Source organism: Salicola sp. AFF1, from assembly GCF_056783195.1.
The window spans coordinates 1-115,343 of record NZ_JBXAYL010000008.1; the positions used below are offsets into that span (position 1 = coordinate 1).

A 115,343-nucleotide genomic window follows, 5' to 3' on the forward strand; every position below is an offset into this window, starting at 1 on the left:
GCGTATTCTACAGCCTCAGCCGATGGCGTCAACAAGTGATTTCAAACCCGTTTCCGCCGTTAACGCATCCCCGCTTCCTTGCGACTCTGCCGGGACTTACCAAGCGGGACCGCCGCAGCTTGTCGCCGCCGCCGGACCCCTTTGCCCCGAAAGAGATGCGCATAATACACCCTCAGCGCATGGCGTCAACAGGGCCCATAACGGACAGACACAATTCTTCGGTTTTCCCTTACAATCAAGCCGCCTCACCCATGCTCGCTGGCTCCAAACGCCGCCTTCAGCGTATTGCGATAACGTTCGGCATTCGCCACATAGTGCTCCGCCCCCTCCCTGAGCCTGGACTGCTGCTGTTCATCGAGAGTGCGCTTGATGGTGGCAGGAGCCCCCACAACCAGAGAGCCGTCTGGGATCTCCATACCTTCCGGAACCAGTGCATTGGCCCCGATCAGGCAATGTCTCCCGATACGGGCACCGTTCAGCACCACTGAATTGATGCCGATCAGGCTGTAATCGCCCACCTCACAACCATGCAGCATGGCCTGGTGCCCGACGGTCACCCCACGCCCCAGCGTCAGCTGTAACCCGGGATCGGTATGCAGCACGGCCCCATCCTGAATATTGCTGCCCTCACCAATCGTCATCAGGTCGTTATCGCCGCGGATGACCGCGTTGAACCAGACGCTGCTGCTCGCCTCCAACACCACAGAGCCAATAATGGTGGCGTTATCGGCAATGAAGTGGCCTTCTCCCCGGAACTCGGGCCGGCGGTCCTCCAGTTCGTAGATCATGCTCCTCCCTTGTGAGGTGGTTTTGTTAAGTCAATGGCGGCATCAAAGGCCATGTTCAGGCACTCCACCAATATGATCGCGGACAACCCCCAGATGTCGTGCTCCTGCCAGCGGTAACACGGCACGTAAAAACGCCAATCATGGAAATGGATCTCGTCGGTCCGGCTCCGCTGATCGTCCAGCAACCAACGCACCGGCACCTGGAAAACCGTTTCCACTTCCCCGGGCTCAGCGCGATAGGGATAAGTCTGGGGAACAAGCCCAACATAGGGCGTCACCAGGATGCCATGACGGGATACCACCTGGCTCAACTCCCCCAGTAGCTCTACCCGCTGCGGGGGGAGCCCGACTTCTTCATGGGTTTCACGCAGGGCAGTGGCTTCAGGTCCCGCATCCGCCTGGCTGGCCATGCCGCCAGGAAAAGCCACTTGACCGCTATGGGGACCATTGCGAGCGGCACGGCGCGTCAGCACAATTTCCGGCTCCCGCGCATGCGTAATCGGGACCAGCACGCTGGCACGCGGATAGGCCAGCGGTACTTCCCTGGGCTGGTACTGACTGAATCGTTGCAGCAGATCCTTTCTCAAAGGTGTGACCCCGCATCCCCGTTCGTATTCGAGATTATGAAATAATACAGATGGCAGCAATGGCCGCCGAGTCAACCAGCGGCGACGGCCAGCCGTACAGCAGCGCAAACAGGATCCACAGGAGACAGGTCATGCAGTATTGCAGTAGCTGCGGAGCAGGCGTGGAACTCCGGATACCGGAGGGCGATGACCGCAAGCGCCACGTGTGCCAGGACTGCGGCACCATTCACTACATCAACCCCCGCATCGTGGCGGGCACCATACCGGTGTGGGAAGACCGTGTCCTGCTGTGTCGGCGCGCGATCGAACCCCGCCATGGATTCTGGACACTACCTGCGGGATTTATGGAGAACGGGGAAACCACGACAGAAGCCGCGCTCCGGGAAACGCTAGAGGAAGCGGAAGCACGGGTGGCGCTTGAGGGCCTCTATGCCGTCTTCAACGTGCCACACATCGACCAGGTCCACATGTATTTCCGGGCCCGGCTGACAGACGGTCAATACGGCGCTGGCCCGGAATCACTCGAAACAGCCTTGTTCCGGGAAAACAAGATTCCGTGGGGAGAACTCGCCTTCCCCACGGTTACCGAGACACTGGAGCGCTACTTCCGCGACCGCAACACTGGACACCCCCGGTATGAGGTCGTCGTGGACGACATCCGCCAACGCTTGGGCCGGAACCGCTAAGCGCTCAGAAGTCCTCCATCCGATAGACCTCATAGGCCGGCTCCTCGTACGGATGGCCTGCCTTGAGCGCCCGGATCACGGCCCGGACCAGATCATCCTCGCAGACCAGCTCAACGCGATACTCCGGAACCGTTTCCACTTGCCCCTGCTGGCCAATGAACGGCTGACTGCCGTCCATTGGCCGGAACTGGCCCTGCCCCTTCGTCTGCCAACAGCAGCTGTCGTAATTGCCGATATGGCCTCCACCAGCTGCGAATATAGCCGTCTTGGTTTGCTCCAGATAATCCTCCGGAACAAAGACGCAGATCTTGTACATAAGCGCCTCCCGAGAGCTTTCAAAATTAACCACAGAATCTGTGGAAAACTCTGTGAACAATTTATGGGAACAGGCTCTGAACCCGCTCAGTGACGGGATTACCCTCTCATTGATGAGATTTTCAACGAAACAACGAATCTCTTGAAAATCAAATAGTTACAGACATTGAACAAATGTTCAACGCTTTTGTTCAGTTTCCGAGCGAAAACGCCCTGTCTCGACAAGCCAATGTGAACAAAAACTTCATGTCAAGACCTCAGCCGACCCATTTTCGGGCATTACGGAACAATCTGAGCCAGGCGCCGTCCTCGCCCCAATCATCCGGGGACCAACTGCATTGAACGCTTCGGAAAACCCGCTCGGGATGCGGCATCATGATGGTGGTACGACCGTCTTCGGAGCACAGGCCGGTGACCCCCTCCGGCGAACCATTAGGGTTATGCGGATAGTTTTCCGCAACCTGACCGTAATGGTCCACATACCTCAACGCCACCTGGCTGCCCTGCTGAAGGCGTCGCAGGTCGGTCCCATTACGGAACTCGGCCATACCTTCACCATGTGCCACCGCAATGGGGACACGCGAGCCCGCCATGCCATGGAAAAAGGCGGACTGGGATTCCGGCACTTCCACCATCACTGTACGCGCCTCGAACTGCTCGGAGCGGTTACGGACAAAACGGGGCCAGTGATCGGTACCCGGAATCAGCTCACGCAGTTCCGCAAGCATCTGGCACCCATTGCACACGCCCAGTGACAGGGTGTCCTGACGCTCAAAGAATGCCTGGAACTGGGCGCGAGCGCGCTGATTGAAGAGGATGGATTTCGCCCATCCCCCGCCAGCACCCAGCACATCCCCGAAGGAAAAACCGCCACAGGCGACCATCACATGGAACTCATCCAGGGTCATCCGACCCGACAGGATGTCACTCATGTGCACGTCCACTGTGTCAAAGCCAGCCCGATCAAAGGCCGCAGCCATCTCAACCTGGCCGTTAACCCCCTGCTCACGCAGCACCGCTACTGATGGCCGCGCTCCCGTGTTCACCAGTGGTGCTGTAATATCCTCGCCAGGGTCGAAGCTCAGCCGGGCATGCAGCCCCGGATCAGCGTCATCGGCCAATGCCCCGAACTCTTCCTCGGCACAATCACTGTTGTCACGCATGGCCTGCATGCGATAGCTGGTTTCAGCCCACTTCTGATGCAGCTCCGCACGCCCCCGATCAATGAGCACCTCATTATTGAAACTGAAGCGCAGGCGCTGGTCGTCCCCAGGCTCCCCGATCATCGCCACATGCCCAGACAGTCCGCCTTCCTCAATGACATCGAGCACCGGATTGACCTTATCCCGTGCTACCTGAATCACAGCACCGAGCTCCTCGTTGAACAGCTCGCGTACCAGGTGGCTGCTGTCTTCAAGCAGTGAGTCCAACGAGACCCTAAGACCAGTCCGTCCTGCAAAAGCCATCTCGCAGAGGGTTGTGAACAGCCCGCCATCAGAACGGTCATGATAGGCCAACAGCAGCCCCCGACGGTTCAGGGTCTGGATGGTTTCGAAAAAGCTCCTGAGCTGTTCTGGCTTGTCGACATCCGGTGCTATGGCACCCGCGGCACCATAGGCCTGGGCCAGCGCCGAACCGCCCAGGCGGTTCCGGCCCTCACCCAGATCGATCAGAATCAACTCAGTAGGCCCTTGATCCGTGCGAAGCTCCGGCGTCAACGTCCGGCGGACATCGTCCACAGGGGCAAAGCCGGTGGTTACCAGCGATAGCGGGGACGTCACACTGCACGATTCCCCTTCCTGGGACCAGACCGTCTTCATGGAAAGCGAATCCTTGCCAACCGGAATCGTGATGCCCAGCTTCGGGCAAAGATCCATCCCGACGGCCCTTACGGTCTCGTAAAGGTTCTCATCCTCGCCGGGATGCCCGGCTGCCGCCATCCAGTTGGCGGACAGGCTGATCCGGGTAATATCCCCAATGGGGGCGGCCGCGAGATTGGTGAGCGTCTCCCCCACCGCCAGGCGCCCGGATGCTGGCGCATTGATACAGGCCACCGGTGGCCGTTCGCCCATGGCCATAGCCTCACCGGTATATCCCTCAAAGCTGCTTGCGGTCACCGCCACATCCGCCACCGGAACCTGCCAGGGCCCGACCATTTGATCGCGGGCCACCTGACCGGTAATGGAACGGTCACCGATGGTGATTAGGAAGCTCTTGGACGCCACCGACGGAATCCGCAGCACCCGCTCAATCGCTTCATCCGGATTCAGGGCCTCGCTGTTGAACACCTGCTTGGTGAAGCTGGCCCGCCGAACCTCCCGATGCAGGCGCGGAGGCTTACCGAAAAGGACCTGCATCGGAAGATCCACGGCATGGTTATCGAAGTAGGCATCATGCACGGCCAGGTGGGGCTCCTCGACGGCATCCCCGACCACCGCATAAGGGCAACGCTCGCGGCGACATATGGCATCAAACCGGTCCAGATCCGCCGCTGCCACGGCCAGCACATACCGCTCCTGGGCCTCATTGCACCAGATGGCCAGCGGCGACATGCCAGGCTCGGCGTTTGGCACTTCCCGCAGATCAAAACGCCCACCGCAGCCGCCGTCCTTCACCAGCTCCGGCAGGGCATTGGAGAGCCCGCCCGCACCCACATCATGGATGAAGGCGATGGGATTGCCTTCCCCCATCTGCCAGCAGCGATCGATCACTTCCTGGCAGCGGCGCTGCATTTCCGGGTTGTCCCGCTGGACGGATGCAAAGTCCAGATCCTCCGCGCTGGCGCCGGAGTCCATGGAGGAGGCCGCCCCGCCTCCCAGACCGATCAGCATCGAGGGCCCACCCATGACGATCAGGTGGGAGCCGGATTCAATGCCCCCCTTATGGACATGATCCTTGCGGATGTTGCCCATGCCCCCCGCAATCATGATCGGCTTGTGATAACCACGGTACTCCACGCCGTTCACACCCGGCACTTTCTGCTCGAAGGTCCGGAAGTAACCGGTCAGGTTGGGCCGCCCGAATTCGTTGTTGAACGCCGCGCCGCCGATGGGGCCATCAAGCATGATCGAAAGCGGCGATGCCATGCGTGCCGGCGCTCCAGGGGTATCCTCCCAGGGTTGCTCAAAGCCTGGGATACGCAGATTCGAGGTCGTGAAGCCGGTCAGCCCTGCTTTCGGTTTGCCGCCCAGACCGGTTGCTCCCTCGTCCCGGATTTCGCCCCCGGAGCCCGTGGCGGCCCCTGGATGCGGCGAAATGGCCGTGGGATGATTATGGGTTTCCACCTTGGCGAGGATATGGATGCGCTCACTGTGATAACGGTATCGCTGTGAGGAGGGGTCGGGATAGAACCGTTGGCCACGTGCGCCCTCGATGACCGCCGCGTTGTCACGGTAGGCAGAGAGCACGCCCTGGCCACCGATCTCATGGGTGTTGCGGATCATGTCAAACAGCGAATGATCCTGCTCTACTCCGTCAATGGACCAGGACGCATTAAAGATCTTGTGGCGGCAATGCTCCGAGTTTGCCTGCGCGAACATCATCAGCTCCACATCCGTGGGATCGCGCTCGAGACCGGCAAAGGCATCCGCCAGGTAATCAATCTCGTCTTCCGCCAGGGCCAGGCCCAGCCGCCCGTTGGCTTCCGCCAGCGCCGCACGGCCCTGGGCCTGGACCGGCACCACCTCAAGTGGCTGGGGAGCCTCCTCATTGAACAGGAGTTCCGCGCCTGCCATTTCATGGAAAACGCGCTCAGTCATCCGGTCGTGCAGCAGCGCGGCCAGCGCCTCGCGCTCGGCCAGCTCAAGCTTGCGACCAGAACGCAGGTAATACGCAATGCCACGCTCCACCCGCCGGACTCTCGTCAGACCGCAGTTATGTACAATATCCGTTGCCTTGCTGGACCAGGGCGAAATGGTCCCCGGTCGTGGAACCACCAGGAACAACACACCGTCCATAGACTCAGCCTGGCCCCTTGGGCCATAGGCCAGCAGACGGTTCAGTACATCAAGGCTATTGCTATCGAGTTCACCTTCCAGGTCAACAAAATGCATGAATTCAGCGTAAAGCGACTCGATGGCGGGACATGTCGCCTGTATCCGCTGCATCAACCGCTCTCTTCGAAAAGCGGAAAGGGCCGGAGCGCCACGAAGTTCCAGCATGGGTCTATAAGCCTCGTTGATGGGCCGGGATTCGGGTAGGTTTTGCGGAGAGCGCATGATACTCAATTCGGCGGACGGGATACAGGGGAAACTGACGGAAGATCGCCTGTGACACGACCATCAGACCATATCCGTTTTTTTAACGTAGAATAGGTCATATTGCCACCTCTGCCGGACGGGATAATGCACAGCAGTCAAACCAAGTGCCCCGGGATACACCCTGGCCTGGCAGCTTCCCTGGCGGTGCCGGTTATCCTGGTACTGCTCCTTACAGCCTGCTCTCAGCCCACTACGCTGGACCGCATCAATCAGGAAGGGGTGCTCCATGTGGTGATGCCACCAGCCTCAACGGTCTACTACGAGGAAAAGGGGGAGCCCTCGGGGTTCGAATACGAGCTGGTACAGCGTTTTGCCGACTCGCTCGGCGTGGAGCTGCGCGTGGAAGTGGTGGATAATCTCCCGGAGCTTTACCAGCGCCTGGACGAACACCACACCCATATTGCTGCCGCAGGTCTGCCATTAACACCAGCTCTCCGCCGCCGGTACCGCCACGGCCCGGTGTATGACCGGAGCCGCCCGGTTGTTGTCTACAACGCCAGCGTTGAGCGCCCGCAGGAACCGGCGGCTCTCACCAAACTTGACCTTGCGGTGCGCGCCGGCAGCGCCGCCGAACAGCAGCTGGAACGAATCCAGGAAACCCTGCCGGAACTAAGCTGGACGGCGAAAAACCGCCAGGACCCGACCGAGCTTCTGCACCGGGTAGACAAGGGAGAGCTGGACGCCACCGTGGTCAACAGCCGCGAACTGGAAAATAACAGGGTTTTCTTCGCCAATATCCGCGAAGGTTTTGCACTGAGCAACCCGCGCCCTGTGGGCTGGCTTTTCCCGCCCTCTGGCGACGGCTCACTCATGCAGGCAGCACGGGACTATTTCCGGTCCGCGCGGAGTGACGACACCCTGGCGCAGCTGCAGGAGCGCTTTTTTGGCCACCTGGAACACCTGGACTACGTGGGCGCCCAAACCTTCACCCGCCACCTGAAAAACCGACTTCCACAATACCGTGATACATTCATTGCCGCCGCCCACGCCCATGATCTCGACTGGCGCCTGCTGGCAGCCATTGGGTATCAGGAATCCCACTGGGAGCCCCACGCTGTCTCGCCAACAGGGGTACGGGGGCTGATGATGCTTACCCAGGACACAGCGGCCCATGTCGGTGTCACAAACCGGGTGGATCCGGATGCCTCCATCTGGGGCGGCGCCCGCTTCTTCCGACGCCTCCACGACCGGATCCCGGACAGCATTACAGAGCCAGACCGGACCTGGTTCGCCCTGGCGGCCTACAACGTCGGCTATGGTCACCTCCAGGACGCCCGCCGACTGGCCCGCCAGGACAATCAGGATCCGGACCGCTGGCTGGACGTCAAGGAATACCTACCGCTACTGGCTCAGCGCCAATACTACACCCAAACCCGGTATGGATATGCCCGTGGCTATGAGCCGGTCCTCTACACGCAGAACATCCGTCGCTATTACGACGTCCTGAAGTGGATGTTTCCTGAGGAGGACGCCGCCATGGCCTTCACGGAAAACGGGATTGAATCCCCCCTCGAAGATACCGAAGGACAATCACCCAAACTCCGGAACACACTTGATGCCTCCTCCGCCGAACAACGCCAGTCATTGCGTCCGGCGTCGCCCCTGTTTTAATCGATCACCCCCCCCGGAAACCTCCTCATCAGGGGCCACAACCAGCGCTTTTTCAACCTGTGAGCGGCTGAACCCCCGCTGGGCCAGGAAGCGCCCCTGACGCCCACGCTCCTTGCGATCAGCCGGCTCTTCCTCCCCAAAACGGCGTTGGCGCTGTGCCCTGGCCATACTCACCCAGTCATCCTCCACCAAAGCCGTCAGCGCCTGACTGTGGCCCTTGACACCCCGCTGCTCGAGCTCCGAACGAATCCGTAATGGTCCGTAACCCGCTTCGATACGCTGACGGCTGAACGACTCCGCAAACCGTTCGTCACTCTGCCAGCCTTCGGCAACCAGCTCGTCCAACACCTCCTCCACCAGCTCCGTGTTCCCGCCGGATCTGTCCAGCTTGCGCCCGAGCTCGAACCGGCTGTGCTCACGCCGGGCCAGAAGTTTCAGGGCCCGGTCCTTTACCGATCGCCTGTCATCACTCATCTCTACCCCCACCCGCCAATAGGCTGACGCCATTCCTGTGTGCTAATTTTAATGACCTGATTCCATTCACCTACCCGGAACAGCGGGTAAGGTTCTTCGGCACAAAGGACAACCATCATGGCCGGCTTTCTGAAACAATTTTTCAAACCCAGACAACCCGCAAGCAGCACTGAACCCCCGGCGCCAGAGGCCAAGCCTGCCAAACCGCAACGCCCTGCTCCCGACCCAAATGTGGTCGCCAACGCAACCACTACCGCGGAACTGGAAGCGCTCGCCACCCAGGGCGAAACAGCTGCCATCCGTCGGGAGGCAATCCAGCGCCTGGAGGACGTTGATGCCCTTGAGCGGGCCAGCCGAGCCCTTAAGGGCCGTGACAAGGGCGCGTTCCAGGCGGCCAGACGCAAGCTGCGCGAACACCGCGAGCAAGCCGAAGCGGAACAGGCCCGCCAGGCAGAGATTGAGCGTATTCTGGAAGACATTGAGGTACTTGCCGCCACCCAGGACACCAAGCTCTACCAAGCCCGGCTTGATGCCATCATCAGCCGCTGGAACAGCATCAGCAACCATGCCGACAGTGCCCAGAAAGAGCGCTACGATACCAGTCTGGCACGCTGTCGCGAACGGGCTGACACCATTGCCGAGGAGGAAGCACGGATCCGCGCTGAACGGGAAAAGGCGGACGAACAGCAAGGGGCAGTGGAAACCCTGGCCGCAACCGTTGAACAGCTCGCCTCGGCCTGGCCCGAGGAAGGCGCCAGCCTCTCCTCACTGGATGCCATCATGACGACCCAGAACAACCGCTGGGAACAGGCCACCGCTGATCAGGCGCCCCATGCGGAACTGAAGGCCCGTTTCAAACGATTGATGGAACAACTCGAGGCCTACCGACAAGCGCTCAGTACCTGGCAACAGTATGAAGCACAGCTCGAACAGGCCCTGAACAGCGAGGATACGGAAGCCATCTCCGCCACCCTGGCGGCCCTCGATTGGCCAGACGGCTTTGCTGCCCCGCCAACGCTGCTCAGGGCGCGCAAACAACTCAAAGACCGAACAAACACCCAGGCGGAACCGCCCCACGGGCCCCAGGCCGAGGATACCGGCGAGCTTGCCCGCACACTGGATGCCCTGGAGCAGAGCCTGGATCAACACCACCTTAAGCCCTCACGGGAATACTTCCGCAAAGCTCAGAAACTCCAGGACAAGCTCCCCGACAAGGAAGCTCGCCAATACCAGGCGCGAATCACCCGGCTCGGGCGCCAGCTTCAGGAGTTACGTGACTGGTTGGGATTCGCCGCCAGACCCAAACTGGAAGCCCTGTGCGAACAGATGGAGTACCTGGCCGATCAGCCCATGGAGCCCGAAGCCAAGGCCGAACACATCCACGAACTCCAGCAGGAATGGTATAACCTGGGTGGCACGCCGGACCAGCAACTCTGGCAACGTTTTAAGGAGGCCACGGACAGAGCCTACGAACCCTGCCACCAGTATTTTTCCGAAAAGAAGCGCCTCAAGAGCGCTAACCTGGAGAAGCGTGAATACATCGTTGAACAGTTGCAGGAGTTCGTGGATAACCTCGACTGGTCCAGCTGCGACTACAAGGCTGTCGACCGCATCCAGCGCACTGCAAGGCGTGAGTGGAGTGATGCCAAGCCGGTGGACTACCGCGCCAACCGCCCTCTCCAGAAGCAGTTCGACCGACTGATCAAGACCTTGAACGCCAGTCTTGAGGAAGAACGTGAACGCAATGACGCCCTCAAGCGCGACATTGTCGAGCGCGCAGAAGCCCTGGTTGACCACGAGCCATTACGCGAGGCAACGGAAGGCGCCAAGGCACTCCAGAAAGAATGGGAAGCCATCGGGATCACCCACCAACAGGAAGACCGCCGGCTCTGGAAAGCCTTCCGCGACGCCTGCGACCGGATCTTTGGGCGCTTGAGCGAGCAGCGCGAAGCCCGCGAACAGGCTTTCAGCGCCGCCGCCCAGCAAGCAGAGGACCTGATTCACCAGCTTCAGGACGTCAATCCGACAGAGGTCAGTGCCAGCGAACTGGAACAATTCCGCACGGCGTTCCAGGCTCTGGAGCTTCCACGGGACCGGGCCAGTGCCCTGGCGGACCGCTTCAATAAGGCCATGGATGGCATTCAGGAGCAACAAATGAGCGCCCTCCGGGCCCAGCGTTACCAGCAGTGGCTCGCGGCCCTGGATCAGCATCAATCAGGCGAGACGCCCGGCCCTGAAAGCTTCCGCCACCCGCCCATGCCGCTGGAGCAGGCGACCCAGGAGACCGATACGCCCAGCCAGGCCCGGGCACTGTGTATCCGTGTGGAGATCGTTGCTGGCGCCGCTACCCCACCGGAAGACCAGGCGCAGCGTATGGCGCTGCAGGTGAGCCGGCTCAACGAGGGGATGAAAAGCGAGCAGAGTCTGGAATCCCAGGAGGATGAACTGGACAGTCTTCTGGCGAGCTGGTGTGAGTTGGATCCAGAGGACGGCCTCACCCCGGAACACTACCAGCGCCTGCGCGAGGCCCTGAAGCACTGGTTCCTGCGCAGTGGCGGCGACGAGGCCACGCAGGAGGCCTGAGCGCATCCGCCAATGGTTTTGACAGGTGGTGCCATTAACCCCGGAAGGGTGCGCCGCTATCGTGCCCTTGGACTATGACACAAGCATGAGAGTGGATTGCTGGGTGAGAGGTGGGGAGCTTCCCTCCAAGCACTCCCCACCTCTCACCCTCCAGCTTTACAGCTGAATCAACCCCCAACAGCACAGAGACTCTGAAATGACGGAAGAAGCGTACATCTATGACGCGGTCAGAACACCGCGCGGCCGGGGTAAAGCCGATGGTGCCCTGCACGAGGTCAAGCCGGTGACCCTGCTCGGCCAGACCCTGACAGCACTCCAGCAGAGAACCGACCTGGACACCAGCCTGGTGGATGACATCGTCATGGGCTGTGTTACGCCTGTTGGCGACCAAGGGGCCGACATTGCCAAGACCGCTGCCCTGGCGGTGGACTGGGATGAATGCGTTGCTGGCGTCCAGCTCAACCGCTTCTGCGCCTCCGGGCTGGAGGCGGTAAACCTGGCCGCTATGAAAGTACGCTCCGGGTTTGAGGATCTGGTTGTTGCCGGCGGCGTGGAATCCATGTCGCGCGTGCCCATGGGATCAGATGGCGGGGCCTGGGCCACGGATCCAGAGACCAACCTGCACACCGGCTTCATGCCGCAGGGTATTGGCGCTGACCTGATTGCCACTATCGAAGGCTTTTCGCGCCAGGATGTGGACCATTTCGCAGCTGAATCCCAGCGAAAGGCCGCAGAGGCCTGGGCACAGGGCTACTTCAGCAAGTCCGTCGTACCAGTGACGGATCAGAACGGGCTGGTGATTCTGGATCAGGACCAGCACGTTCGCCCCGGCACCACCGCCGAGGCCCTGGGCCAGCTCAAGCCTTCGTTCCAACAGATGGGCGAAATGGGCTTCGATGGCGTGGCGCGTGAGAAGTACCACTACGTGGAGGCGATCAACCATGTCCACACCCCGGGTAACTCTTCCGGCATCGTGGACGGCGCCACTGCCATGCTGATCGGCGGCGATGCCATGGGCAAAAAGCTCGGATTGACCCCACGTGCCCGGATCGTGGCCACGGCGGTGACCAGCACCGACCCCACCATCATGCTCACCGGCCCGGCGCCGGCCTCGCGCAAAGCGCTGGACAAAGCGGGCATGACACCGGATCAGATTGACCTGTTCGAGGTGAACGAGGCCTTCGCCGCCGTGGTGATGCGCTTCCAGCGCGAGCTCAACGTCCCCGACGAGAAAGTGAACGTGAACGGTGGGGCCATCGCCATGGGTCATCCGCTGGGCGCCACTGGTGCCATGATCCTGGGCACCCTGCTTGACGAACTCGAGCGTCGGGATCAGCGCTTCGGCCTCGCCACGCTCTGCGTCGGCGGCGGCATGGGCATCGCCACCATCATTGAACGGGTTTAAAGGGCAGGACGAACACCATGACGGCAATTCAATACCAGATCGACAACGACGGCATCCTGACCCTGACCATCGACATGCCGGGGCAGTCCGCCAACACCATGAACGCCGCCTTCCGTGAGGCACTGACCGAAACCGTCCAGAAGGTTGAAGGTGACGCGGAAACGATCAGCGGCATCGTCATCACCTCCGCCAAGGACACCTTTTTTGCCGGCGGCGACCTCAACGAACTGATCCAGGTCACCAACAACAACTCTGAGGACTTCTTTAACACCATCCTGTCGCTCAAGGCCCAGATGCGTAAGTTGGAGACCCTGGGCAAACCGGTGGTCGCGGCCATGAACGGCACTGCTCTGGGCGGCGGCTACGAACTCTGCCTCGCCAGCCACCGGCGCATTGTGCTGGACGACGCCAGCATCAAGATCGGCCTGCCGGAAGTCACACTCGGGCTGCTGCCCGGCGGCGGTGCCTGTGTGCGCTTGCCACGGGTTCTGGGCCTGGAAAAGGCCTTCCCCTATCTGATGGAAGGCAAACAGATCGACCCGCAGACCGCCCTGAAAGAAGGCATGGTTGATGAGCTGGCCTCCTCTCAACAAGAGCTGCTGCACAAGGCGCGCGAGTGGATCAAGGCCAACCCGGAGAGTCGGCAGCCCTGGGATCAGAAAGGCTTCAAGATCCCAGGCGGCGGCCCCAATCACCCGACTATGGCGCAACGCCTGGCCATTGCCCCGGCCATGCTCAAGGAGAAAACCAAGGGCTGCTACCCGGCGCCCGAGCGGATCATGGCAGCGGCCGTGGAGGGCGCCAGCGTGGATGTGGATACGGCCGACCGCATCGAGGCCCGCTACTTCACCGAGATCACCTGCAGCCAGATCGCCAAGAACATGATCAACACCTTCTGGTTCGGCCTCAACGCCATCAAGGCGGGCGGCAGCCGCCCCCAGGCACCCGCAAAGTCCAAGGTGAAGAAGGTCGGTGTCCTGGGTGCCGGCATGATGGGCGCTGGCATCGCCTACGTCAGCGCTAACCGGGGCATCGACGTGGTGCTGAAAGACACCTCCGACGAAAACGCCGAAAAAGGCAAGGCCTATTCGGACAAGCTCCTCGCCAAGAAGGTCTCGCGGGGCCAGCTGGATGACACCGGCAAGCAAAAGGTTCTGGACCGCATCAGTGCCACTGCCAGCGCGGACGAGCTGGCCGGCTGTGACCTCATTATCGAAGCGGTATTTGAGGACAGCGACCTCAAGGCCAAGGTCACCCAGGAAGCGGAGCCGCACCTGGCCGATAACGGCATCTTCGCCTCCAACACCTCCACCATCCCGATCACCCAGCTGGCAAAAGCCTCTGCCAATCCGGAGAAGTTCATCGGCCTGCACTTCTTTTCCCCCGTGGACAAAATGCCGCTGGTTGAAATCATCAAGGGCGAGCAGACCGACGACGAGACCCTTGCCAAGGCGTTCGACTACGTCATGCAGATCAACAAGACGCCGATTGTGGTCAACGACAGCCGTGGTTTCTTCACCTCGCGGGTGTTCGGCACCTTCGTCAACGAGGGCATCACCCTGCTGTCGGAAGGCTTCCACCCCGCATCCGTCGAGAATGCCGCGCTGCTTGCCGGCATGCCCGTGGGACCGCTGGCCATCTGTGACGAGGTGAGCCTGACACTGACCCAGCACATCCGGGACCAGTCGAAGAAGGATACCGAAGCGGCGGGCGGCACCTGGGATCCGCACCCGGCCGAGGCCGTGATCGACGCCATGGTCGACCAGCACGGCCGCAAGGGCAAGGCCGCTGGCGCCGGCTTCTACGAGTACCCGGACAACGGGAAGAAATACCTCTGGCCGGAACTGGAGAACCTGTACGTGGACCAGGACAAGGCCCGCAACGCGGAACTGACTCTGCTCAAGGAGCGGCTCCTGTTCATCCAGGCCATCGAGACAGTGCGCTGCCTGGAGGAAAACGTGCTGATGGAGGTGCGCGACGCCAACATCGGCTCCATCTTCGGAATCGGTTTTGCCGCCTGGAGCGGCGGTGCGCTGCAGTACATCAACCAGTACGGGTTGCAGGCGTTCACCGAACGCGCGGACGAGCTGGCGGGTCGCTTCGGCGAACGATACCGGCCACCGGAACTGCTGCGCGAGCACGCAACGAAACAGCAGTTTTTCGAATAGACCTCACACCGGCCAGTCCCGGCTGGCCGGCCTTGATTCCGTCCCCTACACTTAAAGGTTGAGGCATAGTATGGTGACTCAGACTACCTGATCAGGAGCAAAGGCAACCTTGCGTACCCAAATCTTTCCCACTCTGTTCCTGGCACTCGCGCTTGTGTTTACAAGTGCAGCACAGGCCAACCTTGAAACCGGGCGCGACTACCAGCCGGTGGAACCCACGGCCGACCAGGCCCGCGCCAATATCCTGATAGCGCGCCAGCTCCAGTTTGGCCATTTCAAGGAAAAGGACATTGATGACGCGCTGGCGTCGGAAACGCTGGACGCTTATCTCGACCAGCTAGACAGTCAGCGTCTGTATTTCACCCAGGGCGACGTCAGCAACTTCAATGCCTATCGCGACTCGATGAAGCGTGCCCTGACCGGCGGTGATCTCGAGCCCGCCTTCCGCATTTACAACCACTTCCAGCAACGCCGCATCCGGAGGCTGGAATACGCCCTCTCCCTTCTCGACGAAGGCATCAGCAGCTTCGACTTCAGCGGCGATGACCGCTATCGGCTTGATCGCAGCGAGGCGGACTGGGCGCAGGATACCAGCGAGCTCGACAAGCTCTGGCGTGATCGCATCCGCAACGCCGTACTCAGCATGCGCCTGGACGGGCAGCCGGACGAAGCCATCAAGGAAACGTTGACCCGGCGCTATGAAAGCCAGCTGGACCGGGCCTATGACGCCCGCAGCGAGGACGCGTTCCAGCAATGGATGAATGCCTTTGCCGGGCTCTGGGATCCCCACACCCAATATCTGTCGCCCCGCACTTCTGAAAACTTCGACATCAATATGAGCCTGTCCCTCGAAGGCATTGGTGCCGTTCTGCAGTCGAAAGACGGCTACACCAAGGTTTCCCGCATTGTGCCGGGCGGCCCCGCGGCCGAGGAGGGCTCGCTGGGCGCGGCGGACCGGATCGTCGGCGTGGCGCAGGGCGATGATCCCATGGAGAACGTCATCGGATGGCGCCTGAGCGAGGTGGTTGACCTGATCCGCGGGCCGAAGGGCTCCAAGGTCCGCCTGGAGGTGATCCCCGCCGGTACCCAGAACGACATGAACACCCACGAGATCACCATCGTCCGGGATGAGGTTGAGCTGGAGGAACAATCCGCCCAGAGCGACATGCTGGAGATGGATCAAGGGGGCAAGCCCTGGCAGCTGGGCGTCATCGACATCCCCACGTTCTACGCGGACCTCAAGGCGGCGCGCCAGGGCGACGAAAACTACCGCAGCACCACCCGGGACGTACGTGGCCTGATCAATGAGCTCAAGGGCAACGGCATGGACGGCCTCGTGATTGACCTGCGCGGCAACGGTGGCGGAGCGCTTTCTGAAGCCAATAAACTGGTGGGCCTGTTCATCGAAAAGGGGCCCACGGTCCAGGTACGCGGGCCTGACGGTTCTGTGCAGGTATTCAAGGATAACGACAACAACGTCGCATGGGATGGCCCCGTGGTGGTACTGGTCAACAACCTGAGCGCCTCCGCCTCCGAGATCTTCGCCGGCGCCATGCAGGACTATGGCCGCGGACTGATTGTCGGCTCCCAGACCTTTGGCAAGGGCACCGTGCAGGCCATAAGGCCGCTGAACCATGGCCAGCTCAAGATCACCCAGTCCAAGTTCTACCGGGTTTCAGGGGCCAGTACCCAGAACCGTGGCGTGGTTCCGGATATCCGGATCAAAGACCGGATTGAGCGGGACAATGTCGCCGAGGCCGCTCTGGACGGGGCCCTGTCCTGGGACGAAATCGATACACTCGACTACCAGCGCTACTTCACGTTCGACGACATCCTGGAGACGATCACCAAGCAGCACGAAGCCCGATTCTCCCAGATTCCCGAGTACAAGCTGCGTAAGCGCGAGCTGGAGCTGCTCAACGAACGCCGGGACCGCACCTGGGTCAGCCTCAACGCCGAACAGCGTAAGAAAGACCAGAAAACCTTCCGGGAAAAGCAGCTCAGCATCGTAAACCAGCGGCGCAAGCTCGAGGACAAAGAGCCCTTTGACTCCTGGCAGGCCTACGAAGAAGACGCGGAATCCCGGCCTGCCATGGCCAGGCGCAGCGAGCTGGCGGAAGAGGGGCCGGATTTCGTGGTGCGCGAAGCCGGTGCCATTCTTACCGACCTGCTGGCCCAGAGCGAGCACTACGCCAGCATCTACCACGAAACCCCTGAAAAGGGCGCAGTAGCGGGCGAATAGGACGGAGCAATAGCGCCATGGCCAGCGATGACGAGAAATCGGAAGCACTGGAAACCTTCCTGAAGGACTCGCTGCACGCTTTGGAGTCACTGGAAAAGGTTCAGGAGCTGGAAGACGAAGACCAGGGTGAATCCAGCTCCCAAACCGCCATGCAAGGGGAGGACGAGGGGAAGGACGCCGGCGCGGATCAAAGGGGCGCCGCCAACGGGGACGAACCCAACCTCCTGGACCGCCTGGCCGATTATACCGGCTCCGCGTACCGGATTGCCCGGCGCACCACTGGCACCTCGCTCAAGGTCGGCAAAAAGCTCATGGGCAACCAGGACCAGCTGCGCATGATGCTGTCTGCCGGTGAATCCCTTCGCGATCTGCGCGAGGTAGCCGGTCTCACGGTCAACGACCTGGCCCAATCCCTCAACCTCAAGGACAAGAGCCTTCTGGAAGCGGTCGAGGATGGAACCGCCGCCCTGCCCTTTGAACTGATCCTGCGCCTGGCGGCCGTGCTCGCGCGCAATGACCCGGTTCCATTCATCCTCAAGTACACACGCGCCTACAGCCCGGAAACATGGCGGGTACTCAACGATTGGGGCGTGGGCCGCCTTCCCCTGCATTTTGAGCGCGAACGCGAGTTCATCAACATCTACCGGGGACATGACGAAGCACGGGAGCTATCGGACGAAGGATTCAAGCGGGTTCTGGAATTCACCCGCAAATCCTTCGAGATGTCACTGCACTTCGTGGCCGAAGAAGAAGAGCGCCTCAACGAAGCACTGAATAACCTAGATGCTGAGCGCGGCCAAAACAGCCAGCAACCAAACAATAACGACGCATCAGGCCAGTGACTCCAGTGGCGCCCGTTGGTTCCCCGGCGCCTCACAGACGCCGTTTTCCGTCACGATCACATCCACCAGCGATGCCGGCGTTACATCAAACACCGGATTGAAGACCGCAACTGAATTCGGCGCCAACCAACGCCTTCCCGAACGCCGCAATTCCGTGCCATCGCGCTCCTCAATCTCAATGCGATCGCCACTGCTGGTCCCCGAATCAAGCGTTGACGACGGCGCCACCACCATCATCCCCACGCCATAATGCCGGGCCAGTATCGCCAGCGGCAGGGTACCGATCTTGTTCGCCACATCCCCGTTGGCCGTAATCCGGTCCGAACCGACCACAACCCAATCCACCTCGCCCTGGGCCATCAGGGTTGCGGCCGCACCATCCACGTTCAACGAACACGGCATGCCCTCGCGCTCACACTCCCAGGCCGTCAGCCGCGCCCCCTGAAGCCAGGGCCGGGTCTCATCCATGTGCACGCACCCAAGGGCATCCCGGTTAAACAGCTCCCGAACCACACCCAACGCCGTACCCTGGCCTCCCGTAGCCAAGGCCCCGGTGTTGCAATGCGTCAGAATCCGCACGGGCGCCTCGCCTCCGGCCAGGATCCGATCCGCCCCAAGCTTGCCCATGGCATGGTTCGCGTCCGCATCCTCCTCATGAATGCGCAACGCCTCCGTCTCCATGACGCGGACCAGTTCCGGCGAATCCGCCACCTGTTCCAGACAGTCCCGCATGCGCTCCAGCGCCCAGACCAGATTCACCGCCGTGGGCCGGGCCTGGGCCAGCCAGTCAATGGTGCTCCCCAGCCGCGAATACCAATCCGAGGCCTGCGTACAGCCCCGCGCCGCCAGCACCACCCCATAGGCCGCCGCAATCCCGATCGCCGGCGCCCCGCGCACCTGCATCTCATGAATCGCCTGGTACACCCCCTCGGCATCGGAATACGACCGCCAGACCTCCTCGGCCGGCAGCAACCGCTGATCCAAAACCTCGAGCACATCGCCATGCCATCTGAAGGGGGTTACCTGACCCTGTGTCATCCAGAACAATCCTCGCTGAGTTAAAAAACCAAGACGCACATGGCGTAACCAAGGCGCTCAGAGCCGGGAATGGGGGAGTGCTTTCCGGGAAGCTCGATCGCCAGGGATGGCGATCGCGCAGCGTCCAAGGATGGATTCATAGCGATTCCCGGAAAGCACTCCCCCATTCCCGGCCTCCCACAACGCTCCAAGCCTAGTGACGGACCATGGATCTGGCGATAACCCGACCATGGGCCCCAGAGCCACCATCCGTTATACTTCCGAGTCTGAAGCCACAGGGCACCACTCACAAGTCCCTGAAAGCCGAGACCCGAAACCAGCAGCCGAGCACTCCATGAGCCAGATGCAACCAATCGACCAACTCATCAGCGCCCGCTGGCTCCTGCCCATGACCGACCGGCAGGTCCTTGAACACCACAGCATCGCCATCCAGGGCAACCGCATCCACGACATCTGCCCCACGGACACTGCCCTGGAACGGTACCGCCCCAGCGAACACCGGAACCTGGGCGACCAGCTGCTGATGCCCGGACTCATCAACGCCCACGGCCACGCGCCCATGACCCTGCTGCGCGGCCTCGGCAACGACCTGCCCCTCAGGGAATGGCTCCAGGACCACATCTGGCCCGCCGAAGGCCGCTTCGTGGATGAAGCCTTCGTAGCCGATGGTACCCAGCTCGCCATCGCCGAAATGCTGCGAACCGGCACCACCTGCTTCTCGGACATGTACTTCTTCCCCGAGACCATTGTGGAAACCGCCCAGCAGCATGGCATGCGCGTCCAGTCCGCGTTCCCGATCCTGGACTTTCCCACCCAGTGGGGCAGCGGCCCGGAAGAATACATCCAGAAAGGGCTCGCCCTCCACGACCGCGTGCGCAACAGCAACCTGGCCACCATCGCCTTCGGCCCACACGCGCCCTACACCATCTCGGACGAGCCGCTCAAACGCATCGCCACCCTGGCCGAGGAAGTGGATCTCCCCATCCAGATCCACCTGCACGAAACGGCGGGGGAAGTCGACGACAGCATCCAGACCCATGGCCTCCGCCCCACCCGCCGGCTGGCGAACCTCGGCCTGATCTCGCCCCGCACCCAGTGCGTGCACATGACCCAGGTCGATGAGCACGACCTGAAACTGCTCCAGCAAAGCAGCGCTCATGTGCTCCACTGTCCGGAAGCCAACATGAAACTCGCCAGCGGCGCCTGCCCCGTCCAACGCCTGCTGGACGCTGGTGTGAATGTGGCCCTGGGGACCGATGGGGCCGCCAGCAACAACAACCTGGACATGTTCGGCGAGATGCAGACCGCCGCCCTTCTGGGCAAACTCAACACCCTGGAAGCCGGTGCCACGGACGCCTACAGCGTCCTGCGCATGGCCACCATCAACGGGGCCCGCGCCCTTGGCATAGACAACCGCGTGGGCACGCTCGAGCCGGGCAAGCAAGCGGACATGATCGCCGTGGATCTGGGCGACATCCTCGCCCAGCCGGTCTATGACCCACTGCCGCACCTTGTCTACAACACCAACGGTCGCCAGGTCACCCACACCTGGGTCGCCGGCGAGCCACGGCTGGTTGACGGCGAGCTCCAGCGCATGGACCTCCATGGCCTGCGCGAGCGGGTCAAGCAGTGGCAACACCACATCGCCGAAGCCGATAAACACTGAGGAAGCTGCCATGACCCCGAACGTTGACCAGAAAGAAATCGCCAAATTCGACGCCATGGCCCAGCGCTGGTGGGACCCGGAAGGCGAATGCAAGCCACTGCACGAGATCAACCCCTTGCGGCTGGGCTACATCGAGCAGCACACCGGCAACCTCAACGGGCAGACGGTTCTGGACGTGGGGTGCGGTGGCGGACTGCTCAGCGAGGCCATGGCCCGGCGTGGCGCCACCGTTACCGGTATCGACCTGAGCCGGGAAGCAGTGGGCGTGGCGGACCTGCACGCACTGGAGGCCGAAGTCACCGTGGACTACCGTATTGAGGATGTTGAAGTCCTCGCCCAGCAGGAACCCGGCCACTATGACACCGTGACCTGCCTGGAGGTCCTGGAACACGTACCGGACCCGGCCGCCACCGTCGCCGCCTGCGCGCGGCTGCTGCGCCCCGGTGGCAGCCTGGTCGTCTCAACCATCAACCGCAACGCTAAATCCTGGCTCTTTGCCAAAGTGGGGGCCGAATACGTGCTCAACCTGCTGCCCCGGGGAACGCACGAATGGAAGCGCTTCATCCGGCCCTCGGAAATGGACCGCCATTTCCGCCACGCCGGCATTGAAACCCGGGACACCACGGGTCTGACCTACAACCCGGTCACCGGCCATTACCGGCTGGGGCAGGACATTGACGTCAACTACTTCATCCACGGCGTCAAACCGGAGGCCAGCGAGTGAGCCGTTTCAGCGCCATCCTGTTCGACCTGGACGGCACCCTTCTGGATACCGCGCCGGATTTCATCTGGTGCCTCAATACCCAGCGTTCCCGCCACAACCTCCAGCCAATGGACGAGCACAGCATACGGCGAGTGGTTTCCAACGGCGCCCGCGGGCTCGTTCAGCTCGGCTTTGGACTGCGTCCGGAGGATGAGGGCTACGATCAACACCATGCGGAACTGCTGGCACTCTACACCGACCACATAGCCGTCCACACCCGGCTCTTTCCGGGGCTTGCCGAGGTGCTTGCCCACCTGGACGCCCAAGGCGTTCCCTGGGGCGTGGTCACCAACAAGGCCAGTCAATACACGCTGAAACTGCTTGCGGCAATGGACCTACTGCAACGCTGCGCCAGCGTCGTCTGTCCCGATCACGTTACCCACACCAAGCCGGATCCCGAGCCGGTCCAATTGGCCGCGCAACAGATTGGCGTGATGCCTGAGCACTGCCTCTACGCCGGCGACCATCGGCGCGACATCGAATCCGGCCAGGCCGCCGGTATGACCACCGTGGCCGCGCGTTACGGCTACCTGGGCGCGGACGAAACGGTGACGGACTGGCGCGCCGACCACATCATCGACCATGGCCGCGAGCTTTTTTCCATTATCGACACCCACAAACCCGAAACGGATCCCGCATGAGCGCACAGACCGTCGAGAACTATCAGCCCTCACCCGAGCTCCTGAACGACCGCATCATCATGGTCACCGGCGCCGGCGACGGCATTGGCCGCGCCGCCGCCAAAACCTACGCCGCCCATGGCGCCACGGTTATACTGGTCGGGCGCACCATCAAGAAACTGGAAAAGGTCTACGACGAGATTGAAGCGGCCGGCCATCCGGCACCGCTGATCCTGCCCCTGGATATCGAAGGCGCCAGGGCCGAAGACTACGAACAGGTGGTAACCCGACTTCAGGAAGACTTTGGACGACTGGACGGCCTGCTGCATAACGCCAGTCGCCTGGGCGACCGTACGCCACTGGAATATTACAACCCGGACGAGTGGGAGCGGGTCATGCGTACCAACGTCACCGGCGCTTTCCTGCTCAGCCAAGCCATGATCCCGCTGCTGCGCGCTGCCCCGGATGCGTCGGTGATTGTCACTTCATCCAGCGTGGGCCGAAAGGGGCGAGCCAACTGGGGCGCCTACGCCATCTCCAAGTTCGCCACCGAAGGTCTGATGGAAACCCTGGCTGACGAGCTGGACGACGCACGCACCGCCGTGCGCGTGAACAGCCTCAACCCCGGCGCCACACGCACGCACATGCGCCACCTTGCCTACCCGGCGGAAGACCCCGGCAGCAACCCCGAACCGGACGCCATCATGGACGCCTACCTCTACCTGATGGGCCCGGACTCAAAAGGCGTGACCGGGCAACAATTCGATGCCCAGATCAAGCGCTGAGCGCAGAACGATCCTCGCCACCAAACGCCTCCAGGAGCGCCGGCACCAGCCGTTCCAGCTCCAGGGCCATCAGGCTGAAGGCGGCATCAAAACGGGCGACGCGGTCATCGCCAGCCTCGTCGTCCAGCTTCTCCTTCAGATCATCCCCAAAACGCAACCGCCGCAGCGTAAGCTCATCATCCAGCACCAGTGAGAGCTGATCCTCCCAATCAAGCGCCAGCCGGGTCACGCTCATGCCGTTGTCCAGATGGCTGCGTACGTCATCGCCACCCAGATCCACACCCTTGATGCGGACGACGCCCCCCTGCTCCTCATCATCCCGGAGCTCGCACTCATCCGCAGGCACCAGCCCCGCGGGCGGATGCGCCTCGCCTCGCAACCACTGCGTCATCGTATAGGCCGGGGACTGATGCACCGCTGGCGGACGAACCGGCATGGATCCCAGCGTCTCGCGCAACTCGGAAAGCAGGGTCTCCGCCGCGCTACTGGCAGCCGAATCCACCACGACCAGCTCCTGGGAAGGCGCGATGTAGGCATGGATGAACCGGGACTTGGTGAACGCCCGGGGCAGGAGCTCCAGCGTAACCTGTTCCTTGATCTCCGTTTTCTCCTTGCGCCTCAGGGGCTCACCACGCTCCTGCTCGGCTGCCGCCACGCGCTCATCCACCTCCTCGCGGACCACCGCCGGCGGCAGCACCTTCTCCTCCCGCCGCAGGCAAACCAGATGACACTCCCCGGACGTAAACACCAGCTCATCGCCATCGCGGCCAAGGGGCGACACCCACCCCATCCGCTCCGTATCCTGGGGACCACAGGGCTGGAAAGCACGCTTCGCCAGCGCCTCCTCCAGGGCCTCGGCGGACCACTCAAAGGCTTTGGTGATACGATAAAGACGCGCGTTACGAAACCACATGAACCAGATCCCCGGCATTGACCAAACAAGGCCGGGATTATCCGGGGGAACCCAATACCATGTCCACAGGCACCAGCCTCTATTTCTACGTTACCGACAACTGCGAACTCTGCGAACAGGCCGAGCAGATCCTGGTCCACACCCCACTCGACACGCCCATGCCGGTTGACGTCGTCGACATCAGTGAGTCCGAAGAGCTGGTCCAGAAGTACGGCGAGCGCATTCCCGTGCTGCGCATGGAACCCGAAGGCAAGGAACTGGATTGGCCGTTTACAGCGGAGAATGTGATCGCGTTCCTGGGGAACCACTGAGGAAAGCTTCCCCCACTCTCTACCCGGCAACCATGTTAGAATAAAACTAAGCCAACCCACGGGAGGATAGAAAATGTTAATGGTCGTCTCACCCGCCAAGAAACTCGATTACGACAGCAAACTGCCCACCAGCAGCCACTCGCAACCCCAGTTCCTGGAACACAGCCGGGAACTGATCGACGACCTCAAAGAGCTCGAACCCCACCAGGTCAGCAACCTCATGGGCATCAGCCAACAGCTCGGCGAACTCAACGCCCAGCGCTACCAGCAATGGCACACCCCTTTCACGCCGGACAACGCACGCCCCGCCGTGCTCGCCTTCAAGGGCGACGTCTACGAAGGCATGGCACCGGACCGGTTCAGCGAGAACGACTTCGACTTCGCCCAGCACCACCTGCGGATCCTGTCAGGGCTCTACGGCGTGCTGCGGCCCCTCGACCTGATGCAGCCCTACCGGCTGGAAATGGGGACAAAGTTCCCAAACGCCCGGGGCAAGGACCTGTATGCCTTCTGGAAGCAGCCCATCACCGACCACCTGAAGCAGGAACTGGAACAGGATGATGGCGTGCTGATCAACCTTGCCTCCAACGAGTACTTCAAGGCCGTGGATCACAAACAGCTGGGCGCCCGCATCATCACGCCCCAGTTCAAGGACTGGAAGAACGGCCAGTACAAGATGATCAGCTTCTACGCCAAGAAGGCCCGCGGCATGATGGCCGCCTACATCATCCGCAACCGCTTGACCAACCCCGAGCAGGTGAAGAACTTCGATACGGACGGCTACGCGTTCAACGAGGAACTGTCCAGCGGCGATAACTGGGTGTTCACACGCGGCTGACCCATCAGGCAACCCGGCGGGGAGGAGGTCAGATGGGCGGCATCTCCCCGTCCAGCCGGTCCAGGTGCCAATCCTCCGTGGGCTTGTTCAGCGCCAGCTTGAGCGCGACCACATCCTCCTCCCGATCGTAGCTCACGGAGAACCCGAGCGACCTGGCCAATCCGGCCATGGCCTCGTTGCCGGGCAGCACATGGCCCACCATCTCCAGGGTGCCACGGGATTTGCAATAACGGATCATCTTCTCCATCAGGATCCGGCCCAGGCCCTCACCGCGAAGGTCATCCCGGACCATGACGGCGAACTCACACTGGATGTTGTCCGCATCCGTCCATACACGCACCGTCCCCAGTGTCCGCTCGGTGCCGTCCTGCAGCCACTCCGTGGCAATGAACACCATCTCCCGGTCATAGTCGATCTGCACCATCCGGGCGATGTCGTTATGGGTAAAGCGACTGCGGTACTGGAAAAACCGGTACCGGATGGTTTCAGGCGACTGGCTCTCATGGAATTCAAGATGCCCCGGCTCATCCTCGGCGCGGATGGGCCGGACCAGAACGCGACGGCCGGAATTCAGCGTGACCCACTCTTCCAGCTCCCTGGGATAGGGCTTGATCACCGGCTTCACCGGTTCGCCCAGATCAATCGCCACATCACAGGCCACACCACCATCCGGGCTGAACAGTAATGGCAGGATCTCCAGGCCCCGGATCTCCGGGACATCACTGTTAATCTGCGACAGCGTCACCAACGTCTGGCACAGGGTTCGGGTGTCTTCTTCCGGCTGGGTGCTGTATTCACGCAGGAGCCGGTACGCATAACTGCGGGCCAGAAGCTCGTGCGCCAGGTTCATGTTCAACGGCGGCAAGGCCACCCGACGGTCGGTCATGATGTTGACCCGGGCGCCGGCGGAGCCGCAGACGATCAGGGGGCCGAAGACAGCGTCACGGGTGATCCCGAGGCTGAAGCCGATGCCCCCCAGCCCGGCATCCGTCTGATGCATGGCAAAGCCCAGAAAACCGCTCTTCGGGAAATGCTTGCGGTACTGCTCCAGCAGGGTCCGGCAGGCATTGGCAACAGCCGCCTCGTCATTGAGCCGGCGGATCGTGTGCCGGTAACGGCCCCGGCCGGAGGTCTCCTCCATAAAGGGATGACAGGCCCGCTCGTGCAAAAGCGTGATATTGACGGGACCACCCCACTCACGAAACGCCTCCACGGCCTCTTCCTCATCGTCGCAGTACGCGGTGTCCAGCGTCTGGATGCCATAGGCACCCACCAGTTGCCGGGCCTCGCGGTTGGTCAGGTGGTTGCGGCGGCTGCGGATGACCTTCTGGACCATCTCACGGGCCTGCTGCCGGTCCACCTCCGGCTCGGGCCAGGATTCCGGCGTCTCCGCCAGCAACCGCTGGCCACGCTGATGCTTCACAAAGTGCATGAAGGCGCGGATGGCTTTTTCGGGGGAAAAGAAGGTGGGCACGCCCGACTCGTAAAACGCATCCCGGGCGTCCAGCACCGTACTCTGGCCCAGCCAGCAGGTGAACACGTTCAGTCGCTGGCCCCGGGCCACCTGCATCACCGAATCCGCGATGTGGAGGGTATCCTCCAGAAGGGTTGGCGTGTACATCACCAGCACATTGGCAATGCCCGGATCCTGACCCAGGATCCTGAGCACATCGGCGTAGAGTTGGGGGGAGGCGTCAAACCCAAGGTCAAGTGGGTTACGCACACTCAGATAGCCCGGTAGCCGCTGCTCCAGCTTGGCCACTGTCTCCTCGGAGAACTGCGCCAGCTCCCCGCCCTGGTAGATCAACCTGTCAACGGCCAGCACCCCGGGGCCCACACCGTTACACAGCACCACCAGCTCCTCTCGCCGCACACGCCGCATCCGCGAGAGGCTTTCCAGGCCATCGAACATCTGATCCAGGCCATTAACCCTCAGCACACCAGCACGCTGCAGGGCCGCATCATAGATGGGATCGGTCTGGGTAATGCCGTCGGGCAGCGAATGCGGCAGATATTCGGATTCCGGATAACGGCCACTCTTCACCGCGATCACCGGCTTCGAGCGTGACGCCGCGCGCACGGACGAAATGAAACGGCGCGGGTTTGGGATGTGCTCGATGTGCAGCAGTATCGCCCCGGTTTTAGGGTCTTCGGCCAGATAGTCGATGAGATCATCATGGGCAATGTCCATGCCATCACCCAAGGTCAGCAGTCGCGAAAAGCCAACGCCCCGGGCGAATGCCCAGTCGATCACCGCACTGGCCACGGTCCCGGACTGACCCACAAACCCGATCTTGCCCGGCAATACGCCCATGTGGGCGTAGGTTGCGTTCAGTTGCGTATCCGGGGACATGATGCCGATGGTGTTCGGACCCAGCACCCGGATGCCGGCCTTTTTAGCCGCATCACGCACGGCGTACATCAACGGCTCCCCGTTGCGGCTGTACGAGCGGGACATACCACCGGTCATGACCATGGCGGTGCGCACGCCGCGTTCACCCAGCTGGCGGACGAGCTTGGGAACCGTCTCCGGTGGTGTACAGATGATCGCCAGATCCGGCACCCAGGGCATGTGCTTGACGCGGCGCTCACAGCGGATGCCGTGAACCTTGTCGTAGCCATGACGGTTCACCACCAGCAGCTGCCCCGGGTAATCCCCACCCATGAGGTTGCGCAGCACCATACCGCCAAGGCTGGTCGCCCTTTCAGACGCCCCTATGACCGCGATGGAGCTTGGATTGAACAACGCATTAAGATGCCGGGTGGACATAAAGCCCCTCTTACCGATCCGATCAGAACCCTGCCTGCCTTGCCACGCACGCCCGCGCGGCCCACAATCCCAGATTCAAGTTTAACCCGCATGGCGAGGCGCGACGATGGCAACAGCGTACTTTCATCATCCGGATTGCGAAAAGCATGACATGGGCGACGACCATCCGGAGAGCCCCCGGCGTCTCACCGCCATCCGGGAACACCTGCAGGAGACCGGCCTCTGGGACCAGCTGAGCCTCAACGAAGCGGAAGAAGCCTCGCACGATGAACTGCGCCGGGCCCACCCAGACAATTACATCAACCAGCTGGAACAGATGACGCCGGATCAGGGGCGTATCATGGCCGATCCGGACACCGCCATGAACCGCCACACCTTCCGTTCCGCCAAACTGGCGGCAGGCTCCGGCATCCAGGCGGTTAACCAGGTACTCACCAACCAGGCCCGAAACGCCTTCTGCGCCATCCGCCCCCCCGGCCACCATGCCGAGCGCAACCGGACCATGGGGTTCAGCTTTTTCAACAACATCGCGATTGCCGCGCTGCACGCCCTCAGCTTCCACCACCTGGAGCGGGTCGCCATCCTCGATTTCGACGTGCACCAGGGTAATGGCACCGTGGACATCTTCTGCCACGACCAGCGGGTGCTGCTGTGCTCAAGCTTCCAGCATCCCTTCTACCCCTTCAAACACAGCCACGGCATGCCGGGGCACATCCTCAACGTGCCGCTGGATCCAGGCACGGACAGTGCCACCTTCCGTCAGGCAGTCAGTGATGGCTGGTTCGACGAACTCGCCGCCTTCCAGCCCCAGCTCATCCTGGTCTCGGCCGGCTTTGATGCCCACCGCCTCGACCCCCTTGCGGAAGTGTGCCTGAAAACCGATGACTACGCCTGGCTCACCGGAGAGATCACCCGCCTTGCCGGCCAGCTGTGCCGGGGGCGGGTCGTCTCCATGCTGGAAGGGGGGTACCACCTCCAGTCCCTGACCCAAGGGGTGGAAGCGCACATCCGGGGGCTGCTGGCAGCCGGGAGCTGATCAGTCCCGAGCACGATCTCCTTCGTAGCGATTACTGAACAGCCGCTCCATTGTGCCGTCCTCATGCATGGCCTCAACGGCGGCCGAAATGGCCTTGGCAGCTTCATCCCGGCCTGACTTGTTCGACATATAGAGCTTACCCTTGAGGGTGGCCAGGGGAAGCAGCACACGCACGCGCGTATCGGCTTGTTGTGGATCATAGCCCGCCGGAATAGCGACCTCTGACGCCACCACCGCTTTCAGCCGGTGACGCTGCAGGAGCTCAAGTCCATGCGCAACATTGTTGACCGGTACCTTTTGGAGTGCCTCATTGGCAGCAAAAGCCTGGCCGTACCAGGTCCCGCTGAGATAGCCTATGTTTTCACCGTTGAGGTCACTCAGCGAGTCAACGGGCTCTTCGCCCGCACGTCCCAGAACGAACACCTCGACTTCCAGAAGGTCGGCCACAGGCTTGCCAATCTCATTGATGCCTGGTGTCTCAAAGGTCGGCACAAAATCCGTGTGGCCTTCTTCCATTTCCAGAACAGCGCGGCTATGGGGGCGGATCTGGTATTCAATGGGGATTTCCGTACGCTTACGCAGTTCCTCCACCAGCTTGACCAGCAGCCCTTGCTTCTTTCCTTCCTCTGTACGCTCGGCCCAAGGGTCAATGGCGGCCAGGCTGAAAGTAACCGGTTCCCGTGGATTGGCGTGGACCTGTTGAACAGTCGCCACAACCACAACCAAGCTCAGGAAAAAACCGTACAACAGAGCACGCAGCATAGAGGGCTCCCATCCTCAGTCTTATCCTTAAGTAAAGCACAGGAGCCGAAAGCCGTCAGCCCCTTTACCCCGCGTCGCGCTGGCGCAGGAACTCCAGTGCTTCTTCGCGGATGCCTTCCCAGCCCTCCTTGACGGTGCGCAGAAGGCCGGCAATCTCCTCAAGCTTTTCCACGTCATTGCGCACGCTCGCTTCCAGCAGCCCACGCTCCATATAATCGTAGAGCGCTTCCAGATTAGCGGCCAGCTCACCGCCCTGCTCAAAGTCCAGGGCCCCCCGCAGGCCACCAATGATCTCCATGGCTTTACTGATCAGGTTTCCCTTGCCAGCGTAATCCTTCGCCTCAATCCGGTTCTTGGCCATATTGATCCGTTCAAGCGCACCGTCCAGCAACAGCTGGATCAGCTTGTGCGGGTCCGCATCGGTAATACTGGTCTGGGTGTTCACCTGCTGGTAAGCCTGCAGTGCGTTCATGATTCTACCCCTGTTGCGTTTTTTGATTGTTCGCCATCAAACGTTAACGGTTAACCACCAAGGCCACCGCCACTTGAACCACCGAGCTGCTGGCTGAGGAACTGCTGGGTGCTGTTGAACTGGGCAATGCGCGAATCGGCTGCGGTAAACCGGCTGGTAAGCCGCTCCCGGTAGGACTGGATGCGGTCGTTCAGGTCTTGCCGCTGGTCGGCTATATCATCCAGTTCGTTGTTCAGCGCTTCAGTTGTCGACCCCAGAGCCCCGTTTGAACCAACAATATTCGAAACCCGATCGGTCAGGCGCTCGCTAACACCCTGGATAAAGTTGACACTACCGCGATCCCCCGTCTCACTGCCATTAACCTCGACTTGAAGGCCATTGGCGGGGTTGTCGCTGTTTGCCAGAAACAGAATCTTACCATCGCCTTCCGCCGTGGCCCCGTTGATCGTGCCCTGAACGTCCTGCCCGGCGGTTCCGGTCTCTGTCGTCAGCCCCAGCTCGGACGCAGTATTGGTGTCAACGCTGGTAATGGCCACGTTGGAATCACTGCCATAGCGGCTGGAGGTAAAGGTGAGACTACCGCTGCCATCAACCCCCACGTTCACCTGCTTATCAGCCGAGTCAAGCGCATCATTGGCATCCAGCTGGGTCTGGATCTCGGTAGCCAGTTCCTGGCGAGTGTAATCCCCGGTCGTCAATTCAATGCTGGCCGACGTATCCCCATCCACTTCGAAGGTCAGGTTGTTATTGTCGGCGTCCACGGTCACGTTTGAGGGCGTCTGGGAACTCGACACCAACTGCCCCTGCTGGGCTGCCTGAGTCACGTTAATGGCATAATCGCCCGGTTCAGTGTCGGAACCACTGCGCACAAACGATACTTGGGAGTCCGTCGTGCGACCCTGCTCCGCAAACAGGGCCGTCACATCATCCGGATTGGCCTTGAGCTGCTCCTTGAACTTCTGGGCATCAAATTCCAGTTTCCCATTTTCAAAATTCGTGGATATGCCCACATCAGACAGGCTGCGAACACTGGCGTTTTCCAGCCCTGGCACAACCTGATTCAGCTCGTTCTTGATCTGATTCTCGATATTGCGGATCGTGGCATCGCCCGTCAGCAGGCTGCCGCCATCCTCCTGACTGTAAGCGGTGAGATCGTTCACAGTGCTTTTAAAGGCATTGAACTTATCCACGAAGGCCTGGACCTTGTCCGCCACCGCCCCCGTATCCTGAGACACATCCACGGAGGTGGTCCCCGTATCCTGGAGCTGGAAGGTCAGCCCATCCACCACGCCTTCAACACTGTTCGAGGAACGGGTTACATCAATACCATTGACCGATAACCTGGCATCCTGAGCGGCAACCGTTTCGTCCAGATTCTTGGCATTGCTATTAAACGCAAACTGGGACAGACCGGCATTGTCCGTGTTGTTGCCATCGGCGTCGGACACCGAGACCGTGGCGCCATTCGCCGTGCCGCTCTGATTGGCTGAAAGCGTGAGCCGGTAGCCACTGCCGGTATCCACGATACCGGCGGAAACACCCGCATCGGACTCGTTGATGCTGTTCGCAAGCCCCTGGAGCGTGTCGTTGCTGCCGTCCACATCAATGGTGGTGCTCTGGTCACCGGTCTGGATCGTCAGACTGCCCTGGCCAACGCTTGTTGAGTCGGTGTCCGAAAAGGTTCCAGATGCCAGGGACTGGCTCTGAGCCAGCTGCTGCACGTCCAGGCTGTAACTTCCCGAGCTGGCATTGGCACTATCCACTGAAACAGAAACGCTGCTGCCGCTGGTATCGGCGGAGAAGGCACGCATGGCATCCGGTGATCCAAGCTCACTCATGGGCTGACGCAGGTCTGTCACGGCACTGCGCACTTTGCCGAACGCCGAAATCATCGCCTCGGTTTCTTTCTTTTCCTGACTCAACCGGTTCTCGGCAGGCGCGCGCTTAGCACTCACCAACCTGTCGACCAGGTCCGAGTTCAGAACACCGGATCCAACACCCAGCGATGATATACCACCCATGACAGCTCCCCCCCTGACGGTCTGATTGCCATCTATTCCGTTTAACGGCCAGCTCCGGCAAAACTTTGCCTTTTTTTGCCGGTGTTCAGTTACTGACTGTAAACAGGCACCGATTTTGCCGCTTCACAAGTGCCCACATTGGCCCGTGCACACCCTGTGCCACTCCATATACCCAGCACCCAACAAAAAAACCGCCATTCCCCGGGAGAAAGGCGGCATGCCATGAAACAAGACCGGGAGCTTTCAAACGCGGATGTTAAGCAGCGTTATAGGCTCCTCCTGCTGCAGGTTCTCCGCCATCTTCAACGCCAGCTCATCCGGAATCTGGCGGATAACCTGGTCGGTTTCCGGGTCAATCACCTTGACCACTGTCTCACCCGTCTCATCATGCACTTCAAATGCCAGGTCACGCTGCACGGACTGAACGAAGTCGTTGAGCCGTGAAACCGCATTATCCAGTTCATCGCGCATGCGCTGGTTTGTCATGTCCTTGCGCGCCTCCTGAGCCAAGGCATTGCCGAACCGCTCATTATCACGACCGTTGGCCTCACCAGTGGCATTTTCAGCGCTCCGTGGTGAGGCTGCCCGATCCGGCTCCTGCCTACCATCAGGCCGATGATTCGGCACCAGGCCATTCATGCTCCCTTCGCTCATACCACACCTCGCCTGCCATCAAGCAGCTTGGCCGCCATCCCTGCAGAATGGCGGCCGACCTGACGAGCCGTTTACTGCAGCAGCGAGAGGGCCTGCTGAGGCTGCTGGTTCGCCTGGGACAACACCGAGATACCCGCCTGCTGCAGCACCTGGGCCTGGGACAGCTTGGCCGACTCGGCGGCAAAGTCAGCGTCCCGGATCCGGCTGTTGGCAGCGGACAGATTCTCGGACGTGGTTTCCAGATTCGAAATGGTGGAGTCAAACCGGTTCTGGGTGGCACCCAGTTCCGAACGGATGTCATTCACCTGATCCAACGCCCGGTCCGCCTGGTCAATAGCCTTGTTAGCACCACTGATGGTTGAGACATCAATATTGCTGACCGCATTATCAGTTGAGATCTTTTCCGTTCCGTCTGTGAAGGTCTGGGCGTCAGTAGCCGCAGCATTGGCGGTAAAGCTGACGTCAATGTCTGAGTCGCTATTCAGGGTTACAGTACCTGTGGTTACCTCATCCGCGGCAGCACTGAGGTCCTGATTCCCCAAGGTAGCGGCATCGCCGGTGCCGTCTGTCGCAACCTGAATGTTGCGGCCGTCCTGTGCTGTCAGCTCAAGCTCATTACTACCGTTTAACGACGCTGTAACGCCGGTCTGGTTGCTCACACCATTGATGGCATCACGCAGCTTGCCATCCGCGTCACCCGACTGAATCCCATCGCCACCAGTGCCAGCAGTAATTTCAACGCCATTGATCGACAGCTCGCCAGAGGTAATACCATCAGCATCCGCCGAAATCTGCCCAAGATTCTCAACGGCCTCATTGACTTCGGCACTCACGCCTGTCGTCGTCGTTTTATCATTAATGGCATTAGCGTACGCGGCTGCGGACTTGTCAGCATCAGTTGTTGAGAGCCCGTCACCCGTTTTCCCTGCCAGAATATCCTGGCCATTCAGTTCAAATGTAGTGGCATCCGTCAAACTGCCGGACGTTACGCCGGTTTGCCCTGTGGAATCCTGGGTCGCGTTGGCAGCCAGACGATCGGCACTGGCGTCGGAGATGGAAACCTCAATGGTCTGACCCCTATTAGCCCCCACCTGGAACTGCTTGCCGTCAAAGCTACCGTCCAGAACGTTCTGGCCGTTGAACTGAGTGGTATCTGCAACCCGCTGGATTTCAGAAGTCAGCTCACTCACCTCATTCTGCAGTGATGCCCGGTCGGAATCAGTGTTGGTACCGTTGGCAGCCTGTACGGCGAGTTCCCGCACCCGCTGCAGCGAGTTGGTGGTTTCCTCAAGCGCGCCTTCGGCCGTCTGGGCCAGCGAAATGCCGTCATTGGCGTTACGGCTTGCCTGATCCAGGCCGCTGATCTGGGCCTCAAAACGGGTTGAGATGGCAAGGCCGGCAGCGTCATCCTTAGCGGAGTTGATCCGCAGACCGGACGACAGCCGCTCCAGCGCCTGGTTGGTTTGATCTTTTGATTCGGCCAGCTGGTTCTGTGCGTTGAGTGATGCAACGTTGGTGTTAATACCGAGTGCCATAACCGTTTCTCCTGCCTGTTACCGGTTTGGTTGTGGTCAGAGGCTCAGTCACCGGTAGGGCCCGGTACTCTTGCCTTCTGGGTTGCTTAACGGCGATGCCCTCGGAACCTTTAGGGGATTTTATGGAGAGTTTGTAAACGAGTGTTACAGGTGCATTAGGGATCGCAGGACTTGCTCTAAGCCGAACCATTACCCATGACTGGGAGGGCGAGTGGCATCGCTGGGAGTCAATGGCCGTTACAGTCTTTCCGCCTCGTGCACGGCCCTCCTTACTGACTTCATCGACAGCGCCGTTGCGCTGTCAGATAATCATCCCATACAGCCCGAGGCACGTAATGGTTTGCGCGATCGTCAAGGGCGACGGCGCAAGGCTGCCAATGCGATCAACACAGGATCTGACAACACATGGGACGGACGGATGAGGGACGAGCAGACGGATGTGCGCTGGCTGCAGCGCCTGAACAACTTCCGTAAAGCCCTGGCCCGGCTTAACGATGCTGTGGAAACGGCACAGGCGCGCGCCCTTTCTGAACTGGAAAAACAGGGCGTCATTCAGGCGTTTGAGTACACCTACGAACTGAGCTGGAAGCTGCTTCAGGACTATCTGCGCTGGCAGGGTTACGAGCACCTCACCGGCTCTCGGGACGTTACCCGGGAGGCGTTTGCTGCAGGGCTGATCACCCAGGGTGAAACCTGGATGCGGATGCTGCAGGACCGCAACCTCACCTCCCACTCCTACAACGAGGCAACCGCTAACGCCATACTGGCCAACGTCCAGAGCCACTACCATGAGCTGCTGAACGGACTGAACCATACAATGTCTCTGGAGGCGCAGCGTCATGGCTTCAGCGGCTGAAGCGAGTAACGGGTTCGGGCTGCCTTCCCGTGCGCTGGAGCAGCTGAAAGCCTGCCTGGCACGCTACCCGGTAGAACGCGCCATTATTTACGGGTCCCGCGCCAAGGGGACCCACCGTTACGCCTCGGACATTGACCTCACCCTCATTGCCCCGGCAATGAGCCACTGGCAGCTGCTGGAACTGGAGCAGGCGATTGATGACCTTCTGCTGCCCTGGAAGGTGGACCTTTCCCTGTACCATCACATTGATAACGAGGCGCTGAAAGCGCACGTCGACAGGGTTGGGCAGCCACTACGCTTAAACGGCACTGAGCCTACCTGAATGCGAATCGCCCTCTTCGGCTACTCCCATTTCACCCGCCACTGCCTCCAGGCCCTGCAGCAACTGGGGCACCGGATTGAGCTGTTCTGCCTGAGAGAAGACGAGGCGTTTCTGACCCATTACGGGCTCACAGCGCTTGATCTGCCGATTCACTGGTTTGAAACCATCGCAGCGCCGGCATTGCAGGAGGCGCTGATTGCGTTTGAGCCGGACCTGGTTCTATCCATCATCTTCAATCACCGGCTTCCGGAATCCGTTACGCAACAGGCCCGCGTTGCCGCGCTCAACGTCCACCCTGCGCCACTACCTGCCGTAAGAACGGCGGCGGTCTGGTACTGGCCCCTGCGGCTGGGGCTGACGCAGTCGGAGGTGTGCGTGCACCACCTCACCCCAGCGATGGACCAGGGCCCTGTCGTGCTGCGCTTCCCCTTCCGCCTGCAGAAGGCGGAGACCCAGGGCACCCTCACCCGGCGACTGAATGCGCTCGCCCCCAAGGTAATGCACACTCTTAACGGCCTGCTGGCAAGCGGCGCCATTCCGCAAGGCGAGCCCCAGGGCCCCGGCACCACCTACCCGCCCCTTCGGGAAGCGGATCTCTGGATTGATTGCCGCGAACCCACGGACTCAGTCCGCAATCAGGTGCGTGCCTGCACCCCTTACCATCCCGCCCAGGCGGTATTCAGGGGGGATGTAATCGCAATCCATGAAGTGGGTGACGAATCTGCGCCTTTACCCTCGGGGTATTCACCCGGCGAGCTGCGCCCCAGTGACGCCCTCTGGGTGTGCTGCGGTGATGGCATGGCACCGGTTACGATCCTGGCGGTACCCGGGGAGGGCGTTTTCAGCGGCAAGCGGTTTGCAGCACTGTTTGGTGTGGAAAACGGCGAATCGCTGGCAGCGCAGTAGCGCCCGCAAGCTCACCCCAGCAACCGCCTCAGCTCCAGCGACGGCCTGGGCTCAGGCACCACCGCCTGTTCAATCAGACTCTGGCTGCCATCATCCCACCGCTTGAATGGGTCAAGATAAGCATGCCCCTGGGGATTGGCGACACAGATCAACGCCAGTGGCCGCTCCCCGATCGCGCGCTTCGCGATCACCGCGACTTCACCATTCTTGAGCTGCACCAAGGTGCCGGGAGGACGGATGGTGAGCGTATTGTAAAGGGCTCGGTAATGGGCTTTATCGGGGTCACGCCGCGCAAGGTCCAGCAGATGACGAAGGGCATCCTCCGTTCGGTAGCGCTCACGGTAGGCGCGGCGCGTAATCAGAGCCACATACCGCTCCACCAGGGCCAGCACCCGCGCGTTCCGGCTGATATCCCGGTTCTGTAGTCCATCCGGGTAGCCACTGCCGTCCCACTCCTCATGGTGCTGGCGGATGGCATTGATAATCGGCTCGTCTGTAACGCCAGCAGCCGCCACCACTTCGGCGCCACGGCGTGGGTGCCGGCTTATGATGGCGCGCTGCTGTTCGGTGAGGCCGGACCGCGAGGCGTTCAGGCGCTCCTGAAACGGCATGAGCGCAATGTTGGCACTCAGGGCCGCCGCAATGAGCTGTTGCACCGCCTCCTCCCCGCATCCCAGTTCCGTGCCCACAAACCAGCACAACAGCGCATAGAACAGCGTCTGCTCATGCACACTGGGGCGAGCAGCGTACACGTGGACCAACGCCAGACAGGCTTCCGGGTAACTCATGCAGGCCAGCCGCACCCGCTGGACCAGATCCATCAACCGCGCCCGCGCCTCCTTCTCCCCCCGCGCCAGCGCATCCAGTGCCCGCTCCAGCTGGACCAGCAGGAAGCCGTATTCAGCGAACGGATCAATCGGGCTGAGTGAATCCAACGCCGCCGCCTCGGCGATGAAGTGCTCCTCCAGGCGCTCGGGCGGATGGTAATAGCCCTGCGACCGGAGCCGCTCACACTCGCCTTCTGTCTGGATCACATGGCCCTGCGGCGCCAGCAGCGTGCGAGTGGGGCTGTACAGCGGCCACAGCAGCGGGCGGCCCACCTCCAAAAGATCCGGCGCGACCTGAACAGGCTGGCTCGTCAAAACAGAATCCTTGTCCATCCTCCCCGATTGGCGGGGTGGATCCTAGCGCATAAACGTCTCACAGGGCCACCCTGCAAGAGCGGCAAAAAACTGCCATCGGTTCGCCACATTGATGGCGCCTGTCCTGATCCAGACCGCTCAGATTAATCGCTTATTCCTTTCTAAACAGATGCCTGCAACTGTACTGCAAGAATTGGCATACCCTTCGCTTAACCCAGCTCAGACGAACAATCTTTGATCGAAACAGGACCGGACCCGGCAACCCCCGGCCGGCGGAACGAGGACGGAGGAAAAAGCCATGCCTCAGATCATCAACACCAATATCGCGTCCCTCAACGCGCAAAGGAACCTGGACCGGAGTCAGGAGCAGGGTGACACAGCCCTGGAGCGTCTTTCCTCCGGCCTTCGGATTAACAGCGCGGCGGACGACGCAGCGGGGCTGGCCATTTCAACCCGGTTTGAGTCCCAGACCCAGGGGCTGGAAGTGGGGATCCGTAATGCCAATGACGGTATCTCACTGGCCCAGACCGCTGAAGGGGCTCTCGGCTCAATGACAGAGAACCTGCAGCGCATCCGGGAGCTGTCCCTGCAGTCGGCCAATGCGACCAACAGCACTCAGGACCGGGAATCGCTGAACCAGGAAGTGCAGGAGTTGAAAGCCGAAATCGACCGGGTTTCAAGACAGACCAACTTCAACGGCACCACGCTCCTGGATGGTTCTTTTGAGGGCGCCACCTTCCAGATTGGGGCCAACCGGGGGGAAACCGTATCCGTCAACGTCTCCGGTGCCACGCCTGATGAACTCGGCGCCGCCAAGACCGATGGCATCACCTCTTCCCCTTCATCCAATGCAATGCAAGGCGGTGACCTGGTCATTAATGGGTTTTCGATTCCCGCATCGGAAGCCGGAAGCGATAACACATCTTCGAACGGCAATAGCGCCAGCGCCATCGCCAAAGCGGCCGCCGTCAATGAACGCACGGACAAAACCGGCGTTAAGGCCGTGGTCAATGAAACGTCCGTCACGGGAACGGACGTCACAGGCAGTGTGCAAACCAGTTCAGGGGACATCACCCTTAACGGTGTTGATATCACGCTTCCCCCTGGGACAGCCGGTGATGAAGAAGGTTTCCTGAACGCGGTTACGAGCAAGATCAATGAGAATTCTGGACAAACAGGGGTCAAGGCGAGTTTCAACGGTGATCCATCCGTCGGCATCGAGCTCACCGCCGAGGACGGACGGAACATTCAACTGAAAAACGACGGTGCCGCCCCGTCCGACTATGGGCTCGCGAGCGCTGACACCTACACAGGCACTTACACCCTGATTTCCGAAGACGGAAGCGACATCGATCTGACCAGTGATGGCGATATCAGCCGGGCGGGCTTTCAGGTTGGTAGTTTCAGTGGCACCAACAGTGGCGCGGCAGGCCAGATCGTGGGCTCAAACGCCATGGCCAGTGGTGACATCACCATCAACGGGGTGCCGATTGGCAAGAGCGTTGAGTCGACGGATACCGCTTCGCCGGGGGGCACAACCCCGGCATCCAGCGCCATTGCCAAGGCCGCTGCCATCAACGACTCATCAGAGGCCACCGGAGTAACGGCCAGCGCCAACCAAACGCTCTATACCGGTGGCACGATCTCGGATGATGTGGATGCAACGTTTGACGTTAATGGCGCTCAGGTTTCGGTGAGTATTCCCTCGGGAGCGGACACCTCGGAACGTCAAACAACGGTTGTCGATGCCATCAACGCCAAATCCGGCCAGACCGGGGTCAAAGCCGAGGCGTTCACCGACGATTCCGGCAACGACACCTTCCGACTGGTTGCCGAAGACGGTCGGAACATTCAGGTCGATAATTTTACGTTTAATACCGGTAGCTCGGGCGACCTTGGCTTCGGCGGAGCTGTGACGCAACGCGCCTCGGTATCACTTGAGTCCGCCGGGCAGATCGAGATTGGCACCCTGACCGGCAATAACGATTCAGTGGGCTTTGAAGTCGGCAACTACGGTTCCAATGAGTCCGGGCAGCTTCTCCGGGATGTGGACATTTCAACGGTGGAAGGTGCCAACAAAGCAATCACCGCCATTGATAACGCCCTCGACCAGGTCAACCGCCAACGCGCCAATTTCGGCGCGGTTCAGAACCGTTTCGAATCAACCATCGAAAACCAGCAGGTGGCCAACGAAAACCTGACCGCCGCCAATTCCCGGATCCGGGACGCGGACTTCGCCAAACAGAGCGCCGAACTGTCCCGAACCCAGACGCTCCAGCAGGCTGGCATCTCGGTGCTGAGCCAGGCCAACCAGCGGCCGCAGCAGGTGCTGCAGCTGCTCCAGGGTTAACCGAACAACGACTGAACCAATAAGGGGGCAACATGCAGGCGCAGACCCAACTGAAAGAGGTAACCCGCGAACAGGAAGCGGCCCTGGCTCGACGCCTGCTGCAGGCGAACGAGCTCTACCGCTTCGCCAACAGCCCGGATACGGAGCCAGGCATGCGCGGGCACGCCCGCCAGCAGGTGCGTGAGGCACTCGATGTCGTTCTGACTGCGCAGCCAGAACACCCTGAGGCGTTGAACCTGTTGGGTCGCGTTGCCATGGATGAGGGCCAGCTCGCCCAGGCGGCTGAGTTGCTGGAGCGCGCCCGCGTTGCGGCGCCAGCCTCGGGCCAGGTGTTGGCCAACCTCGGGTATCTGGCCCTGCTTCGGGAAGAGCCTGAGCAGGCCGAGGCGCTGTTCGATAAAGCGCTCACCCAGGACCGCCAGTCCGCCCCCGCCTTCGCCGGCAAGGCCCACGCTCTGCGTCAGCAGCAACGGTTTGACCAGGCCTACCTTCACTATCGCTGCCTGCTGGATTGCAACCGCAACTGGGACTCGGTCTACGCCGGCATGCTTGAATGCGCCCGTCACCTGGATATCCAGAGGGCCGATTCAGCCCTGGCACACGACGCCATCCGCCTCCTTTCCCATCCGGGACTGCCCCACCAGGAGCTGAGCCGTTTCGTCACCCGCCTGTTACGCCAGCAATATGCGGCGGATATAGAAGCCGGAGACTGGTTGCTGGATACCATCTGCACGGATGAGCTTCTGCTGCTGGCGCTGGAAACCACCCTGCTGGTGGACCCGGACCTGGAAAAACTGATTACCCGCGCCCGCCACGCCCTTCTGATGGAGGTGCGGGACACCGGCGAGCTCTACGAATCGCGCCAGCGCCTGGCCATGGCGCTGAGCCGTTACGCCAACCGTACCGGCTTTGCGCAAATGGTCACGGAGGAAGAAGAGGCTTTTTTACGAGAGCTGGATGCCAATCTCAAGGTGGAACTCCGTGACCCGTTCCAGCCGGAAGAGGTCGCTGCCGGGCTGATCCTGCGCAGCCTCTACGGCGCGCTTTTCCATCAGCCTTACGCCCAGCACATCGGCCGGTTCACGCTAGAGGACTGGCCGCAAGGCATGCAGCCCCTGATGGCGGAAAGCTACTACCACAAGGCGGAAGAAGAAGCCTACAAGCAGCAGTTCCAGGAGAAACAGGACGAGCTGGCGCTGGCCCGCGAAGACCTGCCTCATGCCTGGCCCTGCTGGCATAACCTGCGTCTTCACCATGCCCAGCCGCTCAAGCAGGAACTGGCGCAAAGCCTTGGCATCGATACCAGTACCTGGCCGGAGACCGTACGCATCCTGGTGATCGGCGCCGGTTCGGGCCAGCATGCCATGGAGCTGGCGCACTACTTCACGGACGTGGAAGTGGTTGCGGTGGACGAGAACCTGGCCGGATTGGCTCACGGCAACCGCCTTGCGCGGGAGAAAGACCTGCAGAACATGGTCTTCTGGCCCTACTCACTAGCCACCCGCTTCATCCAGGACGGCAATCAGGTGCAGATGGTGGAGATCCGCCAGCTGCCCTCGGAAACCCACGAAGGCACACCGATCAAGACACTTGCCCAACAAGCGCTGGACAGCGGCGGGCTGTTGCACATCCATACCGGCGAGCATGGTGCCAGCCGCGTGGACGTGGCCCTGCGGCGCATGATGGAACGGCATAAGCTGCAACCGACGACGGAAACGTTACGCCGCCTTCGCCGGATGATCCTGAACAACCCGAAACATCAAGCGTATCAGGAGCTCCTCAACGAGCCGGATTTCTACGCCACCGCCGGCTGCCGCAAGCGCTGGTTCTTCCCGGAAGACATCAGCCAGCTGGATGCGCTGATGGACAACCTGAGCAGCGAGGTGGACTGGAAGCTGTTGCGCGCCCGGGATACGGACGGCGCCAACCTGGCCACTGCCCCCGTGGTCAAACAACTCCAGGCCCAGGCCTTCGGCACGGGGGCCCAGAGCCTGGTGGGCCAGGGGCTGAGCCTTTACTTTCAGCGCAGGCGCTGAAAGCGGGTCCAGTCCTCGGGTTCGTCAACATCCCACAACGCCTCCAGGCACACCACCTGGAGGCCTTTCTGGTTAAGGGCCTCAAGGGACTGCTCCAACGCCTGCTCACTGCCCCAGGCAGGCCCATCCAGCATGCCCGGGACCGTCCGCCGGGCACCAATGAGGACAAAACCGCCATCATCAGAGGGACCGAGCACCACATCGGCTGTCTCCAATGCCTGTGCCGCCCTGTGAACGTAATCCGGCGTTACCGCTGGGCAATCACTGCCCACCACCAGGCCTGCGCCCACGGTCGTAATGGCTTCGTCCAGAGCGTGGGTCATGCGTTCGCCCAGATCGGCGCCTTGCTGAACCCGTTGCGGGATTCCGCCTTTGCGCAGGCGCAACAGGATGCCCTCGGCCTCAGTGGGTGTTTCCGTCATCTCCCTGTCCCACCAGAACGTCAACGGATAACCGCTATCCATCAGGTTCCGGAGCACAGTATCAGTCAGCACTAGATGGGCCTCCAGTGCCTTATGTTCGCCCAGCTCAGCAGCAAGCCGTGTTTTGACCTGCCCTTTACGGGGCCATTTGGCAAACTGAATCAACGCGGGCGGATACTGCATTACTGTCATTCCCTGTCCTGTTCCAGATATCAGCGGCGGTAATGCCGCGCCAGCACTGCCGGAGATTCCCCCCGCCAGTAGGCCCAGCGCAGCCGCCACATCAGAACGATCGTCCGCCAGGCCCCATTCACCTCCCAACGCCGGCTGTCAGTAACGACCGGCGCCGGTATGCAAAAGGGTCGGCCATGACGCCGCAGGCTCTTGCACAGCGCCACATCCTCCATCAGCGGAATAGGCGCATACCCGCCCACCTGCTCAAAGAGGCTCCGGCGCACAAAAAGGGCCTGATCCCCCGTGGCCACACCGGTAAGCCTGGAACGGCGGTTCATGAACCAGCCAATCACCCGGAAGAGAGGCCGTTGCCCGGACAGACGCACATCGAACCATCCCCAAAGCCGCTCACTGGCGGCAAACCGCTCAAGCCATGGCAGCGCCTTGCCAGGCAGCCGGGTATCCGCGTGCAGGAAAAGCAGCAGATCGCCGGCTGCCGCCGCCGCGCCGGCATTCATCTGGTTTGCCCGCCCCGCTGGGGCATCAAGCCACTGGTCGTACAGCGCACCAGCCGCTTGCCGGGTACCATCCGAACTGCCCCCGTCTGCCAGGACCACGTCGCACCCGGCGCGACGCAATGGCTGCAAAGCTTCCAGCGTTGCTGTAATGCCTGCCGCTTCGTTCAACACCGGTATGATGATGGAAAGCCGCAACCACACCCCCAGTACCGAGGAAAGACCAGCAGTCTAAGCCGGCCCAGAGGTCTGGAACAACAACCGGATTTGATGCCGGCGGCAGAGCCCGCTACCATACGCCCTTCTCCGCCCCTGTAGCTCAGTCGGATAGAGCATCCGCCTCCTAAGCGGAAGGTCGCAGGTTCGAATCCTGCCAGGGGCACCATCCAATCGGAAGGCCACAACAACCCAACGACGCAACCGCCTCGGGGCTCGCCTACGCGGTTCATCCGTTGCCGGCCATCAGACGCAAAGAGAGTGGCAGTCGCTTCAATCTTTGAGGTAGCATCCGTTGAGATGACATTCTTTTGTGCTGGAGCAGACCGGACTGACTGCATAATCAGAGCCCTGCCCCAGCAAAGCGAGTGACAAGATGGATATGACTTCCACAGCGCCAGTGCCTGCAACCATTTCCGCACTGGTTGACGGCAACGCATGCCTGCTGGTGCGTCGAGCCAATCCCCCGGACGCAGGGCGCTGGGGCTTCCCTGGGGGCAAAATCGAGCCGGGAGAAAGCATCCATGACGCCGCAGTACGGGAACTGCGCGAGGAGACTGGCTTGAGCGCACGCGCAGGCCAGGTTTTTTCGGCCGTCGACGTGTTTGATCATGATGAACAGGGGGCGCTGCGCCGTCATTTCGTCTTGATTGCTGTCTTATGCCATGACGCTAATGGGACCCTGGCCGCGGGTGGCGACGCGCTGGAAGCACGCTGGTTCGACCTCGCCGAGCTAGACGCAGCCGCACTGGCCACCAGCTTCGGCGTCGCGGATGTCGCGCGCCGTGCAACTCAACTCTCGGCCACAACGGAAGGAGAATAACCAACCATGGTCGCCAACGTGCTCAGCATTGCCGGAACCGACCCCTCGGGCGGGGCTGGCCTGCAAGCTGATATAAAGACCTTCTCCGCCCTCGGTACTTACGGTATGGGCGTTGTCACCGCCGTTGTGGCGCAAAACACCCAGGGCGTGCGGGGGTTCCAGCCACTGGACCCGGATTTCGTGGGCCAGCAGCTGGATGCGGTAATGGACGATGTGCGGGTGGATGCCGTCAAGATCGGGATGGTGGCCAATGCCGGCATCATCCGGGCCCTGGCCGAGCGCATCGACCGCTACTCAATCCGCAACGTTGTTCTGGACCCGGTAATGGCCGCCAAGAGTGGCGATACACTGCTGGCTGCGGATGCGATCAATGCCGTAAGGAACGAACTGGTCCCACGCGCAACCATCATCACGCCCAACCTGCCAGAGGCCGACCTGCTGCTTGATTGCACGCCCGCGGGCACGCATGAACAGATGGCCGAGCGGGCTGTTGAACTGCATGCGCTGGGCCCTTCCTGGGTGCTTCTCAAGGGCGGGCATATGGCCGGTGCCGACAGCGTGGACTTCCTCTACGGCGGCCATGAAGCGCCACAGCGCCTGGCCGCGCCGCGTGTTGATACGCACAATGATCATGGCACAGGCTGCACATTATCCTCGGCGATTGCCGCACTGCTGCCGAGCCTGTCAGTGCCCGACGCCACCGCTCGCGCCAAGCACTACCTCTCACAGGCGCTGACGGCCTCGGACACACTGGACGTCGGCCATGGTCACGGCCCCGTGCACCACTTCCATCAGCTCTGGCCCCGGGAAGCGTAAGCCGCAACGCCGCCGGGGCTGCTCCCGCCCGCGCCTCGGGCAGGGTTACCTTGATCATGGCCCGAATCCTGCATCCCTCCCCCTGAACGACGGAAAACCGGCAAACCTCTGCCAGGAGTGAACCGATCATGGGTATTCTGGATGCGGCGCTGAACTTCGGTGCCCGTGCCATTCAGGGCACGGAGACCAACGGCTCGCGGGATAAGGCCACCCAGCAGCCCCCCGGGAATGAGCCCGCTGCCCGTAAGACGGCTACCTCCATTGCCGACGAGCGCGTAACCCTGGAAAAACAGGGCGGCAGCAGCGTCAGCCTGGCGGACCTGCCCATGCAGGAGTTCAAGAACGCTGTGGCGCGGGACAGTGGCTTCGTGAAGGAAACCATCGGCACCAAGCTGCAGGAACTGCAGGTGGATCTGGGGACCCGCATGGCAGTGCGGCGCAATAACCTGGGTGATATTGAGATGGACGCCCAGATCCCCCCGGAAACCCGTGAGCGCATCGAAAACGACCTCAACCAGAACCGCGCCTTCAAGGCCGCCTTCAACCGACTGAGCACGAACCAGCCCACGGTGGAATACCTGGAGAACGTCTCACGCATCTCCCAGGCTTACGGGGAGGGCAATTCCATGCTGGAGAGCCTTGTCAGCGACACCCCGGAAAACAATCGACTGCAGGACATTGCCCACCGCTACCAGGAGCTGCGCAAGCAGGTGATGAGCGATGAGGCCAATGCCGGTCAGGATCCCGCTTCAGGCTTTGAAATCCGCTTCAACCAGCCGGGCTGACCCGGCTCATTCCTGCTGGAACGGAGTCGGGTCGCCCTTGCCCTCGCGCAGCAGCTGAGGCACTTCCCCACACAGATCCACCACAGTGGTAGGCTCCCGGCCACAGTAGCCGCCCTCGATCACCAGATCCACATGGTGCTCCAGGCGCTCGCGGATCTCTTCCGCGTCGCTCATCGGCCATTCATCGTCTGGCATCAGAAGAGTGGAGCTCATAATGGGTTCGCCCATTTCCGCCACCAGCGCCTCCACGATGCGGTTATCCGGCACCCGGATGCCGATCTGACGGCGCTTGGGATGCAGCAGGCGCCGTGGAACCTCGCTGGTGGCGTCCATAATCCAGGTATAGGGCCCCGGTGTATGGGACTTGAGAAGGCGGAACTGAACATTGTCCACCTTGGCGTAAGGGCCGATATCGGAAAGATCCTTACACACCAGCGTGAAGTTGTGCTTGTCATCCAGATTCCGCAGCCACTTGATGCGCTCAGCCGCTTTCTTCTGGTCCAGTGCACACCCCAGCGCATAGGCGGAATCCGTGGGATAGGCGATGACACCGCCCTGCTTCAGGATCTCCACCGCCTGGCGCACCAGCCGGGGCTGCGGGGTCTCCGGGTGGATCTGGAAGAACTGGCTCATATCCGCCTCCTCATCCGGCCTTGGATCCGCCCATACAGGGCGGGGATTGCGGCGCCCCGCTCTCGCGGGCCTGCCATTCGTCCGGCGTGTACAGGTGCAGCGTCAGGGCGTGCACCCCCTGTTTCAACGGTTCATCCAGCGCACTGTAGACCGCCTGGTGACGGCCCACGCGACGCTTACCCTCAAACGCGTCCGCCACCATCACCACCTTGAAGTGCGTCTCAGCATTGCGTGGCACCGCATGCTGGTGGCTTTCGTTCTCCACCGATAGCACTTCCGGACTGAAATGCTCCTGGAGAAGGGATTCGATCTGGGAATGCAGCGACATGCCACCTCCGGCGTCCGCAGATTCGTTACAATGGTGAACCGAGTCTAGCACAGCGTCCGGCAGGAGCCCGAATGCGTCTCTATATTGCGGAGAAGCCATCGCTTGCCCGCGCCATTGCCACAGCCTTCACTAACAGCCCCCAGCGTCGGCAGGGCTATCTGGACTGTGGCGGTAGCGTGCGCGTGAGCTGGTGTATCGGCCACCTACTGGAGCCCATTGAGCCCGGCGATTACCGACCGGAATGGCGACGTTGGCGCATGGAGCTGCTGCCATTGATTCCGGAGCAATGGCAGCGCCGCCCCAAGGAAGACGTGCGTGACCAGTTGACGGTCCTTGAAAGGCTCAGTGCTGAAGCGCACGAGATCATCCACGCCGGCGACCCGGACCGGGAGGGCCAACTGCTCGTGGATGAAGTGCTGGAATGGTGCAACATCTGCGTGCCGGTGCGGCGGGTCCTGATCAACGACCTCAACCCGCCAGCCGTACGCCAGGCCCTGGAGGCGGAAACCAGTAACCGGCGTTTTGCCCCGCTCAAGGCCTCGGCCGAAGCCCGCCAGCGCGCGGACTGGCTCTACGGCATCAACCTGAGTCGGGCCTACACCCTCCACCATCAGCAGCAGGGCAAGGAAGGCGTGTTTTCCGTCGGGCGGGTGCAGACGCCAGTCCTGGGACTCGTCGTCGCCAGAGACCGGGCGATCGAAAACTTTGAGCCCACGCCCTGGTTCCAGCTGGACGCAGCCCTGGCCCCACCGGGCAACACGGACGCCCTCTTCCGGGCACGCTGGCAGCCCGGGGAAGCGCATTCCGCCGATATCGACGAAGAAGGCCGACTCCTGAAACGCCGGCCCGCTGAGGAGGTAAAAGCCCGAATCACGGGCCAAGACGGCGAGATTACGGACGCCCGCTTCAGCGAACGCCATGAAACACCCCCATTGCCGCTGTCGCTATCAGCGCTGCAGATCACGGCTGCCAAACGCCACGGACTGGGCGCTGAACAGGTGCTGGCGGCGGCCCAGTCGCTCTACGAGCAACACCGGCTGATCACTTACCCGCGCTCGGACTGCCGTTACCTGCCTGAGGCGCACTGGGAAGACCGGCATGAACTGCTCGAAGCGATCAAGCGCAACCTGCCAGACCTGGCCCCCGCCGGCGTTCCGGAAGACCCAAGCCGCCGCGGCCGCGCCTGGGATGACCGCCGTGTAGGCGCCCACCACGCCATCATTCCAACCCGCCGGGCAATGGACCTGAAAAAACTGGGCACCAACGAGCGGGCTGTCTATGACCTGGTGGCGCGCTTCTACCTGATGCAATTTGAAGACGACGCCGTTCACCGCGAAGGCCACCTGAGCGCGCGCATTGCGGGAGAGCATTTCCGGGCGCGGGAAACAGGCCTGCTGCATGCCGGCTGGAAACGCCTGGAACCGGTACGCCGCCGCGAGGAGCAAGACAAACCCAAGGCGCCGCTACCCAGACTGGATCCCGGAACCCCGGTCCACTGCCATGAAGCACGGTGTCTGGAGAAAACCACCCGTGCCCCGATGCCATTCACGGATGCGTCCCTGCTCTCGGCCATGACCGGCATTGCGCGGTTCGTTCAGGATGAGGCACTGCGCCGGACCCTGCGCGAGACCGACGGCCTGGGCACGGAAGCCACCCGGGCGGCGATCATCCAGACACTGTTCAACCGGGACTTCCTCCACCGCGAGGGGCGATCCATCCACGCCACGACCAAGGGACGCGCCCTGATTGATGGCCTGCCGGCAGACGCAACGACCCCGGACCGGACGGCCGTATGGGAATCCAGGCTGGAAGCGATCCGCCAGGGCGAGGGGCAGACGGAAGACTTCCTGGCCCAGCTCACGGAAGACATCCGCAGCCTGATCGAGCCGGCCCGCAGCGCCTTCGTACTCCCTGAGCCGGAACAGACCGGGATCCACTGCCCCCGTTGCCGTGCCCCAATGCGCCGGCGCAGCGGCCCTTATGGCGAGTTCTGGTCCTGTTCGCGTTTCCCCCAGTGCAAGGGCACCCGGCGTATTGCGGAGGAGCCGGAAACCCCACCAGAACCGAGCGACGATGGCATGGACCAGCCCCCGGTTCCCTGCCCCCACTGTTACGCGCCGCTGGTGCGCCGAAACGGGCCCAAGGGGCCTTTCTGGGGCTGCAGCCGCTATCCGGGGTGCCGCACCACAGTGCCGGACAATAACGGCGCCCCCAACACCAAGGCTGTTTAACACGGTTTCAGAAAATCACGCTACCGCCTTGAGACAGCAGACAGGTTGTTCCATGTTACCCTTTACAACATTTCAACAACTGCACCACGGGGTTGACCTGTGGAACGCTGTTCAGTAACCGACCTTGCAACGGGGCTGCAGCAGCGTCTGGATCACTGAAAGAGCCGGAGGCCCCAATGCGTATTGCATTGCTGGAGGATGAACAAGAACAGGCGGAAAGCATCGCGGAACTGCTCGCGGAAGATGAGAAACAGTGTGACTGCTTCGCCACCGGACAAGCGTTTCTCAGCGCCGTCAACCACAAGAGTTATGACCTGCTGATTCTTGACTGGCAGATTCCCGACATCGACGGGATTGAAGTCCTCCGGCAGGTCCGGCTCAATCTGGACTGGCCCATTCCGGTACTGTTTGTCACACAACGGGACAGTGAGCAGGACATCATCCAGGCACTGGACGCCGGTGCGGACGACTACCTCGCCAAACCGCTGCGCCCAGGTGAGCTCATGGCCCGCGTGCGGGCACTGCTGCGCCGTGTGCATCCGGAAGTGGAGAAAGAGGAGCTGGTCTTTGGGCCCTTTGTCATCGACACCACCAAACGCTCCATCCACTGCCATGGTGAGCTGATCGAGCTGACGGACAAGGATTTCGACCTGACCCTGTTTCTGTTCCAGAACCAGGGCCGGCTGCTGACGCGGGAAATGCTCCTGGAGCGTGTCTGGGGCGTATCCAGTGATATCAACACACGGACCGTGGACACACACATGAGCCGCCTGCGACGGCGGCTGGGCATCAAGCCTGAAAATGGTTACCGCATCAAGACGATCTACCAGCGCGGTTATCGCCTGGAAGCGGTCAACCAGGAGGCTGAAAGCGCCTGAAGGCGGGTCGGAATTCATGGTAAACCGGACGGAATCCATCATACCAGCACATCGCACAGAGCGCCTGAGTGCATTGCTCATAGCAGCGCTGATTGGGTCCATGATGCCGGTTAATGCCGATGTGGCACGAGGCTCGGAAAGCGCAGAACTCAGCCTGGCCCCGGCCCCTGCCGAGTCCGAGGGCGACTGGACCTACACGATCAGCCCGGATGATACCCCTGCGTCCATTGCCAAGCGCATCCTCTCTCAACGCCATAGCGCCAGCGAGCTGATGAACTACAACGGTCGGCCCAGGGACGCCTCCCTGGAACCCGGGGAAACGCTTCAGGTACCGGTGCAGTGGCTGGACAAGCGGCCCCGGCCAGCCGAGGCCATCGCCGTGCGTGGTACCGCCTGGCGAACCAACCACCCGGAAGGGACGAGAAGCCGGCTGGCCAAGGGCGACAGGCTGAACGTTGGCGATGGCGTACGCACTGCCGGCAATGGGTTTGCACGCATTGAACTGGCCAATGGCGCCCTCCTGTCCGTTGAGCCGGACTCACGGCTGCGGTTTAACCGGCTTACCCAGTACGGCCGCGGCGCCATGGCCGATACCCGCATGAACCTGAAAGAAGGCCGCATTGAAACCCGAGTCCCTGCCATGGAGGACAACGGCTCACGCTTTGAGATCCATACCCCCTCTGCCGTAGCCGCCGTCCGCGGCACCCGCTTCGGCCTGGAAAGCGGGGAGGATGGAACACTGCTGGAAGTGCGTGAGGGAGAGGTCTGGTTCGGCACGCCCCAGCAGGCCGAACCGATCCGCGAAGGCTACTCCGCACGCCTTTCGCCCGGCTCCGGCTCGGCCCCCATCATCAAGCCACTCCCGCCAGCGCCACGGATCACCTCGGCCACGGAGTCAGTCCATCAGTTGCCCATGAACGTTGCCTGGGAAGCACCAGCAAAAGTGGAACGCTTCCGCCTTGATCTTTACAGCCGCAACGGCGACTGGATCAAAAGTGAGACCGTTACCGGAAACAGCCAAGCGCTGTCCGGACTGGACAATGGCGATTACCAGCTCCGTCTTGCCAGCCTGAGCAATGGCCGCAAGGGCGGCACCGACACGCTCGAATTTGAGGTGGGTCTGCAGGCACGACCAGCACTGCTTCGAAAGCCAGCCCACGAGGCGACTGTGGAACAGGACCAGGCCCGCTTCGAGTGGACGCTGCAGGGCGACTCCGAGCAGGCCCGTGTGGAAGTCGCCCCTTCCCCCAAATTTGAGGAAACCGTTGCCGCCAGCAGCTGGGAAACAAGCGAAAGCGCCCGCCTGAGCGAGCCACTGGCGCCCGGGCGTTACTGCTGGCGCGTGGTTACCCGGGCCGGTGGTGACAGTACGGCCACCAGCGCCGTCAGCTGCTTCCAGCGCGCTGGCGAGCTGGACGCAACGCGGGTCATCAGCGCCAACACCATTGATGACCGCGTCACCCTCTATTGGCAAAGCGTGGAACAGGCCGAGGGCTACCGGCTCCAGCTCGCTGAGGACAGTCACTTCGAGCGGGTTGTTCAGGACCGCCAGCTCAGCGATACCCAAATCCAGATGCGCCTGACCCCGGGAGAACGCTATTATGTGCGGGTCAAGGGCCTGGCTCCGGACCCCATGCGCAGTAACTGGGGAGAGGTTCGCGAGATCGCCGTGGAATGAACCCCGAACCGTAAGGGACTTCCGTTAGTATGGAATCCGCCCAGCTGCTGCCCTCCCAACGCCTTGCCCGCTGGCACCTGGCTCTGCCGCTATTCGTTGTGCTGCTCCTGTTGCTCAGCACCAGCGCCAGCCAACGACTTGATTTGTGGCTCCACGATGCCTTCATCCAACGGATGCCCGTAACGCCTCCGGATGAGCTGGCCATCATCGCCATCGACGAGAAGAGCCTGGAAGCACTCGGCCGCTGGCCCTGGCCACGCCACCGTCATGCCACCCTTATCGAGCGGTTGGATAGCGCGGGGGCCGGCCCGATCGCCCTGGACATCCTGTTCACCGAACCCTCAAGCAACGGCCACGACGACCGTCGACTGGCCGAAGCCATGAGCCATCATGGCAACGTCATTCTCCCCCTGCACATCTACCCGGGGGACAACCAGAGACCCTTGAGAGAATTTCTTCCCACCGCCCGGCTAACACAGGCGGCAGCGGGACTCGGTCACGTGCATGCGGAGCTGGACAACGACGGCATCGCCAGAACCCTGTTCCGTCGCCAGGGCCTGGGCGAGGCCAAATGGCCCAGCCTGGCGGATGCCGTGGCCACCCAGGCCGGAATCCAGCCCAAGGCACCACAGGGCACGGAACAGGCCGCTCCCTATGTGAACGTGCGCAGTCATCGTGTGCATATCCCGTTTACGCAGCCAGGTGCCATTCCCCGCTTTTCCTATATTGATGTGCTCGAAGGGCGCATACCGGATGACAAGCTCACTGGCCGAACCCTTTTTGTTGGCCACACGGCGGCCGGCTTCGGGGATGTACTGCCTTCCCCCATCTCCGGCGGAGGTAATCCGCTGACGGGAGTGGAATTCCATGCCAATGCCTATGCAGCCATTGCACGGGATCGGCTCATCCACCCGGCAGCCCAGTGGCTGGCCCCCACGATCAGCATTGGGCTCATCCTGGTGATCACGCTGGCTTTCCCACGCATGCGCCCGGCACGCACCCTGTTTCTGGGCGCGACCCTGACTGTGTTCCCAATGCTGCTCAGCGCCCTGGCAATGCGCTGGCTCCAAACCTGGCTACCACCTGCCACACCGGCACTGGTAGCCGCACTCGCCTTCCCTCTCTGGACCACAGAACGCCTGGCGTTGATGAACCACTTCCTCAACCGCCAACTGGACGCCCTCGGCCCTTATGAACGCAGCGTACCCACCAGCGAGCTGGCGGATAAGGCCCCCGCCCGCCTTCTGGAGCACCTCCAGGAGCTGCTTGATGCCCGCGAGGGGTGGCTGATCACCGAGGGCCAGTGTGTGCGAGGCCACCCGTCCGTCAACACGGCATACCTGCAGCAGCCCGGCAAGTGGCAGCATGAGGCCTGTACCAGCCGCATCCAGTTCCAGCGCAATGGCGCCTGGCATGAACTGGGTTTCCTGTGGCCTGCCAGCGGGGTGGACGATGCCCGGCGCGCCTATCTGGACCGGCTTCCCCTGCATGCCGGCTTGGCCAGACCCACCATCAAGACCAGCCGGGAACGACTCTCACGCCGCATCCAGCGTGTCCATTCCGCGGCCCTGAATCTGGCTGGCGTGCGCCGTTTTATTGGGGCCGGCTTCGAGAGCATGCCCGATGGGGTCATCGTGACCGACGCCGTTGGCGTGATCGAGTTCGTCAACGGCCGGATCGCCAACTGGTTTGATACCCCCCGAGCAAGCCTGATCGGAATGCCCCTGGCCCGATTGCTCGCCGGTTCAGCGCCCGAGCCGGATACACCTGCAGCAAGCGGAGGCTGGCGCAGCCGGATTCTGTCGGTACTCACCGGGAACGGCCCGCTAACGGCGGAACTCTCCCTCAACGGGCGCACACTGCTCCTACACCTCATGCCATTCCAGCAGAACCGGTGGCGCCAACCGGGACTGATTGCCAACTTCTCCGACATCACGGACCTGCGGGAGCGCCAGCGCCAGTACCGGGAAGCCGTGGATTTCATTTCCCATGACATGCGTTCGCCGCTTGTGTCACAGCTGGCGCTGCTTGACCAGCTCCAGCGCGAAAAGCGTCATGCTGACCCGGAGACCCTGGCCCAGGTTGCCCGGCTGGCCAGGCGCAGCTACGAACTGGCGGAGGAATTCGTGCAACTCGCACGAGCCGAAGACCTGACGGCAAAACGCTTCTACGAATGCGAACTGCTCACAATTGCCGAAAATGCCGTAGACGCGGTCCAGCAACAGGCCAGGAGCCGCGACATCCACATCCGGCTGAATGGGGAAGAGGACCTGTGGCTGTTGGGCAATGCGGAACTGCTGGAGCGGGCGGTGATCAACCTGCTGACCAACGCTCTGCAATACAGCCCCGAAGCCACGGAAGTCACCGTATCGGTGGAAAAAGCTGGTGGTTATGGCATCGTCGCCGTGGCGGACCAGGGACCGGGCATCCCCCCGGAGGATCAGCCGTTGGTGTTCCAGCGCTTCCGCCGGCAACAGGACCAGGAGCTGGCTGGGACTCATGGAGCAGGCCTGGGACTGGCGTTCGTGCACACGGTGGCCGAACGCCATAGTGGCACCGTTGATCTGGCCAGCACTCCGGGCCGCGGGGCCACCTTCCGCCTCTATCTGCCACTGCGAGCGTAAAACACAGAATCGTCCGACCATGCCCCATAACGCCATCCGTTACCGGCGCCTGCGACCGGAAATGAATACCTCTTCGTTGCTGGCCCTGTACCGGCGCAGCATCGCCTCGGTGGATGATCGCCTGTACTCGCCCAGCCAGCGCCATGCCTGGGCGCAATGGGCAACGGACCCGGCGAGCGCGGATGCCCAGCTGCGCCGGGGACTAACCATAATGGCCCTGGTGGATGGCAGTGCCGTGGGCTTTGCCCAGCTCTACCCGGCGGACCTGGTGAACATGCTGTATGTGGATGACGGCTGGCAGAAACGGGGAATCGGTACCACACTGGTGACCCAGCTGGAAACAATCGCTCGCCGGCAGGGCGTTGCAACCCTGGCGACAAGGGCCAGTGACGCCTCACTGCCCCTGTTCCAGCGCCTTGGCTTTATGCCGGCCCAGCGCGAGCAAGTGGTGGCAGGCAATGGCGTTACTCTGATGCGCACTCTGATGCGGAAGCCACAGATCTGGAACATCACCACGGATGATCCTTGATTCAGCGCACAGTCCGCAGGATCGGTTGCCGGCTCCCCCTCACACCCCTGAGCAAAATGGGCTAGAGTTTGTGAGCAGCGGTTTCGGGAACACTTGGATGATCAGACAGCAAAGGCAAGTGGCGGCTAACCATTGGGGGTAGCCGGCGAATAGTGGGAGGCAAGACAGCGTGCTGCTCAAATCTCTCTGGCAACGGAGCAGACCGCAATCCGGGAAGCAAGGGTTCCGGTTGCGGGACCATACGACCTACACCGGCGACTATCATCTGGAACGCCTGAGTAAGCTGCTGCAGCTTCGCTACCAACGCCAGTTCCCCTGGAACAGTGACGACAGCATCCGGGACATGATCCACTTCGCTTCCCGAGTCCAGGACCAGGACATTCAACGGGAACTCCTTCTGTTTTACCTGAACTGCTCTCCCACCGTGCAGGAATACCTTAAAAGCGGCGGCATTGTTGACGCCGCGCATTACATCCACAATTCCAACCCCAATGGGGACGGTTCCGACTGAGTCCCACCACCACTCTTGCAACAGGAGGCATCCCATGGAATACCTGCACACCATGGTCCGCGTTAGTCACCTCGACCAATCCCTGCACTTCTACTGCGACCTGCTGGGCCTGGAGGAGGTGAGCCGGCGTGACAGCGAACGGGGCCGATTTACCCTGGTGTTCCTGTGCGCTCCCGGCGATCGGGAATCCGCGCACGCCAACCAGGCTCCCATGCTGGAGCTGACCTGGAACTGGGACCCAGAGGAATACACCGGCGGACGCAACTTCGGGCACCTGGCCTACCGGGTCGAGAACATCTACAAGCTTTGCCAGTTCCTCCAGGACAACGGCGTCACCATCAACCGCCCGCCACGCGATGGCCGCATGGCCTTTGTCCGTTCGCCGGACGGCATTTCCATTGAACTGCTGCAGAAAGGCGAGGCACTGGCCCCCCAGGAGCCCTGGGCCTCCATGGAGAACACGGGCACCTGGTGATCAATCCAGCGCCCTGATGGCCTCCATCGCAAGCTGTTCAAGCCCGGGCCAGTCCCGGGCCGCAATCCGTTGTTCCGGAACCAGCCAGGTGCCCCCGATGGCAGCCACGTTCGGCTCCGCGAGCCAGGCGGGCGCCTCCTCGCCCTTTATGCCGCCAGTGGGCACCAACCAGGCCTCGGAAAAAGGGCCCAAAAGCGAGCGCACCATGGGCAGTCCACCACCAGCTACCGCGGGAAACAGCTTGAACCCTCGGTAGCCAAGCTCAAATCCATTCAACAGTTCCGTGGGGGTGGCAATACCGGGCAACAACGGGATGCTGGCTGTCACACCGTAATGCAGGAGCGTTGACGAGGCGCCGGGGGAAACGGCGAAGTCGGCCCCGGCATCAACAGCGCCGTGGTAGTCCCCAATGGAGCGCACCGTGCCAGCGGCCAGAACCAGCTCCGGGAAGCGGCGGCGCAAACGCTGGATTGCCGGCAGGCCAGCGGCGGTCCGCAACGTGACTTCCAGGCACCGGATGCCGCCACTGACAAGGGCATCCGCCACCGGCTCCGCATCCGTCTCCTCATCCAGAGTCAGGATCGGCACTACCCGGGCACGGCGCAGCCAGCGCTCAAGATCGTGCTGGTGGTGGCTGGCGCCGTCACTATACATGTCAGGGGCTCCACAAAACGTTGAGAGAGGCCGAAAGCAATCGCAACCACGGGGTATTGTCGCCAATTCGCGACGTCCGCCTCAATCCGTTCCAGCAAAATCCACTCCCAATCCAGCGCACACCGGGCAAGCCATGCAACCCCCAAAGTCACCGGGTCACCACGCAGGTGCTACCAGGGCATGTCTCGATTGTGGATCAAGGTTTTGCGCCCTGCTGCCATTCCAGCCAGACTATTGTCCTCACCATCGCACACAACAGGCTTTGATACCATGGAAAACAAGCCCGAGATACTGGATACCCGGCTGGTGGCTCGAAGCCGCCTTTTCGGGATTGAGGCAGTACACCTGCGTTTCAGTAATGGCACCGAATGCCAGTTCGAACGCCTGCGCACCCCACCCATCGCCGGCGTGATGTGCGTGCCATTGCTGGACGACGACACCGTGGTGCTGATCCGCGAATACGGCGCGGGTACGGAGGAATATCACATCACCCTGCCCAAAGGGGGCTGCGAACATGCCGAGGACTGGCGTGAGACCGCTAACCGCGAGCTTCAGGAGGAAGCCGGCTATCGCGCGGAACACCTTGCCCGACTCAAGGACATGACCCTTTCACCAGGCTACATGGGGCATCACATCCGGGTGATCTTGGCTGAAGGGCTTACCGGGTCCAGCCTCCCCGGCGATGAGCCGGAGCCACTGGAGGTGTTCACCTGGAACCTGTCCCGTCTGGACGAGCTCGTCGCCCGTGAAGACATGAACGAGGCCCGGGTGATCGCGGCCCTGTACATGGTCAAGGACCTGAAACAGGGCGGCAGCCCGGTTCAACAGGCGTAAGCGTACTCGCCGCCCGCCTCCAGCGCCCGGCGATAGGCGGGGCGTTGCTGGTACTGAGCCACATGCCGGGCAATGTTGGGGTAGCGCCGACCCGCCAACCCGGAAGCCACAATCGCCTCAAGCGGAAAGCTCATCTGGATGTCTGCCGCGGTCAGGCGTTCCTCAACAAACCACTCGTGGCGCGCCAGATGATCCTCCACGAAATCCAGGTGCGAAGCAATCAACGGGCCCAGGAACATCCTGTGGGTTTTGTCCGCAATGCGTTTAGCCACCGGCCGGGCGAAAAACGGCATGGGCCCGGTACGCACCTTTTCAAACACCAGCCGCATGACCAGTGGCGGCATGAGCGAGCCTTCCGCATAATGCATCCAGAAGGTCCAGTCCAGGAAGCCCGCGCTTCCTTCTTCCACCAATAGACGCCGCTGCGGATCCTTGCGGGCCAGGTAATCAACAATGGCCCCGGATTCCGCAATCACCCTTCCATCATCTTCAATCACCGGCGACTTACCCAGCGAATGAACCCGTTTAAGGCTCTCCGGAGCCAGACTGGTTTTGGGGTCCCGTTGGTGATGCTCAATCCGGTAATCCATACCCAGCTCCTCCAGCATCCAGAGGATTCGTTGGGATCTCGAGTTATTGAGGTGATGCAGAGTGATCATGGTGCTTCCTGATTGCAGACGATTGATGCCCGGACTTACGAACACCACAAAACGCCGGATCAACGGATTCCGACCAACGTCTAATTGCGGCCATCCCTTACGCGACGCAGGCTCACCTGTAACGGAACCCGCAGCCGTGGTTCCGGAACGAGCCGTGCAAACGCTCTGCCTCAAAGGAGACATCATAAGCAACGGCGAGATGCACAGGCTGCAGTTCACCGCCCAGCTTGGGTTCTGAGCCAGCGCCCGTTCACCCTTGCTCTGCTGGGCCGCCACCTTCTGTGGCGGCCCTTTTGATGGTATCCAGCGGCGTCAGCGTATTGTGGATACGAGCACGCTGGCGAGCATTCAACGCCACCAGTCGGTCAACCAAGGCCCGCGAAAGCTGACGTTTCAGATCCTGTTGCACGTCATCCAGCCCAGCCCTTAGGCGCCGCTCCAGCTTGCCCCGGTTGGCCCACTCACCCGCCTCAATCATGGCCCAATCGATACTGATCCAGGCAACGGTTCCGGTCACAAGACCACACCCCACTGCTACCGGGCCAGAGACACTGCACACACCTGCTCCCGCCAGAGCAGCCGATCCCGCCCTTGAGGCCAAACGGCCCGCTCCCCGGGCAGCCGCAACACGGCCACCGGACGCCACCGCCGCCCGGGTCGCCGCACGCCATACCAACGTCCCTGTCGCCACACCACCCATACTGCTCAACGCAAGGCGATTCCCAAGCCTGCGCCTTTCCCCCGCCACGGCGACCTGCGACAACGCCGCCTGGTCGAGCACCCGCTCGTTCTCCTCGTCACGATGGCGCAAAGGGGGTGGCACTTCGTAGTCCCGCAGCGCTACCCTCATCATACGTCGCCATCCCCCCTGGGTCCGTCGCGCCCACCGGCCAGCATCCACCGCAAGCTTACGTTCAAGCGCGCCAAGGCGGTGACGGAAGTTCGTGGCTTCAAACAACAACGCTTGCGTCTTGGCCGCCACGCGCCGGCGAGTCTCAAGCCCCAACGTTGCCAGCGCCCAGCCTCCCAGACGCGTGTATTCGCCACGCAGGCTGTAATACCAGTCCAGGAATGCCGGAACCCGGGCCTCCACGGGGCGGAAAAGCCCGTCTACCCCCTCCTCCAGACGCCGACCAAGCGCCGCCTGTGCCAACTCCGCACCCTGGCGGAACCAGATGTCCGAACGGGCATGGAGCTCAGGCAGCCGGGAAGCCGGCACACGATAGTGAGAGCCCTCCAGTTCCAGATGAACCCGGGGCTCAGGCGGGGCCTGGCGCTGCTGAAACGTGCCAAAGCAGTACCAGCCAGTGACCAGCAGGGCAAAAGCTAACAGCGTACTCAGGACTTCTTTCATACGTTTACCGCTGCCCATCATGGAGACTCCCCGCCAGGACACCATTAAACACCACAAGCAGCGACATCACGAACAGGCTCTGGCGCACCAGTACCGACAACCATACCCCGCCCCGGACCCAGTGTGACAGCTCCAGCGCCGAGACTTGGTGCGCCGCCCACTGTTCAAGGCCATGCCAGAGCGCAAGCCACTGGGCTGCTCGTTCAACAACAGCACTTACGGCCACCTCCTGATCGGCAGCATGCCAGAGCGCCTGCTCAAGACTTGCATCACGGAAATCCGGTTGGGGCTGCACCAGTGCCCAGGCCACCAGGCACGGGACCAGTACGGCCGCCGTCCACAATTGCCCCAGCCGTGCCACCAGTTCCGGCCGGTAGCCCGGCGCCACATGCCACCAGACCACCTGCTCCGTTTTCATGCGGCCCCATACGAACAGCAATACAGCCACCAGCATGAGTCGCCAGAACACGGGCTCGCCCCCAACGCGTACAACGCTCGCCAGCAGAACCGCCGATAAGACACCAGCCTTCACCAGCTGGCTGAAAAATAGCAAGGGGCCACCCCGCAACCACTGGTTCCAGGGACTCTCCGGATCAAGATAGGCATGGCGCCAGGCACGGCGCCGGATCCGCGCCCGCCGGAACAGGCCGCGGGCCATCACCAACGCTACCCCGGCCCAAACTGCGACGACCCATACATCGCCAAGCACCCGGCCCAGACGCATAAACCACCATAGGGCAAACAAGCCGCCAAGCAGCATCACCATATGGCCCGCGATTCGGCGTCGCTCCGGGGCTACCGGCCATGGGGAATGTACGGTCACCTTCATAACCGCATTCTGGCACAGCCTGAACGGATTCAGCTTGAACATTTTCTGACCAGGTCGTACCTTGAAGGAACAGACCCCGAAGCACAGCGGTCTCGGAGCCTGTTCATCTGATTCAGAGCAGGAGGTGCCGTATGAAACGTCTTTTCTATCTTGTCGACCAAATGGACAACGTCGAGGCCATTTCGGAGGATCTGCACGACGAAGGCATCACGGACTGGCGGTTCCATATCCTGAGCCGGGACGATGCGGGCCTGTTCACCCGGCGGCTGCACAGCGCCACCCTGTTCGACCGCACCGATCTGGCCCGCTACACCGAGCGCGGCGCTCTTGCCGGCGCCCTTTTGGGTCTCACCTTTATTGCCACGGCCCAATGGGCCCAGGCCTTCACAATGCCCTCAGTGGCCTGGATCGCCCTCTTTCTTTTCATGACCGCAGCCGGCGCCTTTATTGCAGGCTTTGGCGGCATCGGCACCGAAAACTACCGGATACGGCGGTTCCATGATGCCATTGAGAATGGCCAGCATCTGGTGATGGTGGACGTGAAACAAAAGGATGAGCAGCGCATGAAGGAGCTCATGGCCGAACGCCACCCGGAGGCGGACCTCCAGCAGGAGACTTCGTCGTTCAATAATCCCTTCGTGGAGGAAGACGGCAAGCCCCATCTTTTTTGAAAAGGCGCCAGAGGCTGGGACCCCCAAATCAAAAGGAGACGTCAGCATGGAGGCTGAATCCCAAATGGCTCAGAATGCCAGACCAAGACTCCAAGCGATTACTTGCAGCCTATGATCGTGGATAACCAACGACTATGACCGTGCACTTACAGTGCGTTGCAGGCTCAGGAAAAGACCCTATGGAATAACACCGCCAACGGCCTGGTCCTGTTGACCCCAGGCGGCGACCCGGGTGGGCAACCGCCTGGCGTATTGGCAGGCTCTGGCTTCAGCCGTCGACGCGCTCCCAGGCGTCGCTCCAAGCACGACCAACGCCGGGCTTGTACGCATTGGCATCAACGCCACACCAGCCACTGTTGGGGAACGGCTTGCACTCATAGATGCCGCCATCCGGCCCCTTCACCCTGGTGCCGCCTTCATAGCTGTCCATCCCCTCCGGATAGACGTAATCGTAACCGGAACCGCCGCCCGGATTATCGGGCTCACTCAAACGGAACTCGAAGGTCTTCTGGATCAGCTCGCCCTGCTCGGGTTCAGCTTTCACCACCAAGGAATGCGCACCGGCTTCGGCCGGATCCACATTGACGCCGAAAGCATGAGTGGCGTCATTAACGCCAGTGTTCGCAACACCAACCAGGGTATTGGCACTGTTGTAGATGGACGCTTCCACATCGAACGCCGTATTGGTTTCAACCTGGAACGTCACCGACACGTTACCACCGTCAATGGCGTAGCTGTCTTCCACGCCGCTAACGTGGATTTCCGGTTGCTCTCCGTTGTCATCCTGCTGTTCGATATCGATCTCAGCGCGGTGGATCTGGCTCGAACGCTTCGCGAACACATCGTTCCGCCCCAGGCCGGGCTCGATAGTACCGGCGTCATTCTTGGTTCCGGCCTTCAGCTTGGTATGCTCGCTGTTAATGGACTCGGCCAGCAAACGCGGCCACACCTTCTTACGCCCGTCCGCTTTGGAACCAATGGTCATCGAGGTTTCCAGGCTCGGCTCCTCGCCTTCCAGAGTGAAGATCCGGGCGCTAACCTCGTCCCCTTGATCCAGATCCATAACGGGGTTGATGTCGCCAACGTCGACCCACTGTGAGGTGTCACCACCGTTATCGTTATCGCCATCAAATTTGACGTCGATCACCTGATAGAAGCTGTTGGCGGTATCACCAATATCCCAAACCGCCATGATCACGTGATAGCCGTTGCGCTCCGGGACATTACAGGTGTGACTGGTCGTCGTGGGCGGCTGCTCGTAATTGCCGGAGACGGTGCAGAAGGGATCGAGATCAAAGGAATCACGGCTCAGCTTGGCGTTCGGGTTCCAACCTGGCTTGGTGATGAAATAGCGCCAGTCCCGCGTGACGTGGTTGGCGGTATAACGCCATTTAAAGGTGGTCTGGCCCGCCTCGATGCTGTTTTTGGTCCAACGGCTCGCGGTTTGTTCATCGAGCTCGGAAAAGCGGCTGTTTTCGGCGCTGGCAAGCTTGCCATCGGCCGGACCGCCTTGCGGAAACCGGGCTGGACCTTCAACGCTTTGTGGCTCCCAGACGATGGCGCCGCAAGAGCCGTTTTGCTTCTCACTGCATAGATACGAGCGCGAGCCCGGCTCCTCAACATAGCCGTGGGCCATGACGCCCTGGGACGCAAACAATAGGCTCAGGGCGCACCCCGCAGTGAGACGCTTCTGGGTAATCATCGGTGTCATAAGGCTTGTCCTTAATTAGCTTCGTTTTGCTTGTTGATCCGTGTCGTTGCAACGACAAGAAGGACAATAAAGGAGCCTGTTATTCCCACTCAACCTTGTAACGCCCTCCATAACAATACGAAACGGTCTGTTTCATTACTCCTCGTTCATCAACCGCCAGGCACAATTTTCTCAATTGCAGGCTCAGACCTGCGTTATAGGGATCAAGTTTCCCTGAGCGAGCGCGGCTTTCAGAAGGTTGCGATACCAATCGGACAAAACGGGCCGTGGAACTGGAACTGATACTGGGACTCGGTCATAAACCGAGCTCAACAGTCCGAAGTGTATAACTCGATGGAAGGTGGGTCGCTGACGTTATCAGGGCGTATGTAATCGACACGACAATCTGTTGCAACACCAGGCTGGGTGAACGATTGATCGGGGTAGATCCGACGTCGACCGGTGGTGGCCACAACGTGGTAATCATTCCGCAGACGCGCTGCTCGCACGATGCCGGCATTGGTGGAATTTGGATACCCATAGGCCATGGTGATGGTTTGGCCTTCCATGGTTATCGACTCCCCGGACTCAGCCTGTGGGTCGCAATCAGACTTTATTTGGCATACCGAGTGGGCAAGCGAGGTAACAGACTCAATAGCCCCTTTCGCTGACTGTATTTTAGCTCGGTTCGCCTCGGCGTCGAGAGCCGCGAAACGCGAGAGCGCAAAGGCACTTAGAATGCCCAGAATGGCAATCACCATTACAAGCTCAATCAGCGTAAAGCCGCTGTTCCCTCGCTGCATTGAATCGTTGGTACCGCGCATTACAGACAACGTGCTGTTACAGGTAGCAAAAGTCCGGAGCCCTCCCAGGCGGCTGCAGCATCAAACGATTGTCATTTAAGCCGGCTAGCATCACCGTTTTGGACAACAACAGGAGACGCATGCTGGCGCTCGCACTCAGAAACCACCTCCGTCTACTGGGCGATTGCATTCGCGCTGGCTCGAAAAGTCAGGGACGGCTAACGCCGAAACGCGTGGCCGTTCTGCTTGCGTTTATTCCCGCCTATACGATAATCCAGACCATCAACGCCACAGGTCTGGCGCTTGACCGGGTGCTGTTCCCCGGTTTCAGGAACGTCTCCGTCAAGCAGCCGGTTTTCGTACTTGGCATGCCCAGAAGCGGCACAACCTTTCTGCACCGTCTTCTCGCCCAAGACAGCGCGCATTTTAGCACAACCAAACTGTGGGAGCTCATTGTTGCCCCCTCCATCACCCAACGCTATATCTGGAGAATGCTGGGCCGTGTCGACCGGCTCATGGGCCGTCCAGGGGGCCGGCTACTGTCCGGGGCTGAAAAAAGCGCTTTTGGCTGGTTTAGCGATGTTCACCCAACCCGGCTACAGGATGCCGAGGAAGACTTCCTGGCGCTATCCTTGATCGGGGCCTGCTTTCTGCTCATTCTCCCCTTCCCCTTTGAGAGAGTCTGGCGACTGGCGTATTTCGATGAGCAACTGAATCGCGACGAACAGCGCCAGATCATGGCCTTCTATTACGGCCTCATCCAGCGCCACCTCTACGTCCACGGCACGGACCGGCGCTTTCTGTCCAAAAACCCCTCGTTCACCCCCATGATCCGGGCCCTGGCCCGCACCTTCCCGGACGCCCAGTTCATCGCCTGTTTCCGTGACCCCCAGGCTGCCGCCCCCTCCCTGGTCAGCTCGCTTCAGGATGGGGCCCGCCTTTTCGATCACAAGAGCCCGAAAGCCACTCTTGGCCGACAGCTGATCAGCATGCTGGGCTTTTATGGGCGCCATCTTCTGGCCACACTCCCGCAACTGACGCGGGACCAATACGCCCTCGTTGCCATGGAAAACCTGACGTCGGCCCCCAAGGCGCAAACCGAACGCCTTTACGCCCGCCTCGGATGGCCTATCAGCACCGAATACAGAGCGTTGCTGAGCCGTGAACAGGTGACAGCGAGCGGTTATCAGAGCAGGCACCGCTATTCACTGGCACAACTCGGACTGGACGAAGCCACTATTGAGCAGGAACTCGGTTTTTTGAGGGAGGCAGCGGTGGGGGCAGACTAGCGCCCCAAGACGGCAATCGTCATCAAAATGTCAGAGGACTATCACGCTGCTTTCACAGCCAGCCCGGATACTGGCTGCCATGAAAAACAGTGAGCTCAGAGTCCTCTTCGTGGTTGACGCCATCCAGGGGCGCAATGGGGTAGGCACCTACTTCCAGGACCTCGTGGCCCACCTGGACCAACAGGTGGCACGGGCCGAGCTGGTTGCGCCCAGCATGGAGAACCCCAAGCCCTACCAGGGCCTGGCACTGCCTGTTCCCGGTGACCCCACGCAGAAACTGTTCGTGCCCCGGATGCGGGTCCTCACCCGCATTTTCCTCGACGTACAGCCCCACGTTGTCGTGGTCCCTGGTCCGGGCATCTACTCCCTCGCTGGTTACTGGCTGGCGGGCAAGCTGGGTATTCCGGTATGCGTTACGTACCAGACCGACTACCGCCAACTAGCCCGGATCTACTTCAACCGGACCACCGGTTACCTCGGTGGCTGCCTGATGGACTGGCTCAACCGGATCATGTTCCGCCGCGCGCAGGCAGTGGTCACGCCCAGTAACCACATGAAGGAGCAGGCAAGCGCCACCGGCATCCGAGGCGTTAAGCTGGTTGGCACCCCTGTGTCCCGAACGTTTCTGGAGCGGCCTCCATCCGGTCCGTCCGAGCAGGTCCGCTCCGTGCTCTACGTAGGCCGGCTCGCTGCCGAGAAGAACATTGAGGCCTTCATCGAGCTGGCCCACCAGCGTCCGGATCTTGAGTTCATTCTGGCAGGCGATGGGCCGCTGAGAGCCTTTGTTGAGGACGCAGCCCGCACACACGACAACCTCCTCTTTCTGGGCTGGTTGCCCCGGACAGCCGTTATCGACTGGCTGGACCGGACAGACGCCCTGATTCTTCCTTCCTCGGTGGAAGCGTTCGGTACCGTGGCACTCGAAGCCATGGCGAGGCAGCGTCTGGTTCTGACGTCGCCCCATTGCGGCATCAACCAGTGGCCTGAGTTACGCGAGAGTCTTTTCTCAGCCCAAGACGATGAACCCCTTGGTCAGGCTTTACAGCGGATGGAAACTCTACCGGCTGGTCAACGGCACGCACTCGCGCTAAAGGCCCGGGAAGCCGCTGTGCAGGTCAACACCAGCGCCGTAGACCAATGGCTTAATGTCCTGCGGCAAACCGCGACCAAGCGGCAACCGAAAACGGACCGCCGCCCTTCAGGAACCGTGGCCTTGCTCAGGCGACTGGATGGGCGCTCGTGATGGCAAGCCACTCTCCCCGCGAAGCAACAGGACTCTCCGCCCTGGTTTCCGTGCACGACGTTATGCCCGAGACACGGCCAGAGGTTGAACGCCTATTGCAGCGCCTGAATACCATTCCACCGCCGGCTGTCGCCCTCCTCGTTGTTCCTGGACGAAACTGGACTCACGCGGACCTGAGCTGGCTGCGCAGCCTCTCCCAATGCGGCTACCCCCTCATCGCGCACGGCTGGCACCATGAATGTTCCCCGCCTCGTACGCTTACACACCGGCTGCACAGCCAACTGCTTTCCAACCGGGCTGCTGAGCATCTGTCACTCAGCAATACCGGCATTACCCAGCTGATGCGCGATTGCCACGCCTGGTTCCAGGAGGTGGGACTGACAGCTGCCAATGTTTACATACCGCCCGCCTGGGCTCTGGGGCCAGTCACCCGTGACAGCCTCAAAGCCACCCCCTTCCGCTATGTGGAAACACTGCGCGGTCTCTACGATACCCACACCGGTCGCTGGTACCACTTGCCAGTAACCGGTTTTGAAGTGGACCGCTGGTGGCGAGCAGCCCTTATGCGAATGGTTAACCATGTTACGGCCTGGTGGGCGGTCCGGCGCCGCAAGCCCTTGCGCATCGCCATTCACCCCCAGGACTGGCAATACCCCCTGGCCAACCAGCTGGACGCTTTGCTTGACCGGGTGGAACGCCATGACACCTACCCAGAACTGACAAGCACGCTTTTGTCACACTCTCCAGAAGAGCTCGTTTGAGAAAGGGGAGCACCCTCGCCCTCAAGACACCTTAGGATATCGTCTGGGGTGTCGGGGTTGGCCTCCAGGGCCTTTTGGCCAGAGCTTCCCAGGCTCCGCCCCGTTGCAGCTTGGGGTGGCGCCTGCAGATCATTTGCCAGATACCATTCTGTTTTGACGGCCTCGATCCGGCAGTCAAGGTCCCGCAGCTTTGCCCGGTCGTTGAGGTAGGCTTGACCCTCAGCGCACAGAAGGCGGGACAGAATATTGCTTCTGGCCTTCTCCAGGTTCCGGAGCCGTTGCTCAAAGTAGTGCAGATACCCCATTGGTTAACCCCATTGGCATTCGCGTTTCCGTCCATTCTCAGGTGACAGTATGGACCAACACGACGTGCCCGCTCCGGTGGTTCCTTAAAGTCAGAACTCTGAGAAGCATCACCCATACCGGAAACAGATGTGCCTTGAGCAGACAGCCAGTGGAACTCCGCTTCTGTGAGGGCTGTTGGCCTTGTGGCATCCTTGGCATGTGCTTAGGGTCACAACAAGAGTGAGGAAAGAAAACCTATGAGGGATACCCGATACGGCGCCAAGTATTCCAATGCGTATGTTCAGCAGCTTCTGGGATCAGTCAGACGCATTGCCATGGTGGGTGCCAGCGCTGACCCGGCCAAGCCAAGCAATCAGGTGCTGCAGTTCCTGACTGAAGCCGGGTACGAGGTGATACCGGTCAATCCCCGGCCGGATGTAACTGAAATCTGCGGCCTAAGAGTCTATCCATCACTGCAATCCATCGAGCGGCCCGTGGATATGGTGGACGTCTTTCGGCCATCCAGTGAGTTGGAGCGGATCGTCCGTGACGCTCAGCAAATCGGCGCCAACGTATTCTGGGCACAACTCGGAGTCCACGATGAAAAGGCTGAACGCATTGCTGAACAGGGTGGCATGAAAGTGGTGATGGACCGGTGTCCCAAGATTGAACTGGCTGACCCCATCCTCCTGCAGGAAACCAGCAGTGAAGGCGTCCTGCGCCTGACCCTGAACGACACCGAGCGGCGCAACGCCCTCTCGATGGATATGCTGACACAACTGAGGACGGCTCTGGATGAGGCAGCAGAGGATGCATCAGTCCGGGTCATCATTCTGGCTGCCAACGGTCGAGCATTCAGTGCCGGCCACGATCTCCGTGAGATGACACAGGCACGCCAGGCCCCGGATGGCGGTCGGGCCTTCTTCGAGGACACGATGGCCGCATGCTGTGGTCTCATGCAGGGAGTTGTAAGCAATCCCAAACCCGTAATCGCCGAGGTTAATGGGGTTGCCACGGCTGCCGGCTGTCAGCTGGTTGCCAGCTGTGACCTGGCCTATTCCTCCCCTTCCGCCCGTTTCGCAACCCCGGGTGTCTCGATCGGTCTGTTCTGTTCAAGCCCGATGGTGGCGCTGTCCCGGAATGTTGGAAACAAGGCAGCAATGGAAATGCTCCTGACGGGGGAGATGATTGATGCGGAGCGGGCGGCGGCAATTGGCCTGATCAACCGGGCCGTGCCAAGTGAACAACTCAGTGACTACACCCATGGGATTGCACAGACGATTGCCTCGAAATCCAGCATGACCCTGAAAACCGGCAAGGAAGCATTTTACCGGCAGCGGGAAATGTCACTCGCTGAGGCGTATGAATACACTTCCAGGGTCATGGTCGATAATCTTATGACGCATGATGCGGAAGAAGGCATCAAGGCTTTTATCGAGAAGCGTGAACCGCAGTGGTCGGATCAGTGAATAGAGGAACCACATGGGCGAAAACCCTGTCTTCGTGAAGCTCTTGGTACTCCGCGTAAAGCCGGTACTGATCGGGGGCAAGATAGGCGCGTATAGATTCCGTGACTTCTGACTCAAAGTGGATCGATCAGCAGGGGGATCAGCGCGAGATTGCCAAGGCCGTAGGGCCTGAGTGTGCTGAAAATGTGCTGGAACCTACAGGAGGCAGCGTTAAAACACTGAAATAACTGGAGAGGAATTGGTCGGGGCGGCAGGATTTGAACCTGCGACCACCTGCACCCCATACAGGTGCGCTACCAGACTGCGCCACGCCCCGACCGAAGGGTGCTGCGCGAACAGCGGCGCAAATAATAACGAATGGAGCCCGGAAATGAAAGGGGTTAGTGCAACGCGCGACCCAATTCCTTTAACGCCACCAGCCGGGTGATGTAGGAGACCTTCACTCCCAGAGCAAAGATCAGCATCGTAACGTGAGCCGCGATCTGACCCGCCATGCTGATGTGATCAGCGAAGGGATAAGCCATGAGCACGCAGGCACCAATGATCATCAGACTCAGCGCAAGCGCACTGTTGGCCATGACAAGCAGCTTTTCCATAGGAACACCCTTTTTTGATTCATATCAAATGAATCATATTAGAGGAAAGGGTGTCCTGTTTCAAGGTACCCCTTCAGGTGTTCAGGACGTCAAGCACATCCTCAAGCTCGGTGATCATCTGCCGGATGAGCTGTTTGTACTGGGTATCCTCTTCCTTGGTCTGCTCGCTGCTGAGCCTTTGCTTGGCCCCGCCAATGGTGAAGCCCTGATCGTACAAAAGGCTCCGTATCTGGCGTATGAGCAGAACATCCGCACGCTGGTAGTAGCGCCGGTTCCCCCGCCGTTTGACTGGATTGAGCTGGGGGAATTCCTGCTCCCAGTAGCGCAACACGTGCGGCTTCACATAGCACAGCTCCGCTACCTCACCAATGGTGAAGTAGCGTTTGCCCGGAATGGCTGGCAGTTCGTTATTGTGGCTGGGTTCCAGCATAGGCTTCTACTTTCTGCTTGAGCTTCTGGCCGGGCCGGAACGTTACCACGCGCCGTGCGCTGATCGGGATCTCCTCCCCCGTCTTGGGGTTGCGCCCCGGGCGCTGGCGCTTGTCCCGCAGATCGAAGTTGCCGAAGCCGCTGAGCTTTACCTGCTCATTTTGGCCCAGCGCTTCGCTGATCTCACCGAAAAACGCCTCGACCATCTCCTTGGCTTCCCGTTTGTTCAGGCCCAGCTCCTCATAGAGCCGTTCCGCCATATCCGCCTTGGTCAGTGCTGCCATTCGCTAACTCCTTAACTCAGCTCCCAGCCTTGTGTTCAGTGCGCTGGTAACACCATCCATCAGTTGCTGGACTTCCTCGTCACCCAGGGTGCGCTCCGGATGCTGCCAGAACAGGCTCAGCGCCAGGCTCTTACAGCCTTCCTTTACGTGCTCGCCCTGATAAACGTCAAACACCCTGAGCCCGGTCAGCAGCTCACCGGCCGCTCCCCGCGCCACGTCCTCAACGGCTGCCCATTGCGTTTCCTCATCCACAAGCATAGCCAAATCACGGCGAACTTCAGGGAATTTTGAAAAAGCTTGAAAATGAGGCACATGCCCGCTGAGAACTGTGTCCAAGCTTAGTTCATAAAGACAGACGTTGCCATTCAGATCCAGGGATTTCTGAATCGCTGGATGCAGGGTCCCGATCCACCCCACCGGTTGATCCCCGCTGTAGATTCGCGCGGATTGCCCGGGATGCAGGGCTGGATGGCGTTCCTGCACAAAACGCAGGGTCTGGCCAAGCATGGTGGCCAGGGACTCAAGATCCCCCTTGGCATCATAGAAATCCACTTCACGGTTGCCATTCACCCAGTTTTCACTGGCGACCGGCCCGCTGAGCACCACACTCAGCATGCTTTCCTGCTCGATGGCTTGTCCCTTGCGCTCGAACCTCAGACCGGTCTCGAACAGGCGCACCAGATGCTGCTGACGCTTCTGGTTGTGCGACAGCGTGTCGAGCAGACCTGGCCAGAGACTGGTCCGCATCACCGCCATGTCCGCGGAAATGGGGTTGGCGAGCTCAATGCTTTCCGCTCCGGGCATCAACTGCTTCTGGCGTTCAGGGGCCACGAAACTGTATGTGATGGCTTCCTGGTAACCCAGAGCCACCATGTGATCCCGGACCCGGTCCAGTGGACGGTTCGCTTCCGGCTCGGTCCGCAGCCGCAGCCGCCCTTCGGGCTCGGTAACGGGCATGCGGTTATACCCATAGATCCGCCCGATTTCCTCGATCAGGTCAACTTCCAGCGCAATATCGAAGCGGAAGCTCGGAACCTCCACCTCCCAGCCATCGCGGTACAGGTGCACCACCCGCAACCCGAGACGAGCAAGGATTTCCTCGATGGTTGTCCGGTCGATGGTCATGCCCAGAACCGAACTGACGCGCGCCTCCCGGAGATGAACGGTGGTTTGCCTGGGCAGATGCTGCTCATTAACCACTTCAATCACTTCCCCGGGCTCGCCGCCCACAATGGCGAGCAGCAACGACGTTGCCCGCTCCGTGGCAGCCCGCTGCAGCTGCCAGTCCACGCCGCGCTCAAAGCGGTGGGAGGAGTCCGTATGCAGCCCGTGCTCCCGGGCCTTTCCGGCCAGGGTTATGGGGTCGAAGAACGCACTCTCCAGCACAATGTCCCGGGTCTTGCCGGAGACGCCAGAGCCTTCGCCGCCCATGATACCGGCCAGGGCCAGGGGCTTGGCGTGATCAGCAATCACCAGGTTATTACTCGCCAGGGTCAGCTGTTGACCATCCAGTAGCGTCAGGGTCTCCCCCTCACTGGCCATGCGTACGACGATGCCCCCCTGGACATTGGCCCGGTCAAACGCATGCATGGGCTGGCCGAGCTCCAGCATCACGTAGTTGGTGACATCCACCACCGGGTCAATGCTCCGGATACCGGAACGGCGCAGGCGCTCCTTCATCCAGACGGGGGTTTCCGCCGCTACGTTCACATTGCGGATGATGCGGCCAACGTAACGCGGGCACCCGGCGGCGGCATCCACCCTGACTGAGGGGATCTCGGAATGGACGGCCGGCACCGGATCCGGCACCAGATCCTCAAAGGGCTCCTCGGCCAACGCGCCCAGATCACGGGCCACGCCACGCACCGACAGGCAGTCGCTCCGGTTGGGAGTCAGATCCACATCCAGGCTCATGTCATCGAGTTGCAGCCACTCCCGCAGATCCGCGCCGGGCTCTGCCCCGCTCTCAAGCTCCATCAGGCCGTCACCGGCGTCTGAGAGCTCCAGCTCGGATTCGGCGCACAGCATGCCGTTCGAGGTCTGCCCCCGCACCTCGGTACGCTGGATGGCCATCCCCCCGGGCAGTGTCGCGCCAGGCCGCGCCAGGGGCGCCTTGAGCCCAACCCGGACATTGGGCGCGCCGCAGACCACATCCAGGGTCTGCTCGCCGTCCCATACCTGGCACAAGCTCAGCTTGTCCGCTTCCGGGTGGGGATCAACCGCCTTAACCTCCCCCACGACGACGCCTTGGAAATCGCCAGCAACCGGCTCAACCTCATCCACTTCCAGGCCGGCCATCGTAATGGCCTCAACCAGCTCGTTGCTGCTCATGCGGGGATTAACCCATGCCCGCAACCACTGTTCGCTGAACTTCATCGGTCTGAATCCTGTTTATTCCACTCGGGCTTCAACGGAACTGGCGCAGGAAGCGCAGATCGTTCTCAAAGAACTGGCGCAGGTCGGTCACGCCGTAGCGCAACATGGCCAGGCGCTCTACGCCCAGGCCGAAGGCAAAGCCGGCCCACTGCTCCGGGTCCACGCCACAGTTGTCAAACACCCGCGGATGGACCACGCCACAGCCCATTACTTCCAGCCACTTGGTGCTGCCGTCCGCTTCCCGACCCCACTCAATGTCCACCTCCGCGGAGGGTTCCGTGAACGGGAAATAGGAGGGACGGAAACGCACGGCCAGATCCTTCTCAAAGAACGCTCTCAGAAACGCCTCAATGGTGCTCTTGAGATCCGCGAAACTGGCGTGGCGATCCACCAGCAGGCCTTCCACCTGATGGAACATGGGCGTGTGCGTCAGATCCGAGTCACACCGGTAAACGCGCCCGGGGCAGATCATCCGGAACGGTGGCTCTCCGTTTTCCATGGTACGGATCTGTACCGGGGAAGTATGGGTTCTCAGCACCGTTCCGGGATTGAAATAGAAGGTGTCGTGCATGGCCCGGGCCGGGTGATGAGGCGGTATATTCAGGGCCTCGAAGTTATGGTGGTCGTCCTCGATTTCAGGGCCTTCCGCCACCTCATAGCCCGCGCCACCGAAAATCGCCTCGATCCGGCGCAATGTCCGGGTGACTGGGTGCAACCCTCCCGCCTCACGACCGCGACCCGGCAGGGTTACGTCGATTGATTCAGACGCCAGCCGGGCCTCCATCGCCTCGGCTTCGAGATGCTCCTTTTTCTCGGCGATCGCGTTCTGGACCTGCTCTTTGGCCTGGTTGATGCGCTGACCCGCCGCGGGGCGTTCTTCGGCACTCAGCTGGCCCAAGGTCTTGAGCAGGGCCGTGAGGTGGCCTTTTTTGCCCAGATAATCAACGCGGACCTGCTCAAGCTGCTTCAGGTCTGTGCTTGCCTCAACCGCATTCAGCCCCTGCTCAAGAAGGGATTCCAGGTTCTCCATGCAATGGACTCCAAAAAAATAGGGGAAGAGCGTGCTCTTCCCCTACTGATCCAGGTTGGGCCCTGACGGGCCGGTTTTCAGCGGACGATGAAGAGCTCAGGCCGCCAGAGCGGACTTGGCCTTTTCCACCACTGCCGAAAACGCCTGCTTTTCGTTCATCGCCAGATCCGCCAGGACCTTGCGATCAACTTCCACGTTCGCCTTCTTCAGGCCCGCGATCAGGCGGCTGTAGGACAGCCCATTGGCGCGGGCGCCGGCATTGATACGGGCGATCCACAGCGCGCGGAACTGACGCTTACGCTGCTTACGGTCGCGGTAGGCGTACTGCTTGGCCTTGATGACCGCCTGTTTCGCAACACGATACACGCGGCTCCGGGCACCGTAGTAGCCCTTTGCCTGCTTCATAATCTTTTTGTGACGACGACGCGCCACGACACCACGTTTAACGCGAGGCATAATCCAATCCTTCTATCTACTGACCTTGATACTGTTACTGACGAAGCATGCGACGGATATGAACCTCGTCGCTCTTATGCACCTGAGTCGTGCCACGCAGCTGGCGCTTACGCTTCGGCGTCTTCTTGGTCAGGATATGACTGGTATGCGACTGTTTGCGCTTGAAGCCGTTAGCCGTCTTCTTGAAGCGCTTGGCCGCCCCGCTGTTGGTTTTCATCTTGGGCATTTCAACTACTCCGCATTCGAGATCATATAATGGATGACGGCTCGCAGAGAGGCCGTCATTTCTTTTTGCGGGGGGCAACCACCATCGTCATCTGGCGACCTTCCATCTTGGGCCTTTGTTCGACCTGAGCCAGCTCCTCGATATCAGCTTCGACCCGCTGCATGAGTTGCATGCCGATTTCCTGGTGCGCCATCTCACGTCCGCGGAAGCGGATGGTGACCTTGCCTTTATCCCCCTGTTCAAGGAAACGTATCAGGTTGCGCAGTTTGACCTGATAATCCCCTTCTTCAGTTCCAGGCCGGAATTTAACTTCCTTGATCTGGATCTGTTTCTGCTTCTTCTTGGCGGCTGCCCGAGCTTTTTTCTCCTCGAACAGCTTTTTGCCATAGTCCATGATCCGGCAGACCACGGGATCCGCATCAGACGCCATCTGGACGAGGTCCAGCTCCGCCTCCGCAGCTTTCTCCAGCGCCTCCTCCAGAGGCACGATACCCACTTGATTGCCTTCTGAATCGATCAGGCGAACTTCGGATGCTTCGATGTTCTCGTTGATCGGTGGACGCTGGTTGCGGCCACCACGCGGGTTCGATTTTTTGATAGTTAGGTCTCCGTTTCGACTCTGCCCTTACGTTTGGCTTCCGTCTCCAGACGGCCCTGGAATGCTTCCAGAGTCATGGTGCCCAGATCCTCGCCGCTGCGGGTCCGGACAGCCACCTCGCCTTTTTCGACTTCCTGATCGCCAACCACGACCAGGTAGGGTACCTTGTCAATTGTGTGCTCGCGAATTTTAAAGCCGATCTTCTCGTTTCTCAAGTCAGCATGGGCGCGAAAGCCCTTTTCCTCAAGGGAATGAGCCACATTCCGCGCATAATCAGCCTGGCTGTCCGTGATATTGAGAACCGCCACCTGCGTGGGCGCCAGCCACAGCGGGAATGCGCCCTCGTACTCTTCAATCAGGATACCAATGAAGCGCTCGAACGACCCCAGGATAGCACGGTGCAGCATCACCGGTGTCTGGCGGCCCTGCTCCTGGTCCCTGGGCACATACTCAGCACCCAGCCGTCCCGGCATGGCAAAATCCACCTGAATGGTGCCGCATTGCCACACCCGCTCCAGGCAGTCCTTCAGTGAGAACTCGATCTTGGGGCCATAGAAGGCGCCCTCGCCCGGCAGCAGTTCCCAGTCCACCCCTTCGTTGTTCAGGGCGTCTTCAAGCGCCTTTTCGGACTTATCCCAGATCTCGTCCGACCCAACCCGATACTCCGGCCGAGTGGAGAGCTTATACTGGATCTCCTGGAACCCGAAATCCTGATAGACCTCATGCAGGAGGTCGATAAACGCCGAGACTTCGCCCTGAATCTGGGACTCCTCGCAGAAGATGTGGGCATCATCCTGGGTAAAGCCGCGGACCCGCATCAGCCCGTGCAAGGCCCCGGAAGCCTCATTCCGGTGGCAGGAACCAAACTCGGAAAGCCTCAGGGGGAGATCCTTGTAACTCTTCAGCCCCTGGTTGAACACCTGCACATGGCAGGGGCAGTTCATGGGCTTGATGGCGTAGTCGTACTTCTCCGACTCGGTTGTAAACATGTCATCCTGGAATTTCTCCCAGTGCCCGGACTGTTCCCACAATGTGCGCGACACCACCTGTGGGGTCCGGATTTCAGCGTAGCCATGCTTATGAAGCTTGGACCGCAGGTACTGCTCAATCTGCTGGTAGACGGTCCAACCCTTGGGGTGCCAGAACACCATGCCCGGGGCCTCTTCCTGCATGTGGAAGAGCGACAGCTTTTTGCCGACCTTGCGGTGATCGCGTTTTTCGGCTTCCTCAACCCGCTTCAGGTAGGCCTTGAGCTGTTTCTTATCCGGCCAGGCCGTACCGTAAACCCGCTGGAGTTGCTCATTATCCGTATCGCCCCGCCAATAGGCACCGGCCACGCGCGTCAGTTTGAAGGCACCAAGGCGCCCGGTGCTGGGCACATGCGGGCCACGGCACAGGTCGATGAAATCGCCCTGCTTGTAGAACGACAGTTCTTCTTCACCCGGGATGTCATCAATAATCTGGACCTTATACGCCTCGCCCATTCGATCAAAGAGCTTCTTCGCGCTTTCACGGTCCATTACGGAGCGCTCAATGGGATAATCCTCCTTGGCCAGCTCCGCCATCCGGTTCTCGATCTTCTCAAGATCGTCATGCGTAAAGGGACGGTCATACTTGAAGTCGTAATAGAAACCGTTTTCCACTACCGGCCCAATGGTCACCTGGGCGTCCGGGAAGAGTTCCTTCACCGCCTGCGCCATCAGATGGGCCGTGGAATGGCGGATAACCTCGATGCCCTCTTGATCCTTGCCGGTCACGATCGCGACTTCGGCATCATCCTCTACCGTATAACCGGTATCCACAAGGCGACCATCCACCTTACCGGCCACCGCGGCCTTGGCCAGGCCAGTCCCAATACTCTGGGCAACTTCCTCAACAGTGACGGGATGATCAAAAGTGCGCTGACTGCCGTCCGGCAGGGTAATCTCAGGCATACAAAGGCTCCTGGTCAGTGGTGATCCCCACGAAAGATCACGTGAATGTCGGGGAAAGGCGGATTCTAACAATGCAAATGCCTCACGGCCATCCGGATTCGCCATGAATCCGGTGGCACGTGGGCCATAGAGCAAAGGGCAGCTCTATTTCGGCCGGCTTCCTGCCTTCGCGGCCATCTTCTCGGGTTTCAACAGGAACCGTGCCAGGGCCGGCATCAGCCAGATGGCCCCCACCATGTTCCAGAGGAACATAAAGGTGAGCAGAAGCCCCATATCCGCCTGGAACTTGATGGGTGACAGCATCCAGGTGAACACACCCAACGCCAGGGTGATGCCGGTAAACGCGACAGCCTTGCCGGTACTGCGGAGTGTCTCGAAATAGGCCTCCTGCAGTGGGTAGCCCTCCTTCAGGAAGCGCTCCAGTTTGCTGAACATATAGATGCCGTAGTCTACACCGATGCCAACACCCAGCGCGATGACCGGCAGCGTCGCCACCTTGATGCCGATGCCAGCCTGGGCCATGAGCGCTTCGGCAATCACGGAGGTCAGCCCCAGTGGCAGGACGACGCAGAGCACGGCACGCACGGAACGGAAGCTGATCAGGCAAAGCAGCGAAACCACCCCGTAAACGGCCAGCAGCATCTTGTTCTTGGCGGCAGCGATCACCTCATTGGTGGCCGCCTCCACACCGGCGTTACCCGCCCCAAGCAGGAAACGGTGCTTATCGCTGTTGTGCTCAGCCGCAAAGTCTTCAACCTCGGATGTCACCCGCCGCAAGGTCTCCGCCTTGTGATCCTCAAGGTAAGCCACCAGCGGCGTCAGACTGCAGTCGGTGTTGATGAGCCCACTGGGCGCCCGCCGTATGGAGGCATTAATGATTGTCTGGTTCCGGGAAATCTCATACCAGTTCCAGTTGCCCTCGTTGAGCGCCTGGGTCACGATCTTGGAGACATCCGCCAAAGACCCAGTGGAATCCACGCCTTCCGTGTTCGCAAGCCGCCACTGGAGACGGTCGAGCGAGCGCAAAACCGGATATTCAGTGCAGGTCTCTGGCGGCGTTTCCACCATGACCACCAGCACATCCGCCGACTGGCTGTAATGCTCAACGATGAAGCGGTTATCCTGGTTGTAACGACTTTCCGGCCTCAGCTCAGGCGCACCATCATCCAGGTCCCCCACTTTGAGGTCCTGCTTGTAATACAGGGCCACTCCCAGCCCAACCACGGCAATCAACAGTGAAATGGGCGCCGCACCGGGATGCGCAAAGTAGGACATGACGCGCCATTTGCGGTCCGCCCCACCTTCATGGTTCTGCACATGCTTCACGCCCCCCTTGGTGATGCCGATGTAGGACATGATCACCGGATGCAGGACCAGGTTGGTGATGATGATCACCGCCACACCAATGCCCGCGGCTACTGCCAGATCCCGGATTACGTCAATCTCGATGAACAGCAGCGTCAGGAAACCAAAGGCGTCACTTATCAGCGCCACGATGCCCGGGATATAGAGAGCTCGGAACGCCAGCCGCGCACTGGTGAGTGGATCAAAGCCCTTGGCCGCCTCCAGCGCCATGGCATTGACCACCTGCACGCCATGACTGATCCCGATCGCAAAGACGAGAAAAGGAACCAGCACGGAATAGGGATCCAGGCCATAGCCCAGCAACCGCAGGATCCCCATCTGCCAGACCACGGCAATGATGGAGACGACCACCGGGACCATGGTCCCCGCAATGCAGCGCGAGTACCAGAACAGGAAGAGTGTGGTTAAGACAATGGTGATCAGCGCAAACAGCGCAACTGACTCGATGCCTTCAATGAGGTCCCCGACCAGTTTGGCGAAACCGACAATGTGGATATCAATGTTCGGATTCTGTTCTTCGAACTGCTGACGGATCTTCTCCTCGAGCTGGCGAGAAAATTTTCGATAATCAATGGGCTCACCCGTTTCCGGGTTTTTATCGAGCAGCGGCGCGAAGATGATGGACGAGCCAAAGTCGTCGGCCACCAGGGACCCGATCTCGCTGGAACGCAGCACGTTATTGCGCAGCTGTTCAAGGGAATCCGGCGAACCGTCATAGCCGTCCGGAATGACGGTACCACCCTGGAAGCCTTTTTCGGTCACCTCCTGCCAGCGCACATTGGGCGTCCAGAGCGACTTCAGGCCCGACCGGTCGACCCCGTTAAGGTAGAACACCTCGTCGGTAATCTTTTCCAGGGTCGCCATGTATTCCTTGTCAAAGATATCGCCATTCTCGTTCTCCACCGCGATGCGGATGAAGTTGCCGAGATTATCCAGATCCTCCCGATGCTTGAGCATGTTCACGATGTAGGGGTGCTCAAGCGGGATCAACCGTTCAAAACTGGCGTCAGGCTGGATCTTGACCGCGTTGTAGCCAAGAAAGCCGGTCAGGAGCAGAAAAAGGACCAGTATGATTGCCCGGTTGTTAAAGATCAGACGCTCGATGATGGGCTCGGCGCCCGCCTTGGGTGAGCGCCGTTCGCCGCCGGATTGCCAGTCAGACATCAAGTAAACCCTCAGAAACCATTTTGCTGGACGTTATTGTTATGGGCCGGTAATGGGCCGAAGCCTATGGCTTCGGGTCCCGACCCTGGCGATCGGCGCGCACTGCTCCCTTTTCCCCAACAAGGAGCAGGCCTCCCTCGGGAACCAGGCGCACGCCCAGATACGAATGCCTGGATGGCCGTATATGGGATGAAAAGCTCTGACCGCCGTCATCGCTGTACACAACAGCGCCATCATTGCCAACGAGGGCGATTTCGCCCTTGCCATTCACGTGCGCCGTGTTGAGGGTTCGATTGGTGGAGACTTCGACCGAATGCCATTGGTCGCCGTTTTCGGAGCGATAGATGTTACCGCGGAGTCCGTAGGCCAGGACTCCGCCGTCACCAGTGCCAGTTACTCCGAAGAAGGAACCGCGATAGCCTGGCTCAACCAGCTCCCAGCTCTCGCCCCGGTCGGTGGAACGGAAGACCCGCCCAGACTCGCCGGCAATATAGAGGTCTCCTCCTTCTACCTGGGTGATGCCGTTGAGGTGAAAGCGATCCGGATTGTCCATGGAACCAACAGCGGTCTGCCAGCTTTCACCGCCATCCTGGGTGCGGTAGATGTGACCGTAGGACCCTACCGCAATCCCATGCCTGGCATTCTCAAACCAGACGTCGAGCAGGGGCTCCCAGGGGCCAAACCGCTCCAGGTCCTCTTTCAGCGCATCACGAGTGAAAACGAGGCCTTCCATTTTCCACTCAAGATCAGCGATGCGGTCCTCATCATCGGCTGCCTCGATCTCGGCCTCCATCTCCTTGATCTGTTGCTCATAGTGGGCAATAACCTGCGGGATGCCTTCACGGCCATCAAACTGGTGGGTCCAGCTTTCGCCGCCGTCACTGCTGTGGAGAATCACGCCGCTATGCCCCACAGCCCACCCCTGTTCGGCATTACCGTCAGGAAAATCCACGCCGGTCAGGGTGGTGGAAACCGGCACATCGGCCTGCTCCCAGCTCTGCCCGTTGTCATCGGAATAGACGATATGGCCACGCTCGCCCACGGCAACCAGCCGCTCACCGGCATACTCCACATCCAGAAGGAGGGACTCGGCGGCGAGATCCGTTTCCATGGCCGGCACCTCCAGCACATCGCCGACCCCATAAGCCGCACCCGTGCCAGCGAAACCCAACACCGCTGCGAATCCCATGCCGAGGAGCCGTTTCATTGATCGAGTAATCATTCAGACTGCCTTTATAACTGAACTGACGATTGGCGGCGCCACTGCGCAGGCCCGGGCAATACCGGGCCCGCGCCAAGAGTGATCAGCGCCGCCCGCGACGCCGCAGCGCCTGCGGGGAAAAATAGCGCCTGTTGGGAATCCGCCTGGAGAACTCCATGGTCTGGCCTTCCTCGGTATCCAGGCCCTGCACGTGGTATCGCTTGGATTGGAGGTCATGGAACACATCCATCGCCGACCAGACGGTCGGCACCTCGTAATAGCTCTTTTCCATTGCCTGGCTGACCCGCCAGAGCTCACCGCGCCCGTCATACTGGTCAACGCTGACAACCTTCCAGCTGTCAGCGTCGATATAGAACACCCGCCGCGAGAAGATATGGCGCTCTTCCGGTTTCAGGTTGGCTTCCACAACGTGCACCCGGTGGCGCTCCCAGCGTTGCAGGTCCGGATTCAGGTGGTGGGTGCCAAGGATCCTGTCGTACGACAGCCCCTCCTGCGCAATCTTATAATTGTTATAGGGAATGTAGAACTGCTGAACACCACGGTGGCGCCAGTTGTAGCGATCCATCGCGCCATTGAAGAGATCGGTTTCATCCGCCGTACGCAGGCCATCCGCTGCGGCAATGGGGGAGTCGTAGGCCAGGTTGGGCGCGCGCCGGACCCGGCGCTGGCCGGCATTGTAGCCCCACGCCCGGCGCGGCTCCTTGACCTGGTTCAGAGTCTCGTGAATCAGCACCGCCCCACCGGCAAGACGCGGCGGCGAGGTTGTCTGGGACAGGTAATAGAACAGGGTATTGTCGAGCGTGCTTTCGTCGCCTTCCGGGTTGTAGAAGTTGAAAAAGAGCTCGTGCTTGGCCATCGTCAGGCTGTAATCACCATCCGTTTCAACGGCAACCTCGCCCTGACGCCGTTCCAGAAAGATACCGCGCCAGCTGGTCAGATGGTTCCACATCGCCTGTTTGGCCTGCTCTTCATTACTGCCATGCAGAATCGGGAATGGAATGCCCCCATAGGCGTTTTTGATGCCGTTCCCGCCAGCGGCTAACTCCGCATCAGTCGCATTGTCTTCAATGTTATCCAGAATCCAATCCGGCCAGGCCATTGTTCGGCGGGACGGATAAACATTGATCTCATAGGTGTCGGGGTAGGTCTTGAGCAGCGCCTGGGTTCCCTTGGTCAGGTACTCCTTGTACTGCTCCATGTTTTCCGCGGTCACGGTATGACGGATCTCATCATCCGGAAAGGGATTGGGATGGAAATCGCCAGAGCCACCATAGTTGACATCATCCGGAGGCTCACTCAACCCGCCTTTGTAGGCTGGAATCACACCATCCGCGCTGCCGTTGCGTGGCGCTCCGAAACGGGTCAGTTCCTCGCCGCCAAGCTGCGCTGCCTTGGCAGCGGAAACCGCCGCGGACGAGCTGCCGGAAACCAGCATGACCCCGGCGGTCAAGGCCGCAATAAAGGCGCTGTGAAGACGTGGTGCTTCTTTTCGCATCATCATGATCCTGTGTTGTTGCACTCCGGGCCGCGGCAATGGCCCTGCGTGCAGACACGACTCCCCGAAAGGGTAGCCGACTGCCCCAGTTTGTCCATTCACCAGCCCATCACCCGGACTCGTCCAGACTCTTGGTGACCACTTCGTATAGATCCCGGGAAAGATCTGGAAGTTCCCGGAGTTCTCTCAGCACACCAGCCATGGAATCACGCAGGTGGGGGGCATACCGCCGCCACCGGGTCAGCGGTTGGGCCAGCTGTGCCGAGATCTGTGGATTCAATGCATCCAGCTTTCGGATCTGTTCGCCCAGAAAGCGGTGACCACTCCCATCCCCACTGTGGAAATGCCTGAGGTTCCGCCCCGCAAAGACGCCGATAACCATACGAACCTTGTTGGGGTTTTTCCAATCAAAGGCGGGATGCCCCAGCAATTCCGTGACGCGCGTCACATCTCCAACCCAGGAACTGCCGGACTGGGCCGCAAACCATTGCTCCACCACCTGGGGATCGTGTTGCCAATCATTGTAAAAGCGCGCCAGCACGCTCTCCCTTTCCTCGGCGAAGGGTGAATCAACCAGCGCTTTCAACGCCGCCAGGCGGTCCGTCATGTTGGTAGCCTGATCAAACTGGCGCATCGCCTGGCTGCGCCCCTGTTCGTCCCCGATCCGGGTAAGCAGCGCCAGTGCGCTGTTGCTCAGCGAGCGCGCCGCCACCTGCCGGGGCTCAAACGCATAGGCTTCTTCGGGGTGGTGGTCATGGCGTACCTGCAACAGCTCATCCCGCAAAGCCGTGGCAACGGCCCGTTCAACGTGGTGACGGGCCTGGTCAATAGCGGCCACGTCGGCTTCATCCGTCAGTTCAATGAGCCAGGCCGTTGAAGGCAGCGCCAGCATCCGGGCCACCATGGCCCGATCCAGGCCCTCGGTTGTCAGCAGGGTTCGATAGGCGTCGATCAATCGCGGATCCACGTCAGTATCCCGCCCCTGCTGGACTGACAGGATCACGTCCACAGCCAGTTTCTGCCCGGCATCCCAACGATTGAACCCGTCCGGGTCATGACTCATCAGGAACTTGAGCTGATCGCGGGTCCAGGGGTAATCCAGTTTTACCGGCGCCGAGAAGCCACGCAGCAGAGAAGGCACCGGGCGTTCGCTCAGCCCGGTGAAATGGAAGCTGTGTTCCTGCCCGGTCAGCTCAAGCACCTGTTCCGTGTTACCCGCTTCGTCCAGCGGCACTGGGTTGCCGTTGCTGGCGAGCAGGCCCATCCGGACCGGAATATGGAACGGCGCTTTATCCGGTTGACCCGGCGTGGGCGGGCAGGACTGATTCAGGGTCAGCGTGTAGGTTCCGGTTTGTGCGTCGAAATGATCCGTGACCCGCACCTCCGGCGTCCCGGCCTGGTCGTACCAGCGCCGGAACTGCGTCAGGTCCCGGCTGCTGGCATCTTCCATGGCGGTCACGAAGTCGTCCGTGGTCACGGCTTGCCCATCATACCGGGCAAAGTACAGGTCACTGCCCTCCCGGAACATCTCCGGCCCCAGCAGGGTGTGAATCATCCGCACCACTTCGGCGCCTTTCTCGTAAACGGTCAGGGTGTAGAAGTTGGAGATCTCGATGTAGGAGGCCGGCCGCACCGGATGGGCCATGGGGCCTGCATCTTCAGCGAACTGGGCCGTACGCAGCATGTTGACATGATCGATGCGCTGGACGGTGGGCGATCCCATGTCCGCAGAGAACTGGTTATCCCGGAAAACCGTGAAGCCTTCCTTGAGGCTGAGCTGGAACCAGTCCCGGCACGTCACCCGGTTGCCCGACCAGTTGTGGAAGTACTCGTGGGCGACGATGCTCTCGATACGGTCATAGGTGGCGTCGGTCGCGGTGTCGGGGCTGGCAAGCACACAGGAGGAGTTGAAAATGTTCAGCCCCTTGTTCTCCATCGCCCCCATGTTGAAGTCGTCCACGGCCACGATCATAAAGATGTCCAGATCATATTCCCGGCCGTAAACCTCTTCGTCCCAGGCCATGGCCTTTTTAAGCGATGCCAGTGCATGCTCACACTTGGCCTCGTTACGCGCCTCCACGTACATGCGCAGGTCAATGGTGCGCCCGGAACCGGTCACGAATTCATCCCGTTTTTCCACCAGGTCACCCGCAACCATGGCAAACAGGTAGCTGGGCTTGGGGTAGGGGTCTTCCCAGGTCACCTGGTGCCGCCCCTCGTCCAGTTCCCCCCAGTCCACAGGGTTACCATTGGCCAGCAGCACCGGATAAGCCGCCTGGTCCGCTTCAATGCGGGTCCGGTAGCAGGCCATCACATCCGGGCGATCCAGAAAGTAGGTCATGCGCCGGAACCCTTCCGGCTCGCACTGGGTGCAGAACATTCCGGAGGACTGATAGAGCCCTTCGAGCCGGGTATTGTCTTTCGGGTGGATCCGGGTGGTGACGTCAAGATGGAACTGCTCAGGCACGCTGGGAACGGTCAGGGACGTCTCATCAACCTGATGGTTCTCCACCGGGCGGCCATCGAGCATCAGTGACTGCAGCTCAAGGGCTTCACCGTGCAGCACCAGGTTGCGTTCGTCAGACTCGTCCTCTGGGTTACGGCGGATCTGCAGACGCGAATGGACCAGGGCGCTGTCTTCAAAAAGCTCGATGCGCAGATCAACATGATCAATGACAAAGGCGGGGGCGCGGTAATCCGCCAGGTGAACGGCCTGGGGTTGCTCTGCTCTCATGACGGAACTCTTTGTTGTTGGTTGGTTCTGTTGGCGTAGCGCGGCTCAGTGGCGTGTGTCGTGAACCTGGACACCACCCTCCCCTTCACCGGACTCGGGCCGCTCAATGGTGCCAGTCCGTTGCTCCTCGGGGATGTTATGCTCGTTCTCGTACCAGATGATGGCTTCCATACAGATGCGCTTCTGCTCCTCTGTCAGGGGCCGGCCATCCGGCCACTTGCCCAGCTGCAACGATTCGCGCAGGCGTTGGTAGATGCGCGGATCGAGCTGTCGGATCAGCTCCTCGTAGGTCATTACCGTCTCCTCATGTCATTCGCTGACCTCACCATGCCATAGGCCAGCCCACTGAGCAGCCCACCCAGATGAGCTGCATTCGCCATACTCGCGCCGAGCAGGAGCTCGGTCAGAGGGGTCAACCCAATCAGCAGCCATACCACCGCTACCGTCATCAGTGCCGGCGGAAACTGGAAGCGGAGCCGCCATTGATTACAAAACCAGACATAGCCCAGAACCCCGTAGACCACCCCGGAAAGCCCGCCGAACAAGGGTCCCGACAACAGAAACTGCGGAATATTGCCCCCCAGCGACGTCACCAGAACCAGGGCCACCAGGTGCCAGCGCCCATCCATGGCTTCAACCTGGCTGCCCAGGAACCAGAGAATGACGCCATTAAAGATCAGGTGCATCAGACTGAAATGCAGCAGGTCCGGTGTCACAAGACGCCACAGCTGCAGGCTTGCAAGCGTTTCGACCAGGGCATCAACACGGTACTCAAAGCTGGCGAGAGGCCATTCGTAGGGATGAACGAGGGTCAACAGGACCAACAGCTGTTCCCGGGCGCCGAAAGCGGTGAGCCACGCCGTCAGGGCAGCGGCCACGATCAAGCCAAACGTCAGTGGCGCGTCTTTCGGCCCTGCCTGCCAGTGCCCCGCCACCACACGGCGCTGGCGCGGCCGGCTAAAGCCTTCCGGGGCTCCGGCGTGGCGGGGATCGTCCAGGTAGCGTGACAATGCCTCAGTGACCGGCTGGCGAAGCTGCTCCCCCTCGATGAACAGGACCTGATGACCCCCATCCCATTCAATAGCGTGAGTAACCCCTTGGGAATCAAGCCATTGACTGAACGGTTTCAGATCGATCCGCTGCGGGACAGACGCAATGCGGATCATGTCGTCTGCTCCGAGCGGTTCACCTCCACCCAGACGAAGTGATCCGGGTCCAGGGTCACCTCGTCATCCAGCCGATAGGCCACCATCCGACCGTATTTCACGGCACTGTAGTCCAGGCAGGCCACATTGGGGGTGATCGGCGCGGGTATCCCTTCGAGCCAGTAGTGGCCCACAAAGACCGGCGGTTCGTTCTTATCGTAGGTGAGCAACCGCTCCCTGTCTTCCGGATCCAGGGGCCGGTTGGCCACGTCGTCCGGCAGCGGGTCCGGCTGGAACACGATATCGCCATAGGTCTCCGCCTGTTCCGCCCAGAACTTGGTGCGGAAAAACTGGCGCTGGAAGCCGTCACGCCCCGTCATCGTGCGGTTGTCCGGCAGCTTCATGGCGGTTCCCCGAAGCAGGCGATCCATAACCCGACCCGCGAAGGAGTGCGGCGCCATGGAAGCGTGCAGGAAGTCGGCATTGATGCAGCCGTCAGGATGGCGCTGCTCAAACTGGCGGATCAGGTGCTCATCCCAACAGGCGTGGACCACCCGGAAGCCGTCCCGTTCGAGGAAAAGCGGCAACTCGTAGAACCAGCTCAGAAAGTCGTGCCACTCGTCGTCATAGTGCTCAAACTGCTCAAGCGTTTCCCGGATGAGGCGAGTGTGGCGCTCGTTGTGTTCGCGCACATACCGCCGACCGCTGCCGGGACGAGCCAATGTGCAGTAACCCAGGGCGTTGTATTCATGGTTGCCCATCACAATCAGGGCGGAGCCACGATCCACCATGTCCCGCACCAGGTGCAGCGCCTCGCGGATGCGCGGCCCACGATCAATAATATCGCCCACAAAGACGGCCACGCGCGAGGGATGTTCATACACGCCCTGGCGCTTACGGTATCCCATCTGCTCCAGAAGCCGCTCCAGCGTCAGCGCACAGCCGTGGATATCACCGATGATGTCATAGCCCTGCGAGCGCTTCATGAGTGCCTCACTCAGCTTGCCGCAATGGTGCTGGCCCAGCCCAGCTTCTCGCGACAGGTCGCATAGAAGTTGTGGTCGCTGGGGTGGATCAGGTTCAGCCGGAAGGGGCGCTTCGCGATGGAGATGGCGTCACCGGGGCCGCAGGAGAGTTCCTTCTGGCCATCACAGCTCACCTGGGGCCAGGACTCGTTGGCCTCGTCGATGATCAGCTTGATCTCACTGTTGCCGTCCACCACGATCGGCCGGCTGCTGAGGGTATGCGGAAACATGGGGACCAGCACGATGGCATCCAGCTTAGGATGCATGATGGGCCCGCCGCCGGACAGTGCATAGGCCGTGGAGCCGGTGGGCGTGGACACAATGAGACCATCGGAGCGCTGACTGTAGACAAACTGCCCCTCGATGTAGAGATCAAACCCGATCATGCGGGTTGAGCGCCCGGGGTGCAGCACCACATCATTGAGCGCCGTGCCGAAGCCCGTGGGTTCGCCATTACGCTTGATCTCGGCATCCAGCATGAACCGCCGTTCCTGGATGTAATCGCCTTCCAGAACCGCGTTCAGCCGGGTTTCCAGTTCATCCGGAGAGATGTCGGTGAGAAAGCCAAGCCGACCACGATTGACGCCCAGGATCGGGATATTCGACTTGGCGAGGTCCCGCACGGCGCCCAACAGGCTGCCGTCCCCTCCGACCACGATGGCCAGATCACAGATTTCACCGATGAGCTTTTTGCTCGCCACCTGCAATCCGTGACCCGGCATCATTGAGGCAGTATCGGCCTCCAGCACCACCTGATAGTCGTTGTCGATGAGGTAGCTCTTGAGCCGGCGCAGTGTCTCCACAACCTTGACACTGCCCATACGCCCGATAACGCCGATATTCTTGAAGGTCTCCATGAACCGCCTTAATCCGCCGGTAGCCCGTGGGTAACAACCCCACAGTCTACCGGATCACGGTGGACGACGGGAATCACCGATTTACACGGCCGCGGCAACCCGGCTGCCCTGATCGATCGCACGCTTGGCATCCAGTTCCGCTGCCACGTCCGCGCCACCGATGAGGGTTACCGTCTCACCCGCGTTTTCCAACTCCGCCTGGAGTTCCCGCAGCGGCTCCTGGCCAGTGCAGACGATGATGTTGTCCACCGCCAGCACCTGGGGCTCACCGTCAATGCTGACATGCAGCCCGTCATCATCAATGTGATGGTACTCAACCCCGGGGATCATCCGCACATTGCGCATCTTCAGCGAGCTGCGGTGGATCCAGCCGGTGGTCTTACCCAACCCCTTGCCGGGTTTGGAGGTCTTGCGCTGCAGCAGTGCTACCTCGCGCGGGGGTTGTGGCGGGTTGGGCTGCAAACCTTCCACTCCGCCCGGGGTCTCAACGCTGACGTCAACACCCCACTCCTTCATGAAGTGATCCGGATCCAACGACGGCGAGGGGCCCTCGTGGGTCAGGTACTCGGACACATCGAACCCGATGCCCCCAGCGCCCATAACCGCCACGCGCCGGCCCACTGGCGCCTCTTTTCTGAGCACATCGATGTAGCCCAGCACCGAGGGATGATCAATCCCCGGTATCTCCGGCGTGCGGGGATAGACACCGGTTGCCATCAGGATTTCGTCATAGCCCTGGCCGGCCAGCGTCTCCTTGGTTACCCGGGTATTGAGGTGCAGGTTCACGCCGTGCTTCTCAATCATGCGGCGATAGTAACGCAGGGTTTCATGGAACTCTTCCTTGCCCGGAATCTTCTTGGCCATGTTGAACTGGCCTCCGATCTCCGCCGCTGCGTCGAATAGATCCACGTCATGGCCGCGTTCAGCCGCGACCGTCGCCGCCGACAGCCCCGCCGGGCCGGCGCCAACCACAGCGATACGCCGAGGCTGGTTCACCGGCTCGTAAACCAGTTCGGTCTCATGGCAGGCACGCGGGTTCACCAGACAGGAGGTGAGCTTGCCCTGGAAGGTGTGGTCCAGACAGGCCTGGTTACAGGCAATGCAGGTGTTGATCTCGTCCGCCCGGTTATCCGCCGCTTTCGCGATCATGTCCGCATCCGCGAGGAAGGGCCGCGCCATGGAAACCATATCCGCATCCCCTTCGGCGATCACTTCCTCGGCAAGATCCGGCATGTTGATGCGGTTGGTCGTAACCAGCGGAATACTCACCTGCCCCTTGAGGCGCGCCGTGACCTTACTGAAGGCACCGCGAGGCACCATGGTGGCGATGGTGGGGACCCGGGACTCATGCCAGCCGATACCGGAATTGATGATGTTGGCGCCGGCTTTTTCCACCTCCTTCGCCAGGTGCACCACCTCCTCCCAGGTACTGCCTTCGTCTACCAGGTCAATCATCGAGAGCCGGTAGATGATGATGAAATCCTCGCCCACGGCTTCACGCACGCGGCGGATGATCTCCAGCGGCAGACGGATGCGGTTTTCAAAGGAGCCGCCCCACTTGTCCGTGCGATGATTGGTGCGCCGGGCGATGAACTGGTTGATGAAATAGCCCTCGGAGCCCATGATCTCCACACCGTCATACCCCGCCTGACGGGCGAGACGGGCACAATTGACGTAGTCGTCAATCTGTTTCTCGACTTCGTCAGTTTCCAGCGCCCGTGGTGTGAAGGGGTTGATCGGCGCCTGGATCGCCGACGGCGCCACCAGATCCGGTGAGTAGGCATACCGCCCCGTGTGCAGGATCTGCATGCAGATCTTGCCACCAGCACGATGCACATGGTCGGTGACCACTCGGTGCTCCTCAGCTTCCTCCTCCGTGTCCATCTTGGCGGCCCCCTTCATAACCGCCCCTTCCGGGTTTGGCCCGATGCCACCGGTAACGATCAGGCCCACGCTACGGGCCCGCTCCGCGTAGAAAGCACCCAGGCGTTCAAAACCATTCGGTGCTTCCTCAAGGCCAGTGTGCATGGAGCCCATCAGGGCCCGGTTGCGCAGTTGAGTGAAGCCCAGATCCAGCGGCTCCAAAAGGTGGGGGTAAGCGTTGCTATCGGATGGGTTCTGGGTCATGGCGGTCTCCTCGTTCTGAATGCCCATCAAGTTACGCACCTGGCACTCATGCTACAATATTCACAGATTGGTTTTAGGTCCTTATGGATTGGTATTATGCTCGGAACCCGTGCCAACCGCCTGGGCGATATCAGCGTCAGCTATGTAGCGGTCATGGCCCGTACCCTGCGCAGCCGTGATCATGACCCCGCGCCATGGCTGGCCCGTTACCGGGTCTCCAGGGGGCTGCTGAACACACCCGGCGCACGCATCAGTATTCCCCGGTTCATGCGCATGGGGCATGCCGCCATTCAGATGACCGGTGAACCAGCCCTGGGGCTGGCTTTCGGGGATCACACACGCATGACCGATCTGGGACTGGCGGGAATGGCCGCTGCCAGCGCCCCCACCCTCGGGGAAGCGCTGGCGACCCTGGTGCGCTATGAGCGGCTGATGAGTACCAACAGCCGTGGCCAGTCGCATACCGAGCGCACCGCTGATGGCGGACTGAGTGCGGTTTTCTACTCCATCAGCCCCTATAACCGCTATAACTGCTTTGTGGTGGATTCGATCCTGGCGGGGTGGGTGGCATTCCTGCGGGAACTTGGGGGGCAAGACCCATTACTGGTAAAGGTCGGCATTGAGTACACTGAGCCGGCCAACGCCCAACAGTACAGGCAGTGGTTCGGGTGCCCGGTTCAGTTCGAGGCCGAACAGAACCGCATCGACCTGCCTCCAGAAACCGCTCTGCATCCCAATCGACTGGCCCAGGCAGCGCTGTTCCAGGAGCTGTGCCAGCACTGCGAGACCGAGCGCCAGAGACTGGCATGGGGCCAGAGCACGACCGAACGGGCGCGCGAGGCCATCGCGCAACGCATGGGATCAGCGCCACCGAGCATGGCCGAGGTGGCACTGGGACTCGGAACCACCGAGTGGGGCCTCAGACGGGCGCTGGAACAGGAAGGGCTGACCTACCGTGCCCTGCTCGATCGCACCCGCCGTGAACTGGCCGAGGACTACGTGCGCGGCACGCCGCTGTCGTTTTCCGACATTGCATCACTGGTGGGATTCGCGAACCCCAGTGCCTTCCACGGCGCATTCCGGCGATGGTACGGGTGCAGCCCCGGACGGTACCGGCGCCGGTACGGAATGGCGCGTTGATTCACAGGTCGATGCCGTCGTCGCATTCCGACTCCTCCCTATCGTCGTCCTGAAGACTCAGCTCCAGCAGTTCTTCTTCGTGCTCACGCATGGCCGCCTCCTGATTACCGTTCATTCTGCCGATCAGGATGCGCCCCAAAGGTGACAGGATTATGACCTGCCGCACTCAGCTGACCATGTCCTCGTCGTATTCCTCGGAGCGGCGCCGGAATTCGATCGGGGTCATACCGGACCAGCGTTTGAAGGCACGATAAAAGGTGCTGGGTTCGGAGAAGCCAGTCAGGTAGACAATCTCGTCAATGGACTCATCCGTGGCGGCCAAAAGGCGGCAGGCCAACCGGTAACGGAACTGCGACACCACCTGGTTGAACGAGGTATTGGCCTCGGTGAGACGCGTCCTCAGGGTCCGCGGCTTCATGTTGAGCCGGTTGGCCACCGCGCTCAGGGTCACCTCCCCGGAATCGAGCTGTTCAGCGACCAGCCGCTCCACATCCCCGACGATATCCTGCTTTTCGAGCTCGGCAACCTGCTCACTGGCGAAACGCTCATGCAGTGCCAGAAGCCCCGGCTCATGATGCGGTGACGGATGCTCCAGCAGATGGGCCGGAAAGTAGAGCCGTGTCTCTTTCTGCCCAAAGCGCACCGGGCATCCCAGACTCTCCGCGACCCGCTGCTGACCCTGACTGCGTTCATGCTCGAAATACACGGCTGTTGGGAGGAATTCGCCATCCGTCACTGAGTTGAAGAAAGTCAGCACCCCCAGGACGAAGCATTCGGAAAAATGCCCGATACGCCGGATTTCCTCGGCGGCAGCATTGAGGGTCAGGTAACACGACTCCGCGCCCTCATACAGTTCCAGATCCGCCGCATCGCTGAGCAGTCGCTGATAGTTCATCGCCCGTCTCAGGCCCTCACCAAAGGTCGGGCTTGAAAGAAATAGATACTCCAGAACCTGCCCCTTGTAGGTGGGCACATGCAGCCCCAGATGCAACCCGATGTCCGGGTCGCCGGTTACTTCTTCAACCACCTGCCAGAACAGAACCTGGGCGGCATGGGGCGTTCTGAGATTTTCTCGCTGGAGGTAGTTCTCATCCACCCCAAGCCGGCGGAAGATTGCATCGGTGTCGACCCCGGATCGCTGCATCGCCTGGTAAACCAGCCGAAACAGGACCCCTGAATCCCTTTGTTCCTGCATACTGTCACTTCCCGGCCTGTTGTTATTTTGACCCGAATGCCGCGCAACGCCGGTCCTTTCGCGATTGACGCTGTCACAGCCTATGTGCATTCTGCAAGACATCATACAAGCCGATTGGCCCAGATGACATCCACCTGTGACATACCCCTCAGTCTAAGCTCAAACAGGCGCTTATGAACCAGACAGCCCATTACCGATTCAGTGGTCCCACCTTGCTCCCCATGTACGGCAAGGCACTTCTGGCCAGTACCAAGGCCGGCCACCCCTCGGCGGCAGACCTCCCGGAACTCAGTGCCAGAATCGACGGCGTGCGCACGGATACCACGCAACTTCGCCACTACCGGGACGTCTGTGGCTTCACGGCCAGCAGCCTATGCCCCATCACCTGGCCTCACATACTCGCTTTTCCGCTGCACATCCGGCTGATGACGGATACCAGCTTTCCCCTGCCTCTGATGGGGCTTGTTCATGTCCGCAACCGGATCAACCAACAGCGCGCCATCCACCAGGGCGAAATCCTTGAGCTCCAGGCCCGGATTACCAATGCCACGGATACTGCACGCGGGATTGAGTTCGACATCCTCACCGAGGCCAGCTCAGCCGGGCATCTTATCTGGACAGAACACAGCACCATTCTCTACCGCCAGCTCCAGAGCGGGGACAGTGGCGGCAAGAAAAGCAAGGACAAGCCCGAGCCACCACAGTTGCTAACGGGTCAGGCCCGGGTCCAGGCCCCCGCCAACATCGGCTACCGTTATGGTCGGGTTTCCGGGGACATGAACCCCATCCACCTGCATCCCTTATCGGCCAAGGCGTTTGGCTTCCCGCGCAATATCGCCCACGGGATGTGGAGCAAGGCGCACTGTTTGGCGCTATGGGAGCAATCCGAAGGGCCCCTGGAGAAGGGGAATGTGGACATCCACTTCAAGAAGCCGTTCTTCATTCCCGGAACCGGCATTCTGACCTGGGAGCGCCACGGCCGGGAAACACCCCTGCGGCTTCTGAACAGCGACGCCTCCGCGCCCCACCTGGAGGGCACGCTCAGCCGCGGCTGAGTGTCAGCTGGGATCGGGTGCGGCGTCGCCCGCCACGGGCAGCGTGAACCAGAACGCAGTGCCGCCGCCGTCCCGGCGCTCAAAACCGATATCGCCGCCCTGGCCGATGATCAGGCTCCGGCACAGTGAGAGACCAATCCCCATGCCCTCATCCTTGTTGGAGTAGAATGGCTGGAACAGACGCTCCTCCGCGTCTTCGGGCAAGCCGCAGCCACGGTCGGCAACACGCACACAAACCGCGTCGTCCACGCGCTCCGCACTGAGCTCCACCGGCTCCTCAGTACCACCATTGTGGGTAGCCTCCAGTGCGTTACGGATCAGGTTGAGCACCACCTGCTGGACCTGCACCGGATCCGCCACCGCATAGCTTAGATGGGGCGGAATGGACAGGCTGATCTCAACCGAGTTGTTGCGCGCGTCCACTTCCGCGAATTCCCGGCTTTCCGCCAGAAGCCGAGCCACGTCAACGGTCTCCTTACCGGTGGCGGGCTGATGCACAAACTGGCGGATACGACGGATAACCTCACTGGCACGATGGGACTGGGCGGTGATCTTCTCCAGCACGTCCGCAAGAGCGTCCTGGTCCAGTGTGTCCTTTTCCATCATGCGCGAAACCAGGCTCACGTAATTGGTGATGGCCGTCAGCGGCTGGTTCACCTCGTGAGCCACGCCAGCCGCCATTTCCCCCATCACCGTCAGCCGGGACGCATGGGCCAGTTGTTCACGCTGCTCGGCAACCAGGTCCCTGGTTTCCTCAAGTGCCCGCTCCTGCCCAAGCTCCTCGGTGATGTCCCGGAACACCAGAACGCTGCCGGTCAGCTCGCCGTTCTCGAAACGGGGCGCGGCACGGTATTCCGCCTGGAAGGTGCTTCCATCGGCACGCGCCATCATGACGCCACGACGCAGGGCTGCGTCACCGTCCTGGCACAGCACGCGCTCCGCGTGCGGGGTGCCATCACTCGCGCTGTCACGGAAATGAAGCTCACCGACGTCACGCCCTACCAGGGCTTGCTGTTCCGCTCCCACAATCTCGGCAGCCGCCGGGTTGGCAAAAGTGATCACCCCTTCCGGGTCCAGACCGTAGATACCCTCGAAAATGGCATTGAGCAGGCTGGCCTGTTCACTTTCAAGCTGACGGTTGCGCGCCTGCATGGCACGCTCGAGCTGGATGACCCGGATCTGGGTATCAACCCGGGCCATGACCTCCTGGGCCTGGAAAGGCTTGGCGATATAGTCCGCTCCTCCCATATTGAAGCCCTTCACCTTGGCATCAATATCATTGAGGGCAGAAAGGAAGATAATGGCGCACAGGGCGGTATTGGGATCCGCACGCAGATGCTGGCACACTTCAAAGCCATCCATCCCCGGCATCATGATATCCAACAGGATCACTTCCGGCTCATGGCGGCGTGCCAACTGCAGCGCCTTTTCGCCATCATTGGCAATCAGAAGCTGGTACCCCTTGTCCCGCAGGGTCTCGTAGAGCACCTTAAGGTTCTGGGGGTTGTCGTCAACCAGCAGGACACAGGCCTGCTCGGGGTCAGTAGAGGGCTGGCTCTCCGCCGTCATCCCTCATCCCCGTCCCGCACATTCATGACCATGCGCACCAGTTGGGCCAACGAATGGGTGCCCATCTTGTGCATCACCCGTGAGCGATGGATTTCCACAGTCCGCTGGCTGATATCAAGCTCAATGGCAATGACCTTGTTCGCCTGGCCGGCCACCATCCGGTCCATGATCTCGCACTCACGGGGCGTGAGCTGTTCCAGCCGCTCTTCCACCAGCCGCTTCTGTTCCCGGCCCTGTTGCTGCTCGGCATCCGTGGCCAGAGCCCCGCGAATCTTCTCCAGCAGCTGATCCTCACGGTAGGGTTTTTCGATGAAATCAACGGCCCCCTTACGCATGGCTTCCACAGCCAGAGGTACATCGCCGTGGCCCGTCACGAAAATGATGGGCAGGGTGGAACCACGCTCAATCAGCTCTTCCTGGAGTTCCATACCATCCATCTCGGGCATGCGAATGTCCAGCACAATGCAGCCCTGCATGCCAGCATGCCAGTCTTCCAGAAATCCGGTGGCGCGCTCGTAACCCTGGACTGCAAGACCTTCCGAGCGCAGCAGCATGGACAGGGAATCCCGAACCGCCTCGTCATCCTCAACGATGTAGACCGTTTGCTCGGTCTCCGCCATTGACATACTCCTTACTGATTACTGTTGCCCATTCCGGGCCTGGTGGTGGCACCGTCCACCAGAGGCGGCGCCACCGTCATCGGGTCCACCCGCTGCTGCCGCCAGTTCATGCGCCAGTCCAGATGGGGCCCGGTTGCCCGACCAGAAGCGCCCACCTCGCCCAGAATATCGCCCTGGGCCACCTCATCACCCTGGCTCACATGGATCTCGCTCAGATGCAGGAAGGTGGAGGAAACGCCGTAACCGTGATCCAGAATCAGGGTTCCCCCTGAGAAGTACAGATCCGGCGCCACCAACACAACACGTCCTCCCGCCGGCGCCGCCACAGGGGTGCCGGTTTCTGCCATTATATCAATACCATAATGGGGCTGGCGGGGCTCGCCATTGTAAAATCGCTGACTGCCATAGACCCCCGTAACGGGTCCGGCCACCGGCCAGACCCAGGGACCGGTAAAATCCGTCCGCCGCGACCGTGTCTTCCGGGCTTCACGAACCCGGCGCGCTTCCGCCCGGATGCGTTCCAGCGCGTCCTCATCCGGGGTTACCGTCTCCTGCGGAACGCCGTCAACCCGTTGTACGTCGTACTCGCGCTCCGCCAATTCGATGGTGCGGGTGGTCCGCTCGCCATCCGGAGCGACCACCACCAGCTCGTGTTTCAGTGACGCTTTCCGCCCAAATCCGAGGGCAAAACGGCCTGAGCCGGTAATCGCCACAGGGTCTCCATTGAGACGAACCTCACTCCCGGGCTCCACCTGCCCACTCAACAAAGCCCCCTGGCGCCTGGGCCCTTCCAGCTCCAGAGCCATAACAGAGGTTGCAACAGAAATCAGGCAGAACAGCCAAAAAAGGCGCGACACACGGAACCTCCGGGTTTGAGATCGGGCAGACGCCCGTTATTGTTAGCGAACCTGGTGAACAACTGCAACCGCGGAGCCGCCCCGTTGTACGAACTGCCCCCTTTCCAGCTGCCCTTCTTCCACCCCTTCCTGAACCCGGAAGAAGCCGATGAGTTACTGGCATTGCTGCAACAGCGAATCCCCTGGCAACAGGATCGCATCACCCTTTTCGGCCGGGAACACCTTATCCCCAGGCAGCAGTGCTGGATCGCCGATGATGGCCTGACCTACCGTTATTCCGGCCAGACCATGGAACCCGCCCAATGGCCGGACTGGCTCAAGCCGCTGGCGCATCATGTCAGTGAAGCCGCGGGCGAGCGCTTCAATAGCGTGCTGGCCAACCATTATCGCAACGGCAACGACAGCATGGGCTGGCACAGCGACGATGAGCCCGAGCTCGGACCTGACCCGGTAATCGCATCACTGAGCCTGGGCGGCACCCGGCGCTTCAGGTTCCGCCACCGAAGGGAGCACGGTCGCACACTGGGCATCGACCTCCCCCATAACAGCCTTCTGGTGATGCCAGCCGGCGTCCAGGCTGACTGGCAGCACGCCCTGCCGAAGACCCGGAAGCCGGTACCCCCCCGGGTTAATCTGACTTTTCGTCGTCTTGTCGACGCCTGAGATCAGACAGCCGCTGCTCCACCCGCCCATAGAGACTATCAGCCGGGAAACACCCGTCACGGTCCGGCGTCCCGGCTGGCACCCCAAGGATCAGCTCCAGCGCCTCTTCAACCCGTGATACGGCATAGACCCGGAAGCCATCTTCCTTGACGGCCTCGCGCACGCGCCCCGCCAGCATCAGGTTCTGCACGTTCGAAGCGGGCAGGATCACCGCCTTGTCCCGCGTATCGCCCCGCGCCACGCAGGCATCAAGGAAGCCTTCCACTTTTTCGTTGAGCCCACCCACGGGCTGTACTTCCCCATGCTGGTTCACTGACCCGGTCACAGCCATGTCCTGGCGCGCGGGCTGCTGTGCCAGCACGGAAACAATGGCGCAGAGCTCGCCCAGGGACGCACTGTCGCCGTCAATCTCGGCGTAGGATTGCTCAAAGGTCAGGGTCGCCGTCAGCGGCATCGGATGCTCACGGGCAAAGAGGGACGACAGCCAGGCGGACAGAATCATCACCCCCTTGGAGTGGATGGAACCACTCAGCTTCACATCCCGCTCAATATGAATGATATCCCCATCTCCATACTGGCAGGTCGCGCTAATGCGATTGGGAAGACCAAACTCATAGCCACCGGTAGAGAGCACCGAGAGCCCGTTGACCTGGCCCACCGCACTGGCGCTGAACGACAGCAACACCGAACCATCCGCAAATCCCTGCAGAAACTCATCCCGAATGCGCCCGTTACGGTAGTCCGCGCTGACCAGCGCCTGCTCCACATGCGTGCGCTCGATCCCTTCACCGCTGCTGCTGCGCGCATGGAAATCCGCCTCACGCAAGACATTGGCAATGTCCACCGCATGCAGCGAGAGCCGGTTCTGGTTTTCCGCGAGCCGCGAACTGTATTCAATCACCCGCGCAACGGCCTGCTTACTGCATGGCAACAGCCCCTTGTCCTGGCACAGGCTTGCAATGAACTTGGCATACAGCAGCTGGCTCTCGTTGGTGCGCGGCATCTCGTTCTCAAAATCCGCGGTCACCCGGAACAGCTCCGCGAATTCCGGATCATATTCCTGAAGCAGCAGCCAGGTTTCGCGATCACCAAACAGAACGATCTTGACGTCCAGCGGGACTGACTCTGGCTCCAGTGAGATCGTACCGGAAAGGGTGAGCTCCCGCTCCAATGAATGGATACTGATCTCGCGGGAGCGGATGGCGCGTTTAAGGGCATCCCATACAAACCCCTGTTCCAGAACCTTGGTAGCATCCATAAGCAGGTAACCACCATTGGCCCGGTGCAGGCTCCCCGGACGGATCAGCGAGAAATCCGTATAGACCGTGCCTTTATAGGTCACTGTTTCAATGAACCCGAACAGGTTGTGATAGGTCGGATTCTCCTCCACAACCACCGGCACCGAGTGATCCTGGCGGGAGACCAGCAGATTGATGCGGTAGCGCCGCGGCAGGCGCTGTTCCATGGAGGCATAGGCGAAAGCGGCCTTGTCTTCACTGTCTTCCAGGAAAATATCAAGGTTATCCGCGATGTCCTTCTTCATCCCCCGGAAATGCTCGGGCACTCCTTCATACTCACTGTAGCGCTCAGCCAGCTCATCAATCAGGTGGGCCGCCACGTGCTCCACGGTCTCTTCATTCAGCTTCTGCTGCTGTTCGGCATGCTCTTCCTCCCATTCCGCAATCTGGCGCATCACGCGCCGCAGCTTTTTCTCCAGGTCACGGATGGTGTCCTCAAAGCCACGCTTTTCCTCATCCGACAACGCATTGAACGACTCATTGGTATGCGGCTCATTGCCATTCAACGCCGTCAACCGATAGCCGCCTGGGGTGCTCATGGACAGGTCCACCCCATGCTCGCGGGCCTCATGGGCCAGCGCATTCAGCGCCTCTTCCTGGCGGGCGGCATAGCGCTGCTTAAGGTCCTCAAAGCGGCTTTGGTAGGTATCACTGTCAAACGCCTGGGGGATTACCTTCACCAGACGCGAGACCAGCCGGTCCACATCATGGCGTAAGCGTTCACCGACACCGGCGGGCAACTTCAGGACCCGGGGATTACGCGGGTCATCGTAGTTGGCTACGTAGCACCAGTCGCTGGCCGGCGCATGAGCTTCATCCCGGTGCGCCAGGTAACGCAGCATCATGGTCCGCTTGCCCAGCCCGGACCGACCCAGTGCGTAGACGTTATACCCGTTGTGTGGCATGGCGAGCGCGAACCGTACTGCCTCCCGGGCGCGGTCCTGGCCGACAATCTCGTTAAGGGGCTCAAGCGCGTCCGTGTTCTGGAACGGCAGCTCCTTGAGAACGCAGGCCTTGTACAGCTGTTTCTGGGGAAGTGGCTTCAACTCAGTCAATCCGTCATCTCTTTGGGGAAACGGTCAGACACCGCACTCTACAGGGCTCAACCCGAATCACAAAGCAGCCCGTGGATAATGCTTATCAGTTCCAGGGACACCTTAATGTGAGACCTGTCACACCGTCCCCGGGCCGCGCTTTGATCTGGCACCGGAATAAGCGACAATTAAGTGCAATCAATAAGTACAAAAACCTATCGACTCAAGAGGCAAAACCGCCAATGAGCACTCAGAGTGACTCCCCCGGGAGCACCATGGATCTCGCGGACATGCCCTTTGCGGTGCACAGGGATCACGCGCGCCATCAACACAACGACAGGGACCCTTCCCTGGCCCTTTCCTGGTCATCTCAATCCCACGAAAGCGAGCAACGGATCCAGCCACGTTTCGCCGCGCCGGGATTGAACGTACGCGTACGGGCATGGCGTTTTCTGTTATGGGAGAAGAGGGGCCGGCCCGTGAAGTGCCTTGATATCAACCGTTATGGCACCGCCGTTCTGGCGGAACACCCCTTTCGCAAAGGCGCCCGGCTGCGGATGGACTTCCGCGGGGAACACATCACCCAGTACGACATAAACGGTCGCGTAAAGAGTTGCGTCCAACAAGAGGACGGCTATTACCGACTGGGCATCCAGTTCACCTACTGGTCGGTGCCGGGGCATTATTCGCGTGCCATCGACAACGCACTGTCCCAGCTCGAGGGATTCTGCCGCCGCCAGATGGCGCGCTACCGGCGCTGAAGGGCGGGCCTAGCGCAAGCCGCTGAACAACATGGCCAGGACGATGATGGCAATAATCCAGCCAACCACAGCGACTCCGAAACCTTTTGGCATCAGGCTGTCACCATCATCCCCCGCTTCCCTGGTCTCCGGGGAAGCTCCCTCATGAGACGACCCCACACCATCGGCACCACCATCAAGCAGGAGCCTGATCCGCTCCTGCGGAAAAGCCTCCTCCAGCCGGGCACGATGCTGGCGCCAACCAAGCCGTTCATCCAGGTACGCCAGGACGTCTTCGGATACTGGCAGCTCCCCCGGAACCGCCTGACGGGACAGGAAATCAAAAAGATTAAAGCGCAAGACCTCGGTAACGCCGGGCTTGTGGGCCCGTTCACTCTCGAGCTGAGCCCGCCAGCGGCGGAGGTCCTCCCGCCACCCTGGATTCGCGAACACCGCTTCCAGCTCCGTCATCACCCGCCCCGCCTGGACCTCAGCATCCTCGGACGGGGGCTCTGGCACCCGGATGGACTGGTCGCCGCTGTCAGAATCAGAATCAACGCCGAAACCCCGCTCCTGGGGCTCGGCTCCAGCCTCCCGCATCGCTGATTCATAGGCCTCGACCAATGCCTGGTAGCGCTCCGGGCTGGCCTCAGGGTCCGCAAACTTCAGCTGATGCTCGAAGGCGGCTTCAATGACCTCTGGGTCATGGCTCTGGTCAATGCCCAGGGTGGCCCATTTGCTCATGGCGCCTGATCTCCCTGTTGCTCCTGCGCCAATTCTTTATCGTCCAATTGATCAGCAGGCACCAGCGTTGCCACCTGGCTGGGATTGTAGGGCGTGTAAAGCACAGCCAGACGTCCGCTAGAAACAGCCTTTGCGACCTGCTCGCGGCAGGCGGCAAGGGGATCCTCAACGTCTATACCTCCGGCTTCCCGGATACAGTATTCCTCGATCAATGACTCAAGTGCCTCAGCCGAAAGCTGATCCGGGGGAATGACCATGCCTCAGAGCAGATCCTCACTGGTACCCTCGGTCAGGGCATCATCACCGGAGGACGCCTCTTCCTTGCCTGCGGCCTCATTCGGTTTGGGCATCAACCGTTCGCGGATCTGGTTCTCGATCTCGGTGGCAATCTCTGGGTTGTCCCTCAGGAATTTACTGGCATTGGCCTTGCCCTGGCCGATCTTATCGCCCTTGTAGCTGTACCAGGCGCCGGATTTTTCCACCAGCCCCTCCTTAACGCCCATGTCGACAATCTCGGCCATACGGTTAATGCCCGTACCGTACATGATTTGAAACTCAGCCTGCTTAAAGGGAGGCGCAACTTTGTTCTTGACCACCTTCACCCGGGTCTCGTTACCGGTCACCTCTTCACCCTCTTTCACCGATCCCGTGCGCCGGATATCAAGCCGTACCGAGGAGTAGAACTTGAGCGCGTTACCACCCGTGGTGGTCTCCGGGCTACCAAACATCACGCCAATTTTCATGCGGATCTGGTTGATGAACACCAGCATGGTGCCCGACGTTTTCACACTTGCCGTGAGCTTACGCAGCGCTTGAGACATCAGTCTTGCCTGCAAGCCCACATGGGAATCACCCATCTCACCTTCTATCTCAGCCTTGGGCGTGAGCGCGGCCACAGAATCCACAACAACGGCATCGACGGCACCGGAACGCACCAGCATATCGCAGATTTCAAGCGCCTGTTCGCCGGTATCCGGCTGCGATACCAGCAGCTCGTTGATGTCGACTCCCAGCTTCTCGGCGTAGACCGGATCCAGGGCGTGCTCCGCATCCACGAAGGCGCAGGTCTTGCCTTCGCGCTGGGCTTCCGCGATCACCTGGAGCGTGAGCGTGGTCTTACCTGAAGACTCGGGCCCGAAAATCTCAACCACACGCCCCAGCGGCAGCCCGCCAATACCCAGCGCCACGTCCAGCCCCAGCGAGCCTGTGGAAACCGCCGGCATGGCCTCCCGTGGCTGGTCGCCCATTTTCATCACCGCGCCCTTGCCGAACTGGCGTTCGATCTGGGAAAGCGCGGAGTTCAGTGCCTTTTTCCGGTTGTCATCCATTGCGTTTGCCTTCTGGTCGGGTGCTGCCTGCCACGCGCTGCAGCGTCACTGTATGTATGGACAGTATTATGCACGGAGCTGATCAATGATTCAACGGTCACCCCTCAAGCCAACGCTTGAGGCGCGTCAGGGCAAACTGAACGGCGTCACGGCGGACCTGGTCCCGGTCTCCCTCGAACTGCTTACAGGTCGTCACGGGGGTACTGCCCGCCACGCCCCAACCAAACCAGACGGTGCCGACCGGTTTGTCAGCGCTGCCGCCTCCAGGGCCAGCAATACCACTGACCGCCACCGCCACGTCAGCTCCAGTTTTCTCCAGAGTTCCAGAGACCATGGCGGACGCCACGGCAGACGATACGGCGCCATGGCCGGCCAGGATGCCTGCGGGAACGCCCAGCAGCTTTTCCTTGGCCATATTGCTGTAGGTAACCAGCCCACTTTCAAAGTAGTCGGAACTGCCCGAGGTATCGGTCAGGCACTTGGCAATCCAGCCACCGGTACAGGATTCGGCGGTAGCGATCACCCGCCCTTGGCCACGCAGGCACTCGCCCAGCGAGGCGGCGTCGCGCGCCAGTCTGGCATCGGATGGCTCTGCCATAGGACTCTCCGTTTCGTTCGCGGGTTCATGGGACTAGAATCGTGCATTCCACCAGATCAGCAGGCACAAGAACAGGTCATGTCCGCAACGGAACCCGATCTCAGCAGCCACACCCCGATGATGCGCCAGTACCTGCAGCTCAAGGCTCAGCACCCCAACGAGTTGCTATTCTACCGCATGGGCGACTTTTACGAACTGTTCTACGAAGATGCCCGCCGTGCCGCCGAGATGCTGGACATCACCCTGACCGCGCGCGGCCAGTCCGCGGGCCAGCCCGTTCCCATGGCCGGCGTGCCCTACCATTCCGCGGAAAGCTACATCGCCCGCCTGGTCCGGGGTGGCCACGCCATTGCCATCTGCGAGCAGACCGGCGATCCGGAAACCTCCAAGGGCCCGGTTGACCGTGAGGTCGTGCGCATCGTTACCCCCGGCACCCTGAGCGACGAAGCGCTTCTGGAAGAACGCCGCGACAATCTGTTGATGGCGATCCACGCCCATAAGGGGGCTTTCGGCATCGCCACGCTCGAGATCTCCTCCGGCCAGTTCGTGGTTGAGGAGCTGGATTCGGAAGAAGCCCTGAGTGCCGAACTCGAACGGCTGCAACCCGCCGAGATCCTGATCAGCGAGGATTTCCCGCACCCGGAACTGCTCGAAGGCTTCAACGGCATACGCCGCCAGGGCCCCTGGCTGTTCGAGATGGAGTCCGCCCACCGGCTGCTGACACGCCAGCTCCAGGTTCGCGACCTGCGCGGCTTTGGGTGCGACGACCTTACACTGGCCATCCAGGCGGCCGGCTGCCTGCTGCAATACGCCCGCGATACCCAGCGCAATAACCTCCCGCATATCCGCAGGCTCAGCCGTGAACGGCGCGAGGAAAGCGTCACCATGGATGCGGCCAGCCGCCGGAACCTGGAGATCGACACCAATCTCGCCGGGGGCCAGCAGAACACACTGGCCTCGGTGATGGACCGCACCGCCACGGCCATGGGTGGGCGCCTGCTGCGTCGCTGGCTGAATCGCCCGCTGCGCGACGCCGACACCGTACGGGAACGCCGGGACAGCGTCAGCACGCTCCTGGCAGGCCACCACCACGAGACCATCCACGAACGCCTGCGCGGTATTGGCGATATCGAGCGCATCCTATCACGGGTGGGTCTGGGTTCCGCCCGCCCCCGGGATCTGGCCCGGCTGCGCGATGCCCTGACCACCCTGCCCGAACTCCAGCAGGACATGGCCACCCTGGAACTGCCCCATCTGCGAGCGATTGCCGGGCGCATCGGCACCTACCCGGCGCTGGCAGAGACTCTGGAACGGGCCATCGTGGATAATCCACCGGTAGTGGTGCGCGATGGCGGTGTGCTGCGCTCCGGCTATGACGAAGAGCTGGACGAACTCACCAGCCTCAGTGAAAACGCCGGCGATTACCTGATGCAGGTTGAGGAGCGCGAACGCGAGCGCACCGGCATCAGCACCCTCAAGGTTGGCTACAACCGGGTTCACGGCTACTACATCGAAATCAGCCGCAGCCAGTCCGAGAACGCCCCGACGGAATACATCCGCCGCCAGACGCTTAAGAACGCGGAGCGTTTCATTACCCCGGAACTCAAGGAATTCGAGGACCGAGCCCTGAGCGCCAAGAGCCGGGCGCTGGCCCGCGAGAAATACCTCTATGATGAGCTGGTCAAGCATGTCGGCGAAGACCTTGAAGCCCTTCAGGAAACCGCCAGTGCCCTGTGCGAGCTGGATGTTCTGGCCAATTTCGCGGAACGCGCCCAGAGCCTTCGGTTCAATGCGCCGGCATTCAGCGACGAGCCGGGCATTGCCATCAGCCAGGGCCGGCACCCGGTGGTGGAATACCTTCAGGACGCGCCTTTCGTACCCAATGACCTGCAGTTGGACGACCGCAACCGCATGCTGGTGATCACCGGCCCCAACATGGGCGGTAAATCCACCTACATGCGCCAGACCGCATTGATCACCCTGCTGGCCTACTGCGGCAGCCATGTACCGGCGGAATCCGCCACCCTGGGACCGGTCGACCGCATCTTCACCCGCATGGGCGCCTCGGACGACATTGCCAGCGGCCGCTCCACCTTCATGGTGGAAATGACCGAGACCGCCAACATTCTCCACAACGCCACGCCCGAAAGCCTGGTGCTGATGGACGAGGTGGGGCGCGGCACCAGTACCTTCGACGGCCTGTCACTCGCCTGGGCAGCCGCGGAGCGCCTGGCCGGCGAGGTCGCCAGCTATACGCTGTTCGCCACTCACTACTTCGAACTCACGAGCCTCCCGGAGCGAACCGGTACCGCCCGCAATGTGCACCTGACGGCCACCGAACACGAGGACAGCATCGTCTTCCTGCACAGCGTTCACGAAGGCGCAGCCAGCCGTAGTTACGGACTGCAGGTGGCCCGGCTTGCGGGAGTGCCGGCGGACGTCATCGACAACGCCCGCCACAAGCTGGCGGAGCTTGAGGGCAGTGCCGGTGGGACCAGTGGTGCCAGGACGGAGGCTGTCTCAGCGCCGACACTCCAGGCGGACATGTTCGCAAGTCTGGAACCATCGCCGGAAGAACGTGACATTCTTGATCTCGACCCGGACGGCCTGACCCCACGCGCTGCCCTCAACACCCTGTACGAACTCCGTGCACGTTTACAGGAGCGCCTGGGCGGCGATTGAGGTTGGCCATTGCAGGTCCCGTCTCCGAACCATAGAATACGCGGCTGAACCATCGCCAGGATGTAACCATGACGTTTGTCGTTACTGAAAACTGCATCAAGTGCAAATACACGGACTGTGTGGAAGTCTGCCCCGTGGACTGTTTCTACGAGGGCCCCAACTTCCTCGCCATCGATCCGGACGAGTGCATCGACTGTGCACTCTGTGAGCCGGAATGCCCGGCCGAAGCCATCTACTCCGAGGATGAGCTGCCGGACGACCAACAGGAATTCATCGAGATCAACGCCGATCTCGCGGCCAAATGGCCGAACATCACCGAGAAAAAGGAGCCGCCGGCAGACGCCGAGGATTGGGATGGCGTCAAGGGCAAGAAGCAGTACCTCGAGCGCGACGGCGCCTAAAGCGGTTTGTACATCAGTGCCACGTCCTTGCGTGGCACCTCACAATGCCAGCCGAACCGCGCTGCCACCCAGTGCAGCGTCGATTCCCGATAGAAGACGACGTGGGTCGGATCCCGGCGGTAATGCCAGTGGGCGAATCGTTCATCGTCCGTCTGGAAGCAGGTCATCACTCCCAGCCACCCTCCCGGCAGGAGCAATTGATCCAGAAGCTGGAAGGTACGCGCTGGCGCGTGGAGGTGTTCAACCACCTCGGTACAGGTGATTCCCTCGTAGCGTCCCTGAAGCAACGCTGCATCAGGGGCGTAGAAAGGGTCATACCCATGAGGCGTGAACCCTGACTCGCGCAACATGGCTATCAGTGCCGGCCCGGGGCCGCAACCGAAATCAAGCCCCCGGTCTCCAGGCATCAGGCGAGGGGTCAATGCCTCCGAAAGCCGCGCCAGAAAGCGCCGGTACCCCGGATCGGCCACCTCATTGTCATGCTGATCGTATTCCGCCTTTTCCGTCTGGCGATCCGGCCTCTGGGAAGGGTCCAGAAAGGTTGCCTCACACCGACGACAGCGCCAGTAACCGCGCTCACCGATCGCCATGAACCAGGCAACCGTATTCCCCAGGCACACCGGGCAAGCGGGGGCGGGGTTGTGTAACATGGGCTCCGGCAGAGAGTCCTCACACTGATCATTCACAGACAACAATGGCGAAACGCATTATGAGAGAAGACGTGCAGGATTACTACGGTCGCCAGCTTCAGGGAACACAGGACCTGCAGACCAACGCCTGCTGTGACCAGGCGCCACCGGAATGGCTCAAGCCCATCCTCGCCAGCCTCCATGACGAGGTCGTCTCCCATTACTATGGCTGTGGCCTGGTCGCGCCGCAGCTGCTGGAAGGCGCGCGCATCCTGGATCTTGGCAGCGGCAGTGGCCGCGACTGCTATGTGCTGTCCAGGCTGGTCGGAGAACACGGCGACGTGGTGGGCGTGGACATGACCCCGGAACAACTGGCCATCGCCCGCCGGCACCAGGACTTCCACCGACAGGCCTTTGGTTACACCCACTCCAACGTCCGTTTCCTGGAAGGGTATATCGAGCAACTGGATGAGCTGGATCTGCCCGATGACCACTTCGACATTGTCATTTCCAACTGCGTCATCAACCTGAGCCCGGACAAGGAGAAGGTTCTCTCGGAAGTGCTGCGGGTACTCAAACCCGGCGGCGAATTCTACTTCTCAGACGTCTACGCCGACCGCCGCATTCCAGCTCACCTGCGCGAGGACCCCGTCCTATACGGCGAGTGCCTTGCGGGCGCGCTTTACTGGAACGACTTCGAGAATCTCGCGCGGCATGTTGGCTTCACGGACCCGCGCCTGGTCGAGGACCGACCACTAACCATCGAGAATGAAGCTATTGAGGCCCGGCTCGCTCCAGCGCGCTTTTTCTCCGCCACCTACCGGCTGTTCAAGCTGCCCGCGCTGGAACCCCACTGCGAGGATTACGGCCAGGCCGTGGTGTACCAGGGCACGATCCCCGGTGAGGAAGCGGTTTTCCGGCTGGACAAGCACCACCACATCGAACGCGGACGGGTTTTCCCGGTGTGCGGTAACACCTGGATGATGCTGGCGGATACGCGCTTCGCCGATCATTTCCGGTTTGTTGGCGATTTCAGCACCCACTTCGGCATTTTCCAGGGGTGCGGCACCACACTGCCTTTTGATGATCCCGACTCGAGCGATGAAGCGGGTGGCGGCTGCTGCTAAGCGCCACCGCCACGTACCAGCCTAAGGAGCTGGTTATTCGCCGGCATACGGAAATGCTCCTCAGCTTCAAAGCCATAGTCCGCGGCCAGCGCACTGAACACCGCCCGGTCCTTGATGCCGCTGGCCGGGTCCCTCTGCTGGAGCCAGGCATCCAGGTCCGCATTGCCCTCGCTGGTATAGGCGCCCCCTTCGTTGAAGGGGCCATAGATCAGCAGGTCCCCGCCCTGGCGCAGATGCCTGGCACTGATGGCCAGAAGCCCGCGCACAATCCGCCAGGACACGAAGTGAACCGTGTTGGCGGTGAACACCGCATCGAAGGTCTCGCCCAGGTAAGCCCCGGGATCCAGCGCATCCACCTCCACCGGTGGCCGCAGGTTGCGCAGCCCGGCCTCTCGCCGCCACTGCCTGATTCCGTAAAGGTTTTCAGCAATATCCGAAGGCTGCCATTCAAGATGGGGCAGATGGCGCGCCATATAGACCGCGTGCTGGCCAGTCCCACTACCCAGCTCCAGCACCCGGGCCGGCTGGGTCAGGATTTCGCCCAGAACTTCCCGGATGGGTTCCTGATTGCGCTCACAAGCCGGTGCAAATGGTTTCTCCGATGCCACGGTCATGCTTTACTGCCCTCCTCCCCGGTGCCAAGAACACTGCTGGTATCCGGGAATTCCGAGGATGAGTGCTCGGCCGGCTCCTCATCGTCCCCGTCCCCGGGGTCCGAGGTCTCCATTCCACCCACTGTCTTCTTGAGATCCCGCAGCAGATCCACCGGGAAAACAATGGTATTGGTCTTATCATTCGAAATTTCAGTCAGGGTTTGCAGATAGCGCAACTGCAGCGCTTCGGAGCGCTTGGACAGGGTACGCGCCGCCTCAAGCAGGCGCTTGGAGGCTTCATGCTCCCCTTCGGCATGGATGATCTTGGCCCGCCGCGAACGCTCAGCCTCGGCCTGGCGGGCAATCACCCGGATCATGGAATCATCCAGATCCACATGCTTGATCTCGACGTTCGAAACCTTGATCCCCCAGGCATCGGTCTGGGCGTCCAGGATTTCCTGAATGTCATTGTTGAGCTCATCCCGGGATGCCAGCATATTGTCCAGATCGTGCTTGCCCAATACGGACCGCAAGGTTGTCTGCGCCAGCTGGCTGGTTGCGGCGTAGAAATTTTCCACATTAATGACGGCATTCTGCGGATCCATAACCCGAAAATACAGAACCGCGTTAACCTTAACCGAGACATTATCCCGCGAGATCACGTCCTGGGACGGCACATCCAGCACAATCGTACGCAGGTCCACGCGCACCATCTGCTGGATGAAAGGAATCACGATGATCAGCCCTGGCCCTTTCACCTTCTGGAAACGCCCCAGCAGGAAGATCACCCCTCTTTCATACTCCCGCAGGATCCGGAACATACTCACCAGTAGACTGATGATGATCAGTACTATGGCTATGGTGAAATACCCCATCATTTGGCTAGCCCTCCAACCTGACTGTCAGTTTAAGTCCTTCCACTTGCTTGATAAGCACAACATCCCCTTCCCGGACCGGGTCCGGCGATTGCGCCTGCCAGATCTCACCCAGCACCCGCACACGGCCGTGGCCGTTCCCATCAAAATCACGGGTCGCCACCGCGGTGCTGCCCTCCATTCCTTCCCAGCCACTGACCACGGCCTTGCGCGTTGACTGCAAGGCCATGCGCAACACCAGAACCATGATCACCACGGTAGTCACCGCGAGGGCGGCGATCACCGGCATGGCAATCTGATAGCCGGGCAAATCAGTATCCATCAGCATAATGGAGCCAACCACAAACGCCACGGCACCCCCGCCACCCAGTATCCCGAAACTGGGCGAGACCGCCTCGACCACCATGAGCCCGATCCCAAGCAGAATCAACGCCAGCCCCACATAGCTGATCGGCAGCATCTGCAAGGCGTAGAGCCCGACCAGCAGGCAAATGGCGCCCACGACGCCGGGCACACCCATACCTGGGTTATAGAACTCAAGGATCAGACCATAGATGCCGACCAGCATGAGGATGTAGGCCACACTCGGATCCGTAATCACGCTGAGGAACTCGGTGCGCCAATCCTTATCAATGCGGCCAATACGGTGCTCGGCCAGCGTCAGCGTCTGCATGGCGCCATCCACGTCCACCTCCATGCCATCCGCCTGGGCCAGCATCGCACCCAGGTTATCCGCACGGATGTCGATCACGTTCTTCGCCAGCGCCTTACTCGAAGGCAGGTTCACCGCCTCCCGTACCGCCTGTTCCGCCCAGTCCGCATTGCGCCCACGCAGTTCCGCCAGACCGCGGATATAGGCCACGGCGTCGTTCACCACCTTCTTTTCCATGGCGCTGGCGTCACCGCTTCCATCACCAGTCGCCAGGTCTTGTCCGCTGTGTTCCGGGTCCGCCTCCGGCGCGTCGCCCGTCTGATCGTCACTGACGCTGGGTTCCGCGTTATTACTGGACTGGAGACTGAACGGAGAACCACCTCCTTCCCCCTGGTCGCCTCCACCCATCTGCACCGGCGTCGCCGACCCCAGGTTGGTGGCCGGCGCCATGGCCGCCACATGGGACGCGTAGAGAAGATAGGTTCCGGCACTCGCGGCACGAGCCCCGCGCGGGGAAACATAGGTGGCCACGGGGACACTGGAGGACAGAATCCCCTGGATCATGTCCCGCATGGACCGGTCCAGCCCTCCTGGGGTGTCCAGCTCCACCACCAGCAGATCCGCCCCCTGGGCTTCCACATCCGCCAGTGTGCGCAGGAACCAGTCCGACACCGCCGGCCCGATTGCCCCCTCAATCGTCATGACGCGCACATCCGCGCTCGCACTGGCCTCCGCCCGCTCCTCCTGAGCCTGAACGGTCAGCATAAAAGCACCGGCAAACAGCAGGAACAGTGAAACCGCACGCACCAGTCGTTGCATTGAAAGACTTCCCAGAGAACCGATTCTTCAATGCAAGATGGTGGATTTCAGAGGGTTTGGCAAGAGGCCGCAGAAGCTTGGCCTGCGCGGCAGGACACCGGGACCCGCCGCAACAGTGCGCGCTCCTGCGGTTACGGGAAGGCGTTAAACGGTGAGATAACCGCCATCCACGTTCAGGCAGGTACCCGTGGTGTAGCTGGCCGCATCCGAGACCAGATACAGCACCGCCCCCGCCATCTCACTCGGCTCGGCGATGCGCTTCTGTGGAATGTGCGCCAGCGCCTGTTGCTTGATGGAATCATTCGTGGTCAACGCACTGGCGAACTTCGTATCGGTCAGACCCGGCAGCAGGGCATTCACGCGTACGCCCTTGGTTCCCAGCTCGGTGGCGAAGGACTTGGTCATCTGGATCACTGCCGCCTTCGAGATGGAATAGATCCCCTGGTAATGCCCCGGAATCACACCATTCACGGACGCCACGTTGACGATCGACCCGCCGCCGTTGTTCTTCATCAGGTTCACACCCTTGCTGGTCATGAAGAAATAACCCCGGATGTTCACGTCCACCGTCTTGTTGAAGGCCTCTTCATCGGTATCCTCAATGGGCCCGAAATACGGATTCGCCGCCGCATTATTCACGAGGATATCCAGCCGCCCATAACGGTCCTCAATATCCGCGAAGATGGCCTCAATCTGCTCCATCTCCCCAATATGGCACGCAATGGCCTCAGCCTTGCCGCCCTCGTCCCGGATCGCCTGGGCAACCGCCTCACAGCCATCAATCTTGCGGCTGGAGACAATCACCTGCGCCCCCTGCTTCGCCAGCAGCTTGGCAACCTCCTCGCCGATACCACGGCTGGCACCGGTTACCAGGGCAATGCGGCCCGTCAGGTCAAACAGATCACTCATTTCAAAATCCTTGTTTTCTCGGTTGTCATCAATTGCGAATTCGTGGCGTTCAATCGAGGGAAATCGGGCACTGCTAAGCGGGAAGTTCTGGAGCCATGGATGGCGGAAGAGCAGCCTACATGGACGTACTCGTGGCGATTCCCGATTAGCAGTGCCCGATTTCCCTCCGGCAGCTCCGTCTCAGTCCGGAGACGCCCTCAACGATAGGTCACCAGCCGAGGATCCTCCCCCTCCAGATGCCCAAAACTGTTGAACACCGCCAGTGACCGCCGATCCCCACTGAACAGCACCCGCGACACGCTCGCATTCGCCAGCACCTCATTCAGCCGGAACGCCCGCGTGTCATCCAGATCCAGAAGCGACTGGGCCACCACGCTGATCGGGCCGCCCGAGGTCACCACGAACACATGCTTCGCATCCCCGGCCTCGTGGATCACCGCCTCGAATCCCGCCAGTACCCTCTTCTTAAAGGACCGCCAGGATTCCGGGTAATCCCCCTCGTGCTCCCCACCAATCCACCGACGGATCGCCTCACTGAACGCATGCTGGAACGCTTTGCGCGGGTCCGACTCCTTGGCCAGCTCCCGGGCCATGTGTTCGGGATCCCCCCAGCCAGGCCGGTAGGCATCCAGAACCGCCCGATGGTCGAACTCATTAAGCCCGGGATGAACCGCCGCATCCGGCAGCCCGTCACCGAACCCTTCTGCCATTGCCTCAATGGTCTCGCGATGTCGGCGCAGTTCACCACCAACGAGCCGATCCGGCTGCGTGTGCCGACCGACCCAGCGCCCCAGAACACGCCCCTGCTCCCAGCCTCTCTCCGAAAGCCGATCGTAGTCCGAGGCCCCAAAGCTCGCCTGACCGTGACGGATCAGATGCAGTGTCGCCATCCACCCGCTCCTAGAGACTGCTCTGGTCGATCAGCCGCTTACAGCGCTGTTCCAGGTAATTCGCCGCCTGGCCGAAGCCCGCAAAGCGCTTATCCTGGGTCTGGCCATGGTAGTAGCGGTAGTAGATCTGCTGGACGATCCCCGCCAGCCGGAATAATCCGTAGACCTCGTAGAAATCGAAGTTGTCGGCATGGAAGCCGGAGCGCTCCATGTAATAGGCGACCACTTCGTCCCGGGTCATCATGCCGGGCCGATGCGTGGGCTGGCGCCGCAGCATCTGGAAGAACTGGTCGTCATCCGCCTGTACCCAGTAGGCCAGGCTGTTGCCCAGATCCATCAACGGGTCGCCAAGCGTCGCCATCTCCCAGTCCAGGATGCCGATCACCTCAAAGGGGTTGTCCGGGTTCAGGACCACGTTGTCGAAACGGAAATCATTGTGGATGACACAGGTGGCCACATCCTCTGGCATCTTCTCCTGCAGCCAGGTCATAACCGGCTCGAAATCACTCACATCCTCGGTTCTCGCCTTGCGGAAACGATCACTCCAGCCATCAATCTGGCGTTTCACATAGCCAGTCCCCTTGCCAATCTGGTCGAGCCCGGCGGCCTGGTAATCCACCCGGTGCAGGTCCACCAGTTTATCCACCACGTTGTGGCACAGCTTGCGGGTGTCGGCCTCGCTGAGTTCGAACCCCTCCGGGAAATCCTGGCGCAGGATGATGCCCTTGAGCCGCTCCATCACATAGAACTCATCCCCGAGCACATCATGGTCGTCACAGATGGCAATAATATCCGGAACATAGGGGTAGACCGGCTTGAGCGCCCGCATGATGCGCGCTTCCCGCAGCATATCGTGGGCGGACTTGGCCTTATGGCCAAAAGGTGGGCGCCGCAGCACAAAAGAGCGCTCACCATAGTCGATCTGATAGGTGAGGTTGGAGGCGCCCCCCGGGTACTGGCGGATCACCGGCTCGCCCTCGAGTTCCGGCAGCTGCTGCTTCATGAAACGGTCCACCGCCGCCGGATCCAGTGCCTCGCCTTCACGGGTTTCTGTCGGCTGATCAATCAGGCTCATGGTCGCCTCGCTCACTTTTTCTGCATCTTTTTCATCCAGCGCTTGCTCTCCATTCCGAGCAGGAAATCAAAGGCCCTGGGGCTGGCGCGCTTAACGTACCAAAGACGGCGCTCTGTCTTGTGCGGCAGAACCCAGAAACTGCCCTTGCGTACCGCGCGGGCGATGTCTTCAGCCACGTCATCCGCGCTGACGCTGGAACGCTGCATCAGCTTATTCACGTTGTTCTGGATCCCCGGAATGCTGGAACGCATGCTCGAGGTCAGATTGGTCTGGAAGAACGCCGGGCAGACAACGCAAACGCTGACGCCAGTATCCAGGAATTCATGATTCATGGTTTCGGAGAGCGCGATCACGCCCGCCTTGGAAACGTTGTAGCTGCACATCAGAGGCGCCAGCATCAAACCGGCCATGGAAGCCACATTCACGATGGTGCCACTGCCCTGCTCCTTGAGCACCGGCGTGAACACCTTGCAGCCCCGGACCACGCCCATGACGTTGATGTCCATGATCCAGTCCCAGTCCGCAATGGTGGTATCCTCGATGGACCCCGCGGAGGCCACGCCCGCGTTGTTGACCACCACATCGACACCACCCCAGCGATCCAGCAGTTCGTCCTTCACTTTTTCAAAGTCGTTCAGGCGCCGCACATCACACTCGAGAAAGAGTCCCTCGCCACCCGCCTCGTTGATCGCGCCCTCTGTTTCCACGCCCTGTTCCGGCGTGATGTCGCCAATGCACACGCGCGCGCCCTGGCGGGCGTAATTCAGTGCCAATGCCCGGCCAAGGCCGCTGGCTCCGCCGGTGATGAATACCCGTTGGCTCATGTTCGTTCTTCCCCTGTTATCGATATTTGGCCAGTTCCAGCCTTGCCACCATGGCCCTGTGAACCTCGTCCGGACCGTCCGCAAGCCGCAGCGAGCGGGCCGCGCCGTACATGCCCGCCAGCTCGTGGTCGTCGCTCACGCCACCACCACCGTGCATCTGGATTGCCTGGTCCACAATAGTACACAGCATCTCCGGAACCGCGGCCTTGATCTGTGACACTTCGCTCAAAGCACCACCAATACCCTTGGTATCCAGAAGCCAGGCGGTCTTGAGCGTCAGCAGCCGTGCCTGCTCAATGTTCATCCGTGCCCGGGCGATGATGTCCGGATTGCCCCCCAACTTGGACAGGGGTTTGCCAAACGCCTCGCGTGAGTTGGCCCGGTGGATCATCTTTTCCAGGGCCCGCTCGGCCGCGCCAATGGCACGCATGCAGTGGTGGACCCGACCTGGCCCGAGCCGCCCCTGGGCAATCTCGAAGCCCGCTCCAGGGGCTTTGATGATGTGACTTTTCGGCAAACGGACATTGTCGAAGCTCACCTCGCCATGACCGGCGGGCGGATCCTCATCTCCGAAGACCTTCAGCATCCGTTCCACCTTCACGCCGGGGGTATCCTTGGGCACAACGACCATGGAATGACGCTGGTGCCGGTTGGCCTCTGGATCCGTCAGGCCCATGAAAATCAGGACCTCGCAGTTCGGGTGCCCAATGCCGGTGCTCCACCACTTACGGCCATTCAGCACCACCTCGTCGCCCTCAATCGTGGCAGTCGCCTCCATATTGGTGGCATCGGAAGAGGCCACGTCCGGCTCCGTCATGCAGAACGCCGAACGGATCTCCCCCTCCAGCAGCGGCTTGAGCCAGCGCTGCTGCTGTTCCTCTGAGCCGTAGTAATGCAGCACTTCCATGTTGCCGGTGTCCGGCGCATTGCAGTTGAAGATCTCCGGCGCAATAAAGCTGCGCCCGGTCTGCTCCGCGATCACCGCGTAGTCCGCGTTGCTCAGGCCGGCCCCATGATCGCTGTTGGGCAGGAACATGTTCCAAAGCCCCTGAGCCTTGGCCTTGGCCTTGAGCTCCTCGATCACCGGCAGTACCACCCAGGGATTGTCTCGACTGTACAGGTCGCGGAAATAATCCGGTTCTATGGGTTCGATCTCGTCCTTCATGAACCGGCAAACCCGGTTGTAGAAATCCTGGCCTTTTTCTGAGAGCTCAAAGTCCATTGGGGGACCTCCGCTTTGAATAAGGTTGCAATCTGGGGCGGCAGGAGGCGGGAGGGGCTTCCGGGAAGCTCGGTCGCCATGGAGGGCGACCCCGCAGCGTCCATGGATGGATTCATAGCGTTTCCCGGAAGCCCCTCCCGCCTCCTGCCGCAGAACCCGATCCTATAAAGCGAGTGTAGAAACCTGTACCGAATAAGGCTACTGAATTATCCTCATTGCACGTCATGCATCATACTAATACAGAGAGCCGCCCATCATGATTCCCGGTAACCGCCTGGACCTGAACCTCCTGACCGTCTTCATCACCATCTACCGGGAAGGCAGCCTGACCCGGGCCAGTGAGATCCTGCACCTGACCCAACCCGCCGTGAGCCACTCACTGGCCCGGCTCCGGGATCACTTCGACGATGCCCTGTTCCGCCGTCAGGGCAACCGCATGGTGCCCACCCCCATGGCGCAGCGCCTGGCCAGTTCCGTGCATCCCGCGCTCAGTGAGATCCATTCCGCCCTCAACGCTTTCCATGAATTCACGCCGGAGCAACAGGAACGGGTGTTCAACATCGCCCTTCGCGATGTCCTGGAGGCGACCTTCCTGCCGCCCCTGATGCGGGAAATGACGCAATACCCTGGCATTGAGATCGTCAGCCAACGGGTGCCCCGCCGCGAGATGGAACAGCAACTGGCTGCGGGCAAGCTGGATTTTGCGGTGGACGTACTGCTGCCGGTGAGCGAGCAAACAGCCCATGAGCGCCTGCACGAGGATCGGCTGGTGGTGGTGGCCCGGCGGGATTCCGACATGGCCCGTG

At 61.0% G+C, this 115,343-nt stretch carries 103 protein-coding genes and 2 tRNA genes (1 of these 105 running past the window's edge); 44 read left to right on the top strand and 61 right to left on the bottom strand.

Going from position 1 to position 115,343, the window contains the following annotated elements; translation table 11 throughout:
- Positions 1–245: 245 nt before the first annotated feature.
- Both AC1RQI_RS06925 and AC1RQI_RS06930 read right to left on the bottom strand, forming a co-directional pair.
- Positions 246–788 carry a gamma carbonic anhydrase family protein gene (locus AC1RQI_RS06925; RefSeq protein ID WP_481904165.1) on the bottom strand — a complete coding sequence of 181 codons (543 nt, stop codon included), beginning with the start codon at positions 786–788 and terminating at the stop codon, positions 246–248.
- On the bottom strand, positions 785–1,375 hold the full coding sequence (locus AC1RQI_RS06930) for a CoA pyrophosphatase (RefSeq protein WP_416634199.1): 591 nt from the start codon (positions 1,373–1,375) through the stop codon (positions 785–787). Before AC1RQI_RS06930 ends, AC1RQI_RS06925 begins: the two co-directional genes overlap by 4 nt.
- 131 nt (positions 1,376–1,506) lie before the next feature.
- Here AC1RQI_RS06930 and AC1RQI_RS06935 point away from each other — a divergent pair, with 131 nt between their 5' ends.
- Positions 1,507–2,061: an NUDIX hydrolase gene (locus AC1RQI_RS06935; RefSeq protein ID WP_481904166.1), complete on the top strand. Its 555-nt coding sequence runs from the start codon at positions 1,507–1,509 to the stop codon at positions 2,059–2,061.
- Between the two features lie 4 nt (positions 2,062–2,065).
- On the opposite strand, the gene AC1RQI_RS06940 is transcribed toward AC1RQI_RS06935, so the two are convergent.
- Together AC1RQI_RS06940 and purL are read right to left on the bottom strand one after the other, a co-directional pair.
- Positions 2,066–2,377, bottom strand: a complete 312-nt coding sequence (locus tag AC1RQI_RS06940; RefSeq protein ID WP_416634197.1) for a YqfO family protein — start codon at positions 2,375–2,377, stop codon at positions 2,066–2,068.
- 256 nt (positions 2,378–2,633) lie between these two features.
- Positions 2,634–6,536 (bottom strand): phosphoribosylformylglycinamidine synthase, encoded by a 3,903-nt coding sequence (purL, locus tag AC1RQI_RS06945; RefSeq protein ID WP_481904167.1) that lies wholly within the window; start codon positions 6,534–6,536, stop codon positions 2,634–2,636.
- A gap of 183 nt (positions 6,537–6,719) precedes the next feature.
- On the opposite strand from purL, the gene mltF reads away from it, so the two are divergent.
- The gene (gene mltF / locus AC1RQI_RS06950; protein ID WP_481904168.1) at positions 6,720–8,246 is read left to right on the top strand and encodes a membrane-bound lytic murein transglycosylase MltF; all 1,527 of its coding nucleotides are present in this window, start codon (positions 6,720–6,722) and stop codon (positions 8,244–8,246) included.
- Here mltF and AC1RQI_RS06955 read toward each other — a convergent pair.
- Positions 8,217–8,720, bottom strand: a complete 504-nt coding sequence (locus tag AC1RQI_RS06955; protein ID WP_481904169.1) for a regulatory protein RecX — start codon at positions 8,718–8,720, stop codon at positions 8,217–8,219. The genes mltF and AC1RQI_RS06955 overlap by 30 nt on opposite strands.
- Positions 8,721–8,951: 231 nt before the next feature.
- Between AC1RQI_RS06955 and AC1RQI_RS06960 the strand changes: the two genes are divergently transcribed.
- The 5 genes from AC1RQI_RS06960 (at position 8,952) to AC1RQI_RS06980 (ending at position 17,960) form a co-directional block, all read left to right on the top strand.
- Positions 8,952–11,303, top strand: coding sequence for a DUF349 domain-containing protein (locus AC1RQI_RS06960; protein WP_481904170.1), 2,352 nt, complete (start codon positions 8,952–8,954; stop codon positions 11,301–11,303).
- Positions 11,304–11,499: 196 nt separating this feature from the next.
- The gene (locus AC1RQI_RS06965; protein ID WP_481904171.1) at positions 11,500–12,708 is read left to right on the top strand and encodes an acetyl-CoA C-acetyltransferase; all 1,209 of its coding nucleotides are present in this window, start codon (positions 11,500–11,502) and stop codon (positions 12,706–12,708) included.
- A gap of 17 nt (positions 12,709–12,725) precedes the next feature.
- Complete coding sequence (locus tag AC1RQI_RS06970) at positions 12,726–14,876, top strand: 3-hydroxyacyl-CoA dehydrogenase NAD-binding domain-containing protein (RefSeq protein ID WP_481904172.1); 2,151 nt, start codon at positions 12,726–12,728, stop codon at positions 14,874–14,876.
- A 109-nt stretch (positions 14,877–14,985) separates the two neighbouring features.
- Positions 14,986–17,118 (top strand): carboxy terminal-processing peptidase, encoded by a 2,133-nt coding sequence (locus AC1RQI_RS06975; RefSeq protein WP_481904173.1) that lies wholly within the window; start codon positions 14,986–14,988, stop codon positions 17,116–17,118.
- A gap of 17 nt (positions 17,119–17,135) precedes the next feature.
- Positions 17,136–17,960 (top strand): helix-turn-helix domain-containing protein, encoded by an 825-nt coding sequence (locus tag AC1RQI_RS06980; RefSeq protein WP_481904174.1) that lies wholly within the window; start codon positions 17,136–17,138, stop codon positions 17,958–17,960.
- On the opposite strand, the gene mtnA is transcribed toward AC1RQI_RS06980, so the two are convergent.
- On the bottom strand, positions 17,949–18,998 hold the full coding sequence (gene mtnA, locus AC1RQI_RS06985) for an S-methyl-5-thioribose-1-phosphate isomerase (RefSeq protein ID WP_481904175.1): 1,050 nt from the start codon (positions 18,996–18,998) through the stop codon (positions 17,949–17,951). The two genes, AC1RQI_RS06980 and mtnA, sit on opposite strands and share 12 nt — an antisense overlap.
- Positions 18,999–19,332: 334 nt before the next feature.
- Between mtnA and AC1RQI_RS06990 the strand changes: the two genes are divergently transcribed.
- Genes AC1RQI_RS06990 through AC1RQI_RS07005 form a run of 4 tightly spaced genes read left to right on the top strand, consistent with a single transcriptional unit; the run spans position 19,333 to position 22,832 of the window.
- Positions 19,333–20,664 (top strand): TRZ/ATZ family hydrolase, encoded by a 1,332-nt coding sequence (locus AC1RQI_RS06990; RefSeq protein ID WP_481904176.1) that lies wholly within the window; start codon positions 19,333–19,335, stop codon positions 20,662–20,664.
- A 10-nt stretch (positions 20,665–20,674) separates the two neighbouring features.
- The gene (gene ubiG / locus AC1RQI_RS06995) at positions 20,675–21,388 is read left to right on the top strand and encodes a bifunctional 2-polyprenyl-6-hydroxyphenol methylase/3-demethylubiquinol 3-O-methyltransferase UbiG (protein ID WP_481904177.1); all 714 of its coding nucleotides are present in this window, start codon (positions 20,675–20,677) and stop codon (positions 21,386–21,388) included.
- Positions 21,385–22,068 carry an HAD-IA family hydrolase gene (locus AC1RQI_RS07000; RefSeq protein WP_481904178.1) on the top strand — a complete coding sequence of 228 codons (684 nt, stop codon included), beginning with the start codon at positions 21,385–21,387 and terminating at the stop codon, positions 22,066–22,068. The genes ubiG and AC1RQI_RS07000 overlap by 4 nt, the downstream gene beginning before the upstream one ends.
- Positions 22,065–22,832: a YciK family oxidoreductase gene (locus tag AC1RQI_RS07005; protein ID WP_481904179.1), complete on the top strand. Its 768-nt coding sequence runs from the start codon at positions 22,065–22,067 to the stop codon at positions 22,830–22,832. Before AC1RQI_RS07000 ends, AC1RQI_RS07005 begins: the two co-directional genes overlap by 4 nt.
- Here the strand turns inward: AC1RQI_RS07005 and rdgC are convergent.
- Positions 22,822–23,745 (bottom strand): recombination-associated protein RdgC, encoded by a 924-nt coding sequence (rdgC, locus tag AC1RQI_RS07010; protein ID WP_416634183.1) that lies wholly within the window; start codon positions 23,743–23,745, stop codon positions 22,822–22,824. The genes AC1RQI_RS07005 and rdgC overlap by 11 nt on opposite strands.
- A gap of 59 nt (positions 23,746–23,804) precedes the next feature.
- On the opposite strand from rdgC, the gene AC1RQI_RS07015 reads away from it, so the two are divergent.
- Positions 23,805–24,056, top strand: coding sequence for a glutaredoxin family protein (locus tag AC1RQI_RS07015; protein ID WP_481904180.1), 252 nt, complete (start codon positions 23,805–23,807; stop codon positions 24,054–24,056).
- A gap of 73 nt (positions 24,057–24,129) precedes the next feature.
- Positions 24,130–24,894, top strand: a complete 765-nt coding sequence (gene yaaA / locus AC1RQI_RS07020; protein ID WP_481904181.1) for a peroxide stress protein YaaA — start codon at positions 24,130–24,132, stop codon at positions 24,892–24,894.
- A gap of 28 nt (positions 24,895–24,922) precedes the next feature.
- Here yaaA and AC1RQI_RS07025 read toward each other — a convergent pair whose 3' ends face one another.
- A complete protein-coding gene (locus tag AC1RQI_RS07025; protein WP_481904182.1) occupies positions 24,923–27,664 on the bottom strand; it encodes a bifunctional acetate--CoA ligase family protein/GNAT family N-acetyltransferase in 2,742 nt (913 codons plus the stop codon).
- A gap of 106 nt (positions 27,665–27,770) precedes the next feature.
- On the opposite strand from AC1RQI_RS07025, the gene AC1RQI_RS07030 reads away from it, so the two are divergent.
- Positions 27,771–28,700, top strand: coding sequence for a histone deacetylase family protein (locus AC1RQI_RS07030; protein ID WP_481904183.1), 930 nt, complete (start codon positions 27,771–27,773; stop codon positions 28,698–28,700).
- Here the strand turns inward: AC1RQI_RS07030 and AC1RQI_RS07035 are convergent, their stop codons facing one another.
- The 5 genes from AC1RQI_RS07035 to AC1RQI_RS07055 form a co-directional block, all read right to left on the bottom strand.
- On the bottom strand, positions 28,701–29,462 hold the full coding sequence (locus AC1RQI_RS07035) for a substrate-binding periplasmic protein (protein ID WP_481904184.1): 762 nt from the start codon (positions 29,460–29,462) through the stop codon (positions 28,701–28,703).
- 64 nt (positions 29,463–29,526) lie between these two features.
- Complete coding sequence (gene fliS, locus AC1RQI_RS07040; protein ID WP_416634177.1) at positions 29,527–29,934, bottom strand: flagellar export chaperone FliS; 408 nt, start codon at positions 29,932–29,934, stop codon at positions 29,527–29,529.
- Between the two features lie 50 nt (positions 29,935–29,984).
- The gene (fliD, locus tag AC1RQI_RS07045) at positions 29,985–31,955 is read right to left on the bottom strand and encodes a flagellar filament capping protein FliD (RefSeq protein ID WP_481904185.1); all 1,971 of its coding nucleotides are present in this window, start codon (positions 31,953–31,955) and stop codon (positions 29,985–29,987) included.
- Positions 31,956–32,198: 243 nt separating this feature from the next.
- A complete protein-coding gene (locus tag AC1RQI_RS07050; protein ID WP_481904186.1) occupies positions 32,199–32,609 on the bottom strand; it encodes a flagellar protein FlaG in 411 nt (136 codons plus the stop codon).
- A 71-nt stretch (positions 32,610–32,680) separates the two neighbouring features.
- Positions 32,681–34,144, bottom strand: a complete 1,464-nt coding sequence (locus AC1RQI_RS07055; protein ID WP_481904187.1) for a flagellin N-terminal helical domain-containing protein — start codon at positions 34,142–34,144, stop codon at positions 32,681–32,683.
- A gap of 418 nt (positions 34,145–34,562) precedes the next feature.
- On the opposite strand from AC1RQI_RS07055, the gene AC1RQI_RS07060 reads away from it, so the two are divergent.
- Genes AC1RQI_RS07060 through AC1RQI_RS07070 form a run of 3 tightly spaced genes read left to right on the top strand, consistent with a single transcriptional unit; the run spans position 34,563 to position 36,228 of the window.
- Positions 34,563–35,000, top strand: a complete 438-nt coding sequence (locus AC1RQI_RS07060; RefSeq protein WP_481904188.1) for a nucleotidyltransferase substrate binding protein — start codon at positions 34,563–34,565, stop codon at positions 34,998–35,000.
- On the top strand, positions 34,984–35,322 hold the full coding sequence (locus AC1RQI_RS07065) for a nucleotidyltransferase family protein (protein ID WP_481904189.1): 339 nt from the start codon (positions 34,984–34,986) through the stop codon (positions 35,320–35,322). Before AC1RQI_RS07060 ends, AC1RQI_RS07065 begins: the two co-directional genes overlap by 17 nt.
- On the top strand, positions 35,323–36,228 hold the full coding sequence (locus AC1RQI_RS07070; RefSeq protein WP_481904190.1) for a methionyl-tRNA formyltransferase: 906 nt from the start codon (positions 35,323–35,325) through the stop codon (positions 36,226–36,228).
- 11 nt (positions 36,229–36,239) lie between these two features.
- Here the strand turns inward: AC1RQI_RS07070 and AC1RQI_RS07075 are convergent, their stop codons facing one another.
- On the bottom strand, positions 36,240–37,370 hold the full coding sequence (locus tag AC1RQI_RS07075; protein ID WP_481904191.1) for an HD-GYP domain-containing protein: 1,131 nt from the start codon (positions 37,368–37,370) through the stop codon (positions 36,240–36,242).
- Positions 37,371–37,668: 298 nt separating this feature from the next.
- Between AC1RQI_RS07075 and AC1RQI_RS07080 the strand changes: the two genes are divergently transcribed.
- Both AC1RQI_RS07080 and AC1RQI_RS07085 read left to right on the top strand, forming a co-directional pair.
- Complete coding sequence (locus tag AC1RQI_RS07080; protein WP_481904192.1) at positions 37,669–39,720, top strand: flagellin N-terminal helical domain-containing protein; 2,052 nt, start codon at positions 37,669–37,671, stop codon at positions 39,718–39,720.
- 32 nt (positions 39,721–39,752) lie between these two features.
- Positions 39,753–41,756: a tetratricopeptide repeat protein gene (locus tag AC1RQI_RS07085; protein ID WP_481904193.1), complete on the top strand. Its 2,004-nt coding sequence runs from the start codon at positions 39,753–39,755 to the stop codon at positions 41,754–41,756.
- Here the strand turns inward: AC1RQI_RS07085 and AC1RQI_RS07090 are convergent.
- On the bottom strand, positions 41,741–42,370 hold the full coding sequence (locus AC1RQI_RS07090; protein WP_481904194.1) for a TIGR04282 family arsenosugar biosynthesis glycosyltransferase: 630 nt from the start codon (positions 42,368–42,370) through the stop codon (positions 41,741–41,743). The genes AC1RQI_RS07085 and AC1RQI_RS07090 overlap by 16 nt on opposite strands.
- A gap of 20 nt (positions 42,371–42,390) precedes the next feature.
- A complete protein-coding gene (locus tag AC1RQI_RS07095) occupies positions 42,391–43,071 on the bottom strand; it encodes a TIGR04283 family arsenosugar biosynthesis glycosyltransferase (protein ID WP_481904195.1) in 681 nt (226 codons plus the stop codon).
- A 104-nt stretch (positions 43,072–43,175) separates the two neighbouring features.
- On the opposite strand from AC1RQI_RS07095, the gene AC1RQI_RS07100 reads away from it, so the two are divergent.
- The 4 genes from AC1RQI_RS07100 to AC1RQI_RS07115 all read left to right on the top strand — a co-directional run bounded on the left by AC1RQI_RS07100 (position 43,176) and on the right by AC1RQI_RS07115 (position 45,507).
- A tRNA-Arg gene (locus tag AC1RQI_RS07100) sits at positions 43,176–43,252 on the top strand.
- Positions 43,253–43,459: 207 nt separating this feature from the next.
- Positions 43,460–43,906 carry an NUDIX hydrolase gene (locus tag AC1RQI_RS07105; RefSeq protein WP_416634164.1) on the top strand — a complete coding sequence of 149 codons (447 nt, stop codon included), beginning with the start codon at positions 43,460–43,462 and terminating at the stop codon, positions 43,904–43,906.
- A 6-nt stretch (positions 43,907–43,912) separates the two neighbouring features.
- A complete protein-coding gene (gene thiD, locus AC1RQI_RS07110; RefSeq protein ID WP_481904196.1) occupies positions 43,913–44,722 on the top strand; it encodes a bifunctional hydroxymethylpyrimidine kinase/phosphomethylpyrimidine kinase in 810 nt (269 codons plus the stop codon).
- 128 nt (positions 44,723–44,850) lie between these two features.
- Positions 44,851–45,507: a hypothetical protein gene (locus AC1RQI_RS07115; RefSeq protein WP_481904197.1), complete on the top strand. Its 657-nt coding sequence runs from the start codon at positions 44,851–44,853 to the stop codon at positions 45,505–45,507.
- A 6-nt stretch (positions 45,508–45,513) separates the two neighbouring features.
- On the opposite strand, the gene AC1RQI_RS07120 is transcribed toward AC1RQI_RS07115, so the two are convergent.
- On the bottom strand, positions 45,514–46,140 hold the full coding sequence (locus tag AC1RQI_RS07120) for an L-threonylcarbamoyladenylate synthase (RefSeq protein WP_416634161.1): 627 nt from the start codon (positions 46,138–46,140) through the stop codon (positions 45,514–45,516).
- A 10-nt stretch (positions 46,141–46,150) separates the two neighbouring features.
- Entirely contained in the window at positions 46,151–46,468 is a 318-nt protein-coding gene (locus AC1RQI_RS07125; protein WP_416634160.1) for a BolA family protein, read from the bottom strand.
- A 71-nt stretch (positions 46,469–46,539) separates the two neighbouring features.
- On the opposite strand from AC1RQI_RS07125, the gene AC1RQI_RS07130 reads away from it, so the two are divergent.
- The 7 genes from AC1RQI_RS07130 to AC1RQI_RS07160 all read left to right on the top strand — a co-directional run bounded on the left by AC1RQI_RS07130 (position 46,540) and on the right by AC1RQI_RS07160 (position 55,394).
- Positions 46,540–48,699, top strand: a complete 2,160-nt coding sequence (locus AC1RQI_RS07130; protein ID WP_481904198.1) for a DNA topoisomerase III — start codon at positions 46,540–46,542, stop codon at positions 48,697–48,699.
- Between the two features lie 176 nt (positions 48,700–48,875).
- The gene (locus AC1RQI_RS07135; RefSeq protein WP_416634158.1) at positions 48,876–49,577 is read left to right on the top strand and encodes a response regulator transcription factor; all 702 of its coding nucleotides are present in this window, start codon (positions 48,876–48,878) and stop codon (positions 49,575–49,577) included.
- A 16-nt stretch (positions 49,578–49,593) separates the two neighbouring features.
- On the top strand, positions 49,594–51,255 hold the full coding sequence (locus tag AC1RQI_RS07140; RefSeq protein ID WP_481904199.1) for a FecR domain-containing protein: 1,662 nt from the start codon (positions 49,594–49,596) through the stop codon (positions 51,253–51,255).
- Positions 51,256–51,284: 29 nt separating this feature from the next.
- Positions 51,285–53,879, top strand: a complete 2,595-nt coding sequence (locus AC1RQI_RS07145) for a CHASE2 domain-containing protein (protein WP_481904200.1) — start codon at positions 51,285–51,287, stop codon at positions 53,877–53,879.
- Between the two features lie 19 nt (positions 53,880–53,898).
- A complete protein-coding gene (locus AC1RQI_RS07150; RefSeq protein WP_481904201.1) occupies positions 53,899–54,408 on the top strand; it encodes an N-acetyltransferase family protein in 510 nt (169 codons plus the stop codon).
- A gap of 169 nt (positions 54,409–54,577) precedes the next feature.
- A complete protein-coding gene (locus tag AC1RQI_RS07155; RefSeq protein WP_481904202.1) occupies positions 54,578–54,919 on the top strand; it encodes a hypothetical protein in 342 nt (113 codons plus the stop codon).
- Positions 54,920–54,953: 34 nt separating this feature from the next.
- Entirely contained in the window at positions 54,954–55,394 is a 441-nt protein-coding gene (locus AC1RQI_RS07160) for a VOC family protein (protein ID WP_481904203.1), read from the top strand.
- Here AC1RQI_RS07160 and eda read toward each other — a convergent pair whose 3' ends face one another.
- Positions 55,395–56,048, bottom strand: coding sequence for a bifunctional 4-hydroxy-2-oxoglutarate aldolase/2-dehydro-3-deoxy-phosphogluconate aldolase (eda, locus tag AC1RQI_RS07165; protein ID WP_481904204.1), 654 nt, complete (start codon positions 56,046–56,048; stop codon positions 55,395–55,397).
- Between the two features lie 270 nt (positions 56,049–56,318).
- Here eda and nudE point away from each other — a divergent pair, with 270 nt between their 5' ends.
- Positions 56,319–56,882, top strand: a complete 564-nt coding sequence (gene nudE / locus AC1RQI_RS07170; protein ID WP_416634151.1) for an ADP compounds hydrolase NudE — start codon at positions 56,319–56,321, stop codon at positions 56,880–56,882.
- Here the strand turns inward: nudE and AC1RQI_RS07175 are convergent.
- The 3 genes from AC1RQI_RS07175 to AC1RQI_RS07185 all read right to left on the bottom strand — a co-directional run bounded on the left by AC1RQI_RS07175 (position 56,870) and on the right by AC1RQI_RS07185 (position 59,724).
- The gene (locus AC1RQI_RS07175; RefSeq protein ID WP_481904205.1) at positions 56,870–57,541 is read right to left on the bottom strand and encodes a glutathione S-transferase; all 672 of its coding nucleotides are present in this window, start codon (positions 57,539–57,541) and stop codon (positions 56,870–56,872) included. The two genes, nudE and AC1RQI_RS07175, sit on opposite strands and share 13 nt — an antisense overlap.
- A gap of 250 nt (positions 57,542–57,791) precedes the next feature.
- Entirely contained in the window at positions 57,792–58,895 is a 1,104-nt protein-coding gene (locus AC1RQI_RS07180; protein ID WP_481904206.1) for a hypothetical protein, read from the bottom strand.
- A gap of 4 nt (positions 58,896–58,899) precedes the next feature.
- A complete protein-coding gene (locus AC1RQI_RS07185; protein WP_481904207.1) occupies positions 58,900–59,724 on the bottom strand; it encodes a hypothetical protein in 825 nt (274 codons plus the stop codon).
- Between the two features lie 131 nt (positions 59,725–59,855).
- Between AC1RQI_RS07185 and AC1RQI_RS07190 the strand changes: the two genes are divergently transcribed.
- The gene (locus AC1RQI_RS07190; protein ID WP_481904208.1) at positions 59,856–60,395 is read left to right on the top strand and encodes a hypothetical protein; all 540 of its coding nucleotides are present in this window, start codon (positions 59,856–59,858) and stop codon (positions 60,393–60,395) included.
- A 268-nt stretch (positions 60,396–60,663) separates the two neighbouring features.
- On the opposite strand, the gene gbpA is transcribed toward AC1RQI_RS07190, so the two are convergent.
- Together gbpA and AC1RQI_RS07200 are read right to left on the bottom strand one after the other, a co-directional pair.
- Positions 60,664–62,106: an N-acetylglucosamine-binding protein GbpA gene (gene gbpA, locus AC1RQI_RS07195; RefSeq protein ID WP_481904209.1), complete on the bottom strand. Its 1,443-nt coding sequence runs from the start codon at positions 62,104–62,106 to the stop codon at positions 60,664–60,666.
- A gap of 308 nt (positions 62,107–62,414) precedes the next feature.
- Positions 62,415–62,909, bottom strand: coding sequence for a type II secretion system protein (locus AC1RQI_RS07200; RefSeq protein WP_481904210.1), 495 nt, complete (start codon positions 62,907–62,909; stop codon positions 62,415–62,417).
- Between the two features lie 119 nt (positions 62,910–63,028).
- Between AC1RQI_RS07200 and AC1RQI_RS07205 the strand changes: the two genes are divergently transcribed.
- From AC1RQI_RS07205 to AC1RQI_RS07220, 4 genes are all read left to right on the top strand, one after another.
- Positions 63,029–64,177: a sulfotransferase family protein gene (locus AC1RQI_RS07205; RefSeq protein WP_481904211.1), complete on the top strand. Its 1,149-nt coding sequence runs from the start codon at positions 63,029–63,031 to the stop codon at positions 64,175–64,177.
- 79 nt (positions 64,178–64,256) lie between these two features.
- Positions 64,257–65,420, top strand: coding sequence for a glycosyltransferase (locus AC1RQI_RS07210; protein ID WP_481904212.1), 1,164 nt, complete (start codon positions 64,257–64,259; stop codon positions 65,418–65,420).
- Positions 65,420–66,181 (top strand): polysaccharide deacetylase family protein, encoded by a 762-nt coding sequence (locus AC1RQI_RS07215; protein WP_481904281.1) that lies wholly within the window; start codon positions 65,420–65,422, stop codon positions 66,179–66,181. The genes AC1RQI_RS07210 and AC1RQI_RS07215 overlap by 1 nt, the downstream gene beginning before the upstream one ends.
- 542 nt (positions 66,182–66,723) lie before the next feature.
- The gene (locus AC1RQI_RS07220) at positions 66,724–67,935 is read left to right on the top strand and encodes an enoyl-CoA hydratase (protein WP_481904213.1); all 1,212 of its coding nucleotides are present in this window, start codon (positions 66,724–66,726) and stop codon (positions 67,933–67,935) included.
- Positions 67,936–68,174: 239 nt separating this feature from the next.
- Here the strand turns inward: AC1RQI_RS07220 and AC1RQI_RS07225 are convergent.
- The 19 genes from AC1RQI_RS07225 to AC1RQI_RS07315 form a co-directional block, all read right to left on the bottom strand.
- Positions 68,175–68,251: transfer RNA gene (locus AC1RQI_RS07225), tRNA-Pro, on the bottom strand.
- 64 nt (positions 68,252–68,315) lie between these two features.
- Positions 68,316–68,531, bottom strand: a complete 216-nt coding sequence (locus AC1RQI_RS07230; protein ID WP_416634138.1) for a hypothetical protein — start codon at positions 68,529–68,531, stop codon at positions 68,316–68,318.
- A gap of 73 nt (positions 68,532–68,604) precedes the next feature.
- Positions 68,605–68,961, bottom strand: coding sequence for a MerR family transcriptional regulator (locus AC1RQI_RS07235; protein ID WP_416634137.1), 357 nt, complete (start codon positions 68,959–68,961; stop codon positions 68,605–68,607).
- Complete coding sequence (gene ihfA / locus AC1RQI_RS07240) at positions 68,939–69,244, bottom strand: integration host factor subunit alpha (protein WP_416634136.1); 306 nt, start codon at positions 69,242–69,244, stop codon at positions 68,939–68,941. Before ihfA ends, AC1RQI_RS07235 begins: the two co-directional genes overlap by 23 nt.
- A gap of 3 nt (positions 69,245–69,247) precedes the next feature.
- Positions 69,248–71,620 (bottom strand): phenylalanine--tRNA ligase subunit beta, encoded by a 2,373-nt coding sequence (gene pheT, locus AC1RQI_RS07245; RefSeq protein ID WP_416634134.1) that lies wholly within the window; start codon positions 71,618–71,620, stop codon positions 69,248–69,250.
- Between the two features lie 31 nt (positions 71,621–71,651).
- Entirely contained in the window at positions 71,652–72,650 is a 999-nt protein-coding gene (gene pheS, locus AC1RQI_RS07250; protein ID WP_416634133.1) for a phenylalanine--tRNA ligase subunit alpha, read from the bottom strand.
- A 96-nt stretch (positions 72,651–72,746) separates the two neighbouring features.
- Positions 72,747–73,106, bottom strand: a complete 360-nt coding sequence (rplT, locus tag AC1RQI_RS07255; RefSeq protein ID WP_416634132.1) for a 50S ribosomal protein L20 — start codon at positions 73,104–73,106, stop codon at positions 72,747–72,749.
- A 34-nt stretch (positions 73,107–73,140) separates the two neighbouring features.
- Positions 73,141–73,332: a 50S ribosomal protein L35 gene (gene rpmI, locus AC1RQI_RS07260; RefSeq protein WP_481904214.1), complete on the bottom strand. Its 192-nt coding sequence runs from the start codon at positions 73,330–73,332 to the stop codon at positions 73,141–73,143.
- A gap of 55 nt (positions 73,333–73,387) precedes the next feature.
- Complete coding sequence (gene infC / locus AC1RQI_RS07265) at positions 73,388–73,930, bottom strand: translation initiation factor IF-3 (protein WP_416635703.1); 543 nt, start codon at positions 73,928–73,930, stop codon at positions 73,388–73,390.
- 2 nt (positions 73,931–73,932) lie between these two features.
- Positions 73,933–75,864, bottom strand: coding sequence for a threonine--tRNA ligase (gene thrS / locus AC1RQI_RS07270; RefSeq protein WP_481904215.1), 1,932 nt, complete (start codon positions 75,862–75,864; stop codon positions 73,933–73,935).
- 144 nt (positions 75,865–76,008) lie between these two features.
- Positions 76,009–78,393 (bottom strand): efflux RND transporter permease subunit, encoded by a 2,385-nt coding sequence (locus tag AC1RQI_RS07275; RefSeq protein ID WP_481904216.1) that lies wholly within the window; start codon positions 78,391–78,393, stop codon positions 76,009–76,011.
- Positions 78,394–78,457: 64 nt separating this feature from the next.
- Entirely contained in the window at positions 78,458–79,600 is a 1,143-nt protein-coding gene (locus AC1RQI_RS07280; RefSeq protein WP_481904217.1) for a WD40/YVTN/BNR-like repeat-containing protein, read from the bottom strand.
- Between the two features lie 97 nt (positions 79,601–79,697).
- Positions 79,698–81,116: a DUF1329 domain-containing protein gene (locus AC1RQI_RS07285; RefSeq protein ID WP_481904218.1), complete on the bottom strand. Its 1,419-nt coding sequence runs from the start codon at positions 81,114–81,116 to the stop codon at positions 79,698–79,700.
- Positions 81,117–81,219: 103 nt separating this feature from the next.
- Positions 81,220–83,844 (bottom strand): aminopeptidase N, encoded by a 2,625-nt coding sequence (gene pepN, locus AC1RQI_RS07290; protein ID WP_481904219.1) that lies wholly within the window; start codon positions 83,842–83,844, stop codon positions 81,220–81,222.
- Positions 83,845–83,889: 45 nt separating this feature from the next.
- Positions 83,890–84,138, bottom strand: a complete 249-nt coding sequence (locus AC1RQI_RS07295) for a YeaC family protein (protein ID WP_416634124.1) — start codon at positions 84,136–84,138, stop codon at positions 83,890–83,892.
- Positions 84,138–85,010, bottom strand: a complete 873-nt coding sequence (locus AC1RQI_RS07300) for a rhomboid family intramembrane serine protease (RefSeq protein ID WP_481904220.1) — start codon at positions 85,008–85,010, stop codon at positions 84,138–84,140. Before AC1RQI_RS07300 ends, AC1RQI_RS07295 begins: the two co-directional genes overlap by 1 nt.
- Entirely contained in the window at positions 85,007–85,975 is a 969-nt protein-coding gene (locus AC1RQI_RS07305; protein ID WP_481904221.1) for a metallophosphoesterase, read from the bottom strand. The genes AC1RQI_RS07300 and AC1RQI_RS07305 overlap by 4 nt, the downstream gene beginning before the upstream one ends.
- Positions 85,976–85,986: 11 nt before the next feature.
- A complete protein-coding gene (locus AC1RQI_RS07310; RefSeq protein ID WP_416634121.1) occupies positions 85,987–86,871 on the bottom strand; it encodes an NAD(+) kinase in 885 nt (294 codons plus the stop codon).
- An 81-nt stretch (positions 86,872–86,952) separates the two neighbouring features.
- Complete coding sequence (locus tag AC1RQI_RS07315; protein ID WP_481904222.1) at positions 86,953–88,998, bottom strand: oxidoreductase; 2,046 nt, start codon at positions 88,996–88,998, stop codon at positions 86,953–86,955.
- A 96-nt stretch (positions 88,999–89,094) separates the two neighbouring features.
- On the opposite strand from AC1RQI_RS07315, the gene AC1RQI_RS07320 reads away from it, so the two are divergent.
- Positions 89,095–90,138: an AraC family transcriptional regulator gene (locus tag AC1RQI_RS07320; protein WP_481904223.1), complete on the top strand. Its 1,044-nt coding sequence runs from the start codon at positions 89,095–89,097 to the stop codon at positions 90,136–90,138.
- 166 nt (positions 90,139–90,304) lie between these two features.
- Here AC1RQI_RS07320 and AC1RQI_RS07325 read toward each other — a convergent pair whose 3' ends face one another.
- A complete protein-coding gene (locus tag AC1RQI_RS07325) occupies positions 90,305–91,333 on the bottom strand; it encodes an AraC family transcriptional regulator (RefSeq protein WP_481904224.1) in 1,029 nt (342 codons plus the stop codon).
- Between the two features lie 173 nt (positions 91,334–91,506).
- Here AC1RQI_RS07325 and AC1RQI_RS07330 point away from each other — a divergent pair, with 173 nt between their 5' ends.
- On the top strand, positions 91,507–92,388 hold the full coding sequence (locus AC1RQI_RS07330; protein WP_481904225.1) for a MaoC family dehydratase: 882 nt from the start codon (positions 91,507–91,509) through the stop codon (positions 92,386–92,388).
- Positions 92,389–92,391: 3 nt separating this feature from the next.
- On the opposite strand, the gene AC1RQI_RS07335 is transcribed toward AC1RQI_RS07330, so the two are convergent.
- From AC1RQI_RS07335 to AC1RQI_RS07345, 3 genes are read right to left on the bottom strand one after another with little or no spacing between them, the layout of a single operon-like run.
- Positions 92,392–93,957 (bottom strand): ATP-binding response regulator, encoded by a 1,566-nt coding sequence (locus tag AC1RQI_RS07335; RefSeq protein ID WP_416634114.1) that lies wholly within the window; start codon positions 93,955–93,957, stop codon positions 92,392–92,394.
- The gene (gene fixJ / locus AC1RQI_RS07340; protein ID WP_416634113.1) at positions 93,954–94,577 is read right to left on the bottom strand and encodes a response regulator FixJ; all 624 of its coding nucleotides are present in this window, start codon (positions 94,575–94,577) and stop codon (positions 93,954–93,956) included. The genes AC1RQI_RS07335 and fixJ overlap by 4 nt, the downstream gene beginning before the upstream one ends.
- An 11-nt stretch (positions 94,578–94,588) precedes the next feature.
- Positions 94,589–95,434, bottom strand: a complete 846-nt coding sequence (locus AC1RQI_RS07345) for a M23 family metallopeptidase (protein ID WP_416634112.1) — start codon at positions 95,432–95,434, stop codon at positions 94,589–94,591.
- An 84-nt stretch (positions 95,435–95,518) separates the two neighbouring features.
- Between AC1RQI_RS07345 and AC1RQI_RS07350 the strand changes: the two genes are divergently transcribed.
- A complete protein-coding gene (locus AC1RQI_RS07350) occupies positions 95,519–96,097 on the top strand; it encodes an alpha-ketoglutarate-dependent dioxygenase AlkB family protein (protein WP_481904226.1) in 579 nt (192 codons plus the stop codon).
- On the opposite strand, the gene AC1RQI_RS07355 is transcribed toward AC1RQI_RS07350, so the two are convergent.
- Entirely contained in the window at positions 96,063–98,450 is a 2,388-nt protein-coding gene (locus AC1RQI_RS07355) for a Lon protease family protein (protein ID WP_416634110.1), read from the bottom strand. The genes AC1RQI_RS07350 and AC1RQI_RS07355 overlap by 35 nt on opposite strands.
- A 221-nt stretch (positions 98,451–98,671) precedes the next feature.
- Between AC1RQI_RS07355 and AC1RQI_RS07360 the strand changes: the two genes are divergently transcribed.
- Positions 98,672–99,190: a PilZ domain-containing protein gene (locus tag AC1RQI_RS07360; RefSeq protein WP_416634109.1), complete on the top strand. Its 519-nt coding sequence runs from the start codon at positions 98,672–98,674 to the stop codon at positions 99,188–99,190.
- A 9-nt stretch (positions 99,191–99,199) separates the two neighbouring features.
- Here AC1RQI_RS07360 and AC1RQI_RS07365 read toward each other — a convergent pair whose 3' ends face one another.
- From AC1RQI_RS07365 to AC1RQI_RS07380, 4 genes are all read right to left on the bottom strand, one after another.
- Positions 99,200–99,913, bottom strand: coding sequence for a hypothetical protein (locus AC1RQI_RS07365; protein WP_481904227.1), 714 nt, complete (start codon positions 99,911–99,913; stop codon positions 99,200–99,202).
- Positions 99,910–100,170 (bottom strand): YheU family protein, encoded by a 261-nt coding sequence (locus tag AC1RQI_RS07370; protein WP_416634107.1) that lies wholly within the window; start codon positions 100,168–100,170, stop codon positions 99,910–99,912. The genes AC1RQI_RS07365 and AC1RQI_RS07370 overlap by 4 nt, the downstream gene beginning before the upstream one ends.
- Positions 100,171–100,173: 3 nt before the next feature.
- Positions 100,174–101,241 (bottom strand): recombinase RecA, encoded by a 1,068-nt coding sequence (gene recA / locus AC1RQI_RS07375; protein WP_481904228.1) that lies wholly within the window; start codon positions 101,239–101,241, stop codon positions 100,174–100,176.
- A gap of 97 nt (positions 101,242–101,338) precedes the next feature.
- The gene (locus tag AC1RQI_RS07380) at positions 101,339–101,839 is read right to left on the bottom strand and encodes a CinA family protein (RefSeq protein WP_481904229.1); all 501 of its coding nucleotides are present in this window, start codon (positions 101,837–101,839) and stop codon (positions 101,339–101,341) included.
- A gap of 78 nt (positions 101,840–101,917) precedes the next feature.
- Between AC1RQI_RS07380 and mutS the strand changes: the two genes are divergently transcribed.
- Both mutS and fdxA read left to right on the top strand, forming a co-directional pair.
- Positions 101,918–104,521, top strand: a complete 2,604-nt coding sequence (gene mutS / locus AC1RQI_RS07385) for a DNA mismatch repair protein MutS (protein WP_481904230.1) — start codon at positions 101,918–101,920, stop codon at positions 104,519–104,521.
- Positions 104,522–104,589: 68 nt separating this feature from the next.
- Positions 104,590–104,922 (top strand): ferredoxin FdxA, encoded by a 333-nt coding sequence (gene fdxA, locus AC1RQI_RS07390; protein ID WP_416634103.1) that lies wholly within the window; start codon positions 104,590–104,592, stop codon positions 104,920–104,922.
- On the opposite strand, the gene AC1RQI_RS07395 is transcribed toward fdxA, so the two are convergent.
- A complete protein-coding gene (locus tag AC1RQI_RS07395) occupies positions 104,919–105,572 on the bottom strand; it encodes a class I SAM-dependent methyltransferase (RefSeq protein WP_481904231.1) in 654 nt (217 codons plus the stop codon). The two genes, fdxA and AC1RQI_RS07395, sit on opposite strands and share 4 nt — an antisense overlap.
- A gap of 59 nt (positions 105,573–105,631) precedes the next feature.
- Between AC1RQI_RS07395 and AC1RQI_RS07400 the strand changes: the two genes are divergently transcribed.
- Complete coding sequence (locus AC1RQI_RS07400) at positions 105,632–106,678, top strand: methyltransferase domain-containing protein (RefSeq protein ID WP_481904232.1); 1,047 nt, start codon at positions 105,632–105,634, stop codon at positions 106,676–106,678.
- On the opposite strand, the gene AC1RQI_RS07405 is transcribed toward AC1RQI_RS07400, so the two are convergent.
- The 8 genes from AC1RQI_RS07405 to AC1RQI_RS07440 form a co-directional block, all read right to left on the bottom strand.
- Complete coding sequence (locus AC1RQI_RS07405) at positions 106,675–107,292, bottom strand: DUF938 domain-containing protein (protein ID WP_416634100.1); 618 nt, start codon at positions 107,290–107,292, stop codon at positions 106,675–106,677. The genes AC1RQI_RS07400 and AC1RQI_RS07405 overlap by 4 nt on opposite strands.
- Positions 107,289–108,149 carry a slipin family protein gene (locus AC1RQI_RS07410; protein ID WP_481904233.1) on the bottom strand — a complete coding sequence of 287 codons (861 nt, stop codon included), beginning with the start codon at positions 108,147–108,149 and terminating at the stop codon, positions 107,289–107,291. The genes AC1RQI_RS07405 and AC1RQI_RS07410 overlap by 4 nt, the downstream gene beginning before the upstream one ends.
- Before the next feature lie 4 nt (positions 108,150–108,153).
- A complete protein-coding gene (locus AC1RQI_RS07415; RefSeq protein ID WP_481904234.1) occupies positions 108,154–109,617 on the bottom strand; it encodes an NfeD family protein in 1,464 nt (487 codons plus the stop codon).
- Positions 109,618–109,761: 144 nt separating this feature from the next.
- The gene (locus tag AC1RQI_RS07420; RefSeq protein WP_416634097.1) at positions 109,762–110,526 is read right to left on the bottom strand and encodes an SDR family oxidoreductase; all 765 of its coding nucleotides are present in this window, start codon (positions 110,524–110,526) and stop codon (positions 109,762–109,764) included.
- Between the two features lie 197 nt (positions 110,527–110,723).
- On the bottom strand, positions 110,724–111,416 hold the full coding sequence (locus tag AC1RQI_RS07425; protein ID WP_481904235.1) for a histidine phosphatase family protein: 693 nt from the start codon (positions 111,414–111,416) through the stop codon (positions 110,724–110,726).
- A 10-nt stretch (positions 111,417–111,426) separates the two neighbouring features.
- Positions 111,427–112,506: a phosphotransferase family protein gene (locus AC1RQI_RS07430; protein WP_481904236.1), complete on the bottom strand. Its 1,080-nt coding sequence runs from the start codon at positions 112,504–112,506 to the stop codon at positions 111,427–111,429.
- Positions 112,503–113,315, bottom strand: a complete 813-nt coding sequence (locus tag AC1RQI_RS07435) for an SDR family oxidoreductase (protein WP_481904237.1) — start codon at positions 113,313–113,315, stop codon at positions 112,503–112,505. Before AC1RQI_RS07435 ends, AC1RQI_RS07430 begins: the two co-directional genes overlap by 4 nt.
- A gap of 16 nt (positions 113,316–113,331) precedes the next feature.
- The gene (locus tag AC1RQI_RS07440; protein ID WP_481904238.1) at positions 113,332–114,537 is read right to left on the bottom strand and encodes an acyl-CoA dehydrogenase family protein; all 1,206 of its coding nucleotides are present in this window, start codon (positions 114,535–114,537) and stop codon (positions 113,332–113,334) included.
- A gap of 256 nt (positions 114,538–114,793) precedes the next feature.
- Here AC1RQI_RS07440 and AC1RQI_RS07445 point away from each other — a divergent pair, with 256 nt between their 5' ends.
- Positions 114,794–115,343, top strand: partial view of a LysR family transcriptional regulator gene (locus AC1RQI_RS07445; RefSeq protein WP_481904239.1) — the 5' portion only. It continues 380 nt past the right edge of the window; the window shows 550 of its 930 coding nt (coding positions 1–550); it begins with the start codon at positions 114,794–114,796; the stop codon falls past the right edge of the window.

Coding starts and splice junctions, on each gene's coding strand:
- ubiG (WP_481904177.1), top strand. CDS start 20,675: ATGACCCCGAACGTTGACCAGAAAGAAATCGCCAAATTCGACGCCATG.
- AC1RQI_RS07145 (WP_481904200.1), top strand. CDS start 51,285: ATGGAATCCGCCCAGCTGCTGCCCTCCCAACGCCTTGCCCGCTGGCAC.
- AC1RQI_RS07090 (WP_481904194.1), bottom strand. CDS start 42,370: ATGACAGTAATGCAGTATCCGCCCGCGTTGATTCAGTTTGCCAAATGG.
- AC1RQI_RS07365 (WP_481904227.1), bottom strand. CDS start 99,913: ATGAGCAAATGGGCCACCCTGGGCATTGACCAGAGCCATGACCCAGAG.
- AC1RQI_RS07335 (WP_416634114.1), bottom strand. CDS start 93,957: ATGACGGCGGAGAGCCAGCCCTCTACTGACCCCGAGCAGGCCTGTGTC.
- AC1RQI_RS07440 (WP_481904238.1), bottom strand. CDS start 114,537: ATGGACTTTGAGCTCTCAGAAAAAGGCCAGGATTTCTACAACCGGGTT.
- purL (WP_481904167.1), bottom strand. CDS start 6,536: ATGCTGGAACTTCGTGGCGCTCCGGCCCTTTCCGCTTTTCGAAGAGAG.
- AC1RQI_RS07005 (WP_481904179.1), top strand. CDS start 22,065: ATGAGCGCACAGACCGTCGAGAACTATCAGCCCTCACCCGAGCTCCTG.
- AC1RQI_RS07200 (WP_481904210.1), bottom strand. CDS start 62,909: ATGCGCGGTACCAACGATTCAATGCAGCGAGGGAACAGCGGCTTTACG.
- gbpA (WP_481904209.1), bottom strand. CDS start 62,106: ATGACACCGATGATTACCCAGAAGCGTCTCACTGCGGGGTGCGCCCTG.
- rpmI (WP_481904214.1), bottom strand. CDS start 73,332: ATGCCCAAGATGAAAACCAACAGCGGGGCGGCCAAGCGCTTCAAGAAG.
- AC1RQI_RS07125 (WP_416634160.1), bottom strand. CDS start 46,468: ATGTCGCTGCATTCCCAGATCGAATCCCTTCTCCAGGAGCATTTCAGT.
- AC1RQI_RS07285 (WP_481904218.1), bottom strand. CDS start 81,116: ATGATGATGCGAAAAGAAGCACCACGTCTTCACAGCGCCTTTATTGCG.
- fliS (WP_416634177.1), bottom strand. CDS start 29,934: ATGAACGCACTGCAGGCTTACCAGCAGGTGAACACCCAGACCAGTATT.
- rplT (WP_416634132.1), bottom strand. CDS start 73,106: ATGCCTCGCGTTAAACGTGGTGTCGTGGCGCGTCGTCGTCACAAAAAG.
- AC1RQI_RS07160 (WP_481904203.1), top strand. CDS start 54,954: ATGGAATACCTGCACACCATGGTCCGCGTTAGTCACCTCGACCAATCC.
- AC1RQI_RS07300 (WP_481904220.1), bottom strand. CDS start 85,010: ATGATCCGCATTGCGTCTGTCCCGCAGCGGATCGATCTGAAACCGTTC.
- AC1RQI_RS07305 (WP_481904221.1), bottom strand. CDS start 85,975: ATGAAGCGCTCGCAGGGCTATGACATCATCGGTGATATCCACGGCTGT.
- AC1RQI_RS07085 (WP_481904193.1), top strand. CDS start 39,753: ATGCAGGCGCAGACCCAACTGAAAGAGGTAACCCGCGAACAGGAAGCG.
- AC1RQI_RS07035 (WP_481904184.1), bottom strand. CDS start 29,462: ATGCTGCGTGCTCTGTTGTACGGTTTTTTCCTGAGCTTGGTTGTGGTT.
- AC1RQI_RS07065 (WP_481904189.1), top strand. CDS start 34,984: ATGGCTTCAGCGGCTGAAGCGAGTAACGGGTTCGGGCTGCCTTCCCGT.
- mutS (WP_481904230.1), top strand. CDS start 101,918: ATGTCCGCAACGGAACCCGATCTCAGCAGCCACACCCCGATGATGCGC.
- AC1RQI_RS06970 (WP_481904172.1), top strand. CDS start 12,726: ATGACGGCAATTCAATACCAGATCGACAACGACGGCATCCTGACCCTG.
- AC1RQI_RS07325 (WP_481904224.1), bottom strand. CDS start 91,333: ATGCAGGAACAAAGGGATTCAGGGGTCCTGTTTCGGCTGGTTTACCAG.
- AC1RQI_RS07205 (WP_481904211.1), top strand. CDS start 63,029: ATGCTGGCGCTCGCACTCAGAAACCACCTCCGTCTACTGGGCGATTGC.
- AC1RQI_RS06990 (WP_481904176.1), top strand. CDS start 19,333: ATGAGCCAGATGCAACCAATCGACCAACTCATCAGCGCCCGCTGGCTC.
- AC1RQI_RS07320 (WP_481904223.1), top strand. CDS start 89,095: ATGCTCGGAACCCGTGCCAACCGCCTGGGCGATATCAGCGTCAGCTAT.
- AC1RQI_RS07330 (WP_481904225.1), top strand. CDS start 91,507: ATGAACCAGACAGCCCATTACCGATTCAGTGGTCCCACCTTGCTCCCC.
- AC1RQI_RS06955 (WP_481904169.1), bottom strand. CDS start 8,720: ATGAGTGATGACAGGCGATCGGTAAAGGACCGGGCCCTGAAACTTCTG.
- AC1RQI_RS07135 (WP_416634158.1), top strand. CDS start 48,876: ATGCGTATTGCATTGCTGGAGGATGAACAAGAACAGGCGGAAAGCATC.
- AC1RQI_RS07055 (WP_481904187.1), bottom strand. CDS start 34,144: ATGGCACTCGGTATTAACACCAACGTTGCATCACTCAACGCACAGAAC.
- AC1RQI_RS07175 (WP_481904205.1), bottom strand. CDS start 57,541: ATGATCACTCTGCATCACCTCAATAACTCGAGATCCCAACGAATCCTC.
- thrS (WP_481904215.1), bottom strand. CDS start 75,864: ATGCCTGAGATTACCCTGCCGGACGGCAGTCAGCGCACTTTTGATCAT.
- AC1RQI_RS07140 (WP_481904199.1), top strand. CDS start 49,594: ATGGTAAACCGGACGGAATCCATCATACCAGCACATCGCACAGAGCGC.
- mtnA (WP_481904175.1), bottom strand. CDS start 18,998: ATGACACAGGGTCAGGTAACCCCCTTCAGATGGCATGGCGATGTGCTC.
- AC1RQI_RS07150 (WP_481904201.1), top strand. CDS start 53,899: ATGCCCCATAACGCCATCCGTTACCGGCGCCTGCGACCGGAAATGAAT.
- AC1RQI_RS07220 (WP_481904213.1), top strand. CDS start 66,724: ATGAGGGATACCCGATACGGCGCCAAGTATTCCAATGCGTATGTTCAG.
- AC1RQI_RS07370 (WP_416634107.1), bottom strand. CDS start 100,170: ATGGTCATTCCCCCGGATCAGCTTTCGGCTGAGGCACTTGAGTCATTG.
- AC1RQI_RS07130 (WP_481904198.1), top strand. CDS start 46,540: ATGCGTCTCTATATTGCGGAGAAGCCATCGCTTGCCCGCGCCATTGCC.
- AC1RQI_RS07190 (WP_481904208.1), top strand. CDS start 59,856: ATGAAACGTCTTTTCTATCTTGTCGACCAAATGGACAACGTCGAGGCC.
- recA (WP_481904228.1), bottom strand. CDS start 101,241: ATGGATGACAACCGGAAAAAGGCACTGAACTCCGCGCTTTCCCAGATC.
- rdgC (WP_416634183.1), bottom strand. CDS start 23,745: ATGTGGTTTCGTAACGCGCGTCTTTATCGTATCACCAAAGCCTTTGAG.
- AC1RQI_RS07425 (WP_481904235.1), bottom strand. CDS start 111,416: ATGGCGACACTGCATCTGATCCGTCACGGTCAGGCGAGCTTTGGGGCC.
- AC1RQI_RS06940 (WP_416634197.1), bottom strand. CDS start 2,377: ATGTACAAGATCTGCGTCTTTGTTCCGGAGGATTATCTGGAGCAAACC.
- AC1RQI_RS07025 (WP_481904182.1), bottom strand. CDS start 27,664: ATGTCCACCCGGCATCTTAATGCGTTGTTCAATCCAAGCTCCATCGCG.
- AC1RQI_RS06980 (WP_481904174.1), top strand. CDS start 17,136: ATGGCCAGCGATGACGAGAAATCGGAAGCACTGGAAACCTTCCTGAAG.
- AC1RQI_RS07115 (WP_481904197.1), top strand. CDS start 44,851: ATGGGTATTCTGGATGCGGCGCTGAACTTCGGTGCCCGTGCCATTCAG.
- AC1RQI_RS07230 (WP_416634138.1), bottom strand. CDS start 68,531: ATGGAAAAGCTGCTTGTCATGGCCAACAGTGCGCTTGCGCTGAGTCTG.
- AC1RQI_RS07360 (WP_416634109.1), top strand. CDS start 98,672: ATGAGCACTCAGAGTGACTCCCCCGGGAGCACCATGGATCTCGCGGAC.
- AC1RQI_RS07235 (WP_416634137.1), bottom strand. CDS start 68,961: ATGCTGGAACCCAGCCACAATAACGAACTGCCAGCCATTCCGGGCAAA.
- thiD (WP_481904196.1), top strand. CDS start 43,913: ATGGTCGCCAACGTGCTCAGCATTGCCGGAACCGACCCCTCGGGCGGG.
- AC1RQI_RS07050 (WP_481904186.1), bottom strand. CDS start 32,609: ATGAGCGAAGGGAGCATGAATGGCCTGGTGCCGAATCATCGGCCTGAT.
- AC1RQI_RS07210 (WP_481904212.1), top strand. CDS start 64,257: ATGAAAAACAGTGAGCTCAGAGTCCTCTTCGTGGTTGACGCCATCCAG.
- AC1RQI_RS07395 (WP_481904231.1), bottom strand. CDS start 105,572: ATGTTACACAACCCCGCCCCCGCTTGCCCGGTGTGCCTGGGGAATACG.
- AC1RQI_RS07070 (WP_481904190.1), top strand. CDS start 35,323: ATGCGAATCGCCCTCTTCGGCTACTCCCATTTCACCCGCCACTGCCTC.
- AC1RQI_RS07435 (WP_481904237.1), bottom strand. CDS start 113,315: ATGAGCCAACGGGTATTCATCACCGGCGGAGCCAGCGGCCTTGGCCGG.
- ihfA (WP_416634136.1), bottom strand. CDS start 69,244: ATGGCAGCACTGACCAAGGCGGATATGGCGGAACGGCTCTATGAGGAG.
- fdxA (WP_416634103.1), top strand. CDS start 104,590: ATGACGTTTGTCGTTACTGAAAACTGCATCAAGTGCAAATACACGGAC.
- AC1RQI_RS07410 (WP_481904233.1), bottom strand. CDS start 108,149: ATGATGGGGTATTTCACCATAGCCATAGTACTGATCATCATCAGTCTA.
- pepN (WP_481904219.1), bottom strand. CDS start 83,844: ATGAGAGCAGAGCAACCCCAGGCCGTTCACCTGGCGGATTACCGCGCC.
- nudE (WP_416634151.1), top strand. CDS start 56,319: ATGGAAAACAAGCCCGAGATACTGGATACCCGGCTGGTGGCTCGAAGC.
- AC1RQI_RS07120 (WP_416634161.1), bottom strand. CDS start 46,140: ATGAGCCAGTTCTTCCAGATCCACCCGGAGACCCCGCAGCCCCGGCTG.
- AC1RQI_RS06925 (WP_481904165.1), bottom strand. CDS start 788: ATGATCTACGAACTGGAGGACCGCCGGCCCGAGTTCCGGGGAGAAGGC.
- AC1RQI_RS07275 (WP_481904216.1), bottom strand. CDS start 78,393: ATGTCTGACTGGCAATCCGGCGGCGAACGGCGCTCACCCAAGGCGGGC.
- AC1RQI_RS07080 (WP_481904192.1), top strand. CDS start 37,669: ATGCCTCAGATCATCAACACCAATATCGCGTCCCTCAACGCGCAAAGG.
- pheS (WP_416634133.1), bottom strand. CDS start 72,650: ATGGAGAACCTGGAATCCCTTCTTGAGCAGGGGCTGAATGCGGTTGAG.
- AC1RQI_RS07310 (WP_416634121.1), bottom strand. CDS start 86,871: ATGGAGACCTTCAAGAATATCGGCGTTATCGGGCGTATGGGCAGTGTC.
- AC1RQI_RS07015 (WP_481904180.1), top strand. CDS start 23,805: ATGTCCACAGGCACCAGCCTCTATTTCTACGTTACCGACAACTGCGAA.
- AC1RQI_RS07400 (WP_481904232.1), top strand. CDS start 105,632: ATGAGAGAAGACGTGCAGGATTACTACGGTCGCCAGCTTCAGGGAACA.
- AC1RQI_RS07060 (WP_481904188.1), top strand. CDS start 34,563: ATGAGGGACGAGCAGACGGATGTGCGCTGGCTGCAGCGCCTGAACAAC.
- pheT (WP_416634134.1), bottom strand. CDS start 71,620: ATGAAGTTCAGCGAACAGTGGTTGCGGGCATGGGTTAATCCCCGCATG.
- yaaA (WP_481904181.1), top strand. CDS start 24,130: ATGTTAATGGTCGTCTCACCCGCCAAGAAACTCGATTACGACAGCAAA.
- fixJ (WP_416634113.1), bottom strand. CDS start 94,577: ATGGCGGAGACCGAGCAAACGGTCTACATCGTTGAGGATGACGAGGCG.
- mltF (WP_481904168.1), top strand. CDS start 6,720: ATGCACAGCAGTCAAACCAAGTGCCCCGGGATACACCCTGGCCTGGCA.
- AC1RQI_RS06935 (WP_481904166.1), top strand. CDS start 1,507: ATGCAGTATTGCAGTAGCTGCGGAGCAGGCGTGGAACTCCGGATACCG.
- AC1RQI_RS07405 (WP_416634100.1), bottom strand. CDS start 107,292: ATGACCGTGGCATCGGAGAAACCATTTGCACCGGCTTGTGAGCGCAAT.
- AC1RQI_RS07415 (WP_481904234.1), bottom strand. CDS start 109,617: ATGCAACGACTGGTGCGTGCGGTTTCACTGTTCCTGCTGTTTGCCGGT.
- AC1RQI_RS07030 (WP_481904183.1), top strand. CDS start 27,771: ATGGCAACAGCGTACTTTCATCATCCGGATTGCGAAAAGCATGACATG.
- AC1RQI_RS07185 (WP_481904207.1), bottom strand. CDS start 59,724: ATGAAGGTGACCGTACATTCCCCATGGCCGGTAGCCCCGGAGCGACGC.
- AC1RQI_RS07105 (WP_416634164.1), top strand. CDS start 43,460: ATGGATATGACTTCCACAGCGCCAGTGCCTGCAACCATTTCCGCACTG.
- AC1RQI_RS06965 (WP_481904171.1), top strand. CDS start 11,500: ATGACGGAAGAAGCGTACATCTATGACGCGGTCAGAACACCGCGCGGC.
- AC1RQI_RS07315 (WP_481904222.1), bottom strand. CDS start 88,998: ATGACCCAGAACCCATCCGATAGCAACGCTTACCCCCACCTTTTGGAG.
- AC1RQI_RS07295 (WP_416634124.1), bottom strand. CDS start 84,138: ATGACCTACGAGGAGCTGATCCGACAGCTCGATCCGCGCATCTACCAA.
- AC1RQI_RS07420 (WP_416634097.1), bottom strand. CDS start 110,526: ATGAGTGATCTGTTTGACCTGACGGGCCGCATTGCCCTGGTAACCGGT.
- AC1RQI_RS07280 (WP_481904217.1), bottom strand. CDS start 79,600: ATGAAACGGCTCCTCGGCATGGGATTCGCAGCGGTGTTGGGTTTCGCT.
- AC1RQI_RS07215 (WP_481904281.1), top strand. CDS start 65,420: ATGGCAAGCCACTCTCCCCGCGAAGCAACAGGACTCTCCGCCCTGGTT.
- fliD (WP_481904185.1), bottom strand. CDS start 31,955: ATGGGTGGTATATCATCGCTGGGTGTTGGATCCGGTGTTCTGAACTCG.
- AC1RQI_RS07380 (WP_481904229.1), bottom strand. CDS start 101,839: ATGGCAGAGCCATCCGATGCCAGACTGGCGCGCGACGCCGCCTCGCTG.
- AC1RQI_RS07180 (WP_481904206.1), bottom strand. CDS start 58,895: ATGAAAGAAGTCCTGAGTACGCTGTTAGCTTTTGCCCTGCTGGTCACT.
- eda (WP_481904204.1), bottom strand. CDS start 56,048: ATGTATAGTGACGGCGCCAGCCACCACCAGCACGATCTTGAGCGCTGG.